This is a genomic window from Microbacterium sp. Mcb102 (assembly GCF_024519805.1).
Taxonomy (GTDB): Bacteria; Actinomycetota; Actinomycetes; order Actinomycetales; family Microbacteriaceae; genus Microbacterium.
Map to the genome: position 1 here is coordinate 734,608 of NZ_JALJRG010000001.1, position 113,249 is coordinate 847,856.

109 protein-coding genes and 4 tRNA genes (2 of these 113 only partly in view) are annotated in these 113,249 nt (G+C 68.4%); 32 read left to right on the forward strand and 81 right to left on the reverse strand.

Going from position 1 to position 113,249, the window contains the following annotated elements; translation table 11 throughout:
- The 42 genes from gltB to OC372_RS03765 form a co-directional block, all read right to left on the reverse strand.
- On the reverse strand, window positions 1–1,606 hold the beginning of the coding sequence (gene gltB, locus OC372_RS03560) for a glutamate synthase large subunit (RefSeq protein ID WP_105710343.1). It extends 2,918 nt beyond the left edge of the window; the window shows 1,606 of its 4,524 coding nt (coding positions 1–1,606); it begins with the start codon at window positions 1,604–1,606; the stop codon falls past the left edge of the window.
- A 145-nt stretch (window positions 1,607–1,751) separates the two neighbouring features.
- Window positions 1,752–2,777, reverse strand: coding sequence for a prolipoprotein diacylglyceryl transferase (gene lgt / locus OC372_RS03565; protein ID WP_262000945.1), 1,026 nt, complete (start codon window positions 2,775–2,777; stop codon window positions 1,752–1,754).
- A 10-nt stretch (window positions 2,778–2,787) separates the two neighbouring features.
- Window positions 2,788–3,591 (reverse strand): tryptophan synthase subunit alpha, encoded by an 804-nt coding sequence (gene trpA, locus OC372_RS03570; RefSeq protein ID WP_029263370.1) that lies wholly within the window; start codon window positions 3,589–3,591, stop codon window positions 2,788–2,790.
- The gene (trpB, locus tag OC372_RS03575; protein WP_029273873.1) at window positions 3,588–4,856 is read right to left on the reverse strand and encodes a tryptophan synthase subunit beta; all 1,269 of its coding nucleotides are present in this window, start codon (window positions 4,854–4,856) and stop codon (window positions 3,588–3,590) included. The genes trpA and trpB overlap by 4 nt, the downstream gene beginning before the upstream one ends.
- The gene (gene trpC / locus OC372_RS03580; RefSeq protein WP_262001228.1) at window positions 4,856–5,626 is read right to left on the reverse strand and encodes an indole-3-glycerol phosphate synthase TrpC; all 771 of its coding nucleotides are present in this window, start codon (window positions 5,624–5,626) and stop codon (window positions 4,856–4,858) included. The genes trpB and trpC overlap by 1 nt, the downstream gene beginning before the upstream one ends.
- Window positions 5,627–5,628: 2 nt before the next feature.
- Window positions 5,629–5,859 (reverse strand): HGxxPAAW family protein, encoded by a 231-nt coding sequence (locus OC372_RS03585; protein WP_029263367.1) that lies wholly within the window; start codon window positions 5,857–5,859, stop codon window positions 5,629–5,631.
- A 47-nt stretch (window positions 5,860–5,906) separates the two neighbouring features.
- Window positions 5,907–6,494: a Trp biosynthesis-associated membrane protein gene (locus OC372_RS03590; protein ID WP_105709944.1), complete on the reverse strand. Its 588-nt coding sequence runs from the start codon at window positions 6,492–6,494 to the stop codon at window positions 5,907–5,909.
- A complete protein-coding gene (gene hisI, locus OC372_RS03595) occupies window positions 6,491–6,850 on the reverse strand; it encodes a phosphoribosyl-AMP cyclohydrolase (protein WP_029263365.1) in 360 nt (119 codons plus the stop codon). The genes OC372_RS03590 and hisI overlap by 4 nt, the downstream gene beginning before the upstream one ends.
- Window positions 6,847–7,608: an imidazole glycerol phosphate synthase subunit HisF gene (hisF, locus tag OC372_RS03600; protein WP_091036408.1), complete on the reverse strand. Its 762-nt coding sequence runs from the start codon at window positions 7,606–7,608 to the stop codon at window positions 6,847–6,849. Before hisF ends, hisI begins: the two co-directional genes overlap by 4 nt.
- On the reverse strand, window positions 7,608–8,450 hold the full coding sequence (gene hisG / locus OC372_RS03605) for an ATP phosphoribosyltransferase (RefSeq protein WP_105709945.1): 843 nt from the start codon (window positions 8,448–8,450) through the stop codon (window positions 7,608–7,610). The genes hisF and hisG overlap by 1 nt, the downstream gene beginning before the upstream one ends.
- A 38-nt stretch (window positions 8,451–8,488) precedes the next feature.
- On the reverse strand, window positions 8,489–8,752 hold the full coding sequence (locus OC372_RS03610) for a phosphoribosyl-ATP diphosphatase (RefSeq protein ID WP_017202142.1): 264 nt from the start codon (window positions 8,750–8,752) through the stop codon (window positions 8,489–8,491).
- Window positions 8,749–9,429, reverse strand: coding sequence for a ribulose-phosphate 3-epimerase (gene rpe, locus OC372_RS03615; protein ID WP_105709946.1), 681 nt, complete (start codon window positions 9,427–9,429; stop codon window positions 8,749–8,751). Before rpe ends, OC372_RS03610 begins: the two co-directional genes overlap by 4 nt.
- Before the next feature lie 4 nt (window positions 9,430–9,433).
- Window positions 9,434–10,930: an RsmB/NOP family class I SAM-dependent RNA methyltransferase gene (locus OC372_RS03620; RefSeq protein WP_262000946.1), complete on the reverse strand. Its 1,497-nt coding sequence runs from the start codon at window positions 10,928–10,930 to the stop codon at window positions 9,434–9,436.
- Window positions 10,927–11,847, reverse strand: coding sequence for a methionyl-tRNA formyltransferase (fmt, locus tag OC372_RS03625; RefSeq protein ID WP_262000947.1), 921 nt, complete (start codon window positions 11,845–11,847; stop codon window positions 10,927–10,929). Before fmt ends, OC372_RS03620 begins: the two co-directional genes overlap by 4 nt.
- A gap of 18 nt (window positions 11,848–11,865) precedes the next feature.
- Complete coding sequence (locus OC372_RS03630; protein ID WP_262000948.1) at window positions 11,866–13,824, reverse strand: primosomal protein N'; 1,959 nt, start codon at window positions 13,822–13,824, stop codon at window positions 11,866–11,868.
- A 16-nt stretch (window positions 13,825–13,840) separates the two neighbouring features.
- Window positions 13,841–15,034, reverse strand: a complete 1,194-nt coding sequence (gene metK, locus OC372_RS03635) for a methionine adenosyltransferase (RefSeq protein ID WP_029263358.1) — start codon at window positions 15,032–15,034, stop codon at window positions 13,841–13,843.
- Window positions 15,035–15,122: 88 nt separating this feature from the next.
- Complete coding sequence (gene rpoZ / locus OC372_RS03640; RefSeq protein ID WP_017204385.1) at window positions 15,123–15,377, reverse strand: DNA-directed RNA polymerase subunit omega; 255 nt, start codon at window positions 15,375–15,377, stop codon at window positions 15,123–15,125.
- 66 nt (window positions 15,378–15,443) lie between these two features.
- Window positions 15,444–16,355, reverse strand: coding sequence for a guanylate kinase (gmk, locus tag OC372_RS03645; protein ID WP_029263357.1), 912 nt, complete (start codon window positions 16,353–16,355; stop codon window positions 15,444–15,446).
- Window positions 16,348–17,193 carry an orotidine-5'-phosphate decarboxylase gene (gene pyrF, locus OC372_RS03650; protein WP_262000949.1) on the reverse strand — a complete coding sequence of 282 codons (846 nt, stop codon included), beginning with the start codon at window positions 17,191–17,193 and terminating at the stop codon, window positions 16,348–16,350. The genes gmk and pyrF overlap by 8 nt, the downstream gene beginning before the upstream one ends.
- Window positions 17,190–20,477, reverse strand: a complete 3,288-nt coding sequence (gene carB / locus OC372_RS03655; protein ID WP_262000950.1) for a carbamoyl-phosphate synthase large subunit — start codon at window positions 20,475–20,477, stop codon at window positions 17,190–17,192. Before carB ends, pyrF begins: the two co-directional genes overlap by 4 nt.
- The gene (gene carA / locus OC372_RS03660; RefSeq protein ID WP_105709951.1) at window positions 20,477–21,655 is read right to left on the reverse strand and encodes a glutamine-hydrolyzing carbamoyl-phosphate synthase small subunit; all 1,179 of its coding nucleotides are present in this window, start codon (window positions 21,653–21,655) and stop codon (window positions 20,477–20,479) included. The genes carB and carA overlap by 1 nt, the downstream gene beginning before the upstream one ends.
- A complete protein-coding gene (locus tag OC372_RS03665; RefSeq protein ID WP_262000951.1) occupies window positions 21,652–22,164 on the reverse strand; it encodes a hypothetical protein in 513 nt (170 codons plus the stop codon). Before OC372_RS03665 ends, carA begins: the two co-directional genes overlap by 4 nt.
- Complete coding sequence (locus OC372_RS03670) at window positions 22,161–23,465, reverse strand: dihydroorotase (protein WP_262000952.1); 1,305 nt, start codon at window positions 23,463–23,465, stop codon at window positions 22,161–22,163. Before OC372_RS03670 ends, OC372_RS03665 begins: the two co-directional genes overlap by 4 nt.
- Window positions 23,462–24,427 (reverse strand): aspartate carbamoyltransferase catalytic subunit, encoded by a 966-nt coding sequence (locus tag OC372_RS03675; RefSeq protein WP_262000953.1) that lies wholly within the window; start codon window positions 24,425–24,427, stop codon window positions 23,462–23,464. Before OC372_RS03675 ends, OC372_RS03670 begins: the two co-directional genes overlap by 4 nt.
- Entirely contained in the window at window positions 24,424–24,954 is a 531-nt protein-coding gene (gene pyrR / locus OC372_RS03680; RefSeq protein ID WP_105709953.1) for a bifunctional pyr operon transcriptional regulator/uracil phosphoribosyltransferase PyrR, read from the reverse strand. The genes OC372_RS03675 and pyrR overlap by 4 nt, the downstream gene beginning before the upstream one ends.
- 84 nt (window positions 24,955–25,038) lie before the next feature.
- Complete coding sequence (locus tag OC372_RS03685) at window positions 25,039–26,616, reverse strand: Rieske 2Fe-2S domain-containing protein (protein ID WP_262000954.1); 1,578 nt, start codon at window positions 26,614–26,616, stop codon at window positions 25,039–25,041.
- A gap of 147 nt (window positions 26,617–26,763) precedes the next feature.
- Window positions 26,764–27,099: a hypothetical protein gene (locus OC372_RS03690; protein WP_029263348.1), complete on the reverse strand. Its 336-nt coding sequence runs from the start codon at window positions 27,097–27,099 to the stop codon at window positions 26,764–26,766.
- The gene (locus tag OC372_RS03695) at window positions 27,096–27,743 is read right to left on the reverse strand and encodes a hypothetical protein (RefSeq protein WP_262000955.1); all 648 of its coding nucleotides are present in this window, start codon (window positions 27,741–27,743) and stop codon (window positions 27,096–27,098) included. Before OC372_RS03695 ends, OC372_RS03690 begins: the two co-directional genes overlap by 4 nt.
- A gap of 380 nt (window positions 27,744–28,123) precedes the next feature.
- On the reverse strand, window positions 28,124–31,081 hold the full coding sequence (locus OC372_RS03700; protein WP_262000956.1) for a DEAD/DEAH box helicase: 2,958 nt from the start codon (window positions 31,079–31,081) through the stop codon (window positions 28,124–28,126).
- A 46-nt stretch (window positions 31,082–31,127) separates the two neighbouring features.
- On the reverse strand, window positions 31,128–31,538 hold the full coding sequence (nusB, locus tag OC372_RS03705) for a transcription antitermination factor NusB (RefSeq protein ID WP_029263345.1): 411 nt from the start codon (window positions 31,536–31,538) through the stop codon (window positions 31,128–31,130).
- Window positions 31,539–31,541: 3 nt separating this feature from the next.
- Window positions 31,542–32,102: an elongation factor P gene (gene efp / locus OC372_RS03710; protein ID WP_029263344.1), complete on the reverse strand. Its 561-nt coding sequence runs from the start codon at window positions 32,100–32,102 to the stop codon at window positions 31,542–31,544.
- A gap of 212 nt (window positions 32,103–32,314) precedes the next feature.
- A complete protein-coding gene (gene aroQ, locus OC372_RS03715; RefSeq protein ID WP_262000957.1) occupies window positions 32,315–32,749 on the reverse strand; it encodes a type II 3-dehydroquinate dehydratase in 435 nt (144 codons plus the stop codon).
- A complete protein-coding gene (gene aroB / locus OC372_RS03720; RefSeq protein WP_029263342.1) occupies window positions 32,746–33,834 on the reverse strand; it encodes a 3-dehydroquinate synthase in 1,089 nt (362 codons plus the stop codon). Before aroB ends, aroQ begins: the two co-directional genes overlap by 4 nt.
- The gene (locus OC372_RS03725; protein ID WP_262000958.1) at window positions 33,831–34,352 is read right to left on the reverse strand and encodes a shikimate kinase; all 522 of its coding nucleotides are present in this window, start codon (window positions 34,350–34,352) and stop codon (window positions 33,831–33,833) included. Before OC372_RS03725 ends, aroB begins: the two co-directional genes overlap by 4 nt.
- Window positions 34,336–35,565: a chorismate synthase gene (gene aroC, locus OC372_RS03730; RefSeq protein WP_105709960.1), complete on the reverse strand. Its 1,230-nt coding sequence runs from the start codon at window positions 35,563–35,565 to the stop codon at window positions 34,336–34,338. The genes OC372_RS03725 and aroC overlap by 17 nt, the downstream gene beginning before the upstream one ends.
- Window positions 35,566–35,625: 60 nt before the next feature.
- Entirely contained in the window at window positions 35,626–36,438 is an 813-nt protein-coding gene (locus tag OC372_RS03735) for a shikimate dehydrogenase family protein (protein ID WP_262000959.1), read from the reverse strand.
- A 4-nt stretch (window positions 36,439–36,442) separates the two neighbouring features.
- A complete protein-coding gene (gene mltG, locus OC372_RS03740) occupies window positions 36,443–37,963 on the reverse strand; it encodes an endolytic transglycosylase MltG (protein WP_262000960.1) in 1,521 nt (506 codons plus the stop codon).
- A 2-nt stretch (window positions 37,964–37,965) separates the two neighbouring features.
- Entirely contained in the window at window positions 37,966–38,439 is a 474-nt protein-coding gene (gene ruvX, locus OC372_RS03745) for a Holliday junction resolvase RuvX (RefSeq protein WP_029263337.1), read from the reverse strand.
- Window positions 38,436–41,096 (reverse strand): alanine--tRNA ligase, encoded by a 2,661-nt coding sequence (gene alaS, locus OC372_RS03750; RefSeq protein WP_262000961.1) that lies wholly within the window; start codon window positions 41,094–41,096, stop codon window positions 38,436–38,438. Before alaS ends, ruvX begins: the two co-directional genes overlap by 4 nt.
- Window positions 41,097–41,151: 55 nt before the next feature.
- Entirely contained in the window at window positions 41,152–41,340 is a 189-nt protein-coding gene (locus OC372_RS03755) for a hypothetical protein (protein ID WP_029263335.1), read from the reverse strand.
- A gap of 125 nt (window positions 41,341–41,465) precedes the next feature.
- A complete protein-coding gene (gene rpsD / locus OC372_RS03760) occupies window positions 41,466–42,095 on the reverse strand; it encodes a 30S ribosomal protein S4 (protein ID WP_029263334.1) in 630 nt (209 codons plus the stop codon).
- 182 nt (window positions 42,096–42,277) lie between these two features.
- On the reverse strand, window positions 42,278–43,666 hold the full coding sequence (locus OC372_RS03765) for a replication-associated recombination protein A (protein WP_262000962.1): 1,389 nt from the start codon (window positions 43,664–43,666) through the stop codon (window positions 42,278–42,280).
- A gap of 104 nt (window positions 43,667–43,770) precedes the next feature.
- On the opposite strand from OC372_RS03765, the gene OC372_RS03770 reads away from it, so the two are divergent.
- Window positions 43,771–44,067 carry a hypothetical protein gene (locus OC372_RS03770; protein ID WP_262000963.1) on the forward strand — a complete coding sequence of 99 codons (297 nt, stop codon included), beginning with the start codon at window positions 43,771–43,773 and terminating at the stop codon, window positions 44,065–44,067.
- Window positions 44,068–44,089: 22 nt separating this feature from the next.
- On the opposite strand, the gene OC372_RS03775 is transcribed toward OC372_RS03770, so the two are convergent.
- On the reverse strand, window positions 44,090–45,328 hold the full coding sequence (locus OC372_RS03775; RefSeq protein WP_262000964.1) for an NAD(P)/FAD-dependent oxidoreductase: 1,239 nt from the start codon (window positions 45,326–45,328) through the stop codon (window positions 44,090–44,092).
- A gap of 257 nt (window positions 45,329–45,585) precedes the next feature.
- Between OC372_RS03775 and OC372_RS03780 the strand changes: the two genes are divergently transcribed.
- Window positions 45,586–46,509 carry a formate/nitrite transporter family protein gene (locus tag OC372_RS03780; protein WP_262000965.1) on the forward strand — a complete coding sequence of 308 codons (924 nt, stop codon included), beginning with the start codon at window positions 45,586–45,588 and terminating at the stop codon, window positions 46,507–46,509.
- Window positions 46,510–46,586: 77 nt separating this feature from the next.
- On the opposite strand, the gene OC372_RS03785 is transcribed toward OC372_RS03780, so the two are convergent.
- Genes OC372_RS03785 through nirB form a run of 5 tightly spaced genes read right to left on the reverse strand, consistent with a single transcriptional unit; the run spans window position 46,587 to window position 52,507 of the window.
- Window positions 46,587–47,264: a sirohydrochlorin chelatase gene (locus OC372_RS03785; RefSeq protein ID WP_262000966.1), complete on the reverse strand. Its 678-nt coding sequence runs from the start codon at window positions 47,262–47,264 to the stop codon at window positions 46,587–46,589.
- Complete coding sequence (locus OC372_RS03790) at window positions 47,261–48,391, reverse strand: uroporphyrinogen-III synthase (RefSeq protein ID WP_262000967.1); 1,131 nt, start codon at window positions 48,389–48,391, stop codon at window positions 47,261–47,263. The genes OC372_RS03785 and OC372_RS03790 overlap by 4 nt, the downstream gene beginning before the upstream one ends.
- Window positions 48,388–49,623, reverse strand: a complete 1,236-nt coding sequence (cobA, locus tag OC372_RS03795; RefSeq protein ID WP_262000968.1) for a uroporphyrinogen-III C-methyltransferase — start codon at window positions 49,621–49,623, stop codon at window positions 48,388–48,390. Before cobA ends, OC372_RS03790 begins: the two co-directional genes overlap by 4 nt.
- The gene (gene nirD, locus OC372_RS03800; protein ID WP_029263326.1) at window positions 49,620–49,982 is read right to left on the reverse strand and encodes a nitrite reductase small subunit NirD; all 363 of its coding nucleotides are present in this window, start codon (window positions 49,980–49,982) and stop codon (window positions 49,620–49,622) included. Before nirD ends, cobA begins: the two co-directional genes overlap by 4 nt.
- Window positions 49,979–52,507 carry a nitrite reductase large subunit NirB gene (gene nirB / locus OC372_RS03805; RefSeq protein WP_410054853.1) on the reverse strand — a complete coding sequence of 843 codons (2,529 nt, stop codon included), beginning with the start codon at window positions 52,505–52,507 and terminating at the stop codon, window positions 49,979–49,981. The genes nirD and nirB overlap by 4 nt, the downstream gene beginning before the upstream one ends.
- A 262-nt stretch (window positions 52,508–52,769) precedes the next feature.
- Between nirB and OC372_RS03810 the strand changes: the two genes are divergently transcribed.
- Window positions 52,770–54,128, forward strand: coding sequence for a DUF349 domain-containing protein (locus tag OC372_RS03810; protein WP_262000970.1), 1,359 nt, complete (start codon window positions 52,770–52,772; stop codon window positions 54,126–54,128).
- A gap of 62 nt (window positions 54,129–54,190) precedes the next feature.
- Window positions 54,191–54,742 (forward strand): type IV toxin-antitoxin system AbiEi family antitoxin, encoded by a 552-nt coding sequence (locus OC372_RS03815; RefSeq protein ID WP_262000971.1) that lies wholly within the window; start codon window positions 54,191–54,193, stop codon window positions 54,740–54,742.
- Here OC372_RS03815 and OC372_RS03820 read toward each other — a convergent pair.
- The 9 genes from OC372_RS03820 to OC372_RS03860 form a co-directional block, all read right to left on the reverse strand.
- Complete coding sequence (locus OC372_RS03820; protein ID WP_262000972.1) at window positions 54,729–56,981, reverse strand: RelA/SpoT family protein; 2,253 nt, start codon at window positions 56,979–56,981, stop codon at window positions 54,729–54,731. The genes OC372_RS03815 and OC372_RS03820 overlap by 14 nt on opposite strands.
- An 80-nt stretch (window positions 56,982–57,061) precedes the next feature.
- Entirely contained in the window at window positions 57,062–58,051 is a 990-nt protein-coding gene (secF, locus tag OC372_RS03825; RefSeq protein ID WP_262000973.1) for a protein translocase subunit SecF, read from the reverse strand.
- Window positions 58,051–59,799 (reverse strand): protein translocase subunit SecD, encoded by a 1,749-nt coding sequence (gene secD / locus OC372_RS03830; RefSeq protein WP_262000974.1) that lies wholly within the window; start codon window positions 59,797–59,799, stop codon window positions 58,051–58,053. The genes secF and secD overlap by 1 nt, the downstream gene beginning before the upstream one ends.
- Window positions 59,800–59,855: 56 nt before the next feature.
- Window positions 59,856–60,257, reverse strand: a complete 402-nt coding sequence (gene yajC / locus OC372_RS03835) for a preprotein translocase subunit YajC (protein ID WP_372466779.1) — start codon at window positions 60,255–60,257, stop codon at window positions 59,856–59,858.
- 72 nt (window positions 60,258–60,329) lie between these two features.
- Entirely contained in the window at window positions 60,330–61,355 is a 1,026-nt protein-coding gene (gene ruvB / locus OC372_RS03840; protein WP_029263318.1) for a Holliday junction branch migration DNA helicase RuvB, read from the reverse strand.
- A complete protein-coding gene (gene ruvA / locus OC372_RS03845) occupies window positions 61,348–61,968 on the reverse strand; it encodes a Holliday junction branch migration protein RuvA (protein WP_262000975.1) in 621 nt (206 codons plus the stop codon). The genes ruvB and ruvA overlap by 8 nt, the downstream gene beginning before the upstream one ends.
- A 27-nt stretch (window positions 61,969–61,995) precedes the next feature.
- Entirely contained in the window at window positions 61,996–62,562 is a 567-nt protein-coding gene (gene ruvC, locus OC372_RS03850; protein ID WP_262000976.1) for a crossover junction endodeoxyribonuclease RuvC, read from the reverse strand.
- Window positions 62,563–62,607: 45 nt separating this feature from the next.
- Window positions 62,608–63,369: a YebC/PmpR family DNA-binding transcriptional regulator gene (locus OC372_RS03855; RefSeq protein ID WP_029263315.1), complete on the reverse strand. Its 762-nt coding sequence runs from the start codon at window positions 63,367–63,369 to the stop codon at window positions 62,608–62,610.
- Between the two features lie 108 nt (window positions 63,370–63,477).
- Window positions 63,478–64,080 (reverse strand): hypothetical protein, encoded by a 603-nt coding sequence (locus OC372_RS03860; protein WP_105709977.1) that lies wholly within the window; start codon window positions 64,078–64,080, stop codon window positions 63,478–63,480.
- Between the two features lie 68 nt (window positions 64,081–64,148).
- Here OC372_RS03860 and OC372_RS03865 point away from each other — a divergent pair, with 68 nt between their 5' ends.
- Both OC372_RS03865 and OC372_RS03870 read left to right on the forward strand, forming a co-directional pair.
- Window positions 64,149–65,543 carry a pyridoxal phosphate-dependent decarboxylase family protein gene (locus tag OC372_RS03865; RefSeq protein ID WP_315985384.1) on the forward strand — a complete coding sequence of 465 codons (1,395 nt, stop codon included), beginning with the start codon at window positions 64,149–64,151 and terminating at the stop codon, window positions 65,541–65,543.
- 93 nt (window positions 65,544–65,636) lie between these two features.
- Entirely contained in the window at window positions 65,637–66,584 is a 948-nt protein-coding gene (locus tag OC372_RS03870) for an aminoglycoside phosphotransferase family protein (protein WP_105709978.1), read from the forward strand.
- On the opposite strand, the gene OC372_RS03875 is transcribed toward OC372_RS03870, so the two are convergent.
- Together OC372_RS03875 and OC372_RS03880 are read right to left on the reverse strand one after the other, a co-directional pair.
- On the reverse strand, window positions 66,560–67,222 hold the full coding sequence (locus tag OC372_RS03875) for a LuxR C-terminal-related transcriptional regulator (protein WP_105709979.1): 663 nt from the start codon (window positions 67,220–67,222) through the stop codon (window positions 66,560–66,562). The genes OC372_RS03870 and OC372_RS03875 overlap by 25 nt on opposite strands.
- Complete coding sequence (locus OC372_RS03880; RefSeq protein ID WP_105709980.1) at window positions 67,203–68,486, reverse strand: sensor histidine kinase; 1,284 nt, start codon at window positions 68,484–68,486, stop codon at window positions 67,203–67,205. Before OC372_RS03880 ends, OC372_RS03875 begins: the two co-directional genes overlap by 20 nt.
- A gap of 123 nt (window positions 68,487–68,609) precedes the next feature.
- Here OC372_RS03880 and OC372_RS03885 point away from each other — a divergent pair, with 123 nt between their 5' ends.
- The 4 genes from OC372_RS03885 to OC372_RS03900 all read left to right on the forward strand — a co-directional run bounded on the left by OC372_RS03885 (window position 68,610) and on the right by OC372_RS03900 (window position 73,117).
- The gene (locus tag OC372_RS03885; RefSeq protein WP_219860756.1) at window positions 68,610–69,350 is read left to right on the forward strand and encodes an ABC transporter ATP-binding protein; all 741 of its coding nucleotides are present in this window, start codon (window positions 68,610–68,612) and stop codon (window positions 69,348–69,350) included.
- Window positions 69,347–70,690, forward strand: a complete 1,344-nt coding sequence (locus OC372_RS03890; RefSeq protein ID WP_105709981.1) for an FtsX-like permease family protein — start codon at window positions 69,347–69,349, stop codon at window positions 70,688–70,690. The genes OC372_RS03885 and OC372_RS03890 overlap by 4 nt, the downstream gene beginning before the upstream one ends.
- A 301-nt stretch (window positions 70,691–70,991) precedes the next feature.
- A complete protein-coding gene (locus OC372_RS03895; RefSeq protein WP_105709982.1) occupies window positions 70,992–72,362 on the forward strand; it encodes a reverse transcriptase family protein in 1,371 nt (456 codons plus the stop codon).
- Between the two features lie 74 nt (window positions 72,363–72,436).
- Window positions 72,437–73,117 carry an alpha/beta fold hydrolase gene (locus tag OC372_RS03900; RefSeq protein WP_105709983.1) on the forward strand — a complete coding sequence of 227 codons (681 nt, stop codon included), beginning with the start codon at window positions 72,437–72,439 and terminating at the stop codon, window positions 73,115–73,117.
- Here OC372_RS03900 and pdxT read toward each other — a convergent pair.
- Both pdxT and pdxS read right to left on the reverse strand, forming a co-directional pair.
- Complete coding sequence (gene pdxT, locus OC372_RS03905; protein ID WP_105710348.1) at window positions 73,114–73,725, reverse strand: pyridoxal 5'-phosphate synthase glutaminase subunit PdxT; 612 nt, start codon at window positions 73,723–73,725, stop codon at window positions 73,114–73,116. The two genes, OC372_RS03900 and pdxT, sit on opposite strands and share 4 nt — an antisense overlap.
- Window positions 73,715–74,608 carry a pyridoxal 5'-phosphate synthase lyase subunit PdxS gene (gene pdxS / locus OC372_RS03910; RefSeq protein ID WP_262000977.1) on the reverse strand — a complete coding sequence of 298 codons (894 nt, stop codon included), beginning with the start codon at window positions 74,606–74,608 and terminating at the stop codon, window positions 73,715–73,717. The genes pdxT and pdxS overlap by 11 nt, the downstream gene beginning before the upstream one ends.
- 90 nt (window positions 74,609–74,698) lie before the next feature.
- Between pdxS and OC372_RS03915 the strand changes: the two genes are divergently transcribed.
- Both OC372_RS03915 and pdxY read left to right on the forward strand, forming a co-directional pair.
- A complete protein-coding gene (locus tag OC372_RS03915) occupies window positions 74,699–76,006 on the forward strand; it encodes an aminotransferase class I/II-fold pyridoxal phosphate-dependent enzyme (RefSeq protein WP_262000978.1) in 1,308 nt (435 codons plus the stop codon).
- A gap of 45 nt (window positions 76,007–76,051) precedes the next feature.
- Window positions 76,052–76,903, forward strand: coding sequence for a pyridoxal kinase PdxY (gene pdxY / locus OC372_RS03920; protein ID WP_029263306.1), 852 nt, complete (start codon window positions 76,052–76,054; stop codon window positions 76,901–76,903).
- Between the two features lies 1 nt (window position 76,904).
- Here pdxY and OC372_RS03925 read toward each other — a convergent pair whose 3' ends face one another.
- From OC372_RS03925 to OC372_RS03940, 4 genes are all read right to left on the reverse strand, one after another.
- A complete protein-coding gene (locus tag OC372_RS03925; RefSeq protein WP_105709985.1) occupies window positions 76,905–77,468 on the reverse strand; it encodes an HIT family protein in 564 nt (187 codons plus the stop codon).
- Complete coding sequence (gene thrS, locus OC372_RS03930; protein ID WP_262001230.1) at window positions 77,465–79,390, reverse strand: threonine--tRNA ligase; 1,926 nt, start codon at window positions 79,388–79,390, stop codon at window positions 77,465–77,467. The genes OC372_RS03925 and thrS overlap by 4 nt, the downstream gene beginning before the upstream one ends.
- A gap of 170 nt (window positions 79,391–79,560) precedes the next feature.
- Window positions 79,561–80,244 (reverse strand): response regulator transcription factor, encoded by a 684-nt coding sequence (locus tag OC372_RS03935; RefSeq protein ID WP_262000979.1) that lies wholly within the window; start codon window positions 80,242–80,244, stop codon window positions 79,561–79,563.
- A complete protein-coding gene (locus OC372_RS03940; protein ID WP_262000980.1) occupies window positions 80,241–81,398 on the reverse strand; it encodes a sensor histidine kinase in 1,158 nt (385 codons plus the stop codon). The genes OC372_RS03935 and OC372_RS03940 overlap by 4 nt, the downstream gene beginning before the upstream one ends.
- A 165-nt stretch (window positions 81,399–81,563) precedes the next feature.
- On the opposite strand from OC372_RS03940, the gene OC372_RS03945 reads away from it, so the two are divergent.
- Genes OC372_RS03945 through OC372_RS03955 form a run of 3 tightly spaced genes read left to right on the forward strand, consistent with a single transcriptional unit; the run spans window position 81,564 to window position 84,348 of the window.
- Window positions 81,564–82,514, forward strand: coding sequence for an alpha/beta fold hydrolase (locus OC372_RS03945; protein WP_262000981.1), 951 nt, complete (start codon window positions 81,564–81,566; stop codon window positions 82,512–82,514).
- A 34-nt stretch (window positions 82,515–82,548) separates the two neighbouring features.
- Window positions 82,549–82,959: a hypothetical protein gene (locus tag OC372_RS03950; RefSeq protein WP_215066360.1), complete on the forward strand. Its 411-nt coding sequence runs from the start codon at window positions 82,549–82,551 to the stop codon at window positions 82,957–82,959.
- Between the two features lie 39 nt (window positions 82,960–82,998).
- Window positions 82,999–84,348: a cryptochrome/photolyase family protein gene (locus OC372_RS03955; protein WP_262000982.1), complete on the forward strand. Its 1,350-nt coding sequence runs from the start codon at window positions 82,999–83,001 to the stop codon at window positions 84,346–84,348.
- Window positions 84,349–84,386: 38 nt separating this feature from the next.
- Here OC372_RS03955 and OC372_RS03960 read toward each other — a convergent pair whose 3' ends face one another.
- The 7 genes from OC372_RS03960 to OC372_RS03990 all read right to left on the reverse strand — a co-directional run bounded on the left by OC372_RS03960 (window position 84,387) and on the right by OC372_RS03990 (window position 92,037).
- Window positions 84,387–85,331 (reverse strand): DUF1254 domain-containing protein, encoded by a 945-nt coding sequence (locus OC372_RS03960; protein ID WP_262000983.1) that lies wholly within the window; start codon window positions 85,329–85,331, stop codon window positions 84,387–84,389.
- A 122-nt stretch (window positions 85,332–85,453) separates the two neighbouring features.
- Entirely contained in the window at window positions 85,454–86,488 is a 1,035-nt protein-coding gene (locus OC372_RS03965) for a zinc-dependent alcohol dehydrogenase (protein ID WP_105710349.1), read from the reverse strand.
- Between the two features lie 123 nt (window positions 86,489–86,611).
- Window positions 86,612–87,451: a universal stress protein gene (locus OC372_RS03970; protein WP_105709992.1), complete on the reverse strand. Its 840-nt coding sequence runs from the start codon at window positions 87,449–87,451 to the stop codon at window positions 86,612–86,614.
- Between the two features lie 56 nt (window positions 87,452–87,507).
- Window positions 87,508–88,890, reverse strand: coding sequence for an MBL fold metallo-hydrolase (locus OC372_RS03975; protein ID WP_258134026.1), 1,383 nt, complete (start codon window positions 88,888–88,890; stop codon window positions 87,508–87,510).
- The gene (locus OC372_RS03980; protein WP_258134027.1) at window positions 88,887–89,468 is read right to left on the reverse strand and encodes a flavodoxin family protein; all 582 of its coding nucleotides are present in this window, start codon (window positions 89,466–89,468) and stop codon (window positions 88,887–88,889) included. The genes OC372_RS03975 and OC372_RS03980 overlap by 4 nt, the downstream gene beginning before the upstream one ends.
- Before the next feature lie 206 nt (window positions 89,469–89,674).
- On the reverse strand, window positions 89,675–90,343 hold the full coding sequence (locus OC372_RS03985; protein WP_105710351.1) for a response regulator transcription factor: 669 nt from the start codon (window positions 90,341–90,343) through the stop codon (window positions 89,675–89,677).
- The gene (locus OC372_RS03990; protein WP_262000984.1) at window positions 90,340–92,037 is read right to left on the reverse strand and encodes a GAF domain-containing protein; all 1,698 of its coding nucleotides are present in this window, start codon (window positions 92,035–92,037) and stop codon (window positions 90,340–90,342) included. The genes OC372_RS03985 and OC372_RS03990 overlap by 4 nt, the downstream gene beginning before the upstream one ends.
- Window positions 92,038–92,275: 238 nt before the next feature.
- Between OC372_RS03990 and OC372_RS03995 the strand changes: the two genes are divergently transcribed.
- From OC372_RS03995 to OC372_RS04005, 3 genes are all read left to right on the forward strand, one after another.
- Window positions 92,276–92,923, forward strand: a complete 648-nt coding sequence (locus OC372_RS03995) for a universal stress protein (protein WP_262000985.1) — start codon at window positions 92,276–92,278, stop codon at window positions 92,921–92,923.
- A gap of 64 nt (window positions 92,924–92,987) precedes the next feature.
- Window positions 92,988–93,452 (forward strand): universal stress protein, encoded by a 465-nt coding sequence (locus OC372_RS04000; RefSeq protein WP_105709996.1) that lies wholly within the window; start codon window positions 92,988–92,990, stop codon window positions 93,450–93,452.
- A 100-nt stretch (window positions 93,453–93,552) separates the two neighbouring features.
- Window positions 93,553–94,212, forward strand: a complete 660-nt coding sequence (locus OC372_RS04005) for a response regulator (protein WP_105709997.1) — start codon at window positions 93,553–93,555, stop codon at window positions 94,210–94,212.
- Between the two features lie 5 nt (window positions 94,213–94,217).
- On the opposite strand, the gene OC372_RS04010 is transcribed toward OC372_RS04005, so the two are convergent.
- Both OC372_RS04010 and OC372_RS04015 read right to left on the reverse strand, forming a co-directional pair.
- Window positions 94,218–94,886, reverse strand: coding sequence for a BON domain-containing protein (locus OC372_RS04010; protein ID WP_105709998.1), 669 nt, complete (start codon window positions 94,884–94,886; stop codon window positions 94,218–94,220).
- Between the two features lie 4 nt (window positions 94,887–94,890).
- The gene (locus tag OC372_RS04015; protein WP_105709999.1) at window positions 94,891–97,377 is read right to left on the reverse strand and encodes a phosphoketolase; all 2,487 of its coding nucleotides are present in this window, start codon (window positions 97,375–97,377) and stop codon (window positions 94,891–94,893) included.
- 282 nt (window positions 97,378–97,659) lie between these two features.
- Between OC372_RS04015 and OC372_RS04020 the strand changes: the two genes are divergently transcribed.
- A complete protein-coding gene (locus OC372_RS04020; protein WP_181156201.1) occupies window positions 97,660–98,118 on the forward strand; it encodes a pyridoxamine 5'-phosphate oxidase family protein in 459 nt (152 codons plus the stop codon).
- Here OC372_RS04020 and OC372_RS04025 read toward each other — a convergent pair.
- Window positions 98,112–98,777 (reverse strand): BON domain-containing protein, encoded by a 666-nt coding sequence (locus tag OC372_RS04025; protein WP_105710001.1) that lies wholly within the window; start codon window positions 98,775–98,777, stop codon window positions 98,112–98,114. The genes OC372_RS04020 and OC372_RS04025 overlap by 7 nt on opposite strands.
- Window positions 98,778–98,930: 153 nt before the next feature.
- Here OC372_RS04025 and OC372_RS04030 point away from each other — a divergent pair, with 153 nt between their 5' ends.
- From OC372_RS04030 to OC372_RS04055, 6 genes are all read left to right on the forward strand, one after another.
- Complete coding sequence (locus OC372_RS04030) at window positions 98,931–99,401, forward strand: universal stress protein (protein WP_105710002.1); 471 nt, start codon at window positions 98,931–98,933, stop codon at window positions 99,399–99,401.
- A gap of 72 nt (window positions 99,402–99,473) precedes the next feature.
- Window positions 99,474–101,384 carry a heavy metal translocating P-type ATPase gene (locus OC372_RS04035; protein ID WP_262000986.1) on the forward strand — a complete coding sequence of 637 codons (1,911 nt, stop codon included), beginning with the start codon at window positions 99,474–99,476 and terminating at the stop codon, window positions 101,382–101,384.
- Between the two features lie 162 nt (window positions 101,385–101,546).
- A complete protein-coding gene (locus OC372_RS04040; RefSeq protein ID WP_262000987.1) occupies window positions 101,547–102,152 on the forward strand; it encodes a hypothetical protein in 606 nt (201 codons plus the stop codon).
- A 119-nt stretch (window positions 102,153–102,271) separates the two neighbouring features.
- Complete coding sequence (locus OC372_RS04045; protein WP_105710005.1) at window positions 102,272–102,889, forward strand: copper resistance protein CopC; 618 nt, start codon at window positions 102,272–102,274, stop codon at window positions 102,887–102,889.
- 11 nt (window positions 102,890–102,900) lie between these two features.
- Window positions 102,901–103,434, forward strand: a complete 534-nt coding sequence (locus OC372_RS04050) for a copper chaperone PCu(A)C (protein ID WP_262000988.1) — start codon at window positions 102,901–102,903, stop codon at window positions 103,432–103,434.
- Entirely contained in the window at window positions 103,434–104,666 is a 1,233-nt protein-coding gene (locus tag OC372_RS04055) for a Dyp-type peroxidase (protein ID WP_262000989.1), read from the forward strand. The genes OC372_RS04050 and OC372_RS04055 overlap by 1 nt, the downstream gene beginning before the upstream one ends.
- 224 nt (window positions 104,667–104,890) lie before the next feature.
- On the opposite strand, the gene OC372_RS04060 is transcribed toward OC372_RS04055, so the two are convergent.
- The 3 genes from OC372_RS04060 to OC372_RS04070 form a co-directional block, all read right to left on the reverse strand.
- A tRNA-Val gene (locus tag OC372_RS04060) sits at window positions 104,891–104,962 on the reverse strand.
- A 27-nt stretch (window positions 104,963–104,989) separates the two neighbouring features.
- Window positions 104,990–105,060 (reverse strand) — tRNA-Cys (locus OC372_RS04065).
- 54 nt (window positions 105,061–105,114) lie between these two features.
- Window positions 105,115–105,187, reverse strand: a tRNA-Gly gene (locus OC372_RS04070).
- A 151-nt stretch (window positions 105,188–105,338) separates the two neighbouring features.
- Here OC372_RS04070 and OC372_RS04075 point away from each other — a divergent pair.
- Window positions 105,339–105,414: transfer RNA gene (locus tag OC372_RS04075), tRNA-Val, on the forward strand.
- Between the two features lie 110 nt (window positions 105,415–105,524).
- On the opposite strand, the gene OC372_RS04080 is transcribed toward OC372_RS04075, so the two are convergent.
- The gene (locus tag OC372_RS04080) at window positions 105,525–106,760 is read right to left on the reverse strand and encodes a multidrug effflux MFS transporter (RefSeq protein WP_262000990.1); all 1,236 of its coding nucleotides are present in this window, start codon (window positions 106,758–106,760) and stop codon (window positions 105,525–105,527) included.
- 128 nt (window positions 106,761–106,888) lie between these two features.
- Between OC372_RS04080 and OC372_RS04085 the strand changes: the two genes are divergently transcribed.
- Both OC372_RS04085 and OC372_RS04090 read left to right on the forward strand, forming a co-directional pair.
- Entirely contained in the window at window positions 106,889–107,599 is a 711-nt protein-coding gene (locus OC372_RS04085; RefSeq protein ID WP_262000991.1) for an SDR family NAD(P)-dependent oxidoreductase, read from the forward strand.
- 60 nt (window positions 107,600–107,659) lie between these two features.
- Window positions 107,660–108,541, forward strand: a complete 882-nt coding sequence (locus OC372_RS04090; protein WP_262000992.1) for a helix-turn-helix domain-containing protein — start codon at window positions 107,660–107,662, stop codon at window positions 108,539–108,541.
- Here the strand turns inward: OC372_RS04090 and OC372_RS04095 are convergent.
- The gene (locus OC372_RS04095) at window positions 108,519–109,604 is read right to left on the reverse strand and encodes a PQQ-dependent sugar dehydrogenase (protein ID WP_410054854.1); all 1,086 of its coding nucleotides are present in this window, start codon (window positions 109,602–109,604) and stop codon (window positions 108,519–108,521) included. The two genes, OC372_RS04090 and OC372_RS04095, sit on opposite strands and share 23 nt — an antisense overlap.
- A gap of 137 nt (window positions 109,605–109,741) precedes the next feature.
- On the opposite strand from OC372_RS04095, the gene OC372_RS04100 reads away from it, so the two are divergent.
- The 3 genes from OC372_RS04100 to OC372_RS04110 are packed head-to-tail and all read left to right on the forward strand — an operon-like array spanning window position 109,742 to window position 111,849.
- Window positions 109,742–110,293 (forward strand): TetR/AcrR family transcriptional regulator, encoded by a 552-nt coding sequence (locus OC372_RS04100; RefSeq protein WP_262000994.1) that lies wholly within the window; start codon window positions 109,742–109,744, stop codon window positions 110,291–110,293.
- A 25-nt stretch (window positions 110,294–110,318) separates the two neighbouring features.
- Window positions 110,319–111,368, forward strand: a complete 1,050-nt coding sequence (locus tag OC372_RS04105) for a 2,3-butanediol dehydrogenase (protein WP_262000995.1) — start codon at window positions 110,319–110,321, stop codon at window positions 111,366–111,368.
- Between the two features lie 40 nt (window positions 111,369–111,408).
- Window positions 111,409–111,849 (forward strand): GIY-YIG nuclease family protein, encoded by a 441-nt coding sequence (locus tag OC372_RS04110; protein ID WP_315985385.1) that lies wholly within the window; start codon window positions 111,409–111,411, stop codon window positions 111,847–111,849.
- Window positions 111,850–111,917: 68 nt separating this feature from the next.
- Here the strand turns inward: OC372_RS04110 and OC372_RS04115 are convergent, their stop codons facing one another.
- The gene (locus tag OC372_RS04115) at window positions 111,918–112,304 is read right to left on the reverse strand and encodes an SPW repeat protein (RefSeq protein WP_262000996.1); all 387 of its coding nucleotides are present in this window, start codon (window positions 112,302–112,304) and stop codon (window positions 111,918–111,920) included.
- Between the two features lie 272 nt (window positions 112,305–112,576).
- On the opposite strand from OC372_RS04115, the gene OC372_RS04120 reads away from it, so the two are divergent.
- A protein-coding gene (locus tag OC372_RS04120) for a DUF1611 domain-containing protein (RefSeq protein WP_029263285.1) crosses the window boundary here: on the forward strand, window positions 112,577–113,249 show its 5' portion. 485 nt of this gene lie beyond the right edge of the window; only the first 673 of its 1,158 coding nucleotides appear in the window; its start codon is at window positions 112,577–112,579; the stop codon falls past the right edge of the window.

Sequence of the window (113,249 nt, forward strand, 5' to 3'; positions counted from 1 at the left end):
AGAGCAGGTTGCTCTCGGGGCCGAGGCCCAGCTTGAGGCTCGTGACGACCTCTTCGCGGATCGAGTCCAGGGGCGGGTTCGTGACCTGCGCGAACTGCTGCGTGAAGTAGTCGAACAGCAGACGCGGACGCTTGCTGAGCACGGCGATCGGAGTGTCGGATCCCATGGCGCCGAGCGGCTCGACACCGGTCTGCCCCATCGGGGTGAGGAGGATGCGGACCTCTTCCTCTGTGTATCCGAACGTGCGCTGACGACGGGTGATCGATGCCGGCGGGTGCACGATGTGCTCGCGCTCGGGGAGCTCGGCAAGCCGGACGGCGCCGGCATCCAGCCACTCCTGCCACGGGTGCATCGTGGCGAGGTCGTGCTTGATCTCGCTGTCTTCGACGATGCGACGCTGCGAGGTGTCGACCAGGAACATCTTGCCCGGCTGCAGGCGTCCGCGACGCTTGATGCGCTCGGGCTCGAACTGCAGCACGCCGGTCTCGGAGCCGATCACGACCAGGCCGTCGGTCGTCTCGGTCCAGCGTCCGGGGCGCAGACCGTTGCGGTCCAGCGTGGCGCCGACGAGCGTGCCGTCGGTGAAGATGAGGGCGGCCGGACCGTCCCACGGCTCCATCTGGTTGGAGTGGTACTCATAGAACGAGCGCAGCTCCGGCGTGATGTCGGCCTGCTTCTCGTACGCCTCGGGAACCATCATCATGATGGCGTGCGGCAGACTGCGCCCGGTCAGGGTCAGCAGCTCGAGCACCTCGTCGAACGACGCGGAGTCGCTGGCGCCGTCGGTGCAGATCGGGAGCAACGGCTGGATGTCGCCGAGCAGCTCGGACTCGAGCTGCGACTGGCGGGCGCGCATCCAGTTGCGGTTGCCGCCGACCGTGTTGATCTCGCCGTTGTGGGCGAGCATGCGCAGCGGCTGCGCCAGAGGCCACGACGGGAAGGTGTTCGTGGAGTAGCGGGAGTGCACGACGGCCAGCTCCGAGGCGAAGCGTTCGTCCTGCAGATCGGGATAGAACGGCTCGAGCTGCAGCGTGGTGACCATGCCCTTGTAACCGAGGGTGCGGGCCGAGAGCGACACGAAGTAGGCGCCGAGCTCATGGCCGGCGCGCTTGCGGAGCCGGTAGGCGACGCGGTCGAGGGCGATGCCCGTGAGCGGTGCATCGGTGTGGGTCGCTCCGCCGGCGCTGACGAACAGCTGCTCGAAGGCGGGACGCGCCTCATCGGCGAGCTTGCCGAGATTCTCGTTGGCGGTGGGGACCTCGCGCCAGCCGAGGACGCGAAGTCCTTCGGAGCGGGCGATCTTCTCGATCCCGGCTTTCTGCTGGCGGCGCTCGCTCGAGTCGCGAGGCAGGAAGGCCAATCCAGCGGCGTACTCCCCCACGGGCGGCAGTTCGAAGCCGACGACTGCGCGGAGGAACGCATCGGGCATCTGCGTCAGGATGCCGGCGCCGTCCCCGGTGCCCGCGTCGGAACCGATGGCTCCGCGGTGCTCCAGGTTGCGCAGGGCCTCGAGGGCCAACGCGATGATGTCGTGCCCGGCTTCGCCGCGCAGGGTCGCGACCATGGCGAGGCCGCAGGCATCCTTTTCGAACGCCGGGTTGTACATGCCCTGCTTCGGGGGGTAGGCGCCGGACGCGCCGTAGGGTGGCTGGAAGTACACCAGTTACCGTCCTCAGATCTTCAGTGAAACCCGGGGACGACGTCGGCCCGCTCGTTCAGTGCAATGGTTCTCCCGCCACGAGGTGGCGTTGTTATCGGGAGCCGTTCTCGCTCGTGGGAGCAGTGCTTGTGGCAGTGGCTCCTGCGGTGACTTCCTCGGTCGGAGGCTCGCTCACGTCCACGAAGTCAGAGGGATTGTTCTGCGATTGTACATCAGCGTCGGCGTCGACCTTCTCGCGGCCCGGCTGGTACGGCGACGGCTCGAGACCGGGGTGACGACGCGTCTGCACGACGAGGATCACGAGTCCGACGACGACTCCGATGATCGCTGCCCAGACGTTGCTGCGCAGCCCCAGGATGATCTCGCTCGGATCGATGCGGATCGACTCCCAGACGATGCGGCCCGCGCTGTACCAGATGAGGTAGATCGCGAACAGGCGACCCCACTGGAAGAAGAGCTTGCGGCCGAGCCACAGGAGGACCAGCACACCCAGACCGTTCCAGATGATCTCGTAGAGGAAGGTCGGGTGGAAGAGGGTGCCTTCCGGCAGACCGGCCGGGAACGCGGAGTTCGTGGACTCGATCTCCAGTCCCCACGGCAGGTCTGTGGGAAGGCCGAACAGTTCGTGGTTGAACCAGTTGCCGAAACGGCCCATGGCCTGAGCCAGCAGCAGACCGGGCGCCAGCGCGTCGGCGAACGTCCAGAAGCGGATGCCCGTCCAGCGGCAGCCGAGGTATGCGCCGATCGCGCCGCCGATGAGGGCGCCGAAGATCGCGATACCGCCCTCCCAGATGGCCCACACCGAACCGGGTTCGAACGGGTTCCAGGTGTTCCTGCCCTCGCCGAAGTAGAAGTTCGGGTGCGTGAGCACGTGGAAGATTCGGGCGCCGATGATCGCCAGCGGCACGGCGAGGATCGAGATGTCGATCACGACCCACGGCTCCGCTCCGCGCTTGGTCAGGCGGTAGTTGGTCAGCAGCGTCGCCGCGATGATGCCCGCGATTATGCACAGCGCGTAGAAGTGGATCCGTACGGGTCCGAGGTCGATGTACGACACCGGAGGGCTCGGGATGCTGGCGAGCACGCTGGTGACGGTGCTGGGGAACGCGAGTGACATGAGTGCGATTCTAGTTCTCGGTTTCGGGGCGCGCCGACGAGGTGCCGGCTGCCAGGTTTCGGGTGACTTCGGCGAGGGCGGGGACGCCGCCGTCACGGAGAGCGCGGACCAGTGCGGTCCCGACGATGGCGCCGTCGGCGTACTCCGAGACACCGGCGATCTGTTCGGCGGTGGAGATGCCGATGCCTACGCAGGCGCGGTGCGCTCCGTGTGCGCGGAGGCGTCCGACCAGGGTACGGGCGGCGCGGTCGAGTTCGGCGCGCTCTCCCGTGATTCCCATCGTCGAGACGGTGTAGACGAAACCGGTGGACGACTTCACCACCAGGTCGAGCCGCTCGTCGGAGGAGGTGGGGGCTGCGAGGAACACCCGATCGAGACCGGTCCGCTCACTGGCGGCGATCCACTCCCCTGCCGCGTCGGGGGTGATGTCGGGTGTGATGAGCCCCGCGCCGCCCGCGGCGAGCAGGTCGTCGGCATAGCGGTCGACGCCGTACTGCATGACCGGGTTCCAGTACGTCATCACGAGGACGGGTACGTCGGTGGCCGCGGTGATCGCACGGATCGCCGTGAAGAGGTCCGCCATCCGGAACCCCGCGGCGAGAGCCGTGGTGGTCGCTTCCTGGATGATCGCGCCGTCCATCACCGGGTCGCTGTACGGCGGGCCCAGCTCGATGATGTCGACGCCGTTCTCGGCGAGGGCGATGGCGGCCTGGATGCTGGTCTCGAGGTCGGGGAAACCGACCGGGAGGTATCCGACGAAGGCGCTGCGACCGGCGTCCTGTGCGCGCTGGATCGCCTGTTCGACGCGACTCATAGCTGAGGCTCCCCCTTCGAGGCCGTCTCTTCGGCCTCGCTCTCGTCGTCGACGTCGTGCGCGAGAGCGGCTTCGTCGTACAGCTCGAAGTAGCGCGCCGCGGTGTCCATGTCTTTGTCGCCGCGGCCGGAGAGACAGATCGCGATGAGGCCGTCCGGGCCGAGGTCACGCCCGATCCGCAGAGCGCCGGCGAGGGCATGCGCCGATTCGATGGCCGGGATGATGCCCTCCGTGCGGCTGAGCAGCCGCAGCGCCTGCATGGCCTCGTCATCGGTGGCCGGGATGTACTCGGCGCGGCCGATGTCGGCGAGCCACGAGTGCTCCGGACCGACTCCCGGATAGTCGAGCCCCGCGGAGATGGAGTGCGACTCGATGGTCTGGCCGTCTTCGTTCTGCAGCACGTAGGTCTTGGCACCGTGCAGCACGCCGGGTCGTCCGCGCTCGATCGAGGCCGCGTGCTTCTCGGTGTCGACGCCGTCACCGGCTGCCTCCACGCCGTAGAGCTTGACGCCCTCATCGTCGAGGAACGCGTCGAACATGCCGATGGCGTTGGAACCGCCACCCACGCACGCGACGACCGCATCCGGAAGCCGACCGACCTCGTCGAGCAGTTGCGCGCGGGCCTCTTCGCCGATGATCTTCTGGAAGTCGCGGACCATCGCCGGGAACGGATGCGGCCCGGCCGCGGTGCCGAAGATGTAGTTGGTCGTCTCGACCGACGCCACCCAGTCGCGGTAGGCATCGTTGATCGCATCCTTGAGCGTGCGCGAACCGGAGGTGACCGGGATGACCTCCGCGCCGAGCAGGCGCATGCGGGCGACGTTGAGTGCCTGACGCTCGGTGTCGACCTCGCCCATGTAGATCGTGCAGTCCAGACCGAACAGCGCCGCGGCCGTCGCCGTGGCGACACCATGCTGTCCGGCGCCGGTCTCGGCGATCACTCGCGTCTTGCCGAGCCGCTTCGTGAGCAGCGCCTGACCGAGCACGTTGTTGATCTTGTGCGACCCCGTGTGGTTCAGGTCTTCACGTTTGAGGAAGACGCGCGCACCCCCGGCATGCTCTGCGAACCGGGGCACCTCGGTGATCGCCGAGGGTCGGCCCGCATACGAGCTCAGGAGGTGTGCGAGCTCGTCCCGGAAGGCCGGGTCGACGATCGCCTCCTCGTACGCGACGGTCAGCTCATCGATCGCGGCGATGAGCGACTCGGGCATGAAGCGCCCGCCGAACTCGCCGAAGAAGGGGCCGTGCTGGTCGCGCAGGCTCATCATGCCTCCAGGAAACTCTTGAGGGTGGCGACGGGATCGCCGGTCACGAGCGCCTCGCCGATCAGGACGACGTCAGCGCCGGCGGAGCGGTAATGCACGACGTCGGAGGGCGTGAGAACCGCGGATTCGGCGATCTTCACCGCGGTCGTCGGGATGCGGTCGACCAGGCGTCCGAACAGGTCGCGGTCGAGCTCGAGGGTCTTCAGATCGCGGGCGTTCACACCGATCAGCGGTGCGCCCAGGTCGATCGCGGCCTCGAGCTCATCGGCCGAGTGCGTCTCGACGAGGGGGGTCATACCCAGCTCGCCGATGAAGCCGAACAGATCGCGAAGGACATCGGGTTCGAGACCGGCGACGATCAGCAGCACCAGATCAGCGCCCGCTGCCCGTGCCTCGAGCACCTGGTAGCGGGTGGCGATGAAGTCCTTGCGCAGCACCGGGAGCGACACTCGGGCGGTGACGGCCTCGAGGTCGGCGAGACTGCCGCCGAAGCGACGCTCCTCCGTGAGCACGCTGATCGCCGAGGCTCCACCCGTCTCGTACAGGGAGGCCTGCAGAGCAGGGTCGGGGATCTCGGCGAGTGCGCCACGCGACGGGCTCGCCCGCTTGACCTCGGCGATGATCTTGACGCGATCGTCCGGGGCGAGGAACGAGAGCGCGTCCTTCGCGGCCGGGCGCGCGAGCGCCGCGCGTTCGACCGCATCCAGCGGGCGCGACAGAGCACGACGCTCAGCGTCTGCGACTGCGCCGGCCGTCAGGTCGGCGAGCACCATTAGTGCGCCTTCGGAGCGTACTTCGGACCCTTCACGCCGTAACCGGCCCTGGCCAGCACCCAACCCGCGATCGCACCGATCGGGACGAGCACCAGAGAGATCATGACGAGCACCGGCTGCTCGAAGCAGAATGCGACAGTCGCGGCGGCGACGCCGACCAGCATGATGACCACGGCGGTCCAGGCTGCAGGCGAGTGTCCGTGGCCGGGATCGGCGATCGGGTTGGTCATGTTCTCCTCCGGGGGACGACGTGCAGTTCGGAATCAGTCTATCGGGGTCAACGCGTCGGATCGGTTCCCCGGGACAGCTCGTCCCAGGAATCGACCGCGTCCACCGGGCCGTCGTGCGCGGCCTCGACGTGGTCGGTGCGGTACCGCCGCCCACCCGCCTTCCAGCCACGCCAAGTCGTGAGGACCACCACCGATGCGACGAGCAGGATCACCCATCCGACGAGGGCGATGTACGGCCACGCCGACGGCACGATGCTCGTGACGACCTCGTGGACAGCGCCACCACCGGCGAGACCCGTGACCTCGGTCACTGTCGCGGCGACGGCGTCGAACGGTTCGGTGAGGAGGAGCTGGATCGTCGACCAGCCGAGGAACAGCGCCGTCGCGGCCGCGAGCACGCCGAAGACGAGGCGCACGACCTTGCCGGAGATGGCGAGTGCCGCCCCGAGGGCGAGCACCGCGAGGCTGAGCGGAGCGAGCAGTACCAGGGCCGAGGCTCCCGGAACCAGGATCGCTTCGCCGGCATCCGCACGCTCCACCGTCAACCACGTCTGGGTCGACGAGATGATGCCGATCGCCCCGGCGAGCAGGAAGCCGGAGACAGAGAGCGAGCGACCGCGCTGCGCGATGCTCATGACTGATCCGCTCCCGTCGTCGCCTCGAGGTCGGTGGTGTCGAAACAGGTGCGCGTGCCGGTGTGACAGGCGGGGCCGGTCTGCGCGACCAGGAGCAGGATGGCGTCGCCGTCGCAGTCGAGGCGCGCCTCGTGAACCACCTGGATGTGGCCCGACGTGTCGCCCTTGCGCCAATACTCCTGGCGGGATCGGGACCAGTAGGTCGCCCGCCCTGAGGTCAGCGTGCGCCGCAGCGCCTCGGCATCGACCCACGCGAGCATCAGCACCTCATGCGTGTCGAACTGCTGCACGATCACCGGCGCGAGCCCGTCTGCGTTGAAGGCGACCTGGGCGATGCGCTCTTCCACGGAGGTCATCGGACCACCACCCCTTCTGCGCGCAGGGCGTCCTTGACGTCGCCGACGGTGAGCGCCCCCGTGTGGAAGACGCTCGCCGCGAGCACGGCATCGGCTCCGGCCTTGATGGCCGGCGCGAAATCGGAGACCTGACCGGCACCGCCCGAAGCGATGACGGGCACGGAGGCCGCTTCCCGCATGAGCCGTACGAGCTCGAGGTCGAACCCGTCGCGCGTGCCGTCGGCATCGATCGAGTTGACCAGCAGCTCACCGGCGCCGCGCTCGACGGCCTCTCGCGCCCAGGCGACCGCGTCGAGGGTGGTCTGCGTGCGACCGCCGTGCGTCGTGACGACGAAGCCGGAGGGCGTGGTCGGCGCACGCTTCACGTCGAGCGACAGGACGAGCACCTGTGCACCGAAGCGGTCGGCGATCTCGCCGATCAGCTCGGGGCGTGCGATGGCGGCCGAGTTGACCCCCACCTTGTCGGCGCCGACCGAGAGCAGCCGGGCGACGTCTTCGGCGCTGCGCACTCCCCCGCCGACCGTGAGCGGCACGAAGACCTGCTCGGCGGTTCGCTGCACGACGTCGTAGGTCGTGGCTCGCGCATCGACCGTCGCGGTCACGTCGAGGAACGTGATCTCGTCGGCCCCCTGCGCCGCGTAGTGCCTGGCGAGTTCGACCGGGTCACCCATGTCGCGCAGGTTCTCGAAGTTCACGCCCTTGACGACACGGCCTTCGGCCACATCCAGACACGGGATGACACGACTGGCGAGAGTCATCAGAGCCTCGCGTTGTGGATGGCGGTGACCAGGATGGCGCGGGCGCCGAGCGCATAGAGCGCATCCATGACCGGGTTGACCCGCGTGCGCGCGACCATGACGCGTACGGCCACCCACTCCGGGTCCCGCAGCGGTGAGACGGTCGGCGACTCCACGCCACCGGCGATCTTCACGGCCTCATCGAGGAGAGCGACCGGCAGGTCGTAGTCGATCATCACGAAGCGGCGAGCGACCATGACGCCGCGAAGGCGGCGCAGGAGCGTCTCGGCACCCTCGGCATCGGTGGGGCCGGCGATGAGCACGGCCTCCGACTGCAGGATGACCGGACCGAAGACCTCGAGCCCGGCCTGGCGGAGTGTGGTCCCCGTCTCGACGACATCGGCGACCGCGTCGGCCACACCGAGTCGGACGGCCGATTCGACCGCTCCGTCGAGCGGAACGAGGTCTACCGCGATGTCGCGCTCGTCGAGGAACGCGTCGACCAGCCCCGGGTAGGAGGTGGCGATGCGCAGTCCGTCGAGCTCGGCCACGTCGGTGTAGCGACCGGTGGGTGCCGCGAAGCGGAACGTGGATCCCGCGAAGCCGAGTGCCTCGATCTCGCGTGCACCGGGCATGCGGGCGTCGAGCAGCAGGTCACGACCCGTGATGCCCACATCGATCGCACCGGAACCGACGTAGGTCGCGATGTCCTTGGGGCGGAGGAAGAAGAACTCGACGTCGTTGTCGGCGTCGATGACATGCAGGGTCTTGGGGTCCCGGCGTCCGGCGTAGCCCGCCTCGGCGAGCATGTCGGCGGCGGTCTCGGAGAGCGAGCCCTTGTTGGGAACGGCGATGCGCAGCATGGAGTGCTTTCAGTTCGAGAGGAGAGGAACGGAGCGCATCACAGATGTCGGTAGACGTCTTGCAGGCTGAGCCCCTTCGCGAGCATCATCACCTGAACGTGATAGAGGAGTTGCGAGATCTCCTCGGCGGCGGCCTCATCGGACTCGTACTCCGACGCCATCCACACCTCGGCGGCCTCTTCGACGATCTTCTTGCCGATCGTGTGCACGCCGCCGTCGAGCTCGGCGACCGTGCCCGATCCTTCGGGACGGGTCTCGGCCTTGACGCTGAGCTCGGCGAACAGCTCGTCGAAAGTCTTCACGATTCCAGGCTACCGGCTCGGGCGAGGTCTCTCAGCCGGGTGACGGCCGCTTCGATGTCGTCGGCGCCGTACACGGCCGAACCTGCGACGAAGGTGTCTGCTCCGGCGGCGGCGGCGTACTCGATCGTGCTGTCCGAGATACCGCCGTCGACCTGGAGCCAGACCGAGGAGCCGCGCCGACGCGCCTCCTCCGCCAGGGAGCGGAGCTTCGGCATCGTCTCGGGCATGAAGCTCTGTCCGCCGAATCCCGGCTCGACCGTCATCACGAGGATCTGATCGAACTCGTCGAGCACGTCGAACAGCGAATCGACCGGGGTTCCCGGCTTCACCGCGACGCCGGCGCGGGAACCGATGTCGCGCAGGCGCCGGGCGAGGGCCACAGGATCGGCGGCGGCCTCGAGGTGGAACGTGACGCTCGCCGCGCCGATCTCGGCATACTCGGGTGCCCAGCGCTCCGGGTCGGTGATCATCAGGTGCACGTCGAGCGGGATCGGGCTGGTCGCCTGGATGCGCTCGACCATCTGCGGCCCGAACGTCAGGTTGGGCACGAAGTGGTTGTCCATCACATCGACATGCGCGAAGTCCGCTGTCGCGATGCGGGCGAGATCCGCCTGCATGTTCACGAAATCGGCGGCGAGGATGCTCGGGTTGATGCGGGGTGCGCGAGGCAGATCCACGGTCCTAGTCTTCCTTCCCTGTGGCGGTGACGGTTGCGGAGCGCTGCAGGAGCGCGAGGAACATCGCGTCGGTGCCGTGTCGATGCGGCCAGAGCTGTGCGCTGCCGGAACCGGAGCGCCCCTCGGTCGCGAGGTCGATCGGCGACCGCGAGACGTCGGCGATCGCTGCGCGCGCATCGAGCTCGACGATGTCGGTGCGCCCGCGCAGCACCTCCTGCACGACGCCCGTGGTCTCGGCGAGGTGGGGCGAGCATGTGACGTATGCGACGATCCCGCCCGGGGCGAGCGCGTCGAGCGCGGCGGAGAGCAGCTCCACCTGGAGCGGTACGAGCTCGGCCACGTCGGCTGGCGACTTGCGCCACCGAGCCTCGGGCCGGCGGCGCAGCGCACCCAAGCCCGTGCAGGGCGCGTCCACGAGGATCCGGTCGAACTCGCCGGCACGCGAGGCCGCGATCTCGCGGCCGTCCTGCTCGTGCACCACGATCTCGCCGGGGACAGCGCGGAGCGCCTTGCGCACCAGGCGCGCGCGGACGGGGACGACCTCGTTGGCCTCGAGGACGACATCCTTCTCGAGCGCGATCGCCGCCAGGAGCGCGGTCTTCCCACCCGGGCCGGCACAGAGATCGAGCCACCGCTCCCCCGCGGCGATCGGTGAGACTCCGGCCAGGGCGAGCGCGACGAGCTGGGAACCCTCGTCCTGCACGCGCACCGTGCCGCCGGAGGCCTCGACCGACAGACGCGGATCGCCACCGGGAGAGGCGAAGGCCGTCGGGGCGTAAGGCAGACGAGGTTCGCCGGGCTCCGCGAGACCGGGCAGGGCGACGAGCGTCACATCGGGCGAGGCGTTGTCGGCCTCGAGGAGGGCGTCGAGCTCGGCGTCGCGACCTTCCGCCGCAAGGGCGCGACGGAGCGCCCGGATCACCCAGACCGGATGTGCGGAACGCAGCGCCAGGCGCTCGTCGTCGGAGCGCGCCTGCTCTTCGATGCGCTCCTGCCAGGCCTCCGCCGAATCCCGGGTGATGCGCCGCAGAACCGCGTTCGCGAAACTCGACGCTCCGCGACCTGATTCGATGGCGACCAGGTTCACCGACTCGTTCACCGCGGCGTGCGAGGCGACACGTGTCGCGAGCAGCTGGTGCACCGCGAGCCGGAGCGCATCGAGAACCGCCGGGTCGATGCCGTCTGTCGCACGATCTGCCGCCGAGGCGATGATCGCGTCATAGGTCCCGAGCCGTCGCAGGGTCCCATAGGTCAGCTCGGTCGCGAGCGCCGCGTCCTGAGCGGTGAGCTTCGCGTCGGCGATGGCCGAGGGAAGCACGAGGTTCGCGTACGCGTCGGTCTCGGAGACGGCACGCAGAACGTCGTAGGCCACCCGTCTCGCGGGCTGCACGGTGCGAGCGGGACCGCGCTGACCGCCGCGATGCCCCTCCGCCGAGCTCTGGGAGCCGCGGGGTCGACCGTTCGACGGCGTGCTTCGACGGTTGCGTCGCTCGTCGCTCATGATCCGGCCACCAGCTCATCTCCCCCGCGCAGGCCGCGCCACCAGTCGACCGCGTTCATCGCTCCCTTGCCCGCAGGCTGCACCCTCGTGACGGCGAGTGCCCCGGTGCCCGTACCGATGTGCAGAGCGGTCTTGGTACCCCGGAGTCGTCCGGGGGGCAGCGATTCGGCATCCGTTGCCGGAGCCGCCTCGAGTACCTTGAGGGGCTGACCGGCGACGGTCGTGTGCGCTCCCGGCTCGGGAGTCACGCCGCGGAAGCGGGCGAACACGGCGTCGAGCGGCCGGTCCCAATCGAGCAGTCCGTCGGCGAGCGTGAGCTTGGCGGCGAAGGTCGGCTCGCCCTGCTGCGGAACCGCCCGCGCCGTGCCGTCCGCGACCGCGGAGACCACATCGGCCGTGAGGTCTGCTCCGTCCAGCGCGAGCGCCTCGAGCGCCTCTCCTGCGGTCGCCGTCTCGGGAACGTCGATCTCCCGCATGGCGAATACGTCACCAGCATCCAGCTCGGCGACGAGCTGGAACACGCTCGCACCGAGCACCCGATCCCCCGCGATGAGCGCGCGCTGCACGGGGGCGGCTCCCCGCCATGCGGGCAGCAGAGAGAAGTGCAGGTTGATCCACCCGGCGGTCGGGGCGGAGAGCAGCGGCTCGCGCACCAGCCCGCCGTACGCGACGATCACTCCGAGCTCGACCTGCAGCGCCGAGATCTCGGCTGTCGCGGCCTCGTCGAGCCGCGCCGTCTTGATCACGGGAAGACCCAGCTCGACGGCGGCCTGGGCGACCGGAGACGGCGTCAGCACCCGCCTTCTCCCGAGCGGGGCATCGGGTCGCGTGACGACCGCGGCGATGTCGTGCGAGGTCGCGAGACGTCGCAGGGTGGGCACGGCGGCAGCGGGTGTGCCGGCGAAGACGAGGCGCATGAAGGTTCTCCGGAAGGGTCAGAGCTCTGGTTCGAGGATATCGAGGCGGACGGAGAGCGTGCTCTTGGTCGCACGCCCCTTTCTGCGGCGGCCACTCACTGCTTCGGCGACGACAGCGGCGCGCAGGGCGGTCGCCACGCGAGGGCCCGAGCCGTAGTCGAACCTCACGAGGGCTCGCACCCGAGGGGGAACGTCGTCGGACTCGACGGGGACAGGGCCGAGTACGGCATCCCCGGGTAGGGCGAGCTCGGTGAGGGCGGCGAGAGCGTTCGCGACCGCCGGAACCGAGCCCTGGACCAGAGCCACTCTGGTCGTCGGGGGCATGTGCAGCGGCGCCCTGCTCTCCAGCTCAGACCGCGCGTGGCCTGCCTGGTTCCAGGTCGCGAGTGCCTTCGCCGCCGCACCGTTGACACCGACGAGATGGATCGGAGCGCCGGGCGCGGCCAGGGCGGTCGCGTTGGACCACCATCGCAGACAGGATTCCGCGACTCGCAGGTCGGGCGCCTGGAGCATGCGAGGGCCGTCGAGGAGGACGACGGCACGGTATCCGCCCTCCGCGATCGGCTCCGCGCCGCGGGTCGCGACCACGAGCGCGGGTTTGGCCGGCACGCGCTCGACCGGGTGCGCACTGTCGGCGACGATCACGCGTACACCCGGGAACGCCCGCCCGAGCTCGTCGGCGGTGCGCTCGCTCCCTGAGGAGGCGAGTCGCAGCTTGGTCGAGGAGCAGGCAGGGCACGCCCAGGCGCTGGCTGCCCGGCCACACCAGCCGCACACGGGCACTGCACCCCGATGCTTCGCGCCGAGCGGGCCGCCGCAGTGGGCGCATCGCGCCGGCGCACGGCACTCGGCACAGACGAGCGAGGGCGAGAAGCCGGGTCGCGAGACCTGAACGAGCACCGGCCCCTCGGCCGCTGCGGTGCGCGCGGCGAGGAAGGCGGAGGACGGCATCCGCTGGGCCGTCGGCTGCTCCATCTCCTGCGGTGTGCTGAGCACGACGCGAGGAAGCACGCGGCGTGCCGCCCTCACATCCTGCAGCCAGCCGAGAACCACGAGGCGCTCCACATCCGTGGTGCGGGTGTGTCCCGCGAAGAGCAGCGCCGACCCCTCGAGCTCCTGTCGAAGGAGAGCCGCGTCGCGAGCGTTGACATACGGAGCGAGCGGCTCCCCCAGGAGCGGATCGCCGTCGTCCCAGATCGCGACCATCCCCGCCACGACCGGGGAGTACACGGCCGAGCGGTTGCCCACCACGATGCACGGCGCATCCTCGAGCGTGCGCAGGAATCCGCGGTAGCGGTCGGGATTCGTCTGCCGGGAGTCGTGGCGCACGACCGCTCCGGTGGGGACGAGAGCGTCGAGCGCAGCGAGGAGCCTGTCGAGATCACGGCTGTCGGGGACGACGATGATCGACGACTTGCCCGCCGCGAGCATCCGGGCCGCGGAAGATGCCAGCAGCCGGGCCCACCCCTGCAGGCCATCGACGAGCTGAGGAATCGCCTCCACAGCGGCGCGTCCGCCCGAGTCGAGCACGGCCCCGAGGCCCTCGTACAGTCCGACGGTGCCCTCGGCCACCGCGAGCGCATCCGGGTCGGGCGTCTCCGCCGGCGCATCGGCGGTCCACGCCTTCTCGACACGCACCTGACGCTTGGGGATCACCAGGCGCAGCACATCCGAGGCCGAGCCGGCTGCCCGGTCGGCCACCCGGCGCGCGAGCGTGTGCAGACGATCCGGCAGGACCGGGACCTCCGACACGACGCTCTCCACCTCGGAGAGCGGGCGGTCCGCGTCGTCCTCGGTGCCGATCTCGACGACGTAGCCGTCGATCACGCGCCCAGCGGTGCGCAGCGGCACGCGGACCCGAACCCCGAGCGGGACGTCGCCCAGTTCCGCAGGGAGCGCGTAGTCGAAGAGCCGATCGAGTTGAGGCAGCGGGGAATCGAGGAGCACGCGCGCGATGCGCCGGCTCACCGGAGACATCAGGACCGCGGTCCCATCAGAGCCCGGCAGCGCGGCGCAGTTCTTCGACGCGGTCGGTGCGCTCCCACGTGAAATCAGGGAGTTCTCGACCGAAGTGACCGTACGCGGCCGTCTGGGCGTAGATCGGACGCAGCAGGTCGAGCTGCTCGATGATCGCCTGCGGACGCAGATCGAACACCGACGTGATCGCCTGTGTGATGACCTCGTCGGACACCTTGCCGGTGCCGAAGGTCTCGACGTAGAGACCGACCGGACGTGCGACACCGATCGCATAGGCGATCTGCACCTCGAGCCGGTCTGCGAGTCCCGCTGCCACCGCGTTCTTCGCCACCCATCGGGTCGCGTAGGCGCCGGAGCGGTCGACCTTCGACGGGTCCTTGCCGCTGAAGGCTCCTCCGCCGTGGCGGGAGGCGCCACCGTAGGTGTCGATGATGATCTTGCGGCCGGTGAGCCCGGCGTCTCCCTTGGGGCCACCGGTCACGAAGGGACCGGCCGGGTTGATGTAGAGGGTGACGTCGTCGAGGTCGAGACCGGTCGTGGCCAGCACGGGGTCGATGACGTGCTCGCGAACCCGCGCCTGCAGGTCTTCCTGCGAGATGTCGGGGTGATGCTGTGTCGAGACCACGACGGCGTCGACCGTCTTCGGGGTGAAGCCGTCGTAACCGAGGGTCACCTGGGTCTTGCCGTCGGGGCGGAGGAACGGCAGAACACCGGAGCGGCGCACCTCCGTCAGCCGCTCGGCGAGCCGGTGCGCGGTCCACGCGGCCATCGGCATGAGCTGCGGCGTCTCGTTCGTCGCGAAGCCGAACATGATGCCCTGGTCGCCGGCGCCGAGGGCGTCGAGCGGATCGACCGACGATCCGTCGCGGTGCTCCTGAGCGCTGTCGACGCCGTGCGCGATGTCGGTCGACTGCTCGCCCACCGAGACACTGACACCGCAGGAGTCGCCGTCGAAGCCGGTCTCACTGGATGTGTAGCCGATGCCGTTCACGACCTGGCGGACGATCGTGGGGATGTCGACGTAGGCCTCGGTGCGGATCTCGCCGGCGACGTGCACGAGGCCCGTCGTGACGAGCGTCTCGACCGCCACGCGGGAGTCTCTGTCCTTGGCGATGAGCCCGTCGAGGATGCTGTCCGAGATCTGATCGCAGATCTTGTCCGGATGCCCCTCGGTGACGGACTCGGACGTGAACAGACGCAGGGCGCTCATCGAAACTCCAGAACGGGACGGACAGAGGGAGGGTGTTGCACCCATTCTGGACCGCGCCTCCGACAGAACGGAGGCGCGGCCTCGAATATCACTCTGCGTGACGCAGGCGGAGCTTGTCCTCGTTGATCTCGTGCAGTGCGATGGTGAGCGGCTTGTCCTCGACGGAGGAGTCGACCAGCGGGCCCACGTTGTCGAAGAGGTTGCCCTCGTGCAGATCGGAGTAGTAATCGTTGATCTGGCGCGCGCGCTTGGCGGCGTAGATCACGAGCTCGTACTTGGAGTCGACGCGGTCGAGCAGGTTGTCGATGGGGGGATCGATGATGCCGTTGTTGTGTCCGGCCATGGTGAGACCTCCTGGTCAGGCGACGGGATCGTCGCGAAGTCGGTGCGAAATGGCGCGCGAAGACGCTCAGCGCGCAGAGCTTGAAGACAATTCTACGACCTCGCGGGCCGCCGTGGCGACGTCCTCGTTCACGATGAGGTGATCGAACTCGTTTTGAGCGGCGAGTTCGCCCTTCGCGGTGCGCAGTCGACGGGCGCGCTCCTCGGCATCTTCGGTGCCACGGCCGACCAGCCGGTGCACCAGTTCGTCCCAGCTCGGAGGCAGCAGGAAGATGAGCGTCGCGGCGGGTTCCGCGGCGCGCACCTGACGAGCGCCCTGCAGGTCGATCTCGAGCAGAACGGTCTTGCCTGCGGCCAGAGCCTCGTCGATGGGCCCCCGCGGCGTGCCGTAGCGCGACTTGTTGTGGACCACCGCGTACTCGAGGAGTTCCCCGTCGGCGATCAGCCGATCGAACTCCGCGTCGTCGACGAAGTAGTAGTGCACGCCGTGGATCTCGCCGGGGCGCGGGGGCCGTGTGGTCGCTGACACCGAGAGGTGGATCTCCGGGTTGTGCTCGCGGATGTGCGCGGCGACCGTGCCCTTGCCGACCGCGGTGGGGCCGGCGAGCACGAGCAGTCGACTCCGCGCTCCTCGCGCGCTCGGCGCGGGGAAGCGCGTGTCGAGCCATTCCTCGAGTACCCGGCGCTGACGAGCTCCGAGCCCACCGAGGCGCTTGACCGGAGAGATCTGCAGCTCCTCCAGTACCCGGTCGCGCTTGCCGGCACCGATCGCGGGGAGAGCGAGGAGGAAGTCGGTGATGCGCATCGACCCCTCGACGGAGTCGGCATCCGCGGTGGCGCGATGCAGAACTGTCTGCGGGGTCACCACCCGCATCGTGAGATCGCGCTTCACCGAAGCCCTGGCGCGCCGACGCTCCACGGCGCGGCGTGCGGCAGCAGCCCTGTCGACTTCGGGAACCGTGCGCTGCGCGTCAGACACCGGCCACCTCGAGGTACTCGGCGGCGCGTGCGGTGATCGCCTCGGCCAGATCCGCGGGACCCGCCGAGAGGATGCTGCGGCTCTCGCTCGCGATCACCGCTTCCGACATCGGGCCGAAGCGGCGACGGAGGTCGGCCGGCGTGGCCCCCTGGGCGCCGAAGCCGGGAGCGAGGATGGGAGCTGCCGGTGCGAAGGGCTCGATGCCGGCCAGGGTCCAGTCGACGGTCGCGCCGATCACGAAACCGAAACTCCCCCACTCCCCTGCCGCTGACTCCACGGCGTTGCGAGCGGAGACCTCGCTGATGACCACAGCGGACACCGTCGCACCCGTCGAGCCGGTGGAGCGCTGCAGGAGCTCGGCCTCGGGGTTGCTGGTCGCGGCGAGCACGAACAGCCCCTTGCCATGGTCGGCGGCCAGCGCGAATGCCCCGTCGAGAGCACCGACTCCGAGGAACGGGTTCACCGTGAGCGCGTCGGCCTCCAGTGGTGAACCCGGAGTCAGCCACGCACGCGCGTAGTCGTCCATCGTCGAACCGATGTCTCCCCGCTTGGCGTCGGCGATCACGACGAGACCGGCCGCGCGTGCCGCTGCGAGAACATCTTCGAGTGCGGCGATGCCCTGGGAGCCGAAGCGCTCGAAGAACGAGACCTGGGGCTTGACGATGCCCACCCGCCCGGAAGCGGCCTCGACCGTGCGCAGGCCGAACTCGCGGACGCCCTGCGCATCGTCGCTCAGCCCCCACGCCGCGAGCAACGCGGCGTGGGGGTCGATGCCGACACAGAGCGGTCCGCGTGCGTGCAGCGCCGCGCGGACCCGCTCGCCGAAGCGTGCGCTCACAGTGCCGCCTTCCGCTCCAGCGCGTACTCCTGGAGGCTCTTGACCTGGAAGCCCTCGTGGGCCGCGTCCATGCCGCTCACCGCGGCGCCGAGCACGGCCATGGTCGTGAACAGGGCCTTGTCAGCGGCGACCGCTGCCGCGCGGATCTCATACCCGTCGGCACGGGCCGCCCCACCTGACGGGGTGTTCACGACGATGTCGATCGCCCCCTCGTTGATGAGGTCGACGATGTTCTTCGCCCCGGACTCCTGCGTCGCACTGAACTTCTCGACGACGGTCACGGCGATGCCGTTGCGGGAGAGGATCTCGGCGGTGCCCTCGGTCGCGACGATCGTGAAGCCCAGCTGCTGCAGTCGGTGCGCGGGCAGGATCACGGCGCGCTTGTCCGAGTCGGCGACCGAGATGAACACGGTGCCCGAGGTGGGCATGCCGCCGTAGGCCGCGGCCTGGCTCTTCGCGAACGCCGTCGGGAAGTCGCGGTCGATGCCCATGACCTCACCGGTGGAGCGCATCTCCGGGCCGAGGATGGAGTCGACCGTCTTGCCGTCGGCCGTACGGAACCGCTTGAACGGGAGCACGGCCTCCTTGACCGACACCGGGGCGTCGAGCGGAACGCGGGATCCGTCCTGCTCCGGCAGCATGCCCTCGGCGCGCAGCTCGGCGATCGTGGAACCGGTCATCACACGGCTCGCGGCCTTGGCCATCGGGATGCCGAGCGCCTTGGAGACGAAGGGCACGGTCCGGCTGGCGCGGGGGTTCGCCTCGATGACGTAGAGCACACCGGCGCTGATGGCGAACTGCACGTTCAGCAGTCCGCGCACGCCGACGCCCTTCGCGATGGCCAGAGTGGCCTCGCGCACGCGGTCCACATCGGTGCGGCCGAGCGAGACCGGAGGCAAGGTGCAGCTCGAGTCGCCGGAGTGGATGCCGGCCTCTTCGAGGTGCTCCATGACGCCGCCGATGTACAGATCGGTGCCGTCGTAGAGCGCGTCCACGTCGAGTTCGATCGCGTCGTCGAGGAAGCGGTCGACCAGGAGCGGCTTGCCCTCCTCGATGACGACCTCGCCCGCGGTGCGCACGAAGTAGTCACGCAGCGACGCGGTGTCGTAGACGATCTCCATGCCGCGTCCGCCGAGCACGAAGCTCGGGCGCACCAGCACCGGGTAGCCGATCTCCTCGGCGATGCGTACGGCGCCCTCGACGTCGATCGCGGTGCCGTTTCGCGGCGCCACGAGCCCTGCCTCGTCGAGCAGACGGGAGAAGAGCTCGCGCTCCTCGGCCAGGTCGATCGCCTCGGGGCTGGTGCCGAGCACCGTGTACCCGGCTGCCTCGATGCCCTTCGCGAGCCCGAGCGGCGTCTGGCCGCCGAGCTGGCACACGACGCCGAGGATGGTTCCGCTCGCGGCTTCCGCGTCGAGCACCTCCAGCACGTCTTCGAGCGTCAGCGGCTCGAAGTACAGGCGGTCGGAGGTGTCGTAGTCGGTCGACACGGTCTCCGGGTTGCAGTTGACCATCACGGTCTCGAAGCCGGCGTCCGACAGCGCGAACGAGGCGTGCACGCACGAGTAGTCGAATTCGACGCCCTGACCGATGCGGTTCGGGCCCGAGCCGATGATGACGACCTTGGTCCGCTCGGACGGTGCCACCTCGGTCTCGTAGTCGTAGCTCGAGTAGTGGTACGGCGTGAGAGCCGGGAACTCGCCGGCGCAGGTGTCGACCGTCTTGTACACCGGGCGGATGCCGAGGCCGTGGCGGACGCCGCGCACCTCTGCCTCGTTCGTGCCGCGGATCTCGGCGAGCTGCGCGTCGGAGAAGCCGTGCTCCTTGGCGTACCGGAGGGTCGCGGCGTCGAGCTCGGGAGCCGTGCGGACGATCTCGGCGACCTCGTTGATCAGCACGATCTGGTCGAGGAACCACGGGTCGATCGCCGTCGCGTCGAAGGCCTGCTCGACGGTCGCCCCCTTGCGCAGCGCCTGCTGCAGCGTCACGATCCGGCCGTCGGTCGGGATCCTCGAGATCTCGAGGAGTTCCTCCACCGAGCGCTCCTCCGGGCCCCAGTGGAAGCTGGATCCGCGCTTCTCCAGCGAGCGGAGCGCCTTCTGCAGCGCGGTCGCGTAGTTGCGGCCGATCGCCATCGCCTCGCCCACCGACTTCATGGTCGTGGTCAGCGTCGCGTCGGCCGCCGGGAACTTCTCGAACGCGAAGCGCGGCACCTTGACCACGACGTAGTCGAGCGTGGGCTCGAAGCTCGCCGGTGTCACGCCGGTGATGTCGTTCGGAATCTCGTCGAGGCGGTAGCCGAGCGCGAGCTTGGCCGCGAGCTTGGCGATCGGGAATCCCGTCGCCTTCGAGGCCAGGGCGCTGGAGCGCGAGACGCGCGGGTTCATCTCGATGACGATGATGCGGCCGTTCGACGGGTCCACCGCGAACTGGATGTTGCAGCCACCGGTGTCGACGCCGACGGCACGGATGATGTCGATGCCGATGTCGCGCATCTTCTGGTACTCGCGGTCGGTGAGGGTCAGCGCGGGCGCGACCGTGATCGAGTCACCCGTGTGCACGCCGACCGGGTCGACATTCTCGATGGAGCAGACCACGACCGTGTTGTCGGCCGTGTCGCGCATGAGCTCGAGTTCATACTCCTTCCAGCCGAGGATGGACTCCTCCAGGAGCACCTCGGTGGTGGGCGAGTCGCGCAGGCCCGCACCGGCGATGCGACGCAGGTCGCTCTCGTCGTACGCGAAGCCGGACCCCAGGCCGCCCATCGTGAAGCTCGGGCGGACCACGAGCGGGTAGCCGAGCTCGTCAGCGGCCGCGAGAACCTCGTCCATCGTGTGGGCGATGCGGGAATCCGCCACGTCGGCACCGGCATCGAGGACCAGCTGCTTGAAGATCTGGCGGTCCTCGCCCTTGTTGATCGCCTCGAAGTTCGCGCCGATGAGCTCGACGTCGTACTTCTCGAGGATGCCGTGGTTGTGCAGTTCGATCGCCGCGTTCAGCGCGGTCTGGCCGCCGAGGGTCGGGAGGATCGCGTCGGGGCGCTCCTTGGCGATGATCGTCTCGATGACCTGCCAGGTGATCGGCTCGATGTAGGTCGCGTCGGCGAAGTCGGGGTCGGTCATGATCGTGGCCGGGTTGGAGTTGACCAGGATGACCCGGACACCCTCTTCACGGAGCACGCGGCACGCCTGGGTGCCGGAGTAGTCGAACTCGCAGGCCTGACCGATGACGATCGGGCCGGAGCCGATGACGAGGACGGAGTTGATGTCGTCGCGCTTGGGCATTACTTGGAGTCCTTCTGGCTGGCGATGACCAGGTCGCGGAACCTGTCGAAGAGGTAGTTGGCGTCGTGCGGGCCGGCCGCCGCCTCGGGGTGGTACTGCACCGAGAAGGCCGGGATGTCGAGGGCGCGGAGGCCCTCGACGACGTTGTCGTTGAGGCCAACGTGACTGACCTCGACCTTGCCGTAGCCGTTCGGGCTGTCGAAGGAGCCCTCCAGGGGCGCCTCGACCGCGAAGCCGTGGTTGTGGGCCGTGATCTCGACCTTGCCGGTCTGCTTGTCGAGCACCGGCTGGTTGATACCGCGGTGGCCGAAGGGCAGCTTGTAGGTGCCGAGACCGAGCGCGCGGCCGAGCAGCTGGTTGCCGAAGCAGATGCCGAAGAACGGGAGGCCGTCATCGAGCACCGAGCGGAGCAGCTCGACGTGGTCGCCGGAGGCCGCGGGGTCACCGGGGCCGTTCGAGTAGAAGACCGCCACGGGGTCGATCGCCCGGATCTCGTCGATCGTGACATCCTGCGGAAGCACGTGCACCTCGAAGCCGCGGGCGGCGAGGTTGTCGATCGTCGCCTGCTTCACGCCGAGGTCGAGGACGGCGAGGTTGCCGATCCGGTTGCCCATCGCCGTGGTGATGGTCGCGACGTCGACCGAGACCTCGGCGGAGAGGTTGCGTCCCGCCATCTCGGGCGCTTCTCGGACGATGCGCACCTGCTCCTCCGGATCGAGGGCGGCATCCGGGCCGGAGAAGATCCCGCCGCGCATGGAGCCGGCCGAGCGGATGTGGCGGGTGATCGCCCGGGTGTCGATGCCGCTGATGCCCACGATGCCGTCCTCGACGAGCACGTCGTCGAGCGAGGCGTTCGCACGCCAGTTGGAGACCACACGCGAGGGGTCGCGCACGATGTATCCGGAGACCCAGATGCGACGGGATTCCGCATCCTCGTCGTTCATGCCGGTGTTGCCGATGTGCGGTGCCGTCTGCAGGACGATCTGGCCCGCGTAGGAGGGGTCTGTGATCGTCTCCTGGTAACCGGACATGCCGGTCGCGAAGACGACTTCGCCCAGGGTGCGTCCGCGGGCGCCGTAGGCGCGTCCGGTGTGGCGGGTGCCGTCTTCCAGGACGAGGACGGCGGGATCGGGGAGCTGGGCCGCGGGGGCCTGTCCGGGGGGTGTCGAGAGTGTCATGACGTTGCTCCTGTGTCGGGGGCGGCGGGGACGAGCCGCTGCAGGTCGGAGATGAGAGTCCGCGGGTCGCCGGTGGCGAGCCGCAGGTAGCTGTCGACGATCGTGTCGTCGTCGATGTTCCAGGCGATGCGCACGAGGCCGCCGGGCTCGACGACCCGGTCGATCGTGACCGTGGCGCGGTCGACGGCGACGAGCCGGGCGCTCGCGAGGAACACCGTCGGCGCGCCGTCGAGGCAGAGGGCGATGCCGCGATCCGTGAGGGCGAGTTCGCCGCGGGCCCGGTACGCGAGGGGCGACACCGCCAGACGTTCGAGCGGCTGCTCGTGCCGTGTCGTCGACACGTACAGGACCTCGTCGCGGCGGGAGACCTCCGCATGCTCCGGAACCCCCAGCGGGGCCGTGAACACGGAATCGCGGCGGATTCGTCGTCGCCAGGCGAAGAGCATGGTGAGCAGCACCAGGAGCGCGACCGCGATCGTGATCGCGACAGCGAGGTCCCGAGCGCTCATGCGCCGAGCTCCTCGACGACGCTGCCGCCGTCGACGGTGAGGACGCCCCCGTGGATCGTGTACTCGACCCGTCCGGGAAGAGCCCTGCCGAGGTACGGCGAGTTCACACTGCGGCCGTGCAGATCCGCTTCGGTGAAGACGCCGTCGACGGAGGGGTCGTAGAGCGTGATCTGGGCGGGCTGACCGACCTCGAGCGGAGTGCCGTGACCGGCGAGGCTGCCGATACGCGCCGGCGTCGCGCTCATCACCCGTGCGACATCGGACCACTCCAGCAGCCCGGTCTGCACCATCGACTGGTGCACGACGCGCAGCGCGCTCTCGAGGCCCACCATGCCGTTCGCGGCAGCCTGCCACTCGCACGCCTTGTGTTCGCTCGGGTGCGGGGCGTGGTCGGTGGCCACGATGTCGATCGTGCCGTCGGCGAGGCCCTCGCGCACGGCGAGCACATCCTCTTCCCGGCGCAGCGGCGGGTTGACCTTGTACCGCGCGTCGTATCCGCGCACCAGCTCGTCGGTCAGCAGCAGGTGGTGCGGGGTGACCTCGGCCGTGACATCGATACCGCGCTTCTTGGCCCAGCGGATGATGTCCACCGACCCCGCGGTGGAGAGGTGGCAGACGTGCAGGCGCGAGCCGACATGCTCCGCGAGCAGCACGTCGCGGGCGATGATCGACTCTTCGGCGACGGCGGGCCAGCCTGCGAGGCCCAGCTCCGCCGAGACCGTGCCCTCGTTCATCTGGGCGCCCTCGGTGAGGCGGGGATCCTGCGCGTGCTGGGCGATGACTCCCCCGAAGGACTTCACATACTCCAGCGCACGGCGCATGATCAGCGGGTCGAACACGCAGAAGCCGTCGTCGCTGAAGACGCGGACCTGCGCGCGGGAGGTCGCCATGGCGCCCAGCTCGGCGAGACGCTCGCCCTTCTGGCCGACGGTGACCGCGCCGATGGGCTGCACGGTGGCGTAGCCGGCTGCTTCACCGAGGGCGAGCTCCTGTTCGACCACACCGGCGGTGTCGGCGACCGGCGAGGTGTTGGGCATGGCGAAGACGGCCGTGAAGCCGCCGGCGGCCGCAGCCCTCGTGCCGGTGAGGATCGTCTCGGACGCTTCGTAGCCCGGTTCGCGCAGATGCGTGTGCAGGTCGACGAGTCCGGGCAGCGCGACGAGTCCCGCCGCGTCGACGACGCGCGCGCCTGAGCGGCTCAACCCGCTGCCGATCTCGGCGATCCGGCCGTCCTCGATGATGATGTCGGCGCTCTCGGCACCGAGAAGCTGTGCGCCGGTGATGACGAGGGTCTCGTTCACAGGTCTCCCCCTCGTTCGTCGTCTCGTTCTCCTGCCAGAAGCAGGTACAGCACCGCCATGCGGACGGACACCCCGTTCGTGACCTGTTCCAGCACCGTCGAACGGGGGGAATCGGCTGCTTCCGAAGAGATCTCCAGTCCCCGGTTCATGGGTCCGGGGTGCATCACAATGCTACCGCCCGGAAGAGCCGCCACTCGCCGCGCGTCCAGGCCCCAGCGGCGGGAATACTCCCGCTCAGTCGGGAAATACGCGGCGTTCATCCGTTCGAGCTGGATGCGCAGCATCATCACCGCGTCCGGCTCGTCCGCCAGCGCGTGATCGAGGTCGTACACGACCCGGACCGGCCAGAGCGAGACGTTCTGCGGAACCAGCGTAGGCGGAGCCACCAGGGTGACCTCGGCGCCGAGCGTGGTGAGCAGCCAGACATTCGAGCGGGCGACCCGTGAGTGCAGGACGTCGCCCACGATCACGACGTGCATTCCGCTCAGGTCCTGGCCGCGGCTGTCGGCGCCGAACCGACGCTTGCGGATGGTGAAGGCGTCGAGCAGAGCCTGGGTCGGATGCTCATGGGTGCCGTCGCCGGCGTTCACGACCCCCGCCGATATCCACCCGCTGGTCGCGAGGGTCTGTGGCGCACCGGAGCCCGGGTGACGGACCACGACCGCATCGGCACCGATCGCCTCGAGCGTCTGCGCGGTGTCCTTCAGGCTCTCGCCCTTCGAGACGCTGGAGCCCTTCGCGGCGAAGTTGATGACATCGGCGGAGAGTCGCTTGGCGGCGGCTTCGAACGAAATGCGCGTGCGCGTCGAGTCCTCGAAGAAGAGGTTGACGACCGTCTTGCCCCGCAGGGTCGGGAGCTTCTTGACCTCGCGCGACTGTGTGTCGGACATGTCTTCGGCGATGTCGAGGATGCGCAGGGCAGTGGTCCTGTCGAGGGTGCGGGTGTCGAGGAGGTGTCTCATTCGCCGATCGTCACCTCTTCGGCCCCGTCGTTCTCGAGGAGGCGCACGTTGACCCGCTCGGTGCGGGCGGAGGGGATGTTCTTGCCGATGAAGTCCGGACGGATCGGAAGCTCGCGGTGCCCGCGGTCGACGAGGATCGCGAGGCGCACGACGGCGGGGCGTCCGATGGACTGGATCGCGTCGAGAGCAGCGCGGATGCTGCGACCGGAGAAGAGCACGTCGTCGACGAGGACGACGGTCTTGCCGTCGATGCCGCCCACCGGGATCTCGGTCGGCTGCGGAGAACGGGTCGGGTGCTTGGCGAGGTCATCGCGGAACAGCGTGACATCGAGCGATCCGACCGGGACGGACTGCTGTGCGATCTCGCTGATCAGCAGGCCGAGTCGGTGGGCGAGAGTGACGCCCCGGGTCGGAATGCCCAGCAGGACGAGGCTCTCGGCGCCTCGATTGGACTCGAGGATCTCGTGCGCGATACGGGTCAGCGCTCGTGAGATGTCGGCTTCGTGCAGCACGGTGCGCATGCTCATCGGCCGCTCCCTTCTCCGCCTCACAGGACGGTGTTAAAGGTTGCTTGTCATGCCAGTGTATCGGAGCGATGAGGCTCCCGAGGGTCAGCTGGCCTCTCGCAGCACCGGATCGGTGACGTCGTCGATCTTCGACGAACGGATCGCGTGACCGGCGGTGGAAAGGCAGCGCCCGGTCTTCAGATCCCACTTCCAGTCGTGCATGCTGCACGTGAGGATGCCGTCTTCGTCGACCGTGCCGGTGCGGGTGAGGTCTGCGCGCAGGTGCGGGCAGCGACGCTGAACGACCCAGTCGCCGATCTCGGTGTCTTCGGTCTGGTCGGTCTGCTCCTGGTACCAGTTCTCGACGTACTCGATGCGATCGACCGACAGGCACTTGAGGAACGTGGTCAGGAACTCGTTGAACTTGCCGCTGCGGCCCACGGAGAACTGCATCGAGAGGAAGATCGAGTTCGACCAGTCGATCTCGTGGTCGACGATGTTGGTCGACACCAGATCGGCGGGGATGGTGTACCAGTACACGCACTCTTCGCCCGCGTACTCGCGGACCTTCGCGCGCGGGAAGTCCACGACCATGTCGAGTTCGCCGATGCGGAAGCGCACGCAGCCACCGACGCCGAGCCGGATCGTGCGGGACTTCTTCAGCAGCGGCTCCCACCACGTCTTGAGGGCTTCGAGCATCTCCGCGGGCGGGATGATCTCGGCGCGAGAGGCCTCCTCATCGTGGATCTCCTGCTGTCGGCTCGCGCGCTGCTCCTCGAGGTAGTCCCACTTCTCATCGAAGATGTGCGCGATCTCGGCCTCGGTGTAGAGGGTCTGCTCGCTGGTGACCGCGCCCCCGTCGACCGTGACCACGGTGCCGGGGATGAAGAGCTGGCCGTCGTACTGCGGCGCGAGCTCCTTCATGTGCGCGAGGAACTGCTTCTGATCCGTGAAGATCGACTCGCCGTTCTTGCCGAGCCCGTTGAAGTCGAACAGGTCGTCGCGGAGGAACATGGGCGGGCCGGCCATCGGGAAGACGTGCGGGGCATCGACCTTCTCGATGTAGTACATGGCGCGCTTGTTCTGCGCCTCGCGCTTGAGCCGAGCGAAGTTCTGCTTGGCATCCAGCGGCAGGTCGTAGACCATGGGCCACCAGATAGCTCCGGAGACCTGCGTGAAGTACGCGTCGGGCTTGCCGAAATCGAGCAGCTTCTCGAGGTCGAGCGGGTGCGAGTCGTTCTGGTTGAGCACCGAGCCGGTACCGTCGTCGACGCTCAGGGAGGAGTCGCCGATCGGACCGTCGCTGGGCGCGCGCAGCGGTGTGATCATCATCTTGAGCTCACCGCGCTCGATGACCCGACCCGCGGGTGCGTAGGTGATGTTCGTGTAGCCGAGCGCGCGGATGTCCTTCTCGAGGTCATCCGTCGGGTACTCCGGAAGAAGCACCTCGATGTCCTTGCGGATATAGCGCTCGAGCAGCTTCGGGTCGAAGTGGTCGCGGTGGCGGTGCGAGATCCAGAGGAAGTCGGCCTCACGCCCGAAACGCTCCCAGTCGAGCCCTCGGTTGTCGGGGAACGGGAACCAGGATCCGTAGAAAGAAGGCCCGAGGACCGGGTCGCAGATGATGTTCCCGCCCAAGGTCTCGATGAACATCCCGGCGTGGCCGAGTCCCGTGATCCGCATTACATTCCTCCCGAAAGTGAACCGTTCGATTGTACCGAGGGCTCCCTGTGGGCCCGGTCGACCTCGCCGTGAGTATTCCGGTCAGGCGTCGAAGAACCCGCGGCGGCCTCACCGACACATCGCCGCGCGAGGCCGCCGTGCCACACTTCAGGCGTTGGAGCCGTGGGGGTATCGCAGGCGGGCCGCTCCGATGACCAACAAGGTGATGAGCGCTGCCAATGCGACTATCAGGAGAGCAGTGGCGCCTACGGATCCGGTGATCGTCACGGCCGGAGCATATTCCCGTCCGGCAGCGCCGCGAAACGTCGCGATAAATGGAATCGCGATCGTCGTCCCGCCGCCGAACGCCACGGCCGCGCATAGCATCCATCCAACGAGCACGATCCCGACCGAGATGAGGAGTGAATGGAGAACGACCAGGCAATAGCCAACCATCGACGAAGCCGAGCCGCGCATTCCGATCGCCCCTTCAGCGCTCGTCATCGTACGCACCTGGCAGTGAAGCCATTCTTCGTGGACAGCTCGGGATACTTCCCCATCGCCCGGCACGTGTTCCACCAGCTGACAACGATCCACGTAGCGACACCGAGTACCGCCGCGGCAACGACGATCATCGCAATCGTCGTCACGACGATGACGACCAGGGGGAGAGGATCGGCAACGACGGGGTACGCCACGTCGCTGAGCTCCTGATGCTTGACGATCTGCGTCAAGGTCGTTCCCTCGACGATGTAATGCGTTGGTACTGCCTCGCCATTGGCGTCGCGGGCCCAAGCCGGCTCAAAGACCACCTTGGTCACACCTTGCGCGTCAATGATCTGCGCCCCGCCTTCGTCGGTCGCCACGAGCCTGTGCCCTGCGGGAATCGACAGGCCATACGCGTAAGACTCGGACGCCAGTTCATTCTCGATGACCGAGAGGAGCTGTACGCCTCCCTCCGTCGGAACGACGGCGTTGGAGCTCTCACCGCCAGAGGCAAACGCGACGGCGCCGTTCTCTAGCGTACTGGCGGGGGCTGAGGTTGCTGCATTGGGGAGAGATATCCCGAGCGAGAACTCCCCTACGGTCATGGAAACGCCATCTCTGGCATTGGCCGGGATGATCACGTCCAGATAGCCGTCGCTCATCACAGGATTAGCATTGTCCTGCGCTGGCGACTGGGAGCCGACGGGGTGCTGGAGCAAACCTTCACCCAGGTTGCCGAGAGCGCTTGCGACTGCCTGATCCTCCTCACCATATGAGGACGTACCTTCCTCGGCGAGAGCCGGTGTAGCCGTCACCATTGTTGCAGCCAACGCTCCCGCGATGATGATTCCTACTGTCCGGTGCATCTCCAAGCCTCCTCTATTTGATCCCCGCTAACCGGTAACACGCTAGCTGTGTACGGGTTGCGACTGCTTGCGCACCGAACTTCCCGTAGATGCGCCCCACCCACCCCGTCCGGCTTGAGCTGTCCAAACGACGTGCCCGCGCTCGTCCTCCTTCGAACCTCGCGGCGAGAGACAGGTCAGGCGTCGAAGAGCCCGCGGATGTCCTCGGCGGAGAGCGACTGCGCGAACAGTGCCTCGTCGTCCAGCACCGCCGTGAACAGGCGGGCCTTCCGACGCTGGAGTTCGAGCACCTTCTCCTCGATCGTGCCCGTGGCGATCATGCGGTAGACGAACACCTGGCTGTCCTGACCGATGCGGTGCGTGCGGTCCACAGCCTGCGCCTCGGCGGCCGGGTTCCACCACGGGTCGAGCAGGAACACGTAGTCGGCCTCGGTGAGGGTGAGTCCGAATCCGCCGGCCTTCAGGCTGATGAGGAACACCGGCTGCTCCCCCGACGTGAAGCCGTCGACCACTTTCTGACGGTGCCGCGTCGAACCGTCCAGATGCGCATACGGGATGCCTGCGGCATCAAGGCGCGCCGCGGCCATGTCGAGGAACGACGTGAACTGGCTGAACACCAGAGCCCGATGGCCCTCGGCCTGCAGTTCGATCACACGCTCGAGTAACACGTCGAGCTTGCGCGAGCCGATCTTCGCGTCTTCGGGATCGACCAGTCCGGGGGCCAGGCTGAGCATGCGCATCAGCGTCAGAGAGCGGAACACGATGAAGCGGTTGCGGTCGAGGTCTTCCAGCAGTCCCAGCACCTTCTGCCGCTCGCGCTGCAGGACGACCTCGTAGAGCGCCCGGTGGGAGGAACTCAGCTCGACCTCGAGGATCTGCTCCTGTTTCGCCGGCAGCTCCGGCGCGACGAGTTCTTTCGTGCGCCGCAGCAAGAGCGGGCGGATGCGGCGGCGCAGCCGTTCGAGTCGGCGCTGCCGATAGGCGCCGCCCTCCTCGTTCTCGGGGACCTTGCCCTGCTCGATCGGCTGGATGTAGTCCTCGCGGAACTTCCGGGCCGAGGCGAAGAGGCCCGGCGCCGTCAGCTTGAGCAGGGCCCACAGCTCGCTGAGACTGTTCTCCATCGGGGTTCCGGTGACCGCGAAGGTGACGTCCGCGCGGAACGTCGCGGCCGCGCGGTGCAGCTTGGTCTCGGGGTTCTTCACGAACTGGGCTTCATCGAGGATGAGCCCGGCCCATTCGACCCCGGCGTACACGTCTTCGTCGAGCCGTGCGACCGCATAGCTCGTGATCACGAGGTCGATGTCCCGCAGCGAGTCCGTCAATGGCGGCCCCTGCGTGCTCGCCCTGACCTGCACGCGCAGCGTCGGCGCGAATCGCGCGGCCTCGCTGCGCCAGGTCGCGAGGACAGACGTGGGCACGACGACGAGGAACGGTCGCCGCTCCCCCGCTTCGCGCGCGTGCATGATGAGCGCCAGCAGCTGCAGCGTCTTGCCGAGGCCCATGTCGTCGGCGAGGATGCCGCCGAGACGGTGCGCCCAGAGAAAGGCGAGCCAGTCCAGGCCCTCTTTCTGATAAGGGCGGAGTTCGGCCGTGATTCCCTGCGGCACCGCGACCGCCGGCACGGAACTCGCCCGACGCAGCCCGTCGGCCGTCGCCCGCCATGTCACTGCGGGAAGAGCCTCGTCGGCGAGATCCTCGAACTCCTCCCAGAGATCGGTCTGATGTCGGCTGATCCGCGGGCCGGCTTCCCACTCCTCGAGTTCGCCGGCCTCCTCGATCAGTTCGCGGAGGCGGTCGAGCGCCCGGTGATTCAGGGAGAAATAGCCGCCGTCGGAGAGGAGGAGCTTCTTCTTCCCCTTGCTGAGTGCGGTGAAGAGCGGTCCGAACGGGATGGTCCGGCCGTCGATCTTCACCAGGACGCCGAGATCGAACCAGTCGGGATCAGTGCTCTCGACCGTGGTCACCGTGATCTCAGGCTCGCCCGTGAGCTCGTGATAGCTCTTGCTGCGGCCGGTGACGGTAACGGTGACGCCCTCGGCCTCGAGCGCCGGCACCACTCGGGTGACGAACTCGGCGGCCGCGATGTCGTGGAAAGTCCCGGTGGGCGCGAGCTCCTCCCCCAGTCGTTCCGTCCACACGGCCTGCAGCGCATCCCTGAGGGCATTCTCGGCGACGGCGTCTCGCACCGCATCGGAACTCGGCGTGAAAGGCACGAGACCGAACCCGCGGTAGTCCCACGCGAACGAATACTTGACGGTGTCGCCCCGTTGGAAGGACAGCTCCACCACGGCACGGGGCGCCGGAAGAGGAGGCAGCTCGACCCGACCGACCGGCCGCACATCGATGCGACGCGCCAGCAGCGGGTAGGCATCACGGAAGAATGCCGCCTCGTCACCGGCAGGCACCTCGAGACCCTTGCCGGCGCCGAGCAGGGCGTGCACGGGGCGGCTGATCGCCACCTCGGCCAGCGTGACACGGAGATTCGTGCCGCGTTGTGCGACCTCGTACAGACCACTGTGCCCGATCGGATGCACGGCGAGCGGTTCGACCTCGCGGCCGTCGATCGTGACGGCCGGGTGCACGACGAGGCCACCGCCCTCGCGTGCGACGGTCGCACCGATCGATGCACGCTCCGCGAGCACGACGGTCGTGCTCTTCTGGGTGGCGACCAGCGGGATGCCGACGTCGGCCGCGGCACGCAGATGCCCCCAGAGCAGGCCGGACTCGATCAGGTCGGCGACCAGCCAGTCGCCGGCCGTGCCCGACAGAAGAGTGTCGCGCGCGATGCTGAGCAGATCGGCGAACCACCGCGACCGGTCGCGTCCGTACTGCGTGGGCGAGCGGCGGACCGCGTCCCACGATGCGGTGCCCTGCACCCAGGCGCCGGTCGACGCACTCTTCTCGAGCGGCCGGATGCCGAGCAGGATCTCGCCGGTACGCTTCGCCACGTCGCGCGCGGTCGCCGTGCGCTGCGGGCGAGACGCCCACGGGTTCGCGCCTCGGCCGTCGCGCAGCCGCAGTTCCACACCGAGTGCGAGTGGAGTTTCTGCGTCGTCGCGCGGAGAACCGAGAATCGACCGCCAGTCCGCGGATGACGAGCCCTCCGAGCGGGACGGATCGGACGCGAGGGACATGCCCCCATCCTCTCCGACACCACCGACAGTGCCTCGCGGCGGACGATCAGGCGGAGCGGGCTACCCGCGCGAGGACGCCGTGCACGAACGCGCCGGAGTCGTCGGTCGAGAACTCCTTCGCGAGCTCCACGGCCTCGTCGATCGCCACGGCCGTCGGAACCTCGTCGTTGTAGAGGATCTCCCACACCGCGATGCGGAGCAGCGCGCGGTCGACCGCGGGCATCCGCTCGAGCTTCCAGTCGCGGCTGTGCGTCGTGATCTGCTCATCGATCTCGTCGCGCTGGTCGATGATGCCGTCGACGATCTCGCGGGCATAGAGCCAGGAGGCCTCACGTGCAGGCTCGCTGGCCGCACGCTTCGCCTCGGCCGCCAACGTCACGGCGATGTCATCCCCGCGCACATCGGCGGAGAACAGGATGTCGAGAGCGCGCTTGCGCGCCTTCGTCCGGGCGCTCACGCCTTACTTCTCGCGGCCGAGGTAGTCACCCGTGCGGGTGTCGACCTTGACCTTGGTGCCGGTCTCGACGAACAGCGGCACCTGGATCTCGTAGCCGGTCTCGAGCGTCGCGGGCTTGGTGCCGGCCGACGAGCGGTCGCCCTGCAGGCCCGGCTCGGTGTAGGTGATCTCGAGGATCACGGATGCCGGAAGGTCGATGTACAGCGGGTTGCCGTTGTTCAGGGCGATGGTCACGGCCTGGTTCTCGAGAAGGAAGTTCTTCGCGTCGCCGACAGTGGCGGCGCCGACCGTGATCTGGTCGAAGTCGGTCTGATCCATGAAGACGTAGCCGTCGCCGTCGGTGTACAGGTACGTGTAGTCGCGGCGGTCGACGTTCTCGATCTCGATCTTCGCGCCCGCGTTGTACGTGCGGTCGACGACCTTGCCGGAGACGACATTCTTCAGCTTCGTGCGCACGAACGCGCCACCCTTGCCGGGCTTGACGTGCTGGAACTCGATGACGCTCCAGAGCTGCCCGTCGATGCTGAGGACGACGCCGTTCTTGATGTCTGCGGTAGATGCCATGCGCTGCGAGTTCCGTTCGTGTGTCTGCGGGTTCGGACGAGGCCGACAGTCGAGTCTAAGGGATGAGCGGCCGGACCCCCGCACGGCCCATGCCGTGGATCAGCCCATCCCACGAGAACGTAGGCCCGCAGCACCGCCTCGCACGCCCCGTGGACGTCATCCGTTTAGGCGCTCAGCTGATGGCCATCGCCGTGGACGGCGACTCGTTTCGATCAGAGGTGCGTGACCAGTTCGCGCACGGCGTCGGCATATCCGTCGACGCCGCGTCCGACGATGCGGACCACGGCGACATCATGCAGGTAGGAGTGGTGGCGGAACTCCTCGCGCGCGTACACATCAGAGATGTGCACCTCGGCGAACGGCAGCGACACACCCGTCAGCGCGTCCCGCAGCACCACGGAGGTGTGCGTGAGGCCGCCGGGGTTGATCACGATGGCCGCGCAGTCCTCGCGCGCGGCGTGGATGGCGTCGATCAGGACGCCCTCGTGGTTGCTCTGCACCGCGCGCACCTCGAAGTCGAACTCGGCGGCGGCAGCAGCGGTGATCCGCTCCACGTCGGCGAGCGTGGCGGTGCCGTAGACCTCGGGTTCGCGCGTGCCCAGCAGGTTCAGGTTCGGGCCGTTGACCAGGAGGATGCGGCGGGTCACGCACCCACCTCCTGGTAGGCGGCGAACATCAGCGACTCGTCCGGGGCCTGCAGCACGGTGGGCTTGGCGATGTCGTCGAGCAGGATGAAACGGAGCATCCCGCCGCGGCTCTTCTTGTCGCGCTGCATCGTGGCGAGCAGTTGCGGCCACGCTCCGGCGCGGTACGACGTGGGAAGCCCCAGAGAGTCGAGGACGGTGCGGTGGCGTTCGGCCGCGGCGTCGGAGAGCCGGCCCGCGAGGCGAGAGAGCTCCGCGGCGTACAGCATCCCCACCGAGATCGCCGCACCATGCCGCCAGCGGTACCGCTCGGCATGCTCGATCGCGTGCCCGAGGGTGTGTCCGTAGTTCAGGATCTCGCGGAGGCCGGCCTCGCGGAAGTCGTCGGAGACCACCTCCGCCTTCATACCGATAGCCAGCTCGATCGCACGACGGAATTCGTCGGTGGTCGTATCCACCGCGCGGACGGGATCAGCCTCGATGATGTCGAGGATCTCCGGTGCCCAGATGAACCCGGCCTTGACCACCTCGGCGAACCCTGCCGTCGCCTCGTTCGGGCTGAGACTGGCGAGCTCGTCGAGGTCGCCGATCACGGCGCTGGGGGCCCAGAACGCGCCGACGAGGTTCTTGCCCTCGGCGGTGTTGACGCCCGTCTTTCCGCCGACCGCGGCGTCGACCAGTCCGAGCACGGTGGTGGGCACCTGGACCAGCTGCACACCGCGCAGCCAAGTCGCCGCGACGAAACCGGCGAGATCGGTCACCGCACCCCCGCCGTAGCCGACGACGGCGTCGCTGCGGGTGAAGTCGGCCTGCCCCATCACCTGCCAGCAGAACGCGGCCACCTCGATGCGCTTGCCCTGCTCCGCATCCGGGATCTCGGCGAGAAGCACTTCGCGCGGCCCCTCGGCGGTGTCGGCGAGCAGACGGTCGCGCAGCTCGGCCGCGCGTGCCGCGAGCGTCGGCGGGTGCACGACCAGGATCTTGCGCACACCCGGCGCGAGGGCCGCCGAGACCTGCTCCAGGATCCCCCGCCCGATCGTGATGTCGTAGGCATCGTTCCCGGTGACGCTGATGGTCGTCGTGCTCATCGCTGCTCTCTCCTCCATGTCACGATGTCGTCCGCGATCCTCTGCATCGGACGACGTGAGGTGTCGAAGGTCGTCGAGGCGACCTCGGCGTACCACCTCCGGCGTTCCTCGAAGATCTTCTTCCAGCGCTCGACCGGATCCTCCTCGCCCGCCAGCAGCGGACGATTGCTGCCGCGCAGGCGGTCGGCCACCGCATCGACGCTCACCGTCAGGAAGACGACCGGTTGATCCTTGAGCAGATCGCGCGTGTCGGCCTGCGTCACCGCGCCGCCTCCGAGGGAGATCACGCCGCCCTCGGAGAGCGCGTCCGCCACCGCTGCCCGTTCCAGGTCTCGGAAGTGCGCCTCGCCGTGCTCCGCGAAGATGGCGGGGATCGGCCCGTGAGCGGCGACGATGCGCTTGTCGGTGTCGACGAAGGCGACTCCCAGTCGACGCGCGACGCGTCGACCGACGCTGGTCTTGCCGGCGGCCATCGGGCCGACCAGCACCAGCGTCAGCGGGTCAGCCTCGCTCGTCATGCGCGATGAGCGCCGCCTCGGACGCGGGTGTCGTGCGCAGCTCCGCGGGGATGCCGTCGAGGTACCCGTCGAGGTTGCGCCGCGTCTCACGGATGCTGTCGCCGCCGAACTTCTCCAGCACGGCGTTCGCCAGCTCGACCGCGACCATGGCCTCGGCGACCACACCCGCCGCGGGAACCGCGCACACGTCGGAGCGCTGGTGATGGGCGGTCGCGTCGTCGCCGGTCGCGATGTCGATGGTGCGCAGCGCGTGCGGCACCGTGGCGATCGGCTTCATACCGGCACGCACGCGCAGCACGGTGCCCGTGGACATGCCGCCCTCGGTGCCGCCGGCGCGGTCGGAGCCGCGGGTGATGCCGTCAGCGGTCGCGAACAGCTCGTCGTGCGCCGCCGAGCCACGACGGCGCGTGGTCTCGAACCCGTCGCCGACCTCGACGCCCTTGATCGCCTGGATGCTCATCAGCGCCTGGGCGAGACGGGCGTCCAGACGCCGGTCCCAGTGCACGTGCGAGCCGAGCCCGGGCGGGAGGCCGTACGCCAGCACCTCGACGATGCCGCCGAGCGTGTCGCCGTCCTTCTTCGCGTCGTCGACCTCGGCGACCATGAGTGCCGACGTCGCGGCGTCGAAGCAGCGGAGCGGATCGGCGTCCAAGGCGTCCACGTCGTCCGGCGTCGGAAGAGCAGAGCCCGGAGGAACCTGCACCGGACCGATCGAGAGCGTGTGGCTGACCAGACGGATGCCGAGCTCGCCGAGGAACGAACGGGCGATGGCGCCGAGAGCGACGCGTGCCGCCGTCTCGCGCGCGCTCGCACGCTCGAGGATCGGACGCGCCTCGTCGAAGTCGTACTTCTGCATGCCGACGAGGTCGGCGTGCCCCGGGCGCGGCCGCGTGAGCGGAGCGCTGCGCCCACGGGACTTGTCGGTGAGCTCGACGGGTTCGGGGTTCATGACCTCGATCCACTTCGGCCACTCGGTGTTGCCGATGCGCAGGGCGATCGGGCTGCCCAGGCTCTTTCCGTGGCGGACGCCGCCCGAGAGGGTCAGCTCATCCTGCTCGAACTTCATGCGCGAGCCGCGGCCGTAGCCCAGCTTTCGACGGGCGAGATCGGCCTGGATGGCCTCGGAGGAGACAGGGACGCCGGAGGGCAGACCCTCCATGACGGCGATGAGTTCTGGGCCGTGGGATTCGCCGGCCGTGAGCACGCGGAGCATTGCTCCAGTCTCCCACGGGTTCGGACCCCCGCTGCGCCGCGTTTCGTCCTGCGAGTCGGCTCAGAGCGCGGCGCGCATCGCGGCAACGACCGAGCCCTCATCCGGTAGCTCGATGCGGGGGTCACCGTGATGGAAGATGCGGATCTGACGCACGGCCTGGTGCAGCAGCATGCCGAGTCCGGAGATCACCGCGCCATCCCCCCAATTCGCCGCGAGAGCCGAGGGCCACGGCGCGTACGCGGCGTCGAAGAGCGCTCCCCCGCTCGCCGCCAAGGCCGTCGAGGTGTCGACGGGGAGTGCGGTCCCACTCGGCAGCGTGGCGATCGTGAGGTCGGCGGACGCGGTCGGCCCATCGAGCGGCTGCGCCTCCACCACGACGTCGATGCGCGCTCCGAGCGCCACCAGCCCCGCCGCTCGTTCGGGTCGTCGGGCATGCACGACCACCCGGGTCGCACCCAGCTCCGACGCCGCCACGAGCGCGGAGGCAGCCGTGGCGCCGGCCCCGAGGATGCGGACCGTTCCCGCCTCGGTCACCCCGGCCTCGGCCAGTGCGTCGACGATCCCTCCTACGTCGGTGTTGAAACCCGCGGGTGCGTCCCCGAGCAGCAGGGTGTTGACGGCGCCGGTGAGCTCGGCGTGGGCGTCCCTCGTCTCAGCGGCGCGAAACGCCTCCTCCTTCAACGGCATGGTCAGCGAGAGACCGCGCCAAGAGTCGTCGAGTCCTCGGAGCGCCCCCGCGAATCCGTCGGCGGTGACCTGACGGCGCCCGTACTCCCAGTCCATGCCCAGCACGCGGTAGGCCGCGGCGTGCAGGTCCGGCGACTTGGAGTGCGCGATCGGGTCGCCCCAGACCGCCAGACGGGTACCGGTCACCGTCTCAGCAGCCCGCGTCGGGGTTTTCCCGGCACCACGCGCGCCACTTCTCGATCCCCTGTTCGTGCTCGGACATGGTCTCGGAGAACTGCGTCTCCCCGGTTTCGAGGTTGATCGTGACGAAGTACAGCCAGGGACCGTCCGCCGGATGCATGGCGGCATCGATGGCAGCGTCGCTCGCGCTCGAGATCGGGGTCGCGGGGAGTCCTTGGCGCTTATAGGTGTTCCACTCGTTGTCGCTCTCGAGCGCCTCCTTGGAGCTCGAGACGACACCCTCGTGCAGCGATCCATAGCCGTACTGGGCTGTCGAGTCCATCTGCAGCAGCATGTCGATGTCCAGACGGTTCTGGATGACTCGCGACACCTTCGCGAAGTCGTCCAGTCGGCCTTCACGCTGGATGATCGAGGCGATCGTCAGCACGCGCTGCGCGTCTTCGGGCGGCACTCCTGCCTCATCGAGCGCTTGGCGGGTGCGGTCGACCATCCGCTGGATGACCTGCGTCGGGGTGACCTCAGGGTCGAAGGTGTACACGGCCGGGAACAGCCAACCTTCGAGGCTACGCGCGTCGACGCCGTACTGAGAGGGGTCCTTGACGGCCGCCTCGAAGTCGGCGAGCGGGAGCCCGAGAGTCTCGGCCATGCCGGGCAGCGACGAGACGATCGTCGCGCCCTCGCCGACCGACACGGTGTTCTCAAGCTTGTTGGTCTCATCCTCGAGAGCGGCGAGAGCGGCCTCGGCCGTCATCTTCTGCTGCAGGCGATACACACCGGGGTAGAACGTCGGGTTGATGCCCTCATCGACCAAGTAGTCGTAGAACACATCCTCGGTCTTCGTGACGCCCGCTTCGTGGAGAGCGATCGAGACCGGTCCTCCGGTGTCGCCTTCCTTGATAGTGACCAGTGCTTCGCCGGTCGCCTGCCCCGGTTCCCAGTCCTTCGACGGCCCCCAGCCCATGGCCTCGCTGATCCTGTCACCGTAGGTGTTCGCCACCCAGACGCCGGCTCCCGCGAGGCCGCCGACGATTGCGAGGACGATGATCAACGCGATCAGGCATCCCTTGCGACGCTTCTTCTTCGGCGTGGCGTCGACGTGATCGTCGTGCGGGGCGAAGAGATCGTCGAGCCCGCCGCCGATCACGGGCTCCGGCGTCGCGGCCGGCGACGCGGATGCTGCCGGCCGCCGGGTCACCGGAACGGCTCGCGTCGGCGTATCGCCCGCGTCCACGGAGTCGGCCGAGTCGCGCACAGGGGTCGGCGACGGGGACGCGCGGTTCGCCGCGGCCGCCTCGTCGGCGGACGCACGGACCGGCACGGGCGATGGCTGCAGATGGTCACCCGATGCGCCGTTCGTGGGCGCCGTGGCGTCCCCCGAGGCGGCTTCACGAGCCGCACGACGCGAACCCGGAGCGGGCGCACTGTTGTCGACCGTCGGACTCTGCGTGGTCGGCTCCGGAAGGTTCTCGAACAGCTCCCCCAGGCGGGAGTCTGCGTCATGCCGCGGCGTTTCGTTGTCGCGTTCGGACATCGTCAGGCGTGCTCCTCGTCAGGCGAGATGGCCGCACCGGCCGGGTTTCCGGTGCTCTTCTCCATATCGATCGCCTGCTGCAGAAGCACCACGGCGGCGACCTGATCCACAATGCTACGAGACTTCTTCTGAGATCTCCCGGAACTGCGCAGGGCGGCGTGCGCGGAAACGGTGCTCAGACGCTCGTCGACGAGCCGCACGACGATGCCACTGCGCAGCTGGAGAGCCGCCGCGAACTCCCGTGCGTCCGTTGTCGACGGCGTATCGGCGCCCCGCATGTTCACCGGCAGTCCGACCACGAACTCCAGAGGCTCGTACTCCCCCGCGAGCTGGACGAGGCGATCGATCGACGCCTCGTCCCGCGGGACCGTCTCGACCGGCACGGCGAGCATGCCGTCCGGGTCGCAGCGGGCGACACCGACCCTCGCCCGACCGACGTCGATGCCGAGCCGCACACCGCGGCGGAAGCCGCTCACGCGCCGTGCAGCTCCTGCGAGATGGCCTCGAGAGCCGCGGGAAGAGCCGTGGCGTCCGCGCCGCCGCCCTGCGCGACATCATCGCGTCCTCCGCCACCGCCGCCGAGTACACCGGCGGCGCGCTTCGCGAGCGCACCCGCCTTCGCGCCGGCGGATCGAGCAGCATCGTTCGTCGCCACGACCACGACCGGGCGACCGTTGACGACCGCCCCCAGGGCGACGACCGCGGCATCGGAGCCGAGCCGATCGCGCACGCCGTTGACGAGGTCGCGCACATCATCGGCAGATGCCACGTCGCCGAGGTTGAGTGCTGCGAGCCGGAAGGCGCCGACGCGCTTCGCGGCCTCGACGATCGCCGGGATCTGCCCCGCGCGCTGCTGGGACTCGAACTGCGCGATGCGCTTCTCCGCGGCCTTCAGGCTCGCCGTGAGATCGGCAATCCGCTCGGGCAGCTGCTCACGGGGCGTCTTCAGCGAGCTGGTGAGCTGCGAGACGATCGCCCGCTCGGCTGCGAGCTCGCGGAAGGCATCGGCGCCGACGAGGGCTTCGATACGGCGGTTGGATGCACCGACGGACGATTCTCCGACGAGGCTGACCAGACCGATCTCGGCACTCGTGCCCACGTGTGTACCGGCGCACAGCTCACGCGACCAGGGGCCGCCGATGTCGACCATGCGCACGACGTCGCCGTACTTCTCGCCGAACAGCGCCATGGCGCCGGCTTCCTTCGCCTCGTCGAGGGAGACGATGCGTGTGGTCACCTCGAGGGCGTCCTGCACGGCGCGGTTGGTGATCTCCTCGATCTCGCTGCGCGTGTCCGCGGAGAGCGCCTGCGACCACGAGAAGTCGAATCGCATGTAACCCGCGCGGTTCAACGACCCCGCCTGCGTGGCGGTCGGTCCGAGCGTGTCCCGGAGAGCGGCATGCACGAGGTGCGTCGCCGAGTGCGCCTGGCGTGCCGCGCGACGGTTGGCGGCGTCCACGACGGTCGTCGCGACGTCGTCGACCGCGACGCTTCCGCGGGCGACCTCGACGGTGTGGCTGATAAGACCGGGAACGGGCTTCTGCACATCGAGTACCTCGAGCTCGTAGCCCGGTCCGACGATCGTGCCCTTGTCGGCGACCTGACCGCCCGACTCCGCATACAGCGTGGTCTCGCTGAGTACGACCTCGGCGATCTGCCCCTCGGCGGCGCTGCGCACCGGAACCCCGTCGACGAGCAGCCCGATGACACGGGACTCGACCTCGAGCGCCGTGTATCCGTCGAAGCCGGTCTCGCCCAGGGCGCGCAGGTCGCGGTACACCGAGACGTCGGCGAGCTGACGCTTGCGATTGCGAGCGTCGTCCTTGGCGCGCTGGCGCTGCTCCTGCATGAGCGTGTCGAACGCGGTGCGGTCGACCTCGAGCCCGGCCTCTTCGGCAACCTCGAGGGTGAGATCGATCGGGAAGCCGTAGGTGTCGTGCAGCAGGAAGGCCTCGGGACCACTGAGGGTCTTGCCGCCGCCCTTCTTGGTCTCGTCCAGAGCGAGGTCGAGGATCGTCGAACCGGCGACGAGCGTGCGACGGAAGGTCTCCTCCTCCGCGAAGGCCGACGCCGAGAGCACAGACCAGTCCTTCTCGAGCTCCGGGTATGTGGTCTTCATCACGTCGCGCGATGCGGCGAACAGCTCGGGGAACACCGGCTCGTCGACGCCGAGCAGACGCATGGAGCGAACGGTGCGGCGCATGAGGCGGCGGAGGATGTACCCGCGTCCCTCGTTGGAGGGACGAACCCCGTCGGAGAGGAGCATGAGCGAGGAGCGCACGTGGTCGGCGACGACGCGGAAGCGCACGTCATCCTCGTGCTGCACGCCGTAGCGGCGTCCGGAGAGCTCGACGGCGCGGTCCAGCACCGGACGCACCTGGTCCGACTCGTACATGTTCTCCACGCCCTGCTTGAGGAAGGCGACGCGCTCGAGGCCCATGCCGGTGTCGATGTTCTTCATCGGCAGCTCGCCGACGATGTCGAACTCGGTCTTGCCACGGATGTTCTCGATGAAGTCCTGCATGAACACGAGGTTCCAGATCTCCAGGAACCTCGTGTCGTCGACGGCGGGGCCGCCGTCCTTTCCGTATGCCGGACCGCGATCGAAGAAGATCTCGGAGTCGGGGCCACCGGGGCCGGGCTGTCCGGTGTTCCAGTAGTTGTCCGCGCGTCCGAGACGCTGGATACGCTCGGGCTTCAGCCCGATGATGTCGCGCCAGATGGCCTCGGCCTCGTCGTCGGTCTCGTAGACGGTGACCCAGAGGTCCTTCTCATCGAAGCCGAGACCGCCGTCGGACTCGGAGCTCGTCAGCAGCTCCCAGGCGTAGCGGATCGCGCCTTCTTTGAAGTAGTCGCCGAACGACCAGTTGCCGAGCATCTGGAAGAACGTGCCGTGACGCGCGGTGCGACCGACCTCTTCGATGTCGTTCGTGCGAATGCACTTCTGCACATCGGCGATGCGCGGATGCGGGGCGGGGACGACGCCCGTGAGGTACGGGATCATCGGCACCATCCCGGCCACCGTGAACAGCAGCGACGGATCGTCGCTGACGAGTGAGGCCGAAGGGACGATGAGGTGGTCGTTCTTCTCGAAGAAGTCGAGGTAACGCTGCGCGATCTCCGCAGTTTTCATAGAGTGCCGGGTGTCCTTGCGTGAAGATGCCGCGCCGTGGCGCTGCTGCGGTGGTTCAGTTGTCGCCCGGCTCCGTGAGCCGTGCCTCCTGCTCGCGGTAGGCGTCGCCGATGAGAGCGGTGAATCCGTTGATCCTGGCGTCGACCTCAGCGAGGATGTCGTGACCGCGCGGGTCCTTGTTCATGAAGTGAGCCGCGACGAAGCCGCCGATCACACCGACCAGGAACCATTGCACGTTCTTCATGTCGTCATCCTTGCCCTTGATCCGCGAAGGCGCGGTGTCACCATCGTATGCCGAAACGACAAGAGGCGTCGGGTCACCCCGACGCCTCTTGCGCTGCTGCTCTCAGAGAGCAGCGTGAGCGATGCTCAGCGTGCTGCGTAGTACTCGACGACGAGCTGCACTTCACAGGTCACGGGGACCTCGGCGCGCTTCGGACGACGAACCAGACGCGACTGGAGCTTGTCGAGCTCGACCTCGAGGTAACCGGGAACGGGCGGCAGAACCTCGGCGTGACCGCCGGCTGCTGCCACCTGGAAGGGCTCGGTGCCCTCGCTCTTGGGCTTGACGTGGATGAGCTGACCCGGCTTCACGCGGAACGACGGGCGGTCGACGAGCTGGCCGTCGACGAGGATGTGACGGTGCACGACGAGCTGGCGAGCCTGAGCGGTCGTGCGGGCGAAGCCCGAACGCACCACGAGCGCGTCGAGACGCATCTCGAGGAGCTCGACCAGGTTCTCACCGGTCAGACCGTCGTGACGACGGGCCTCGTTGAACGTGTTGCGCATCTGCTTCTCGCGGATGCCGTACTGCTCGCGCAGACGCTGCTTCTCACGCAGACGGACGGCGTAGTCGCTGTCTGCCTTGCGCTTGGTGCGGCCGTGCTCACCCGGAGCGTAGGGACGCTTCTCGAGGTAGCGGGCGGCCTTCGGGGTGAGCGGGATGCCGAGGGCACGACTCAGACGCACCTTGCGGCGGTCCTGGGACTTCGTGGTCACGAAGCTGTCCTTCCGATGACGTGGTCGCGACTTTCACGACTCACGGACGTATCGTCCGCGTTCTGCCTTGGAGCGCACGCCGGGGCGCCAGCAAGGTGTGGTGTGAACGAGGAGATGCCCGAAAACACGGTTTCGAGCCACTCAAGTCTAACAGATCGCGGCTGCGCGCCTGATCGCGTGGGTCACCGGTCGCCGAGGATGCGGCGGATGCGCTCCAGTCGCGAACCGATGTCGCGCTCGGCACCCAGGTTCTTCGGCTCGTAGTAGTGCTTGCCGTCGAGCTCGTCGGGCAGATACTGCTGCGCCACCACGCCGTACTCGCTGTCGTGCGAGTAGACGTAACCGCGCCCGTGCCCGAGGCGCTTGGCGCCCGGATAGTGCGCGTCGCGCAGGTGCAGCGGCACACGTCCGAAGCCTCCGGAGCGGATGTCGGCGATCGCGGCATCGATCCCCACATAGGCGGCATTGGATTTCGCGGTGGTGGCGAGGTACACGGTCGCTTCGGCGAGCGGGATCCGCCCCTCCGGCATGCCGATGAACGCGACCGCATCCGCAGCGGCGACCGCGATGACGAGGCCCTGAGGATCGGCGAGACCGACATCTTCCGACGCGGAGATCACCAGGCGTCGGGCGATGAACCGCGGGTCCTCCCCCGCCTCGATCATGCGCGCGAGGTAGTGCAGCGCCGCATCGGGGTCGGACCCTCTGATCGACTTGATGAACGCACTGATGACGTCGTAGTGCTCGTCGCCCTGCCGGTCGTAGCGCAGAAGCGCCTTGTCGACGGCCTGGGCGACGTCGTCGGCGGAGACCTCCGGTACCATCGCCGCGGCGTCCGCCTCGACCGATCCGCTGTCCTCGCCTTCGTCGGAGCCGGCCTCCGCGGAGGATGCGTGCGAGAGGGCGACAGCAGCACCGGCCTCGAGACCGGTCAGCGCGCGCCTGGCGTCCCCCGAGGCGAGCCGGATCAGTGCGGCGCGAGCTTCGGCGCTCAGCGCCACGGCCCCGTTCAGCCCCCGCGCGTCGACGACGGCACGATCCACGAGTACACCGATGTCATCGTCGGTGAGCGGCTGGAGCGTGAGCAGCAGGGAACGGGACAGCAGCGGAGAGATCACCGAGAACGAGGGGTTCTCGGTGGTCGCGGCGATGAGGATCACCCACCCGTTCTCGACGCCGGGCAGCAGAGCGTCCTGCTGCGCCTTCGTGAACCGGTGGATCTCATCGAGGAAGAGGATCGTGGTCTGACCGTAGAGGTCGCGCTGCGTGATCGCCTCCTGCATCACCTCGCGCACGTCTTTGACGCCGGCGGTGATGGCGGACAGCTCGACGAAGCGCCGCCCGGATGAGCGCGCGATCGCCTGCGCGAGCGTGGTCTTTCCGGTGCCCGGCGGGCCCCACAGGATGATCGAGACCGCTCCGGGCGAGGTCGCCTCCGGATCGGCGAGGGCGACGATGGGAGACCCTGCGCGCAACAGGTGCCGCTGCCCCGCGACCTCGTCGAGCGAGATCGGGCGCATGCGCACGGCGAGAGGCGTCTGCCCGGAGAGCAGCGCGGCAGGGGACGTCATCCCTCCAGGCTACCGGCGGCCCCCGACACTTCGGGCGATCGGGCAGCTCCCGGTAGGCTCTCAGGCGACGCTGCGTACCGGCGTCGGAACGGGAGATCCAGGGCATGGCCGCACGCGGTTCCAAGAACGCACAGTCACGCACCGCGGCAGAGCGCGCACGACTGCACACCGCGCGTACCCAATGGCACGAGGGGCAGATCCGGCGCCGCGTCCGGGACAACACGATCGCCGCGATCGTCGGCGGCCTCATCGTCGTCGCCGCGATCGGCAGTCAGGTCGTGCACGCGCAGGTGACCGCACCCGAGCCGACTCCGACGCCGACCGTCGAGCCGACGACGGCTCCCACCGACGCGCCCACGGAGAGCCCGGCACCGCTCCCCTCCGAGAGCCCCGCCGAGTAGCTCCCCGGGCCGACCGCTCTCGCTAACCGCGGCTCGGCAGCACGTAGGACGACGGGTCCGCTTCGAGCCGGGCGCCGACGAGGGTGTGCAGAGCCGGGTACGCCGAAGCGTCGCCGACCAGGATCCCCCCGAGCAGCGTGTGCGCATCACCTGCCAGCACCAGTTTCCGGTACACCCCGGCGACGGGATCCGCGTAGAGCACGTCGACCGCGTCCGGCGTCCGTGCGAGCGCGTCCCCGAAGCTCGCCACATCGACACCCGCCAGGGTGATGGCAGCGGATTCATCGAACCCGGCGAACCTCGCTTCGTGGCCGAGGATGCGCCGCACCGCCACATCGGCCATCTCGCGGGCCGGAGCGACCAGACCGAAGCGGCGCCCGTCGAGGCTGGCGACCTCTCCGATTGCCAGCACCGCCGGATCCGACGTCCGGCAGGCGTCGTCGATGACGATGCCTCCGTAGGGATGAACCGCGATCCCGGCATTGCGTGCGAGCTCGTCGCGCGCGCGCAGCCCGACCGTGAACACGACGACGTCCACACGCTGGAAGGAGCCGTCCTGGAACTCGATCGCCGTGACGACGCCGGATTCGTCCGGGTCGAGCCGTGTCACGCGCGTCCCGGTGCGCACCGCGATCCCCCGCGCCTGCAGATGGCGCTTCACGATGCTTCCCGCGGTGCCGTCGAGCTGCGCCTCCATCAGCCGATCCGCGTACTGCACCACCGTGGCATCGACCCCGATCGCCTGCAAGGCCCCGGCAGCCTCGAGCCCGATGGGGCCTCCGCCGACGACCACCCCGCGCAGATCACGTTCGAGCTCCGACGCGCGTGCGCCCACGAACGCACGGAGCGCCTCGGCATCCTCGACGGTGCGATACGAGAAGCAACCGGGTAGTCCCGCACCCTCGACCGCCACCCGACCGGCCGAGGCCCCGGTCGCGAGCACCAGCGTGTCGTAGCGATGCAGGCGACGGGAACGGGTGCGCACGGTCTTCGCCCGCCGGTCGATGTGCAGCACGCGATCGTCGACGACCAACTCGACGCGGTCATCCTCGAACGCGTCGAAGGGCAAGGGGAGATCGTCGGCCGACCCGCCGAGGAACAGCTCTCGAAGGCGGGTGCGGTCGTACGGTCGGAGGCCCTCATCGCCGATCACCGTGACCCGCACGTCGTCGCCCGCCCGCTGCCTGAGCTGTTCGACGAAGCGCTGCGCGGCCATCCCCGCACCGACGACGACGATCTCGGTGGCGAGCGGATGATTCATCGGTACAGCTCCTGTCGGCGGCGATCGTGCCGTAGCGCTGAGGCTATGCGGACTGTGTTTCCCGGATGTCACGCGAGGTGTTTCACGCCGCGAACGATCGCATCACGGATGGATAACGACCGCGCATCTCACACCTCGCTGGAGGGGAAGTGAGAGATTCGCACCACAGACGTAACGTCCGGTGCGGCCCGCGGAAACGAGGCTCCCGCATGCTCGAGTCAGTCGAGCATCCGTGCTCCCGTCCCCGTGGAGGTCCTGTGTCCTACATCAAGCCCGCCGAACTCGCCACACGCATGGTGGATGCCGGCGCCTACAAGCTGCAACTGTCCACCCGCGACACCCTGATCCGCGCCTTCATGGGCGCGGCACTCCTCACGATCGCGGCTGCCTTCGCGGTCACGGTCTCGACACAGACCGGTCAGCCGTTGCTGGGCGCCGTCCTGTTCCCGGTCGGGTTCGTGATGCTGTATCTGCTCGGTTACGACCTGCTCACCGGCGTGTTCACCCTCGGACCGCTCGCTGTGCTCGACCGCCGCCCCGGTGCCACGTTCGGCGCACTGATGCGCAACTGGGGGCTCGTCTTCCTCGGCAACTTCGGCGGTGCCTTCCTGGTCGCGATCCTGATGGCCGTGTACTTCACCTACGGGTTCTCGACCGCGCCCAGTGCCGTGGGCGAGGCCATCAGTGAGATCGGCCACGGGCGCACGGTCGGATACGCGGATCACGGCGCCGCAGGCATGCTGACGCTCTTCATCCGCGGTGTGCTGTGCAACTGGATGGTTTCCACGGGCGTGGTCCTGGCGATGGTGTCGGACAGCACGATCGGCAAGATCGTCGCGATGTGGCTGCCGATCATGCTGTTCTTCTACATGGGCTTCGAGCACTCGATCGTGAACATGTTCCTGTTCCCCTCCGGACTCCTGATGGGCGCCGACTTCACCGTCTGGGATTACCTCGTCTGGAACGAGCTGCCGACGGTCGTGGGGAACCTCGTCGGAGGGCTGCTCTTCGTCGGCCTGCCGATCTACTACACGCACGGCCGCCCGAAGGCTCGGGCCGCCCGCGAAGCGCGTCGCACCGAGCGCCGGTCCCGCGTGGAGGTCGTCACGACGGCCGCAGCGGAGGAGCCGGTGCAGGGCCTCGGCACCAGCGCGGCTGAGCGCGAACCGTCCCGGGTCTGAGGGGAATGCACGCCCGAGAGGGGGCGGATGCGTCGGCATCCGCCCCCTCTCCGTATGCGCTCCGGGTGCGCTCCGGGTCAGGCGGAGCGGAAGCGCTCGACGATGACCTCGGCGATGCGCGGGTCCGCCCCGAGCGGTGCCGAGACCAGGTCCGCTCCGGATCTCTCCACGAGACCGGCGAAGTACCCCGGCGCGAGGACATGGCTCGCGGCGATCACCCGCGAGGCTCCTCGCTCGCGCGCGAAGCTCACGGCGTCCGCGATGCGGGGCTCGATCGCCGACGCGTAACCGATCGTGACCGGCACCGGGATCAGGTCGGCGAGGTGCGCGGCCGCCGTGGTGACATCGGCGACCGCCGCAGGGTTGCTGGAGCCCGCCGCCGCGAGCACGACGTGATCGCCCGGAAGCCAGCGGTCGTGAACCGCCGTACGCAGCCGCGCGCGCAGGACCTCGGCGATGAGCGGATGGGTGCCCAAGGGCTCCCCCTGCCGCACGCCGTCATACGGACGGACCGCGCGCGCGATGTCGACCGCGGTGTGGAAACCCACCGAGAGCAGCAGCGGCACCACGACGACGTCATCGTCGAGATGTTCCTGTTCGACGACCTCGGGCACCGCCGGTTCCTGCACGTCGACGAAGGCCTGGACGACACGGGTGCCCGGAATACGTGCGCGCACGAGATCGACGATGTCTTCGACCGTGCGGCGTCCTGCGGGGGAATCCGTGCCGTGGGAGCAGGCGACTAGGGTGGTCATCGGGGTTCCTCCACGGTGAGTCGGTAACCGCGTTTGACGATGGTCTGGATCGCCGCAGCGCCGCCCAGAGCCTCGCGCAGCCGGGCGACCGCCATCTCGACGGCGTGGGCGCTCTCGCCTCCTCGGGGCAACGCGAGTCCCAGCTCCTCCCGCGAGAGCACGCGTCCGGCGGCATCGAAGAGCTCGCTCAGGATGCTCGCTCCGGCGCGGGAGAGCGGAACGAACGCGCCGTCGATCAGCACACCGCGGCTGCGCATCTCCATCGCGCCGAGAGCCGTGTGCAGCCGCGGGGCGGCACCCGACGCGTAGTGGTCGACCACGCAGCGCACCAGCGAGCCCAGGCGTCCACGTGCGGCCAGGGTGGCGGTGAGCCCGGCATCCGCGAGTGGGGCGGCCGTGATCGGCCCGACGGCGGCCAGCAGCAGGCGCCCGGACGCGGCTCTGCGCCGGATCGACTCCAGAGCCCCGGCACGGACGGCCGTCCGGACCCACTCGGCGGCACCGGGTGCGGAGGTGAAGAGGACGGCGTCGACTTCACCCGCGCCCGCCTGCACGACGGACCGGCGCACGACCTGGGGGTCCGGCGGCGGCCCCCAGCGATACACGGTGATGCTGACCACGTCCGCTCCGAGCCCCGCCAGGAGGGTGTCGAGCCCGTCGGCGCCCGCGCCGTGGTGCTGAATCGCGATACGTCGCCCGGTGACCCCCTCGGCTGCGAGGTACTCCCCCACTTCCGCGGAGGTCTCGGACTCCGCGACCCAGTCGGCGATGAAGCCCGCCTGCTGGATCGCCCCGTGAGCCTTGGGCCCTCGTGCGATGAACTGTGCCCCGGCCAGCGCGGCGGCGAGGTCTTCGGCCAGGTCGTTCTCGTGCGCGGCATCGATCCATCCGCGGAATCCCACCCCGGTCGTCACGATCACCATGTCGGGAGGAGACGCGATGAGATCGCGGGTGCGAGCGATGAGGAGCTCATCGTCCTCGTTGGGGATGATGCTCAGGGCGGGCGCGCGGTACACCTGGCCGCCGCGTCGCTCGAGAGCCGCGACGAGATCGCCGGAACGTCGGTCGGCGGCCACGACGATGGTGCATCCGGCCAACACCGGAGTCAGTGGAACTCGGATCGTCACGCCAGGACAGCCCCGATCGTGTTCGACGAGGGAAAGAGCAGTCCTGCGCCCGCGACCTCGCCGACAACGATCACCGCGGGGTTGCGCAGGCCGACGGCCTCGGCATCGGCGACCGCCCTGCCGAGGGTGGTCCGCGTCGTGCGCTGCTGCGCCGTGTGGCCGCTCTCGACGAACGCGATCGGCCTCTGTGCCGGCACACCGTGTGCGAGTGCCGCGGTGACCAGACGTTCGAGGGCGGCCACGCCCATCAGGACCACCGTGGTCACGGTCGCATCGGCCAGCGCCGCGAGCGTGCCCTCGCCGATGATGCCCTGCCCGTTCACGACGTGGAAAGCTGCGGCCGTGCCTCGATGTGTGACCGGGATGCCCGCCGCTTGCGGAACAGCGATCGCGCTCGATATCCCCGGAGTGATGTCGACCGGGATGCCCGCAGCCAGGCACGCCTGCATCTCCTCGCCACCGCGTCCGAAGACGAACGGATCCCCGCCCTTGAGCCGGACGACGCGTCGGCCCTCCGCTGCCCGCCCCACGATGATGCGGTTGATCTCGTCCTGCGGCACGGGGTGTCGACCGGGGGTCTTCCCGACGTCGATCACCTCGACATCGGGGTCGAGCCCGCGGACGACCTCGGCCGCGGGTCCCAGGCGGTCGGTCACGACCACGTCGGCTTCGGCGATGAGCCGACGCGCGCGCACCGTCATCAGGTCCGCGGGGCCCGGCCCGCCTCCGACCAGGTCGACGCGTCCACTCCGACCGGCACGGCGCCGACGCAGCGGGATGCGGCCTTCGCCCACGAGGCCGACGATCGCATCCCGCACGGCGACCGACCGACGCGGGTCCGCACCGACCGTACTGGTCACCGCGACGGTCACGTCACCGATCTCGGCCTGTGCGGTGAGCCTGGTCGACCCGTGGGCGCCGTCGGAGGCATTGATGCAGAGGATCCGCTTGCGCTCGCAACGTTCCGCGACATCGCGGTCGACGCGGGCGTCGCCGGTGGCCGTGTGCACGAGCCACGCCCCGGCGAGATCCGTTCCTCGGAAGCGACCGGCGCGCCAGACGAGACCGTGAAGCTCGACCAGCCGCGCGGTGTCCGGATGCAGGACGGGGGCGGCGATCCGCACTCGCGCCCCTTCGTCGAGGAACCGGCGGATCCTCTTAGCCGCGACCGCGCCACCACCCACCAGCAGCACGTCGCGTCCGGTGAGGTCGACTCCCAACATGACCGTCATCGGATCTCCTCGATGTTCAGCTCGATCTGACCGTCTCGAACGGTCACGTCCCAGACCCGCAGCGTCGCCGAGGCTTTGCCCTGTGTGTCGAGACACTCCCCCGTGCGCAGGTCGAAGACCTGCTTGTGCATCGGTGAAGCCAGCGTCGGCACATCGCCCCGCGTGCCCACGATCCCGCGGGACATCACATGGGCGCCGCTGTAGGGATCGAGGTTGGACACCGCATGCACCGAGCCGTCAGCGAGGACGAAGAGCGCGATCTGGACCGAGCCGAACAGCGCCGCCCTGCCTCGCTCCACCTCGAGGTCGCTGAGCGCGCAGACGCGGACTCGCGTTCCGATGTCAGGGCTGAGGGTCATCGCCGCACCTCCAGAGTCGTGCCGGCGATCATGACGCTCGCGTCCGATCGTTCCTCCGTCGTCGCCGGCCGCACCTGACCGCGCTCGGACACGTAGGCCAGAGAAGGGTCAGGGGTGTCGGTCGCATTCACGAAGGACTCGAAGCGCCGCAGCTTCACCGGGTCGCGCAGGGTCGCCGCCCACTCGTCCTCATAGCGGTCGACGTGCACGCTCATGGCCGCGTCGAGGTCGTCGCAGATGCCGAGACTGTCGTCGAAGATCACCTCGCGGAGACCGTCCAGCCCGCCGTCGAGCTCGGCACACCACCCTGCCGTGCGCTGGAGTCGGTCCGCCGTGCGGATGTAGTACATGAAGAAGCGGTCGATCGCGCGGATGAGGCCCTCGTCGTCGAGGTCGGCGGCGAGCAGCTCCGCATGGCGCGGCGAGAAGCCGCCGTTGCCGCCGACGTACATGTTCCACCCCGTCTCGGTGGCGATCACACCGACGTCCTTCGACCGGGCCTCCGCGCACTCGCGCGCGCAGCCGGACACACCGACCTTGAGCTTGTGCGGCGCCCGAAGACCCCGATAGCGGAGCTCGAGGCGCACGGCCATGCCGACGGCATCCAGGACCCCGTACCGGCACCAGGTCGAGCCGACGCACGACTTCACCGTGCGCAGCGCCTTGCCGTACGCCTGCCCGGACTCGAACCCGGCGTCGACCAGCCGCTGCCAGATCTGCGGCAGCTGCTCGAGGCGGGCGCCGAACATGTCGATCCGCTGCCCGCCGGTGATCTTCGTGTAGAGCCCGTACGTCTCGGCGATGTTGCCGATCGCGATCAGTCCCGCAGGGGTGACCTCGCCACCGGGCATCCGCGGCACCACCGAGTACGTGCCGTCCTTCTGCATGTTGGCCATCACGTGGTCGTTGGTGTCCTGCAGAGCCGCGTTCTCACCGTCGAGCACGTGCGCTCCGACGAGGACGGACAGAATGCTCGCCAAAGCCGGCTTGCAGATGTCGCAGCCGCGCCCGGTGCCGAAACGGGCGATGATCGCGCTGAAGGTCGTGAGTTCCGACACGCGCACCGCGTCGAAGAGCTGACGGCGCGACATCGAGAAGTGCTCGCACAGGGCGTCGGACGTCGCCTGTCCGAGCTTCGTCAGCTCCTGGCCGACGATCTTCTTGACCGTGAAGAGGCAGGATCCGCAGGTGGCCCCCGCCTTGGTGCAGGCCTTCACGGCCGCGGCGTCGGTGCACCCCTCGGCGTGCACCGCCTCGCGGATGCGTCCGGCGGTCACGTTCGAGCAGGAGCAGACGACCGCCTCGGCCGGCAGCTCGTTGTCGGGAAGCGCGGTGCCGCCGTCCGGCATCAGGTAGGCGGCGGGGTCTGCGCCCAGCGCAGCACCCACCAGGGGGCGGAGCATTCCGTATGCCGAGGCATCGCCGACGAGGATGCCGCCCAAGAGTGTCTTCGCATCGTCCGAGAGGACCAGCTTCTTGTAGACCCCGTTGACCGGGTCGGTGTACACCACGTCCAGGGCATCCGGTGTGGAGGCGAACGCGTCGCCGAAGCTCGCCACGTCCACGCCGGAGAGCTTCAACTTCGAGGAGTCGTCGTAGCCGGGGAAAGTGGCATCGCCGCCGAGAATCCGAGTGGCCGCGACCTCCGCCATGGCGTATCCGGGGGCCACGAGTCCGACGGAGCGTCCTTCGAAGTTGGCGACCTCGCCGATCGCGAGGATGTCGTCGTCGGCCGTGCGGCACCTCGAATCGATCAGTACGCCACCGTGGGGGTGCACAGCGAGATCGGCGAGGCGTGCCAGTGAGTCCTGCGGGCGCACGCCGACGGTGAAGATGACGACGTCCGTTCCCTGCATACTGCCGTCCTGGAACTGCAGTGCCGCGACGGAGCCGGAGGCATCCGGGTCGATCCGTGTGGTCCGCGTTCCCGTGCGCACATCGATGCCCTTCGACTCGATCAGGCGGCGCAGGATGGTGCCACCCGCGAGGTCGAGCTGGGCGGACATGAGCCGGTCCGACGACTGCACCACCATGCACTCGACGTCGAGACCCTGCAACGCGCCTGCCGCCTCAAGGCCCAACAGTCCGCCGCCGATCACCGTCCCGCGCAACGGGCGGCCGAGTGACGCCGCGCGGCGCTGGACGAACGCGTCGATCGCGGCGACATCGTCGAGCGTCCGATAGACGAAGCAGCCGGGGAGCTCAGCGCCGTCGACGGCCGGCCGCATGGCGTAGGAGCCGGTCGCGAGGACGAGTGTCCCGTAGGCGTGGACCGCACCCGAGCGGGTGCGCACCGTGCGGCGAGCCCGATCGATCCCGGTGACGCGATCATCGCCGATGAAGCGCACCCTGTCGTCCTGGAGGGTCTGCGGATCGAGTGCGAGATCGTCGGCGCTCGCACCGGTGAAGAACGAGGTCAGACCGACGCGGTCGTACGGCGCTCGCGCCTCCTCGCCGATGACCGTGACCGTCGGCGCCGAACCGTCGCCGCGGAGCAGGCTCTCGACGAATCGGTGCGCGGCCATTCCCGCCCCCACCACCACGACATCCGACGATGTGCTCTCCCGAACGACCACGAGCCCTCCTCTGTCCGTGGACTCGACGATAGAGACACGGTGTTTCGCGAAAGGCCGGGGCGGTGTTACACGGATCGAACGTTCTTCTCACAACTCGATAACAGTCGTGTGAGATCGCGCTTCGAGCGAGTCCGGCAGGGCCCCGCGGGGCGTACTAGGCTGAGCCTCGTCCCTTCCGCCTCCCGCGGCCCTACCGCGCAAGGAGAATCACGTGTCTGCCACCGAGCCCTCGAAGCCGACTCCCCCCGTCCCCGCACCCCCCGCCGTGCCGATGCCGCCGAAGGCACCCAAGCCGGCAGCCGTCGTGCCCGCCGCACCTGCGCCGTCTCCGGCCGCGTCGTCGACCTCCGCCGAATGGGGCCGCGTCTCCGACGACGGCACCGTCGAGGTACGCGAAGGCGAGGTCTGGCGCGTGGTCGGCCAGTACCCCGACGGCACGCCCGAGGAGGCGCTCGCCTACTTCGTGCGCAAGTTCGACGACATCGCCTTCAAGGTGCACACGCTCGAACAGCGTCACCAGGCAGGCGGCGCGTCGGCGAGCGACCTCGCGAAGCAGGCCGGTCATCTCATCGACGAAGCGACGGATGCCGCTGCCGTCGGCGACCTCGCAGGTCTGCGAGACCGTCTGAACGCCCTGACCTCATCGCTGTCCGAAGCCACCGAGCAGGAGGCGCAGCAGGCCAAGGAACTCGTCGACAAGGCGATCGCCGAGCGCACCGTGCTCGTGGAGAAGGCCGAGGCGATCGCCGCGCGCGACCTCAGCAAGGTGCAGTGGAAGCAGGTCACGGCCGAGCTCGGCGAGCTGTTCGACGCGTGGCAGGCGCAGCAGCAGAGTGGTCCCCGCCTCTCCAAGGGCATCTCCCAGCAGCTCTGGAAGCGGTTCCGCGATGCGCGCGCCGTGGTCGACAAGCAGCGTCGCGCCTTCTACTCCGAGCTCGACGATGCGCACAAGAGCGCTCGCGACGTGAAGACCCGCCTGGTCGAGCGTGCCGAGGCACTCGCGCCGCGCGGCACCGACGGGATTCCCGCCTACCGCACCCTGCTCGACGAGTGGAAGGCGGCCGGGCGCGCCGGGCGCAAGGCAGACGATGCACTCTGGGCGCGGTTCAAGGCGGCGGGCGATGCCCTGTACGCTGCTCGCGCCGAGCAGTCCGCCGCCGAAGAAGCGGAATCCGCCCCGAAGATCGAGGCCCGAGAGGCTCTCCTCGAAGAGGCCAAGGCGGTCGCCGACGAGTCGAACATCAAGCGTGCTCGCGCGCTGCTCACCCGCATCCAGCGGCAGTGGGATGAGATCGGCCGCATCTTCCCGCGGGACAAGGAGCGCGCGCTCGACGACAAGCTCCGCACGATCGAGCAGGGTCTGAAGGCCCGCGAAGACGTGGACTGGAAGAAGAACAACCCCGAGACCAAGGCGCGCGCGAACGACATGAGTTCGCAGCTGCAGGAGGCCATCGAGAAGCTCGAAGCCGAGGTCGCCGCTGCCGAGAAGGCCGGCGACAAGAAGGCGGCGAAGGAAGCCGCCGACGCCCTCGAGGCTCGCCGCGCCTGGCTGAGCGCTCTGGGCGGCTGACCCTTCTCCACAGGTCTCCGCGACCGTCTCGAACGCGGGGTGCACTGCGCCAGACTGGCGTGATGCACCCCGCGTTCCTCTATGTTCCCGGCGAGCGGTTGAGCCAGACCGAACTCAGCGCGGCCCGCATCGATGGCCATGTCGTCGACGTGGGCGACGCGTACATCCCTGCTGATCTCGTCGAGGGGCCGGATGTACGGGCGAGCACCGTCGCCGCACTCGTCCGGCCGGGCACCGCCGCATGCCACCAGACGGCCGCGTGGGTCCACGGCGCCGGTGACACGCCGCCGGTCGTGCATCACGTCAAGCGCTGCGTGGATCGTCGGATCCGTCCGGTCACCAGCGCGCGCGTGGTGTTCCACGACACACTGCTGCCCGCAGCCGACGTCCTCACGCTCAGCGGCGTCGCGGTGTCGAGCCCGGCCCGGACGATGCTCGACCTCGCGACGACACTGCACCGCGACCCGCGGGTGCTGCCGTGGATGGATCTTCTCGCCGTCGCCTGCCCCGACACCCCGGACGCGGCGATGAACGCGCTGCAGGAGCTGCGACGTGTGCCAGGGAGTCGTATGGGATCGGCCGCTCTGCAGCGCCTCGCCGTCAGGAGGAGGTGACCCGGTAGACGTCGTAGACGGCGTCGATCCGACGGACCGCGTTCAGCACACGGTCCAGGTGCACGGCATCGCCCATCTCGAAGACGAACCGGCTCAGAGCCAACCGCTCATCGGTGGTGGTGACCGTCGCCGAGAGGATGTTGACATGGTGCTCGCTCAGCACACGCGTCACGTCGGAGAGGAGACCCGAGCGGTCGAGCGCCTCGACCTGGATCTGCACGCGGAACACGCTCTTCGTCGTCGGGGCCCACGACACCTCGACGAAGCGGTCCTGCTCGTTGCTGAGCGCCTTGACGTTCACGCAGTCCGCCCGGTGCACCGAGACGCCGCTGCCGCGCGTCACGAAGCCGACGATCTGGTCACCGGGGACCGGGGTGCAGCACTTGGCCAGCTTCACCAGGATGTCGTTGGCGCCGCGCACCAGCACGCCGGAGTCGCCGGATCGCGGCTCACGCGTCGGGACGCTCCCGGGCAGATCGATGGCGCCCGTGCTGGGGTCGTTGGCCGCGACCAGAGCCGTGACCTTCTCGAGCACCGACTGCGTCGACACGTGTCCTTCGCCGACCGCCGCGTAGAGCGCCGAGACGTCTTCGTAGTGCAGCCCGCGCGCGACCTCGGCGAACGAGTCCTGGCTCATCAGCTTCTGCAGCGGCAGGTTCTGACGGCGCATCGCGCGGGCGATGGCCTCCTTGCCCTGCTCGATGGCCTCTTCGCGGCGCTCCTTGGTGAACCAGCCGCGGATCTTGTTCCGCGCCCGGGTGCTCGCGACGAAACCGAGCCAGTCCTGGCTGGGGCCGGCATCCGGGTTCTTCGAGGTGAACACCTCGACCACGTCACCGCTCTTGAGTTCCGATTCCAGAGGCACGAGGCGCCCGTTGACCTTCGCACCCATCGTGCGGTGGCCGATCTCGGTGTGCACCGCGTAGGCGAAGTCCACGGGGGTCGCGCTGGCCGGCAGGCCGATCACCCGCCCCTTCGGCGTGAAGACGTAGACCTCCTTCGCGCCGATCTCGAAGCGCAGCGAGTCGAGGAACTCGCCGGGGTCAGCGGTCTCGGCCTGCCAGTCGGAGATGTGCGCGAGCCACGCCATGTCGGTGTCGGAGGCGCGGACCTCGGTCTTGCCACCGCCGTTCATCCGCTCCTTGTACATCCAGTGCGCCGCCACACCGTACTCGGCCTGCTGATGCATCTCGTGCGTACGGATCTGAATCTCGACCGTGCGACCGGCGGGACCGATGACCGTGGTGTGCAGCGACTGGTAGAGGTTGAACTTCGGGGTGGCGATGTAGTCCTTGAACCGGCCGGGCAGCGGCGTCCAACGAGCGTGGATCGCACCCAGGACGGCGTAGCAGTCGCGCACCGAGGAGACGAGGACGCGGATGCCGATCAGGTCGTAGATGTCGTCGAACTCGCGGCCGCGGATGACCATCTTCTGGTACACCGAGTAGAGCTGCTTCGGGCGCCCGACGACCTTGCCGCGGATGCGGAGATCGCGCAGATCCTCGTCGATCTCCTCGACCACCTGAGCGAGATACTTCTCGCGCTGCGGGGTCCGCTGCGCGATGAGGCTGTGGATCTCGTTGTAGATCTTCGGGTGCAGCACAGCGAACGAGAGGTCTTCGAGCTCCGACTTGATCGCCTGGATGCCGAGACGGTTCGCCAGCGGGGCGTAGATCTCGAGCGTCTCCTTGGCCTTCTTCGTGGCCTTCTCCGGTGGGACGAAACCCCAGGTGCGCGCATTGTGCAGGCGGTCGGCGAGCTTGATGAGCAGGACCCGGATGTCCTTCGACATCGCCACGATCATCTTGCGGACCGTCTCGGCCTGCGCGCTCTCGCCGTACTTGACCTTGTCGAGCTTGGTCACGCCGTCGACGAGCATCGCGACCTCGTCGCCGAACTCGGCGGTGAGATCGGTCAGCGCGTAGCCCGTGTCTTCGACCGTGTCGTGCAGGAGCGCCGCAGCGATGGCCCGCGGGCCCAGACCGAGCTCGGCGAGGATCTGTGCGACAGCCAGCGGGTGCGTGATGTACGGCTCGCCGCTCTGGCGCTTCTGCCCCTCGTGCTTGTCCTTCGCGACGGCGTATGCGCGTTCGATGACGGAGAAGTCGCCCTTGGGATGATTCGCACGCACTGTGCGGATCAGGTTGTCGAGGTCGTTGATGCGGGACGCGCGGGAGAAGATGCGGGGAACCAGTCGTCGCAGACTCGAACCCTGCGATGACGTCTGCGGTTCCGCCATCAACTCACCTCCCGATCACTTCATCCTACGCGTGCTGAGGGCGCCGAGCCTCCGCTCGGAGCGCCCTCGGCCCGGACTCCTCAGGCTTCGACGGACGCCCGGCTGCGAGCCTCGCGGATGCGGGCGTCGCGCTCCTTGAGCTGGGGCTCGTTCTCGCGGAACAGCGAGTAGAGCGGAGCGGCCACGAACAGCGTGGAGTACGTCGCGACGAGGATGCCGACGAAGATCGACAGCGAGATGTCGGTGAGCGATTCCGCACCGAGCCAGAAGGCGCCGATGAAGAGCACGGCACCGACCGGCAACGCCGCGACCACAGACGTGTTGATCGAGCGCACGAGCGTCTGGTTAACGGCGAGGTTCACCGATTCGCCGAACAGTCGGGCGGACTTCTCCCCGTCTTCGGTGGTGTTCTCCCTGACCTTGTCGAACACGACAGTGGTGTCGTACAGCGAGTACGCCAGGATTGTCAGGAAGCCGATGACGGCAGCCGGAGAGATCTCGAAGCCGGCCAGCGCGTAGATGCCGACCGTGATGACGAGCACGTCGAGCAGGCCGATGATCGCCGCCGCCGACATCTTCCACGTGCGGAAGTAGATCGCGAGGATCAGGAACGTGAGTGCGAGGAAGATGGCGAGCCCCCACAGCGACTGCTTCGTGACGTTCTCGCCCCAGGCCGGGCCGATGAACGACGACGTCACATTGGCGGGCTCCACACCGTAGGCGTCGGCGAGGGCTTCCGCGACGTCCTGCGTCTCGGCGGCGCTCATCTGGTCGGTCTGGACGCGGATGTCCTTCCCGTTCAGGACGACGACCTTGGTCGCGGCTCCCGGCACGACCGACTGGACGGCCTCCTTCGCGGTGTCCTGATCGACCGTGTCGGGCGCCTGCACCGTGAACTGGGACCCACCGGTGAACTCGATGGAGAACTGGATGGGGCGGATGAGCGGCACGAGGGCAGAACCGACGACGAGCACGATGGCGATGATGAACCACAGCCGACGCTTGCCGACGAACGGGAAAGAGGTCTTGCCGGAATAGAGGTTGTTTCCGAACTCATTCATGGAAGGCATCAGGCGTCTCCCTCACTTCCGGGCTTGGTGGGTCTGTCGCCCGCGAGTGCCTCGGCGCGCTTTCGTTCTGCGATGGTCTGGCGGCGATCCGCCTCGCCCCGGGAGCGGGCGTTCTTCGCACCGCGACCGGCCGATGCCGTCGAGACCTCCCGGTACTGGGACCGGCTTCGGTACACCGCACCGAGCGCCTCGGGGTCGAGGCCGGACAGCTTGTGACCGCCACCGAAGAATCGGGTGCGCGCAAGGAGCTGCATCACCGGGTGCGTGAAGATCACGAAGATGAACACGTCGATCAGGGTGGTGAGACCGAGTGTGAAGGCGAAGCCCTTCACCGTGGCGTCGGCGAGGATGTAGAGCACGACCGCGGCCAGGATGTTGATCGACTTCGAGATGTAGATGGTCCGCTTCGCGCGGCCCCAGCCGTCTTCGACCGCGGCGGTGATCGACTTGCCGTCGCGGAGCTCGTCTCGTATTCGTTCGAAGTAGACGATGAACGAGTCGGCGGTGAAGCCGATCGAGACGATCAGACCGGCGACGCCGGCGAGCGAGAGACGGAAGCCGAGCCGCCAGGCGAGGATGCAGATGATGATGTAGGTCAGGACGGCCATCACCGCGATCGAGGCGATGATCACCGAACCGAGCGCGCGATACACGATGAGCGAGTAGATCGCGACGAGTGCGAGACCGATGAGACCCGCGATCAGACCGATCTGCAGCTGCTGGGTTCCGAGAGTCGCCGAGATCGTGTCGGAGCTCTGCACGACGAAGCTGAGCGGCAGGGCACCGAACTTCAGCTGGTCGGCGAGCGTCGTCGCCGTCTCCTGCGTGAAGCTGCCCGAGATGCTGGGACGGCCGTCGAGGATGACGCCGTTCATCCGCGGAGCGCTGATCACGTCGCCGTCGAGCACGAACGCGAACTGATCGCGCGGGGACAGACCGTCGATGCGGTTCTGGTTGAGGCGCGTGCTGACCTTGCCGAAGGCGTCGCCGCCCTCGCCGTTCATGGTCAGCTGCACGATCCACGCGCCGGACTGCTGATCGCGACCCGCGGAGGCATCCGTGATCGCGGTGCCGTCGAGCTCGGCCGGTCCGAGGAGGAACTTCTGCGCCTTGTCCGGGGAGCAGGCGACGACCGGCTCGTCCTTCGGGGCACGGGCGGGGTCGTTGTCCGGGTTCTCGCAGTCGTAGGCCTGGAACTCCGCTGCCAGCTTGTCCGTCACCCATGACAGGTCGCTCGCGTCGGTCGGCTCGGCGGTCGGCGTCGCATTCAGCGACGGGTCCGGGCTGGGGTACGGAGTGGAGTTCCCGTCCTCGCCGACGAACTCGGTGCTCGCCGCCGTCGTGTACAGCACGGGTCGCAGCTCGAGCTGCGCGCTCGCCTGGATGCGCTCACGAGTCTGCGCATCCGCCTCGCCCGGGATCTGGACGACGATGTTCTGTCCGCCCTCGGTCGTGATGTCGGCCTCGGCCACACCCGACGCGTCCACGCGCTGGCGGATGATCGCCGCGGCCTGGTCGAGCTGCTCCTGCGTGGGAGCCGCTCCGTCCTCGGTCTCGGCGCTGAGGACGATCTGGGTGCCGCCCTGCAGGTCGAGTGCGAGCTCAGGAGTCCAGGAACTGACCGGCTGGCCTTCGGCGTCCTTGATGACGTACACGCCCAGCGAGTTGATGCCGAACAGAACACCCGTCACGAGGAGCAGGCCGAGGAGGACCCGCCAGGCGTGACGGACGGGAGAAGATGAAGCCACGTGTGTTCAGCTTTCTGGGAGGACGGAGATCCGAAGGGCCGCGCCGGCCGCGGAGATTACTTGTCGTCGGCGTCGCGCTCGAGGCGAGCGCGCGTCTCCTCGGGGGTCTCGAGCGCGGGGGCGGCCGCCTCGTCGACGGCCGGCTCCTCGATCACATCGACAGGGGCGTCGACGATCGCGTCCTTGGGCTCGACGACGCGGAGGATCGCCTGGCTGTGGACGTCGATGATGGTGCCCGGCGCGATCTCGACGAGCGCGGGCGTGTCGAGGTCGTCGGGGTCGTACGAGACGATCGTCCCGTAGATGCCGCCCTGCAGGAGCACCTTGGCGCCGGGAACGGTCTTGGTCGCCTTCTCCTCCTGCTCGGCCTTCATCTGCTTCGTGCGCTTGCGCGTGTTGAAGATCATGAAGACGAGGAGGACGGCGAGAAGGCCGAAGAGCAGGAATTCCATGGGCATGGGGGAAGCGCCTTTCTCAGGTGCACGCTCCAGCCTTTGGGCGCGCGAAGGTAACCGGGAAGTCTTCAGTGATTATAGGTCATCCAACTTAAGCATCCCGTCCGGATGCGCGACGCCGAGATGCGCGTAGGCCTCCGGCATCGCCACACGACCGCGCGGCGTGCGTCCGAGGAAGCCGATGCGAACGAGGTACGGCTCCACCACGCTCTCCACGGTCTCGCCCTCTTCGCCGACCGCCACGGCGAGCGTGCTCAGGCCGACCGGTCCTCCGCGGAAACGGCGGACCAGCGCCTCCAGCACCGCGCGGTCCAGCCGGTCGAGGCCGATCGCGTCGACGTCGTAGAGTTCGAGCGCCGCGCGCACGTCATGGATCGTGGCCCCGCCCTCGCCGTGCACGAGGGCGTAGTCGCGGACCCGGCGTAGCAGGCGGTTCGCGATGCGGGGGGTGCCTCGGGAGCGGCGTGCGATCTCGGAGAGCGCATCGGTCGGCACGTCGACGCCGAGGACCGCGGCCGAGCGGGCGATGACCTGCTCGAGCTCGGACTCGTCGTAGAACTCCAGGTGTCCGGTGAATCCGAATCGGTCGCGCAGCGGATTCGGCAGCAGGCCGGATCGCGTCGTGGCCCCGACGAGTGTGAAGGGCGAGAGCTCGAGCGGGATGCTCGTCGCTCCGGCGCCCTTGCCGACCATGATGTCGATCCGGTAGTCCTCCATCGCCAGGTACAGCATCTCCTCTGCGGAGCGCGCCATGCGATGGATCTCGTCGATGAAGAGCACCTCCCCCGGCACCAGGCTGGAGAGCAGGGCTGCGAGGTCGCCGGCGTGCTGGATCGCCGGGCCGCTCGACATGCGCAGCGGCCGCTCGCTCTCGTGGGCCACGATCATCGCCAGCGTCGTCTTCCCGAGCCCCGGGGGGCCGGCGAGCAGGATGTGGTCGGCAGGACGGCTCTGGATGCGCGCAGCTTCGAGCAGCAGCTGCAGCTGTCCGCGTACCTTCTGCTGTCCGACGAAATCGCCCAGGCTGGTCGGGCGCAGTGCGCCCTCGATGGCGAGCTCGGTCTCGTCGGAGGGTTCGGTCGCGTCGAGGGGGTCAGCCACGAGCCTGGCCTCCCTGCGCGGGGCCGAGGAGCGCGAGGGTGCGTCGCAACAGCAGGGCCACGGTCGCCCGCTCGGCCTCCGTCGCCTCGGATGCCGTCTGGGCTGCCGCCTCGGCGGCGACCTTCTCCGACCAGCCGAGGCCGACCAGCGCCGCGGCCACCTGCGTGACCACGTCGGTGCCGCCCGACATCACGGGCCTCGACGGTGCCGCGAAAGCCTGCACCTTGCCGGCCAGCTGCAGCACGATGAGTTTCGCCGTCTTGGGCCCGATGCCGGAGACCCTCCGGAACGGCGCGTCGTCTTCCGCGGTCACGGCTTCGGCGATCTGATCGCCCGTGAGGTGCGAGAGCACCCCCAGCGCCGACTTCGGTCCGACACCGGTCACGCTGATCAGCAGTCCGAAGATCTCCAGCTCGCTGCGATCCGCGAAGCCGAACAGGGAGAGCGAGTCCTCGCGGACGATCAGACTCGTGTGCAGGAGGAGCTTCTCCCCCACGGTCGCGGTGTGTGCGACGTCGGCAGGGACGGCGACGGCGAACCCGACACCGCCCACGTCGATGACGACCTGATCGGACGTCGCATGCAGGACGACGCCGTGCAGTGAGGAGATCATCACCTCAGCCTAGGGCGTGGTTCGGACCTATGTTCGAGCGACACGCTTCTCGGCATCCGCCCATGCCCGTTGCGCCGGAGTCAGCGTCCCTTGCCCGGATGCAGTGGGTCCGCCGCGACGCCAGGCGTGGCACAGCGCGATCGCCAGAGCGTCCGCGGCGTCAGCCGGCTGCGGAAGCGCATCCAGGCGCAGGATGCGCGCGATCATGGTCTGCACCTGCCGCTTGTCGGCCGCGCCGTAGCCGGTCACGGCCGCTTTGACCTCGCTCGGCGTGTGCGTGGCGGCGGGCAACCCGGACTCGGCCGCGATCAGCAGCGCGACTCCGCTGGCCTGAGCCGTCCCCATCACGGAGTGGGTGTTCTGCTGGGCGAAGACGCGCTCGACGGCGACCGCGTCCGGGCGGTGCTCAGCGATCACGGCGCGGATGCCAGCGGCGACGATCGCGAGACGATCGCCGGTCTCCGCGTCCGGCGATGACCGGATCACTCCCACGTGCACCAGCGTGCCGCGACGCGAAGGATCGACGTCGACGATTCCGACACCACAACGCGTGAGCCCGGGGTCGATGCCGAGCACGCGCAGAGAGGAGGTCACTCCCCCAGGCTAGGCGCGCGAGGAGACACCGGCCGTCCGGCGCGCCTACGCGTCGTCGTTCTCGAGCTCGGCCTGCACCTCGGCCGACAGGTCGAAGTTGGTGAACACGTTCTGCACGTCTTCGCTGTCTTCGAGAGCATCGATCAGGCGGAAGACCTTCCGAGCGGTGTCGGCGTCGATCTCGACCTTGAGGTTCGGGACGAACTCGACGTCCGCCGACTCGTAGTCGATCCCGGCTTCCTGCAGCGCGCTGCGCACGGCCACCAGGTCGGTCGCCTCGGTGATGACCTCGAAGCCCTCGGCATGCGGCTCGATCTCCTCGGCTCCCGCCTCGAGCGCCGCCATCATGACGTCGTCCTCGGTGGTTCCCTCGGAGCCGACGACGATGACGCCCTTGCGGCTGAAGTTGTAGGCGACGCTGCCGGGGTCGGCCAGAGTCCCACCGTTGCGACTGAGGGCCGTGCGGACTTCAGCGGCTGCGCGGTTCTTGTTGTCGGTCAGACACTCGATCATGAGGGCGACGCCGTTGGGTCCGTAGCCCTCGTACATGATCGAGAGATACTCGACGGCTTCGCCACCGATGCCCGCACCGCGCTTCACCGCGCGGTCGATGTTGTCCTTGGGGACGGACGTCTTCTTGGCCTTCTGAACGGCGTCGAAGAGCGTCGGGTTGCCCGCCAGGTCGGGTCCGCCGAGCTTCGCGGCGACCTCGATGTTCTTGATGAGCTTGGCCCAGGACTTCGCGCGCCTGGAGTCGATGATGGCCTTCTTGTGCTTCGTGGTCGCCCACTTGGAATGCCCGGACATAAGTCTCCGCTCGTCGTATCCGCCCCGGAACGTGCCCAGGGCGTCGTCCATTCTATCGAAAAGCCGCGGTCGACCGAGCGGCGTCCACCGCGGCCGTCCGCGCAGCCCTCATTCGCGCGGGTCGCGGCCCTGCAGGGTCACCGGGGCCGCACCGATCTGCAGCAACATGCGCGATTCATCGCCGCGCGCGACGCGCACATGTTCGGTGATGTACCCCGCGACCTCGTCGCTCGGCTCACCCTCGGCACAGGTTCCGACCGCGGTGTTCGCCTGCCGGACGAGCGCCATCATCATGGGGACGCGCTGGAGGAGGCGATCGGCTTCCTCCGGCTTGCCGACCGCTTCGGCGATCGCCCGCTCGCCCTTCGTCTGGTAGTCGCAGGCGAGCACGTGGGCTGCTCCGAACGCGGCCTGATCCCGCAACGGGGCGGTGGGATCGTGCAGGGCGTAGTAGCGGGCGACCTCGTCACGGAGCCACGGCACCAGCGGCAGGAGAGACTCCTGCGTCGCCTGATCGAGTTCTCCGCCCTGCAGCACCGGCTCCATCGCCGCCACGACCGCGTCCATCCATCCGCGCAGCGCAGTGGTGCGCGCCTCGTCTTCGGCGGCCCCGTTGATCATCGCCGACGCGCGATCGTAGACATGCAGTCGCTGCAGATTCATGTAGAGGTTGTTCAGGCCGATGAGTTGCCATTCCCGTGCGCCGATCATGCGCTCAACCCTACCGAGGCGTCGCGCGACCTCTGGCGCGAGAAGACACCCGGGTGTAGGCCTGAGGCATGAACGAGATGGCTCCTGACGACAGGTCGCGCGCACTGGATACCGCGCATCACGCCGCCCTCCGCTTCCTCGACTCGGTCGCCGAGCGACCGGTGTGGCCACGGGCTTCACTCGACGACATGCTGACGACCTTCGGCGGCCCGCTCCCGGAACACGGCATGGATCCCGCGACTGTGGTCGAGGAGATGGCCGTGCTCGCCGATCCCGGCCTCGTCGCGATCCCCGGCGGCCGCTTCTTCGGCTTCGTGATCGGTGGCACCCATCCGGCCGCCCTCGCCGCCGACTGGCTCGTCTCGGCGTGGGATCAGAACTCGGGCTCGTCGACCCTCACACCCGCCACGGTCGCGATGGAACGCGTCGCCGGGCAGTGGATGCTCGACCTCTTCGGCCTCCCCGCGACCGCCAGCGTCGGTTTCGTCACGGGCGGGCAGCTCGCCAACTTCACCTGCCTCGCCACCGCTCGACATGCGGTGCTGGCGCGCGCAGGGTGGGACATCGCCGAGCAGGGATTCCACGGTTCTCCCCCGCTGCGGTTCGTCGTCGGCGCGGACCGGCACGGGTCCATCGACCGTGCCGCACGCTTCCTGGGGATCGGGCGGGCGGAACTGACGGTCGTCCCGTCCGACGATCAAGGGCGTATGAGCCCGGATGCGCTCGAGCAGGCTCTCGCCGGCGGCGACGGCCCCCTCATCGTGTGTCTGCAGGCCGGAGAGGTGCACACGGGCGCCTTCGACGACTTCGCCGCGCTGATCCCCATCGCGCGACGTCACGGCGCCTGGGTGCACATCGACGGCGCGTTCGGGCTGTGGGCGGCGGCGTCTGCCGGGTTGAGCCACCTCACCGCCGGCATGGCGGATGCCGACTCCTGGGCGACGGACGCCCACAAGACGCTGAACGTGCCGTACGACTGCGGCATGGCGATCGTGCGCGACCCGGCGGACTCCATCGCGGCGTTCCGCACCGGAGGTGACTATCTGATCTATTCGGGGCTCGACCCGTGGGATGTGACGCCCGAGCTCTCGCGACGCGCCCGCGGGGTTCCCGCGTGGGCCGCGCTGCGCAGTCTCGGACGCTCGGGCATCGCCGAGCTGATGGACCGTCTGCACGCGAACGCCGTCGCGATGGCTGCGGGGCTCCGATCCGTGGAGACAGTGGAAGTCATCAACGACGTCGTCTATACCCAGGTCATGTTCCACCTCGGCTCCGACCGGGCGACGCGCGCGCTCGGCGCGGCGATCCTCACCGAGGGGACGGCGGCCATGACGGGTGCCGAGTGGGGCGGCCGTGCGGCCCTGCGGTGCTCGATGTCTTCGTGGGCGACCACCCCGGAGGATGTCGACCGCACCGTCGAGGCCATCCGCGGCCTGGTCGCCGCGGGTTCACGCGCCGAATGATCGAGATCGTTGGCCCTGCCGCCGGCTGCTGCTAGCGTCGAGGAACCCGTGCCCCGGGGATGCCGCGACGCTGCGAGCGAAGGGAACGACACGATGAGCGCAGGCGCCGATCGCCTTCGACCGGAGTGGACCGCACTCCCCCTGGTGCTGCGCGCGCGCATCGTCGACAGGATCGGAGGACGATTCGTCCGCGATGAACCGGCCCAGAGCGGATTCAGCGCGTCCTACGCGGGTGTGGTCACCACCACGAAGGGAAAGGCCTTCGTGAAGGCCTGCGCGCGGGACTGGCATCCTGATTCCCTGCACTTCCTCCGTGCCGAGATGCAGGTGCTCGCGACGCTGCCACCGACGGTCGCCCCGGCAGTGCTGGGCGAGGTCGACGAGACTGCCGGTTCCGCGCTCGTGCTCGAAGCGATCGACGGACACCACCCCGGCAGCCCCTGGTCGGCGGATGATCTGCATTCGATCGCTGCGACCCTCCGCATCGTCGCCTCGACGAAAGCGCCGCTCGATCTGCCTGACGCGGCCGACAGCATGTCCGACTTCACCCGATGGGAGGTTATCTCCCTCGATGAGCGTCTGCTCGCAGGTCTCCCGGCCATGGTGCGTGGGCGGATGACCGACCTGCTGCGCATCGAACAGGGCTTCCGTGCTGCGGTCGGCGGAGACGTCATCGCCCACGACGACGTGCGGGCCGACAACATCCTCATCAGTGATGGGCACGCACGATTCGTAGACTGGCCGCACGCCCGCCGCGGAGCCCCCTGGATCGATCTCCCCTGTCTGCTGCCGAGCGTCGAGGCATCGGGCGGTCCCGCGTGCGAAGAGACATGGCCGCTGTTCGAAGAGCACGGAGCCCCGCCCGTTCACGACATGCTGCCGGTCATCTCGGGCTTCGCGTCTTACCTCTGGTTCGCACAGGCACAACCCGAGATTCCGCAGCTTCCCGGACTCCGCGCATTCCAGCGGGCGCAAGCCGGACCCGCGCTGCGGTGGCTCGCCGCCCTGCTGCAGGTTCAGGATCGCGCGGCGTCGAGGTAGGTCAGCACCGCTCGCACTCGGCGGTTCTCCTCGACAGGTCCGAGGCCGAGCTTGGTGAAGATGTTGCCGATGTGCTTGCTCACGGCCGCGTCCGTCAGCGTGAGTGAGTCGGCGATGTCGGAGTTCGACTGTCCGTCTGCCATCAGGCCGAGCACCTCACGCTCGCGACCGGTGAGCGCGTCGAGCGGTCCCTGGCGCGAGCTGCTCAGGAGGTGCTGGACCACGTCCGGGTCGATGACGGTGCCACCCGCTGCGACCGTGTCGAGTGCGACCGCGAAGTCGCGGACACGGCTCACCCGATCTTTCAGCAGATAGCCGATGCCGCCACCCGGAAGCGTGAGCAGTTCTCGCGCGTACGTGTCCGCGATGTACTGGGAAAGCACCATGACCGGTTGCGCCGGGTGCAGGGCGCGGATGTCGAGCGCGGCGCGGAGCCCATCGTCCGTGTCGTCCGGCGGCATGCGCACGTCGGTCACGACGAGGTCGGGCGCATCGCCGGCCGCGGCCAAGCGCTCGAACGCCTCCCGTAGCTCGGGCGCCGACTGCGCGGTCGTGACGACGACGTGGCCGAGCCGTTCGAGCAGAGCCGTGAGCGCCTCACGCAGCAGAGCGGAGTCTTCAGCGAGCAGCAGACGCATCCGGCACCGCCCATTCCCTATGCAGCGGCATCGTCATGTGGAGCGTCGTCGGCCCGCCGTCCGGGCTGTCGATCGTGAACCGACCACCGAGGGTGGCGGCGCGTTCGGTGAGTCCTCGCAGGCCCGTTCCGCCATTCGCATCCGCTCCGCCCTGTCCGTCGTCGGTGGCGAGCACGTCGAGGACGTCGTGCCTCACCCCGACACGCACGGTAAGCCTGGTCGCGACAGTGTGCTTGGCCGCGTTGCTGATCGCCTCCGTGACGAAATAGTATGCGGCTGTCTCCACGGGCGCTGGAAGCCTGCCCAGGTCCGAGATCTCGAGCCGGAGCGGGATCGGCGCCCGGTCGGCCAACTCGTCCAGGGCCGCTCGGAGACCGTGATCGGTGAGAACGGCAGGGTGGATGCCGCGCACGGTGTCCCGCAGCGTCGCCATCGCGTGCTCCGCCTGTCCCTGGGCGGCGTCGAGCGCACCGCGGACCAGGGCAGTGTCCGAACCCGTCGCGTCGAGGTCGTCGAGTTCGAGACTCACCATGCCGAGGCGCGCGGCGAGCGTCACGAGCTCTTGCTGGACGCCATCGTGCAGGTCGCGTTCGATGCGCCGCCGCTCCGCCTCGAAGGCTTCGACCAGCGCAGCGCGCGACTGCACGAGACGCTCCACGTTGCGCGTCATCTCGTGCAGTCGAGGACCGCAGAGCGAACGCAGCAATGTGGCCTGGCCTGCGGCGAGCACGGCGTTGGCGTAGGCGAACACGCACAGCGAGAGCGCGGCGATCGGGACGAGCAGCAACCAGGTATGAGGAGTCGCGACGATCCAGACGTCGCCGAAGAGGTTGAGCCGCGTGGGTCCACGCACGCCGGACACGGCGACGTAGACGAGGAGCACGAGCAGCAGGCCTTGGAAGAACAGCACGGCGAGCACGAGCCAGCCGACGACCAGATCGACCAGCAGCGCGACGGTCTCCCTCCAGGTCGCTCCCTCGTTCATCCGCACGGACAGCCAGATATGACGTTGGTCGCGCCGGAGGGGAACGTGACCGGACGGCTGAGCAGGAAAACCCAGGAGCCGGGTACGTCGCCGCTCGAGCGCGCCGATCACGATGCCCCACAGGGGCAGAAACAGCAACGTCAGGATGGCGATCGGCAGCAGCAGAAGACCGATCGCAACGCTCGCCGACAGGTAGCCGAGCGCGCGCCATGGCCACGCGCCGAACAAAAACCGCCAGGGTGCGCGCATCACCGCGTGCCACATGGTCGGCGCTCTCATGCCTCAACCCTACGGATCGCGGAGCCGGGCAGTGGGCGATCGAGCGAAGAGTAGAGCCAGCTCTACCGCGACTGTCCACTCCGGTCTCTCGCGCCGCCTCCCGGTGCGCGCTCGAATGGGGGCGTGATCGAACCATTGATTCGCGCCGCGAACCTCGAGAAGACATTCCCCGGAACCGGTCGGAAGGAGCCGCGCGTCCCCGTCCTGCGCGGGATATCCCTCGATGTGCATCCCGGCGAGATGGTGAGCATCGTCGGTCCGAGCGGTTCCGGCAAGTCGACCCTGCTCTACTGCCTCTCGGGTCTCGAGCCCTACGACACCGGGAGCGTCCACCTCGCAGGACGAGAGCTCTCGTCCCTTCGGCGCGGCGCGCTCGCCGCCCTGCGTCGCCGTCACGTCGGATTCGTGTTCCAGTCCTTCAATCTCATCCCCTCGCTGACGGCGCGGGAGAACATCGCGCTTCCCGCCCGGCTTGCGCGGCAGAGCGTGCAGCGCGCGGACGTTGACCGTGCGCTCGCCGACGTCGGCCTGACGGACCGTGGCGGGCATCGCCCCGGACAGCTCTCGGGCGGCCAACAGCAGCGGATCGCCATCGCCCGCGTGCTCGCCCTGCGGCCGGACATCGTGTTCGCGGATGAACCCACCGGATCGCTCGACACGGCCACGGGCGCCGACGTGCTCCGCCTGCTTCGCGCATCTGCGGGCGATGGCAGATCCGTCGTCATGGTCACCCACGATCTCGAGGCCGCCGGGCTCGCCGATCGCGTCCTCGTGCTCCGCGACGGGAGCATTCATCGAGAACTGCGACGGCCCACTCCGGAACAGGTTCTCGAGGCGATCACTCTCGCCGGGGCTTCGGCATGATCGCCCTGATCGTCTCCGATCTGATGTTGCGGTGGCGCGTCTGGTTCGGAGTGCTCACTGTGACCGTCACCTCCGGATTCGTCGGTGCGCACGCCGCCGGTCTGCTCGAGACCGGTGCCTTCCACGGTGGCGCCGTGCAGGAGGGGCTCGCCAGCACCAGCTCCGCTGTGATCATGTTCGCGGCCATCACAGCGCTCATCGTGCTCGGTTCCACGGCGAACCTCACGATCGCCCTGCAGCTGCGGGACTACGCGCTGTGGCAGCTCGTCGGCGTCCGGCCCGCGCTGGTCGCCGTCGTCGTTCTCACCCAGCTCGGCGTCATCGGCATCATCGGCGCGTTCGTCGGCTGGCTCCTCGCGCTGCTGATGTTCCCGTCCCTCTTCGTCTGGGTGTTCCGGGAGTGGCCCGAGATGCAGGGCGTGAGCCTCCACCTCGGTATCGGCAGCGGCCTCATCGTGATCGCCGCGGTTGCGCTCACCGTGGTTCTCGGAGGACTGCGCAGCGCGCGACGGGCGAGCCGGACCCCGGCCATCGAGGCGCTGCGTGATGCGGAACCCCCGCGGATCCGGATGGGATGGTTCCGCATCATCCTGACCGTGTCCGCGCTCGGAGGCACCACGGCGCTCGCGATGAACCTCGACGGCGACGCGTCGATGTCCGCTTTCTCGGGGCAGGCCATCCTGTTCACGCCGTTGATCGCGGCCGCCCTCGCCGCCGCGGGGCCGGTGGTGTTCCCTCTCGTCCTCCGCGGCTGGACTTCGCTACTGCCGACAACGGTCTCCGCGACGTGGTTCCTCGCCCGGAACTCCGCCCGTTACCGCCTGGCACGCTCGAGCGCGGCGATCGGTCCGCTCATGGTTGCGATCGCCCTCGCGGGCGGGCTCTACACGACCGGCGCCACGATGGCCGCAGCGGAAGCCGCGCGAAACGGCAGCGACGCGGGATTCGATCTCGCCCCCGAGGGAGTCGTGATCCTCCTCGGCGGGCCCCTCCTCCTCGCGGGCGTGGCGGCCGCGGCGACCGTATTCATGTCCGGTCATACCCGCGAGCGGGAATTCGCGCTCATCCAGGCCGTGGGCTCCACGCGCGGTGCGATCGTGCTCACCGCGATCTGGGAAGCTGTGGCCTATGCGGTCACTGCGGCCATGTTGGGGGTGGCCGCCACTGCGGTCGGAGGCCTCGTCATCGCCGGAAAGCTCTCGCTGCCCGGCCCCGTCATCGCGTTCCCGACGATCGGGCTGATCGCCGGCGGTGGACTCGCCCTGCTCCTGGCCGCCACGGTGCTGCCGACGGTCACCGCGCTCGGCACCGAGATTCCCCGCTCCCTCGCCGTGGAGTAGACACAGTCGCGATCCGAGCGCGGCCGCAGGGGCTGACGCGCTCGCATACTCGCGAAGGGCCGCGACGCCATCCGGACGTTGGTGTTCCTTGCTATCGTGGCCGCGTGCGATGGCTTGCGGACGAGGCGAGTGGTTCACGACGTGTTCCGCTCTCTCCGGGGTCACCCCGGGGTACGCAGTCTGACCTGGAACGAACGCCGCAGGCGCCTTACTGCGCTTCGCGCAGACCGGTGCCCGCACTGATGGACGAGTCGTACGCAGGCCATCGCACGCCCGGCGCCCGTTCCGCGGCTGCCCTCTGATGGCGCCCTCCACCGCATCACGCGTGCTGGGGCGCACGCCGCGACCGTTGCCGTCGTTGGTGGCCGCCTCTCTGGCCGACGCTTTCCTCGCCTCACAGGTCTGGGCGAAGGAGCAGCTCGTCGAGGCCGGCGCGTACGTCATGGGAGCGCGTCGCCGTTGGCTCTCTCCGCTCGTCGGCGACGTGTTGACCGCCTTCGTCCGCCCGCCTGTCGATGCCCCGCGACTGCTGACGTCGGTGATCCTCCGTTCGCCCGATTTCGCCGAAGCGGTGCGCAAAGCCGACGAGCGCCGTTCGCCGCTGCGCATCCACCACCACGTAGTCGGTCCGTCGTCGTCGCAGCCGCCCTCGGGCGCTCTTCCCCGCATCGACAGCATCCCGGATCTCGCCGCCATGCTCGATCTGGACGTCGGCCGGCTCCAGTGGTTCGCCGACACCAAAAACTGGAATCGGCGCGCGCGCACAGGGGCCTTGCACCACTACCGGTACGAGTGGCGCACACGGCACGGGCGGATCCCCAGGTTGCTAGAGATCCCGGAGCAACGGATGCGCCGTGTGCAGCGCAGTCTCCTGGAACAGGTGCTCGGCCTCATAGCCGTGAACGATGCCGCCCACGGTTTCATGCCCGGTCGCAGCGCGGCCACCGGGGCGGCGCTCCACACGGGGGCCGACATCGTCATATCCCTCGACCTCACCACGTTCTTCTCACGCGTGACGGGCGGTCGCATCTACGGAACACTTCGGCAGTCGGGACTGTCCGAACCCGTCGCGCACGTCGTGACCGGGCTGTGCACCAACGCCGTTCTTCCGCGCGTGCTTGCTGCCATGCCACCGGGCGGATCATCCGACGAGCGGTTCGCCCTGCGTCGGGCTCTGGCCACGAGTCATCTGCCGCAGGGCGCTCCCTCCTCGCCGATGCTTGCCAACCTCGCCATCCGGCGCCTCGACTCACGGCTGACGGGATGGGCGGATGCCGTCGACGCGACCTACACGCGATACGCCGATGACCTCGCGTTCAGCGGCGGTCCGAGACTCGCGAAGCGACCTGATGCCTTCATCCGTGGTGTGCAGCGGATCATCGAGGACGAGGGGCACGTTGCCAACCCGCGCAAAACGAGGGTCCGACGCCAGGGCGTCAGGCAGAGCGTAACCGGAATCGTCGTCAACCAGCGAACGAATGTCTCACGAGACGACTATGACCGGCTCAAGGCGACGATCCACAACTGCGTCGTGCACGGTCCGCGCAGTCAGAATCACCGCCGACTCGACGATTTCCGCGCACATCTGCTCGGCCGCATCTCGTGGGTCGAGAGCCTGAACCCCCAGCGAGGCGCGAAACTCCGGGCGGAGTTTCTGCGTATCCGTTGGTGACCGGTGCGACCAGGCACGAGTGGCCAAGTGACCCTACCGTCGGACGACCGGCACGGATGGCGCAGGATGGAGGCATGCGCAGATCACGACACATCACTCCTGCCGTTCGCACGTCGGACGTGCGCGACGACGCGCCGACCCCGGCAGACGTACTGCGGTATCTCGTCCACCTTCCGGATGACTACGACTCCGACCCGGGCAGGCTCTGGCCTCTGGTGCTGTTCCTGCACGGTGCGGGCGAACGAGGTTCCGACCTCGACCTCGCCGCGGTGCATGGCCCGCCGAGGCTGGCGGATGACGGGCACGAGTTCCCCTTCGTCCTCGTCACCCCGCAGTGCGGTGAGTCGAGTCAGTGGGTCGCGGAGCTCTCGACCTTGTCCGGGCTGGTCGACGAGGTCGTCTCGACGCACCGCGTCGATCCGGCCCGCATATCGGTGACCGGGCTCAGCATGGGCGGCTTCGGGACCTGGAGCCTGGCGGTGCGCTATCCCGAACGGTTCGCCGCGATCGCACCGATCTGCGGTGGGCTCTGGATGCAGAGTGCTGAGCCGATTCGTCACCTGCCCGTCTGGGCTTTCCACGGCGACGCCGACGATGTCGTGCCGATCTCCGCCACGGAGGAGATCACCACCGAACTTCGGACACTCGGCGCCGACGTGCGGTTCACGCGATACGCCGGCGTCGGCCACGACTCCTGGACCGAGACCTACGACAACCCCGAGCTGTACGACTGGCTGCTCTCCCACCGGCGCTAGCGCGCGTACGTCCCCGCACGGGTCCGGGCCTTGTCGAGGAAGCGCTCATGGAAGCGCGTCTCGCCATCGACCTCCGGGTGGAAGCTCGTTCCGAGCAGGCTGCCCTGCTCGACGGCGACCACCGTGCCGTCCGTGAGCGATGCCAAGACGTCGACACCGGGGCCCACACGCTCGACCACCGGGGCGCGGATGAACGTCGCGCGCACCGGAAGCTCCCCCAGAGCGGGGACGGCGAGTTGCGTCTCGAACGACTCCGTCTGGCGCCCGAAGGCATTGCGACGGACGTCGATGTCCATCCCGCCGAAGGACTCCTGGCCGTCGATCCCGTCGAGCACCGTGTCCGCCAGCAGAATGAGTCCGGCGCACGTGCCGTAGACGGGCAGTCCGGCACCGATCGCGGCGCGGATCGGCTCCTGCATCCCGAAGATGCGGGACAGCTTGTCGATCACGCTGGACTCGCCGCCGGGGATCACGAGGCCGTCGACGGACGAGAGCTCTTCCGGTCGGCGCACCAGCACGACATCGGCGCCCAGGTGCGCGAGCAGAGCGGCGTGCTCGCGCACGTCGCCCTGCAGCGCGAGGACTCCGACGCGGGTGTTACCAGCCACGCTCGGCGAGACGGTGCGGCGCGGGGAGGTCGCTGACGTTGATGCCCACCATCGCCTCGCCGAGCCCGCGCGAGACCTCGGCGATCACCTTGGCGTCATCGAAGAACGTGGTGGCCTTGACGATGGCCTTGGCGCGCTCGGCGGGGTTGCCCGACTTGAAGATGCCCGAGCCGACGAACACGCCGTCTGCTCCGAGCTGCATCATCATCGCGGCGTCTGCGGGGGTCGCAACCCCTCCGGCCACGAAGAGCACGACCGGGAGTTTGCCGGTCTCGGCGATCTCGGCGACCAGGTCGTAGGGCGCCTGCAGTTCCTTGGCGGCGACATACAGCTCGTCCTTGGGCAGCGCAGCGAGGGCCGCGATCTCCCCACGGATCTTGCGGATGTGCTTCATCGCCTCGGAGACGTCGCCGGTGCCGGCCTCGCCCTTGGAGCGGATCATCGCGGCGCCCTCGTTGATGCGGCGGAGTGCCTCGCCCAGGTTGGTCGCACCGCACACGAACGGCACCGTGAACTCGTACTTGTCGATGTGGTTCACGTAGTCGGCCGGCGAGAGCACCTCGGACTCGTCGATGTAGTCGACGCCGAGCTCCTGCAGCACCTGGGCCTCGACGAAGTGTCCGATGCGCGCCTTCGCCATCACCGGGATCGAGACCGCGTCGATGATGCTGTCGATCATGTCGGGATCGCTCATCCGCGAGACCCCACCCTGGGCACGGATGTCGGCCGGCACGCGCTCGAGCGCCATGACGGCAACGGCGCCCGCGTCTTCGGCGATCTTCGCCTGCTCAGCGGTGACGACGTCCATGATGACGCCGCCCTTGAGCATCTCGGCGAGGCCGCGCTTGACGCGCGAGGATCCGGTGGTTGTCTGCTCGGTCATGGGGAACTCCTGTCGGATGCACCGAAGTGGGTTTTGATCTAGATCAAACGTAGCACTGTCCGATTCGACCTAGAATCGCTGAGGAGGATCATGAGCGACCAGATCACAGGTACCACCGCGTCGGAGATCGCCGACAGCGTGCGTTCGCTGCGCGACCGCGGATCCCTGCAGCCCGGTAGCCTCCTCCCCCCGGTGCGCGAGCTGGCCGCGACCCTCGGCGTGAATCGCAACACCGCCGTGGCTGCGTACCGCCAGCTCGCTCAGGCCGGTCTCGTGGTCTCGCGCGGGCGTGCCGGCACCGTGGTCGCGGGCCACGAAACCGTGGCGCAGGAGGGTTACGCCCCCGACACTGTCCTCCGGGACATCGGCACCGGCAACCCGGACCCACGCCTCATCCCCGATCCGGCACCCGCACTGATGACCATCGCCTCGCGCCCCGTCCTCTACGGCGAGCCCGTGATCGATCGTGGTCTCGAGGATTGGGCACGGCGGTGGATCGCCGCCGACCTCGACGACGTCGACTTCCGCATCACCGTCACCAGCGGTGCCGTCGATGCCGTGGAGCGGCTGCTCGCGCAGGCACTGATGCGCGACGACGCCGTGGCGCTCGAGGACCCGTGCTTCCTGGCGAGCATCCACACCGTGCGACTCGGCGGGTACCGGGCCGTTCCGGTGCCGGTCGACGCCGAGGGCATGACCGTCGACGGGTTGCGTGCGGCATTGGACGCCGGAGTCCGCGCGATCATCTGCACCCCGCGCGCGCAGAACCCCACCGGAGCGAGCCTCACCGCGACGCGGGCCGCCGAACTGCGAGCGGTACTGGCCGACCACCCCTACGTGCTGATCATCGAGGACGACCATTTCTCGATGCTCTCGCAGCGCCGGTACGAGTCGCTCATCGGTCCCGACCACCGTCGGTTCGCGCTCGTGCGCTCCGTGTCGAAGTTCCTCGGACCCGACATGTGCCTCGCGATCGCGGCGACGGATGCCGAGACAGCGGAACGGCTCGCCATGCGTCTGAGTCCCGGAACGACCTGGGTGAGCCACCTGCTGCAGCGTCTCGCGTTGACGCAGCTCACCGACGACGCCGTGATGACCGAGGTCGCCGCAGCAGCTGCCCACTACGCGGAGCGGAATGCCGCCTTCGCGGAGCGACTGCGCGCAGGCGGCATCGATGCGACCGCATCCGACGGTATGAGCCTGTGGGTCGAACTGCCGCAACCTGCGCGCCTCGTCGCCGATCGGCTGATGCGCCGAGGGTGGCTGGCCCGCACCGGCGACGACTTCGCGCTCGACGACCGCGCGGACCCATCCCACCATCTGCGCCTGACCGTGCACGACCTGTCCGATGACGAGGCCGAGACCCTCGTCGCCGACCTCGTCGCCGCCGGGCGATGACCATCCTCGCGGGCACCCGCCTGCCCTGAACGAAAGAGCCGGAGAATGAAGATCCTCTCCATCCAGTCAGCCGTCGCCTACGGGCACGTCGGCAACTCCGCCGCGGTGTTCCCCCTGCAGCGCATCGGCGTGGAGGTGCTCCCGGTCTACACCGTGAACTTCTCCAACCACACCGGATACGGCGCCTGGCGCGGACCGATGATCGCTCCGGACGACGTCCGCGAAGTCATCACCGGCATCGAGGAGCGTGGCGTCTTCGGCCAGATCGACGCGATCCTCAGCGGCTACCAGGGCGGCGAAGGCATCGGAGACGTGATCATCGACGCGGTCGCCCGTGTGAAGTCCGCGAACCCGAGCGCCGTCTACGCCTGCGACCCGGTCATGGGCAACGCCAAGTCGGGGTGCTTCGTGGCCCCGGCGATCCCGGTGCTGCTGCGAGAGCGCGTCGTCCCGGTCGCCGACATCATCACGCCGAACCAGTTCGAGCTCGGCTTCCTCACCGACACCGAGCCGGACACCCTCGAGTCCACCCTCGCCTCCGTCGACCTCGCCCACGCGATGGGTCCGAGCACCGTGCTGGTGACGAGCGTCGAGCGGCCCGACCGCGAAGAGGGCACCATCGAGATGCTCGCCGCCGACGCGCAGGGCGCCTGGCTGGTGCAGACCCCGCACCTGCCGATGAAGGCGAACGGCTCCGGGGATGTGACCGCGGCACTGTTCACGGCGCACTACGTCGAGACCGGCAGCGCGAAGATCGCTCTGGAGCGCACGGCGTCGAGCGTCTACGACCTGTTGAAGGCCACGCTCGAATCCGGTGAGCGCGAGCTGCAGCTCGTCGAGGCGCAGGAGTTCTACGCGAACCCGCAGATGCAGTTCACCGCCCGTCAGGTGCGCTGAGCTACTCCGCAGTAGGCTCCGACGCCGGCCAGGCGTTCGCCACGGCCTCCCGCACCTCGCCGAGGAGCTGCGGAAGCGCCTTGGTCTTCGCGATGATCGGGAAGAAGTTGGCGTCCGATGTCCACCGCGGCACCACGTGCTGGTGCAGGTGGGCGTCGACGCCTGCGCCCGCCACCGCGCCCTGGTTCATGCCGATGTTGAAGCCGTCGCAGCGTGACACCTCGCGCAGCACACGCATGGCCGTCTGTGTGAGGGCACCGATCTCGGCGACCTCGGCGGGCGTCGCCTGGTCGTACGTGGCGATGTGGCGATACGGGCACACGAGCAGGTGCCCCGAGTTGTACGGGAACAGGTTCAGCAGCACGTAGGCAGTCTCGCCGCGCGCCACGACCAGCCGCTCCTCGTCCGGGAACTTCGGCGCCTCGCAGAACGGGCACTCCTCCCGCAGCGGCTCCGGCCCCGCCTGGATGTACGCCATCCGATGCGGGGTCCACAGCCGCTGGAACTCGTCCGGAACGCCGGCGAGGCGCCCGGCGTCTTCCAGCGGCCGCTCCCCCTCGGTCACGCCAGGTCCCCTGCCTTCAGCACGAGCGCGTGCGAGGCGATGGCGGCGCTGATCCGACGTACCGCATCCGCCACCGGGACGCCGTTCTCCTGCGTCCCGTCTCGGAAGCGGAACGACACCGTGCCCGCGGCTCGATCCTGCTCCCCGACGATGAGGATGACGGGGACCTTCGCCGTCGTGTGGTTGCGGATCTTCTTCTGCATGCGGTCGTCGGAGTGATCGACGTCGGCCCGGACGCCCGCCTCGCGCAGCTGTGCGATGACGTCGTCCAGATAGTCTCCGTACTGCTCCGCGACCGGGACGCCGACAACCTGGCTGGGCGCGAGCCAGAGCGGGAAGTCGCCGGCGTAGTGCTCGAGGAGGATCGCGAAGAAGCGCTCGACCGAACCGAGGAGCGCGCGGTGGATCATGACCGGCCGGTGCTTCTGCCCGTCGGGTCCGGTGTACTCCAGCTCGAACCGGTCGGGCTGGTTGAAGTCGAGCTGGATGGTCGACATCTGCCAGGTGCGTCCGATCGCGTCGCGTGCCTGTACGGAGATCTTCGGACCGTAGAAGGCGGCGCCGCCGGGGTCGGCGACGAGTTCGAGTCCGGACTCGATCGCGACCTCACGCAACGTGTCGATCGCGGTGGTCCACTGCTCCGGCTCGCCGAGGAACTTGGGGTTCCCCACCTCGTTCGTCGACAGTTCGAGGTAGAAGTCGTTGAGGCCGTAGTCGCGGAGCAGGTCCAGGACGAGGTTCAGGTTCGTCGTGAGCTCGTCCTTGACCTGGTCCTGAGCGACGTAGATGTGGGCGTCGTCCTGTGTCAGGCCACGCACGCGGGTCAGACCCGACAGTGTCCCACTCTTCTCGTAGCGGTAGACCGTCCCGAACTCGGCCAGACGCAGCGGCAGCTCGCGGTAGGAACGCCCGCGCGAACGGAAGATGAGGTTGTGGAACGGGCAGTTCATCGGCTTCAGGTAGTAGTCCTGCCCTTGACGGGTGACGTTGCCCTCCTCATCGACGACCTCGTCGAGGTGCATCGGGGGGAACATGCCGTCCGCATAGGTCTGCAGGTGACCCGACGTCATGAAGAGGTCCTTCTTCGTGATGTGCGGGCTGTTCACGAGGTCGTATCCGTTGCGCAGCAGGTGCTTACGTAGGTTCTCCTCGATCTCGTAGCGGATGATGCCGCCCTTGGGGTGGAACACCGCGAGTCCGGAGCCGATCTCGTCTGGGAAGGAGAACAGGTCCATCTCGGCACCGAGCTTGCGGTGATCGCGGCGCTCCGCCTCGGCGATGCGCTCCTGGTAGGCACGCAGCTCGTCCTTGGTCGGCCACGCCGTGCCGTAGATGCGCTGCAGCTGCGGGTTCTTCTCGCTGCCGCGCCAGTAGGCGGCGGCGATGCGGGTGAGGTCCCAGCCGTTGCCGATCATGCGCGTGTTGGGCAGGTGCGGCCCGCGGCAGAGGTCCTTCCAGACGACCTCGCCATCGCGGGTGGTGTTGTCGTAGATCGTCAGCTCACCCTCGCCGACCTCGACGGAGGCCCCCTCGGCGGCTTCCTTCCCGCCTTTGAGCCCGATGAGCTCGAGCTTGAACGGCTCGTCCGCGAGCTCGGCGCGCGCCTCGTCGTCGGTCACGACACGGCGGACGAAGCGCTGGCCCTCGCGGACGATGCGCTGCATCTCCTTCGTGATGGCCTTGATGTCGTCAGGCGTGAACGGGGTCTCCACGCCGAAGTCGTAATAGAACCCGTCGGTGATGGGCGGGCCGATGCCGAGGTTCGCCTGCGGGTTGATGCGCTGCACCGCCTGCGCCAGCACGTGGGCAGCCGAGTGGCGGAGGATGTTCAGCCCATCCGCACTGTCGATCGTGACCGGCTCGACCTCGTCGGTGTCGGTCACGGTCGTGGCGAGATCCTTGAGATCGCCGTTGACGCGCATCGCGACGACGTTTCGGTCAGTGAACAGGGCGAAGCCATCGTGCGGCCGGGCGTTTTCAGGCACAGAAACTCTCCATCTGGGTCGGTGTCCAGGTTACTCGCATGATCACGGGGTCCTGACCGCTTCGCGACGGTGTCGGACACCGTGACCGGTGCCGCCGTCGGTCACCCTCAGCCCGGCTGGTCGGCGCCGCGCGAGGGGACGATGATCCCCGACTCGTACGCGTGGATCACGAGCTGCGCACGATCGCGTGCGTGCAGCTTCGACATGATGCGGTTCACATGGGTCTTCGCGGTGTGCGGTGAGATCACGAGTCGGTTCGCGATGTCCTGGTTCGACGCCCCGCCCGCCACGAGCAGCAGCACCTCGCGCTCCCGCTCCGTGAGCTGTCGCAGCGGCTCGGTGTGCCAGGCATCGGCTCGCGGATGCTGCGGCAGCACGGAGCGCTCGATCAGCGACCGTGTTGCCGCCGACGACAGGAGAGCCTCACCGCGGTGCACCACTCGCACGGCGCTGACGATGTCGTCCGGCTCGGCCCCTTTGCCGATGAAGCCACTCGCACCGGCGCGGAGTGCGGCGACCACGTAGTCGTCCTCCTCGAAGGTCGTCAGGATGAGCACGCGGGTCGCGGTGGACTGCGCCGCGCTCATGATCTGCGCGGTGGCGGCGATGCCGTCGAGCTCCGGCATCCGGATGTCCATCACCACGACGTCCGGCATCGACTCGCGCACCGCAGTGACCGCCTCACGCCCGTTCGCTGCTTCGCCCACCACCTCGATGCCGCCGTCGACGAGGATGTCGCGGACCGCCTGCCGCACCAACGGCTGATCGTCGACGACGAGCACCCGGATCATCGTGCACCTCCGTCGAGGGGGATCCGCACCTCGAGGCGGAACGCGCTTCCATCGCGGCCGGTCTGCACATCTCCCCGGACCGCGACCACGCGCTCGCGCAGTCCACGCAGCCCGTGGCCACCCGCACGCGACACCGCCTCGGATTCCGTCGCCACCTGATTGTCGACGACGACACGGAGCGACCCGCCGTCCGCTCGGAGGCGCACGGTCGCCGCGCCGTCCGCTCCGTGCTTGTGCGCATTCGTCAATCCTTCGAGGACCACGAGGTAAGCCACATGATCACTGGCCGGCGACAGAGCAGGCCGATCGGGATCGTCCTGGAGATCGACGCGCAGCCCCGCCTCGCGGAACTGCACGACCAGCTCGTCGAGACCGGCGAGGCCGACCTGCGGACGAAGGTCGCGAACATCATCCGGATCGTCGGAGCGCAGCAGCGCCATCAGCCCACCGATGTCGGCGAGCACGGTGCGAGAGGAACGGCGGATGGTGCTCAGTGCCTCCCGCGCACGCTCCGGGCGGGTCTCCAACGCGGATGACGCGACGCCCGCATTGAGACTGATGACCGAGATCTGGTGCGCGACCACGTCGTGCAGATCGCGCGCGATGCGCACCCGTTCTTCGGCGACACGTCGTCGCGCTTCCTCGTCCCTCCCCCGCTCGGCCCGCTCCGCGCGTTCGGTCATGGCGGAGACGAACTCGCGTCGTGACCTGGTCGCGTCCCCCAGTGCTCCGGCGAGGGCGATGATGAAGACGAACTGCAGCGCGCGGGCATCGAAGAGATCCCCGCCGAGCGGGATCGCGTTCGAGAAGAAGACGATCGCCGTCGCCGAGGTCACGGCGATGATCCCGACGAGTCGCCCTCGACGGTCCACGACGGCGTAGGCACTGATCGCCATGGCGATGAGCGCGCTCGGCGACAGGACACCCGCGAATGCCAGGACCACTGCGCACAGCAGGCTGACGACGAGCACGACGAGGGGATGCCGGCGGCGGAACGGCATCCCGGCCGCGGGGACGAGGGCGACGACGAGCAGCCATCCGGTCGCGCGGAACGCCTCGTCCGGGAAGGGTGACACGGCGAACACGACCACCACGACCACAGCGATCAGGTCGGAGAGCGGCGCCGCGATTCCTGGAGGACGAGGTGCCGGCATCACACCAGTATTCACCGCGACGCCGACTCCCGGATCCTCCGCCGGGATGAGCTGTGTGTACTGCGATCGCAGTACACGTTTGTCTGCGGCAGGGCGACGCGGCGGCGGATGCCGCGCGGCACGCTGGGATGAGGGCGCACAGCGCGTGCGCCGAGAGAGGTCGGCATGAAGAAGCCCGTCAAGAGAGTGCTCATCGCACTCACGTCCGTCGTCGCCGTCATCGCGGTCGGACTGGTGGCCACCACGGTCGGCAATGCGGTGGCGACCGCGGTCGAACAGGATCGCATCGAGCCGTACGGGCAGAAGGTCACCGTGGACGGGCACGAGATGAACGTCATGATCACCGGTGAGGGCTCGGAGGACATCGTTCTCCTCCCGGGTTTCGGCACCGCATCGCCTGTGCTCGACTTCGAGCCGCTCGTCACCGAGCTCGCCGAGGATCACCGCGTCATCGTGGTGGAGCCGTTCGGCTACGGGCTGAGCGACGGTACGGATCGCGCCCGCACCACCGACAACATCGTGACCGAGACGCATTCCGCTCTGCAGGAGCTCGGCGTCGACGACTACGTCTTGATGGGGCATTCCATCGCCGGCATATACGGCATCCAGTTCGCGAACCGCTATCCCGATGAGGTGCGGGCGTTCGTCGGAATCGACAGCAGCGTCCCCGGGCAGCCCGGCTCGGACACCGAGCTGCCCGTCGGGCTCTTCGGCGCGGCGAAGAACCTGGGGCTCGTGCGACTCATCGCATCGTTCCGTGGCACGGGTTACGACGAGTCCGTCTACTCCGCAGACGTGCAGGAGCAGATCGCCCTGCTCACCAACCGGAACACGCTGAGCCCCACCTACCTGAACGCGATGTCTCTGCTCCACGCGAACTTCGACGATGCTCTGGGCACGAGCTTCCCCGAAGACCTCCCCCTGCTGCTGTTCGTCGTGGCCGACAATCCGACGGTCCCCACCTGGGTGGATCTGCACGAGGAGCAGGCCGCGGCCGTCGACGATGGAACGGTGGTGCCGCTCGATGGAACGCACTACCTCCACCACACGCACACGCCGGAGATCGTCGACGGGTTCCGCTCGTGGGAGCGCACCAGGATGCCCGCCGCGGAGTGACGCCGGAGCTCTGGACATCACGTAGCGTGAACGGATGGACAGAGCAGTCGCACGATGGATCCTGGCGGTCGCGCTCGGCGCGATCGGTGTCGGCCACTTCCTCAGCACCCGCGGGTTCCGGGTCGTGGTGCCCGATTGGGCCACTCGCCTGACCAGGCTCGACAAGGACACGATCGTGATCGCCTCGGGCGCCGCAGAGGTCGCGCTCGCGGCGGGGCTCCTCGCGCTACCGAAGGAGCGCCGCCGCATCGGCTGGGCGACGGCCGCATTCTTCGTCGCCGTGATGCCCGGGAACATCCACCAGTGGCAGACCAAGCGCTCGACGCCGGGACTCGACACGGATGCTCGGCGGTTCGGTCGACTGTTCCTACAGCCGATCCTGGTGCTGTGGGCGCTGTGGTCGACCGGCGGCGAGACGCCCCGCCGAAACCACCGTCGGCGTTGAGAGACAGACCATGCCCGTGAGCTCGAAGAGAATGGTCCCATGACATCCCCCTCGCTGGTGTGGTTCCGCGACGACCTCCGCCTCGCCGACAATCCGGCGTTGCGCGCCGCGATCGATCGAGGTGAACCGGTCATCGCGCTCTATGTGCTCGACGAGGAGTCGCCGGGCATCCGCCCCCTCGGCGGCGCAGCCCGCTGGTGGCTGCACCACTCGCTGGCATCGCTCGACGAGCGTCTCCGTGAGCGCGGCGGGGCACTCGTGCTGCGTCGCGGCGCCGCAGGGCACGTCGTCCGCGAGGCGGTGGCGGATGTCGGCGCCGGCGCCGTATTCTGGAACCGACGGTACGGGGGCGCCGAGCGCGAGATCGACTCATCGCTGAAGTCGGCACTCCGGGCCGAGGGGCTCGAGGTCGCGTCCTTCGCAGCATCCCTGCTGCACGAGCCGTGGACCGTGACGACCGGCAGCGGCACGCACTATTCCGTCTTCACCCCGTTCTGGCGCGCGTGTCTCGCGCTGCCGGCACCACGCGCGCCGCTTCCGGAGCCACGGACAGTCGATGGCCCGGGTCATGTCCCCGCCTCCGATGCTCTCGACGACTGGGATCTGCTGCCCACCCGGCCGGATTGGGCCGGGGGCCTGCGCGACACCTGGGAGCCTGGGGAACCCGCCGCCCGGCGACGCCTCACGGAGTTCCTCGCTCACGACCTCCCCTCGTATGACCGCGCGCGCGACGAACCCGCTGCCGGTGCGACCTCGCTGCTCTCCCCGCGGCTGCGCTGGGGAGAGATCAGCCCCTTCACGGTCTGGCACGAGGCCGTCGGCGTGGACGGTGCCGGCGGATTCCTCTCCGAGCTCGGTTGGCGGGAGTTCGCCTGGCACACGCTCTATCACTCCCCCGACCTCGCGACCCGAAATCTGCGTCGCGAGTTCGACGCCTTCCCGTGGCCACCCCTCGACCCAGCGCACCTGGAAGCCTGGCAGCACGGCGAGACCGGAGTGCCGCTGGTGGATGCGGGAATGCGGGAGCTCTGGCACACGGGCTACATGCACAACCGCGTCCGGATGGTCGTGGCCTCCTTCCTCGTGAAGAACCTGCTGATCGACTGGCGACTCGGCGAGGAGTGGTTCTGGGACACGCTCGTCGACGCCGACGAGGCCAACAACCCGTTCAACTGGCAATGGGTGGCGGGCTCCGGTGCCGATGCGGCCCCGTACTTCCGCGTTTTCAATCCCGAGCTGCAGGCGAAGAAGTTCGACCCGCAGGGGCTCTACATCTCGCAGTGGGCCTCCGAAGCACCGACCGAACCGATCGTCGACCTCGGTGAGACCAGGAAGGCCGCGCTCGCGGCGTACGACGAGGTCAAGCGGGCGCCACGAGCGCCTTCCTGATGCTCGAAGACGGCGAGGTCTGCACCGCCGGGGTGTGGTCAGCCGGCGATGATCTCCGGCACCTTCCATGAGGCGAGCTCACCGAGACGCGGCCGGTAGAGCCGGATCAGGAGGTTCCAGCCCTCCGGGAGGGGAATGGAGTTCGCGGCATCGTCGCCGTGGTCGCCGAGGCGCACGGTGGTCGATCCGTCCTCGTTCTTGGTGGCGAACACGGAGTTGACGTTCGTGGCGCCGATCGGCCCGGGTTCGAAGTAGCCGGCCGCGTTGTAGACGCTGACCGACCAGAACGCGTCGGCGGGCACGTCTCGGAAGGTCATGGTGTAGCGGCCGACGGGAAGCTTGGGGTCGATGTTGATGTACGACGCCTCCGCATCGGGAAGGCCACCCCAGCCGAGCGCCGTGCCGACCAGGTGACGCACGGGGTCGACGTCTTCCTTCGATCCGAAGCATCCCGACAGTCCACCCATCGTCTTGCCCAGCACGAGCAGGGCTTCGCGAACCTCGACGTAGCTGTCGTGGTCGTATTCGGGGTGAGAGAACTCCTGAGTGCCGCTCGCGCTGAGAGTGATCTGATCCTGGATCGCATTCACCGCTTCGAGGTCGCTCGGACTTGCCGGGTCGAAGAGGACGCGTGCCGCAGCGATGACGTGCGGGGTCTCGAACTCCTCGATCGTGAGGGGATAGGAGCCTGCCCGATGGAAGACACGGTTGATGTAGTGGTCCTGGTTGATGATCATGACGGAGACGTACCGGTCTCCGACCTCCGGCAGTGTGAGGGTGACGGGGCCCCCACTGAGATCGATGATCGCGACCGAATAGAGCGTGTCGCGGTTCTGTCGAATCACCGGTTGCTGCTCCAGGGGCGGGAGCGCACGGTCGTGGTGGAACACGCCCACCCCGCCGATGATCGGCAGCATCCGGTCGATCATCGTGTCGGTTTCCACCCGCGTGAAGTTGTCGACATCGACGATCTGGGCACTCATCCGGGGCTCCTCGCTGCTCTGTTGCCCACACACTATCGGGTGGGACGGTCGCCCGCGGTCATCGGCGAGGCGCGCGGATCGTCGGTGCGTGGGCGGGATCGTCGAGCAAGGGCAGCGGCGCCTCAGACGGGCACGATGTCGGCGGTGTGGTACTGGAACACGAGGCGCGCGGGAACCGCACCGGCGAGTACCTCGTCGACGGACGAGTTCACCTGCTGCAGCTCGCGGGCCTCTGTGACGACTCTGGTGCGCCCGGCGGCATGCAGAGCGAACACCTCAGCGAGGTCCTGTCGCGTGCCGACGATCGAACCGATGATGCTGATGCCTTTCAGGACGGTGTCGAAGATCGGAACAGTCAGTTCCCCGCCGGCCGGCAGCGATACGAGGACCAGACGACCCCCGCGATTCAGAGAGGAGAACGCCTGATCGAAGACCGCGGGAGCGACGGCGAGCACCACGACGACGTCAGCTCCACCGAGGCTGCGGATCGCGGTGATCGGGTCGGTGTCGTGGGCGTTGATGACGTGGTCCGCTCCCAGCTCCGTCGCCAGCTCCAGCTTCTCGTCGGTGACGTCGACGGCGATGACCTTCGCACCGACCAGGCGAGCGTATTGGACGGCGAGATGCCCGAGCCCGCCCACGCCGAAGATCACCACGGTCTCCCCCGGCGTGACCCGTGCATTCTTGATGGCGGCATAGGTCGTCACGCCGGCGCATGTGAGCGGCGCGGCGTCCATGGCGGTGATGCCTTCGGGAACGGCGACGGCGAAGCGGGAGTCCGCGAGCATGTATTCGCCGTAGCCGCCATCGACCGCATAGCCGTTGTTGTACTGGCTCTCGCAGAGGTTCTCTCGCCCGTCGACGCAGTACCGACACTCACCGCAGGCGTGACCGAGCCAGGGCATCGCGACACGCTGCCCGACAGCACGGTTGGTGACGCCCGTGCCGAGTTGCTCGACGATTCCGACGCCTTCGTGCCCCGGGATCAGCGGGAGGGTGGGCTTCACCGGCCAGTCTCCTCGCATCGCATGGATATCCGTGTGACATAGTCCGCACGTCTCCAGGCGGACCAGTACCTGTCCCGGACCGGGCTCCGGCACCGGGCGCTCCTCCACCTGCGCCGGCGCACCGAACTCTGTGACGACTGCTGCTCGCATCATTCCTCCTTGACGAAATCGTGGGTGTCTGAAGCCTGAAGCCTGAAGCCTGCGGCGCCTCCCGCACGGACCGAAGGTCCTGCTGCGACGGACCGACGGGCGCAGAGACCGAACTCACGTCGGTCACCGGACGATCACTGTCACTGTGGATGGTCGCGAGACGATCGCCTGGCTGGTCGACCCGAGAAGGAAGCGAGCGATCGCTCCGCGCCCGTGCGAGCCGATGACGGCGAGGCGAGCGTCGCTTGCGAGCCGATTGATGATGACCTCGGCGTAGCCTCGCTCGACGACTCGACGCACTTCCAGCTGCGGGTGGAGTCGGGGAATCGCCGCCAAGGACTCCGCGAGAGCATCCTCCGTCAGCTTCTGCATGCCCCTGAGGTAGTCCGCCGGATAAGCGGACATGTTGAGCGGCAACGGAACCGTCACCCAAGCATTGACGACCGTGAGCGGATCCCCGGTGATCGCCGCTTCGGCCGCGGCGAAGTCGATCAGCTTCCGAGAGATCGAGGAACCGTCGACCCCCACCACTACCCCTCTCCGACCGGAGAGGTCGATGTCCGGCACGACGACCACCGGGCAGTGCGCACCGGCGGCCACTCGGATACCGTGGGGGCCACGCCGTGATTCCGTATCCGATCCCTGGAAGTCACTCCCGATGACCAGAAGATCGAACACCATGGACGCGTCGATCAGCTCCTCCACGGGGTTTCCGCGTGCGACTCTGATGTCCGCCTTCACACCGTGGGCTCGGACCCGCTCTGCTTCGCGCGCGAGCAGTGCGCGCGTCAGTCCGATCGCCTCTGCGACGACGTTCCCTTCGCCCACCGCACCGATCGCGCCCCCCACGACTGAGATCAGTTCGACCCTGCTGAGCCGCTCCTCGGCGCGGCGCGCCGCCCATTCGACAGCCCGCTGGGATGCGCGGCTGTCGACGACTCCGACGAGGATGCTCTCTTCCATGTGCGGTTCCTTTCAGTGGAGGCGCCCCTGCGGGAACGACCGGGGGCCGACCGGGGCTAGATCCGAACTTCTTCACCGTGGTCGGGTACGCGCGCCGGCCACCCGAGCTCGCGCTCGATCCGCAGCCGCAGTGTGTCCGCGGAGGCGGGCTCGCCGTGCGTCACGTACACCGCATCGGGCGCCCGTTCCGCCGCGCGCATCCAGCGGACGATCCCGTCGGCATCGGCATGTGCAGACATCGAATCGATCGAGACGACTTCGGCCCCGACGGCGATGTCCCTGCCGAAAACGCGCAGTGTGCGCTCCCCGGCGAGCAACCGCGCCCCGCGTGTGCCGCCGGCCTGGAAGCCGGTCAGGACGATCGCGTTGCGCTTATCGGGGGCGTAGGCCAGAAGATGGTGCAGGATCCGCCCTCCGGCGAGCATCCCGCTGGCGGAGATGATGATCATCGGGCCCCCGCGCAGATTGAGGAGCTTCGAGTCGTCGACGCTGTGGACCGGAGTCGCAAGGTCGTACAGGCGTTCGACCTCATCCGCGGAGAGACGATGCTCCTCGGGGTGCCGGCGATACACGTCGGCGACGCTGATCGCCATCGGACTGTTCACGTAGATCGGCACGTCGGGGATCTCGCCGCGCTCGCGCAATCGAGAAAGGTGGAGCAGCACGGTCTCGGTGCGGCCGACCGCGAACGCGGGGATGAGGACGACACCGTTGCGACGAACCGTGCGCCGGACGACATCTCCCAACTGCGATTCGGGATCGACCGGGCTGTGCGCTCGGTTTCCGTAGGTCGATTCGGTGACGAGGATGTCCGCACCTTCGAAGGGATGCGGAGGTCGCATGAGTGGATCGTCGCTCCGCCCCAGGTCACCCGTGAAGCACACGAGCCGCTCGCCGACATCGATGTACGCACTCATCGCTCCCAGGATGTGACCGGCCGGATGCAGGACCGCGGTGGTCGCACCGGCGATGTGCGTCTCCTCCCCCTCCGGCACCACGACGAACCGTTCCAGAGCACGCTCTGCATCCTTCACCGTGTACAGCGGTGTCGGATTCTCATGTCGAGACCATCTGTGCTTCGCCGCATGCCGTGCTTCTTCTTCCAGCAGATGTGCGCTGTCGATGAGCATGATCCGGCAGAGGGAGGCCGTGCCTTCGCTTGCATACACAGAGCCTCGGTAGCCCTCTCTGACGAGGGCCGGCAGGTAGCCGGAGTGATCCAGGTGTGCGTGCGTGAGGACGACGGCGTCGATGGTGCGTGGGGGAACGGCGAGCGGAGCGCGGTTGCGCTCTCGGAGCACCTTGTATCCCTGGAACAGCCCGCAATCGACGAGTATCCGTGCGGACGGCGTGCTGAGCATGTAGCGCGACCCCGTCACCGTGTCTGCGGCACCGAGAAACCTCAACGTCGCCGCGCTCATACTCGTGGCCGCGGTCATGGTCGTTGCTGGCCACTCGCGGCGAGCTGTGTCGACAGTACGGCGACTGCGATCGTGGCTCCCCAGGCGTGTGCCCGCTCGAGCTCACCGGGGAGGAGATGGCTGTCCTTGTCGACCAGGAAGCTCTCGGGGCGGACCAGCTCCCGCCTTCCCGTCTTCTGAAGTCGCTTCGCGATCGCGGCCGCTGCCGACCCTGTGAAGATCCTCGGCATGTCGACGCGCGTGTCGAACGCGGCGTATCCGAAGGTCGCCGTGGGGCCGGTCTCGATCCACTCCCGGATCCCCGTCTCCTGGCTGCCGTGCTCGAGCACCAGGTGCTTGCCGGGGTCTCTGGCCCAGATCTCCGCTTCTCGCCGCGAGGCGGGTCTGCTCAACGAATGGGCATGAGTGGGCGCTCCGACCACCAGAACCTGGTGGTGCCCCGCGGGCTTCGCCTGTCGCACGTCGACGAGTCCGGCGGAGAGATGCTCCTGCATGCCGTCGGCGATCGCCTCGGCCACGCGGCGGGTGTTGCCGAAGAACGACTCGAAGACGATCTCCGCGTTCGGGGCACGATTCGGCACGGGTTCCGTCATCATGGTCGTGGTCCCGCCTGCATGAGATCACTGATGTCGATCGGCTGCGTCGGTGGGAGATGAAGGTCAGCTGGTCCGATGGTGAGTGGACGTGACTGCGCGAAGGTCGAGTCGGCCATGATGCTCCTTTGTCGGCGGCGAGGTCCCCCGATACGGGGAGCTTCCCTGGCGCCGGCGGCGCGGCGAGGGTCGAACGTCCCGTGGAACGCTCACGACCGATCGGAGCGATCCCCTGTCGCTCGAGCGGAGAAGCGCTCTGCGGCGCCGTAGACAGCCGCTTGTGTCCGTCGCTGCATGCCGAGTTTCGCGAGCAGCGCCGAGACGTAGTTCTTGACGGTCTTCTCGGCGAGACCGAGATGCTCGCCGATCTGACGGTTCGTCAGCCCTTCCGCTATGAGCCGCAGGATCTGGCGCTCCCGCAGACTCAAGGGCATGTCGGCGGCAGGAGGGGCGGACGCTCGTGACGCGAGCCGGGCACGGACGCGCTCAGCGACTGCGGGGGGCGTCAGATCCTCTCCGTTCGCGACCCGGCGAATCGAGTCGACGAGCGAGGATCCACGAATCGTCTTCAACACATATCCCGAGGCGCCGGCGACCACAGAGGCGGCGCTCGCAGTGTCGTCGTCGAATGCGGTGAGCATGAGGCACCGGATGCCGGGGTGTTCCGATCGGATGCTGCGACAGAGGTCGACCCCGCTCCCGTCCGGGAGCCGTACGTCGAGGACGACGATGTCCGGCACGGTCGCGGCCACGCGCCCGAGAGTTCCGCGGACCGAACCAGATTCTCCGACGACTTCGAGCCCGTGCTCGGCGTCCAGGATCTGCGAGATCCCACGACGGACCACGCTGTGGTCGTCGACGAGGAACACCCGGATCATCGGGCCTCCGTCGAATCCGCCGGCAGCGGTGCCCGCCAATGCACCCGCGTGCCGCTCGTGTCTCGAACCCCGATACTGCACGTGCCGAGGTGAGCACGCGCGCGCATCTCGAGATTCGCCGTGCCGCTGACACGCGCCGGATTCTCGGGTATACCGATCCCGTCATCATCGACATCGACGGTCACATGGGATGCCGTGACGGAGACGCTGACCTCCGATGTCGTGGCCCGCGCGTGACGCGCGATGTTGCTGAGCGACTCGCGCACGACGGCGATGACATCCTCAGCGAGCACGCCTGTGACGAGCAGATCGACGGGTCCGGCGAATACGACCCGCGGCGCACTCTGCAGGATCGGCGTGAACTCGCTCACCACACCCAGCAGACGATGACGGACCGACTCGGCATCCGCAGCCTGGAGGGCGAAGATCGCCGTGCGGAAATCGGAGATGGCCGCATCGATGTCTCCGGCGTGAGCGGAGAGGGTCGCGGCGTGCGCGGGCAGGGCGGCGGCCAGGGCCTGCAAGCCGAGCCCCGTTCCGAAGAGCCGCTGTATGACTTTGTCATGAAGGTCGCGCGCGATGCGCGAACGGTCCTCGATCAGATCCAGCCGCTGACGGTCGGCGCGAGCCTGAGCCAGCGCGACAGCGAGGCCGGCCTGCGCGGCGAACTCGGAGAGCATCGACAGGTCTTCGGGAGAGAACCGCGGTCCTTTCGCGTTACGCACCACGCACAGGACTCCTGCGGGCGCGCCCGCGACCAGAAGGGGCACAGCGATCGTCGCCCCTCCTGAGACATGCGAGTCGAAGGACGGAGACTCGGCCGGGTCGGCATTGGAGACGACGCTTGCCCCGCTCATCGCGCGTGCGATCAAGGAGTCGCCGTCGGGGACATCCGTCCCCTGGATCTTCTCGGCGCCGAGCCCCCGAGCAGTCGTCACCCGGCTGCGCCCGCCACCGGGCCCCGGAGCCACGAACAGCACCAGATCGGCATCGATCACCGCGGCGACCTTCTCTGCGACCACACCGAAGACATCGCCGGAATCCGGGGCGAGCAGGGCCGCGGAGATCTCTGCGAGGGCGCGGCTCAGTCGCTGAAGCCGCTGCGACTCCTCGTAGCGGCGGGCGTTGTCGATCGCGATCCCGGCCGTCGTCGCGAGCGCGAGCACCAGCTCCTCGTCCTCATCGGTGAACTCACCGCCGACGCGATTGGTGAGGTACAGATTCCCGTAGATCTCGCCACGCACCCGGATCGGCACCCCGAGAAAAGTGCGCATCGCCGGGTGATGTGCGGGAAAGCCCACCGATCGCGGATCCGTGCCGAGGTCTTCCAACCGGATCGGATGCTCGCTCTCGATGACCGCGCCCAGAATGCCGCGCCCCTCCGGGAGATGATCCATCATCACGGCGACCTCGTGCGGCATCCCCACGTGGATGAACTGCTCCAGTCGCCCTGCGCGATCGATCACACCGAGCGCACCGTACTGCGCGTCCACCAGGGTCAGAGCCGCTTCGGCGATGTGGCGGAGCACCTGTTCGAGCTCGAGGTCCTCCACGACGATCTGACTCGCGCGCAGCAGGCTGCGCAATCGCCCCTGGGCGGTGAGTACCCGTTGAGCGCGCTCGACCAGCTCACCGATCGTGCTCTCCAGCTCGGAGCGGCGCTGGTCAGGGAACTGAAGAGATTCGTCGTCCATCACCCCCACTTTCCGCGGCAGTTGTTGCTGACACTACTCCCGAACGCGGCGCGCAGGACCTTCGACTCTTCTAACGTGAGGTCCCCCGTCGGACGATGAGTTTCCACCGGAGAGAGGGCGGCACCGAATGCCTGCGCGATATGTCCTGGGGCTCAAACGAAACAGCGCCGAGGAGGCTGCGACCGCGTGGGCGGAATCGCATGCTTCGGCCGCGGGCGTCCCACTCGTCCGAGTGCATGTGTCGTCCAAGAGGGATGCCGTCGCCGCCCGATCCGACCCGCCGACATCGACAGACGTCGTGCTCCCCCCGGGTCCGGTGCCGCAAGCGCTGGCCGGTATCGTGGAGGACGATGACGTTCTCGTGATCGGCACGGGAAAGACGGGATTCATCCACGGCCGCGTGTTCGGCACGATGGCGTTTCGCATCGCTTCGTCGGTGCGGTGCACCGTCGCCGTCATACCGCAGGTCGATCTGCGCTTCCGGTCGGGGATCATCGCCGGGGTCAAAGACGACGACCTGCTCGAGCGCATCGTCCAAGCCGCGTCAGCCGAAGCCGTCCAGAGCGGGGAGCCCTTGCAGATCCTCCACTCGTCCTTCGCCGGGATCGTTCCGGCTCCCGTGGAGACCGCGGGATCCGCGATCGAGCAGGCGGCTTCCCTTGTGAGCCGTCTGGCGCCGCGGGCCATGCGGGGAACACGCGAGACGGCGCGTCCACCCGCGGAAGCACTGCTCGATGCATCGAGGAACGCGGCGCTGATCGTGATCGGCGCAGGCCATGTCCACGACGGGGAACGTTCCGTCGGCCCCGTCGTCCAGGACATCCTGGTGAACATCAACGCGCCGGTCCTCATCGTGCCCGCACGCCCGGCCGACCCCACAGCGTGAATCCGGACGACCGCGCGGGACGTTCGACTCTGTGCCATTCTGCGTGGGCGAGCAGCATGGGCGGATGACACCTGACACCGAACACCTCCCCATCGTCGTCGGGGTCGATGGATCTTCGGCATCCGTCGAAGCGCTGACCTTCGGCGCGCGACTCGCTGCCGCACTCGACACCCCCCTCGTCGCCGTCACGACCTGGACGTATCCCGTGATGGTCGATCCTTTCGACCCGGGCACGGAGTGGTCCCCGAAGAGGGAGGCCGAAACGTGTCTCGCCGACGCCGTGCTCGAAGCCTTCCAAGGGTCGCCACCGGAACGATTGACCCGCACGGTCCTACCGGGCCGGGCCGCGGAGGTGCTGATCGAGCAGAGCGAGCACGCCTCGATGCTCGTCGTCGGCAGTCGAGGCCATGGCGGCTTCGCCGGGCTGCTGCTCGGCTCGGTCAGCGCGGCGTGTGCTGCGCACGCCCACTGTCCGACGCTCGTCATCCACGCCCCCACGCAACGGCCCGTGCCCGCTCCCGCGCCGTGACCCCGCCGATGCTCGCCGTCGGCCGCGCCTGTACTGTGTAATCCACGCGCAGGCGTGCGCGTGGCTCTGTCCCGCTGACCGACAGCGAAGAGAGGGACGAATGCACCGAGTGTTCCTGGTCGACGACCATGAAGTGGTGCGCCGCGGCATCGCGGGAATCCTCGCGCTCGACCCCGAGCTGACGGTGGTCGGGGAAGCCACGACCTACAGCGAGGCTGTCGTCCGGATCGCCGAGACGCTCCCGGACGTCGCTGTCCTGGACGTGCATCTCCCCGACGGCAGTGGAATCGACCTGTGTCGTCAGATCCGCCAATCCCATCCGAGCGTGCGCTGCCTGATCCTGACGGCATTCGACGATGACGACGCGCTCGTCGCTGCTGTCATCGGCGATGCGGCCGGCTACCTGCTGAAGACGCTGCACACCGACGAGCTCGTCCGTTCTGTGCGTGATGTCGCCTCAGGGAGGTCTCTCCTGAATCCTTCGATGGTGCGGCAGGTCGCCCATCGAGTGCGCGATGCCCGCGCCGAGGACCCTCGGTACGGATCGTTGAACCTCCGTGAGAAGCAGACGCTCGCACTGATCGCCGAGGGGCTGACCAACAGCCAGATCGGCGCTCGTCTGGGACTCGCGGAGAAGACCGTGAAGAACTACGTCTCCTCCGTGCTCAGCAAGCTGGGTCTCGAACGCCGCACACAGGCAGCCGTGCTCGAGACGGAGCGGATGGCCCGACTCGGCTCACCGGGGGCGCCGTCCGTGTGACCGCATCAATAGGGATGAACGACGATGCGGTTGTCGACCTCCGTCACGTGCGGCGAGGCCCACGCCGCCTCAGCGGCCTGATTCTTCTCCGCCCATGATCGGACGGTTCCGGTGAGCGTGACGGAAGTGCCGGACACGACGACCTCTATCGTGTGCGCGTCGACCAGTGCGTTGCGCCTGATCGCTCCGCGGATCCGCTCTTCTGCGTCCGCCGCCGAGGGCCGCGCAGTCAGGGTGATCATGCTGTTCACGGTTCGCACGCCGGTCAGGTGCTGTACCGCCCGCTTCGCCGCACGACGCTCGTGGTCCCAGTCCACCTCCCCCATCAGGGTCACGTCGCCGCCGTCGATCACTGCCTTCACGCCGGGAGGAACATCGGCGGCAGCACGGAGCGCGTGCTCCACCTCCTCCGCCACCGCCGTGTCTGTCATGGATTCCTCGAGCGACGATGGGACGCTGAGGCGATCGACGACGGCGTTGACGCCGCGGACACGAAGGGCTGCGTGACGCGCCGCGAGGCGCTCGGAATAGCTGTCGACCTCACCGGAGAGTGCGACGGTGCCGTCTTCGACCGCGACACCGATCCCGGCGTCATCGACATCGGGGGTCCATTCCAGCTCGAGTTGGACGGCTCGTTGCAGGTCGCCGTCGTCGGTGTGCGTGGTAGATGTCATGGTGCTACTCCTTCTGGTCGAGGTGCTCATCGTTCAGGGACGGTCCTGCGCTCGCGCGGTGGTCGCCCCGCCGGGAGTGCGCGCGGCTCCAGGTCCACCCCGCGATCTCGGGCGCATCCTCACCGTGCGCACGCGTGTACGCTCGCGCACGGAGGCGCGCATCCTGCATCTCCTGCCGCAGCCCCGCTTGTGCGGATGCGAGGCCCGGCACCCGATCGATGACATCGATGACGAGGTGGAATCGGTCGATGTCGTTCATCATGACCATGTCGAACGGGGTCGTCGTGGTGCCTTCCTCGATGTACCCGCGCACGTGGAGGTTGTCGTGTCCGTGTCGCCGGTAAGTGAGGCGATGGATCAGCCACGGATAGCCGTGGTACGCGAAGATCACCGGCCTGTCCTCGGTGAAGACGGCGTCGTACTCGCGGTCGCTGAGGCCATGCGGATGCTCCCCCTCGCTCTGGAGCCTCATCAAGTCGACGACGTTCACGACGCGCACCTTCAGCCGGGGCATGTGCTCGTGAATGAGGGCTGCCGCCGCGAGGACTTCCAACGTCGGAACGTCGCCCGCAGCGGCGAGGACGACATCCGGCTCCTCACCTGCGCGCTCGCTCCCCGCCCATTCGAGAATCCCCAGGCCCCGGGTGCAGTGTTCGACGGCCTCTCGCATCGTCAACCAGTTCGGAGCCGGTTGCTTCCCCGCCACGACGACGTTGATGTAGTCCACGGAACGCAGACAATGGTCGTAGGTCGACAGCAGAGTGTTCGCATCGAACGGGAGGTAGACGCGCACCACGTCGGCCTTCTTGTTCACGACGTGGTCGATGAAACCCGGGTCCTGGTGCGACAACCCGTTGTGATCCTGACGCCAGACGTGGGAGCTGAGAAGGTAGTTCAGTGAGGCGATGGGACGCCGCCAAGCGATGCCTCGAGAGGTCTTCAACCACTTGGCGTGTTGATTGAACATCGAGTCCACGATGTGCACGAACGCCTCATAGGAGTTGAAGACCCCGTGGCGTCCGGTCAGAAGATAGCCTTCCAGCCACCCCTGGCATTGGTGCTCGCTGAGCATCTCGACGACTCGTCCGGTCCTGGCGAGGTGGTTGTCCTCATCGATCGGCCATACCGCGGCGTTCCATTGTTTGTCCGTGACCTCGAAGACGGCATCGAGACGGTTGGATGCGGTTTCGTCGGGGCCGAAGATGCGGAAGTCCTTCGGATTCGCCGCGATCACATCCCGCAACCAGGTTCCGAGCACGCGAGTCGCCTCGCTGACGGACCCTCCCGGAGACGGGACGTCGACGGCATAGTCGCGGAAGTCGGGGAGCACCAGATCCTTCCGCAGCAGTCCGCCGTTCGCCACGGGGTTGGCGCTCATCCGGGCATCGCCCTCCGGCGCGAGCGCGGTCACCGAGTCCCGCACTCCACCGTCATCATCGAACAGCTCCTCCGGCCGGTATGACCGCATCCAATGCTCGAGCAGCCGCGTGTGCGCTTCGGTGTCGCGAGCGTCGCGGAGCGGCACCTGGTGCGAACGCCAGTTGTCCTCTGCCGGGTGGCCATCGATCTCCTTCGGGCAGGTCCACCCTTTCGGCGTACGCAGGATGATCATCGGCCATGCCGGACGCGTGCGGAGCGCACCTGACGCCGCATCAGCTTTGATCTGCGCGATCTGGTTGAGCACCTCATCCAGGGTGTGTGCGAATCGCCGGTGAACCTCGATCGGGTCCTCGCCGTCGAAACCTCCGGAGACGAGGTGAGGAGTATGCCCGTAGCCCCGCATGAGCTGGAGCAGCTCTTCCTCGGGGATGCGCGCGAGCACCGTCGGATTCGCGATCTTGTAGCCGTTCAGGTGCAGGATCGGCAGTACCACTCCGTCGTGCAGAGGATCGAGGAACTTGTTCGAGTGCCACCCGGTTGCCAGCGGTCCGGTCTCGGCTTCGCCGTCCCCGACGACCGCGGCGACGAGAAGATCCGGGTTGTCGAACGCTGCGCCGTACGCGTGGGAGAGGGAATAGCCGAGCTCGCCGCCCTCGTGGATCGACCCCGGTGTCTGCGGAGCCACATGGCTGGGTATCCCTCCGGGGAACGAGAACTGCCGGAACAGTTCTCGGACGCCGTCCTCGGTGCGTTCGATCGCGTCGTACACCTCGCTGTACGTGCCGTCGAGATAGGCGTTGGCGACCATACCGGGACCACCATGCCCGGGTCCCGCGACGAAGAGGACGTCGAGCGACCGCTCCCGGATCACGCGGTTTAAGTGGGCGTACATGAAGTTCAGGCCAGGGGTGGTCCCCCAGTGCCCCAGAAGACGGGGCTTGATGTGATCACGCGTGAGTGGCTCGCGCAGCAGAGGGTTGTCCAGCAGGTAGATCTGCCCGACCGAGAGATAGTTCGCCGCACGCCACCAGGCATTCACCGTCTCGAGCTTCGCGTGTGACAGTTCCCGCACCTCGGTGCTCGGCCAGCTCGTCGTCCCGGGCGATATCATCGCGCTTCCTTTCGGGGAGGGGTTCTCGTCATGAGCCGACCTCACACCCGTGTGCGTGACATCTCAGTGCCGAAGGTCCTCCCGGGTCAGGAGAGGGGTCGCCGTAGCCTCACCTCGGTCGGAGGGGCGGTGGGACCTTCGACTCTGATCGTGGAGTCGTCGGCGCGCGCACGATGTCACCATGTCCGCATCGAGGAACCCGCGAGTCCACGGAAGCGTGGCCTCTCCAGGTTCGCGACGGAACCCGGATCAGAGGCGACACACATCTGGAGGTGGCTCACCATGGAGGAGATCGAGCGTCCACCGACGCGAATGCTGACGCAGGACGAATGCTGGGAACGCCTGGCCGGGGCTCCCTACGGTCGTATCGCTGCCGCAGCGGCGGGGCAGGTGGACATCTTCCCCGTCAACCACCGGGTCGACGGACACGTCATCGTCTTCAGGACCTCGGCGGGGACGAAGCTCCTGGAGCTGACGATCCACAGCGGCATCGCCTTCGAGGTCGACGGTTTCGATGCCGAGGAAGCGTTCAGCGTGGTCGTGAAAGGTTCCGCGGAGGAGTTCGACCGAGACGGCGATGTGCTCGCCGCTGAACGCCTCGGAGTCCGTCCCTGGGCGCCCGAGGAGAAGGATCGCTGGGTGCGCATCCTGCCCGACTCCGTCGACGGCCGAGCGTTCACCCTCGCAACCTCGGAATCCTCTCCCGGCGCGGCCGGAAAGACAGCACGACTCCCTCAGTAGCCACCGACTTCGATCTGGTCGTCCACATCCGTCACGTGCGGGGAGGCCCAAGCCGCGTTCGTCGCCTGGCGACGCTCCGCCCACGACCTCACCGTTCCCGTCAACGTGACCGTGCTGCCGTCGACCGTCACGTGAATCCTCTCGGCATCGAGTTGCGCGTTCCGCGTGAGCGCATTCGAGATGCGCTCTTCGGTGTCCTCAGCGGAAGGGCGCTCCCGGAGCGTGATCATGCTGTTCACCGTGAACACACCGCGCAGATATTGCACCGCGCGCTTCGCAGCGACGCGCTGGAAATCCCAGTCGACCTCTCCGAGGAGGGTGACATCGTGCCCGCTGATCTCCGCCTTCACCGTATCCGGGACGTTCGACGACGACGCCAACGCCCGCTCGACTTCTTTCGCGATGTCGGTCTCGGTCACCGGCAACGCCGACCGCGGGTGCACCGTCAGGTCGTCGACGATCGCGCGCACGCCACGGACCCGGAGCGCTGCCTTCTTCGCTGCCAAGCGTTCCGCATAGCTTCCGACCTCGCCCGACAGCGTCACAGTCCCCGCTGCCACGGCGACACCGATGCCGGCGGCGTCCACGTCCGGTGTCCATTCGAGTTCATCGCTCACGAGGAGCTTCAGGTCCATATCTCTGTCTGTCTCAAGGGCCATGGCCTTTCCTTCCGTTCGGTGTGTAGTCGCTGCACACCGTCAGGGTCTTCCCCCGGATCGATGGAGAGCAGAGTCGTTGGTCCCACGGCCCAGCGCTCCCTCGATATGACCTTCGTCCCGAGGGCGACGGTCCGTACAAGCGATCGTGGCCGTATGGAGAACACACAGACCGACCGGATCGTCGTCGGCGTCGATGGATCCGTCTCGTCCATCGACGCATTGCGCTACGCCGCGCGCATCGCCGCAGCGCTGCACACACCGTTGGAGGCCGTGACGACGTGGACCGCACCGCCCATCGATCCCTATCTGGCCATCGAATGGTCGCCGGAGAACGACGCCGAAGAGGTCCTCGACGAGAGCATCCGCGAAGCGTTCGGAGAGAGCCCGCCTGACGGCTTGATGCGTCGGACGCTGCTCGGTTCTGCGGCGCGCACCCTCATCGGACTGAGCGAGAACTGCAGCATGCTCGTTCTCGGCAGCCGCGGGCACGGCGGGTTCGTCGGAATGCTCCTGGGATCCGTCAGCGCCGCCTGCGCGGAACATGCGCACTGTCCCGTTCTCATCGTCCATGCACGCCAGGGCATCACGCCCACGGACGCCCGCCGCAACTCGGCCGACGTCTGACGCGTCTCGCGCTGCATCCGCGAGTCGTTCCGCCGCGGTGGACGTGCGCACCGATACGCGGGAAGCTGGGGCATGAGGTTTCTCCGCGTGCTCTGGCGATATCCGGCGATCACGACGACCGTCCTCGTGTTCGTGAGCGTGCTGGTCCTCCACGCGGTCGATGCCCCGGCCCTCGGACGTTGGGTCGCCACCGGTTACGTGGCGGTGTTCGTCGTCTGGACCCTCGTCGGAATGGTGCGCGACGTACTCCGCGGCCATGTCGGCCTCGACATCCTGGCGGTGGTCGCGATGGTGGCGACGCTGGCCGTCGGCGAGTACATCGCCTCGCTCATCATCGTGCTCATGCTCTCCGGCGGAGAGGCCCTCGAGGACTTCGCCGGCCGTCGAGCGAAGCGTGACCTCTCGGCTCTGCTGGATCGGTCTCCGCGCATCGCACACGTGCTCGTGCACGCGGAGTCCGCGGAGTCGGATGAGGTCAGGGATGTGCCCGTCGACGAGGTCGCCGTCGGCGCCATACTCCTCGTGCGCCCGTCCGAGATCGTCCCGGTCGACGGCGAGCTCCTCACGTCATCAGGCACGTTCGATGAGTCTTCGTTGACCGGTGAGAGCATGCCCGTGTCACGTGAATCCGGAGACGAGGTGCTGTCCGGGTCCATCAACGGAAGCCGTGCCGTGCGGATCCGGGCCGTCCGCAGCAGCGCGGACAGCCAGTATCAGCAGATCGTGGCGCTCGTGCACGCCGCGGAAGACTCCCACGCGCCGGTGGTCCGCCTGGCCGACCGCTTCGCGATTCCATTCACCGCGGTGTCACTCGTCCTGGCAGGGACGGCCTGGGCCGTATCGGGCGAGGCATCCCGATTCGCCGAAGTCCTCGTGCTCGCGACTCCCTGCCCGCTCCTGATCGCTGCCCCGGTCGCGTTCCTCGGCGGCCTCTCGCGTGCGGCGAAGACAGGCGTGATCATGAAGGGAGGGGCCGTCATCGAGCTGATCGCCCGTGTGCGGTCGGCCGCGTTCGACAAGACGGGCACGCTCACTCAGGGCCGACCGGAGCTCGTCGACGTCCGGCCCGCGAACGGCTTCGGCGCGAATGAGGTCCTGCAGCTCGCCGCCTCGGCGGAACAGTACTCGACGCACGTGCTCGCCGAGGGGATCCGCCGCGCAGCAGAGGCGCGCGGAATCACGCTCCTCGGCGCCGCCGAAGCTCGCGAGGAGGCCACGAACGGTGTCGTCGCCGAGATCGACGGAAGAGACGTGGTGGTGGGCAAGCCCGCTTACGTGGCGGCTCTCGCGCCCGACACTGCGCGGGCGACGCTCGAGCTGAGCCAGGCCGCAGCATACGTCGCGGTCGACGGTCGCTTCGCCGGGGTGCTCGTCCTCGCCGACCATCCGCGGCCCGAAGCAGCGGCTGTCATCGCGTGGCTGCGCACACACGAGGTGGATCGCATCGTCATGCTCACGGGCGATGTCGGCCCGACGGCGGAGTCGGTGGCTCATCAGGTGGGCATCTCCGAGGTCCACGCTGAACTGCTGCCGCCCGAGAAGGTCGCTCTCGCCGCTGAGCTGCAACCGCGCCCGGTCATGATGGTCGGCGACGGCGTCAACGACGCACCCGTCCTGGCCGCCGCGGACATCGGCGTCGCCATGGGAGCCAAGGGCGCGACGGCAGCTGGCGATGCCGCCGACGTCGTGATCCTCGTCGATTCGCTGGCGAAGCTCGTCGACGCCGTCTCGATCGGTCGTCACACGCTGCGGGTCGCTCTCACCGCGATCTGGATCGGCATCGGGTTGAGCATCGGACTCATGATCGTCGCGATGACCGGGCTCATCCCCGCTGTCGTCGGGGCGCTCGTCCAGGAACTCGTCGACCTCGCGACCATCCTGTACGCGCTCCGCGCGCTGGGCGGCCCCAGGACAGTGCTCCCGGCCGCCTCCGTCTCCCCCGCACGGGCGCCGAACAGCGCGACGATTCACCTCAACGGATGACGTGAGACGCGGACTCCCGGCTCACTGGTCGAACGCGAATCCTGCCCATTCTTCGGTGGGTGGGGGCACAGTCCAGGAGACGCGGTGACAGCACCGTGGCGATTCCAGGACGATCGGTCGAAGCCGCCGGTGACGTCGCGGAGGTCATGCCAGACTGGAACCGTGACCGAGTCCAGGAAGCCAGCCGTCGTCCGTGGCTTCGCTGCCTCGTCACTCGCGATCTTCATCGCACTGGCCGGTCACGTCTCCGGCGGAGGGCAGATGCCCGGTGCCGTCGGTATCCTCGTCCCCTGGGTCTTCTCGTTCATGATCAGCGTGCTGCTCGCGGGCCGCTCGTTGTCGCTGATCCGCCTCGGCATCTCCGTCGCCGCGAGTCAGTTCCTGTTCCATGTGCTCTTCGTCCTCGGCACGGTCACCCCGTCCGGCGTCTCGACGCCGCACGCGCACGGCACACCCCTCGTGCTGCCGGCGGTGAACGGCATCCCCGAAGTCGCCACCGCTGACGCCTCGATGTGGCTCGGGCACGCGCTCGCCGGTCTGCTGACCGTGGCCGCGCTGTACCGCGGCGAACGCCTGCTGCTCGCGCTGCGCGACCTCGCGGTCCAGCTGGTGCGGTGGGTACGACGTCGTGCCGATCAGTTGCTGACTCTTCCGGCTCTTCGCGTCGCCCACCGACTCCACGGCCGGTTCGATGTCGCGCACGCATCCGATCTGGTTCTCCTCGCGACTCTGCGCGGCCGAGCCCCACCTCTCACCGCGGCGATCTGATCCGCATCCTCGGCCGGTCCCGGCCGAGTGTTGTGTCCCGCCGCGCGCATTCGATGCGCGCGGGCTCTGAACGCATGCACGCTCGTCGCTCCGGCGACGTCCGATGAGAGGCCATTCCCATGTCCCCTGTCCGCAGGATCGCGGCCGGGCTGGCGTTGGCGACGATCGCGACCCTCGCGATCGCGACGCCCGCGTCCGCCCACGACCAGCTGATCTCCAGCACACCCGCTGCCGACGAACGATTGACGACCCCGCCGGAGGACATCACGATGACGTTCTCGGGCGAGCTCCTCGTGCTCGATGAGTCTCTGACCGGGGCCGTCGTCCTGGTCGTCGATGCTTCGGGCGAGGACTGGGTCGCCGGCGACGTCACAGTGGCCGGACGCACGGTCACCGCGTCGCTCGCACCCGGGCTGCCGACCGGCGGCTACCAGGTGCGTTGGCAGGTCGTCTCGGAAGACGGTCACCCCATCGCGGGGGTCATCCCCTTCACCGTGGGAGACGCCGATCCGATGGCACAGACATCAGACACCGGCGATGCGACGGCCGCGACCGCGGACGCGTCGGAGCAGACGGATCAGAACGCAGAATCGGGCGGCGCGCTCAGAGTGCTGCTCATCGGCGCGGGCGGGGCGGCCACAGCGGTCCTGATCCTCGTGCTCATTCGATTCCTCCGCCGTCCTCGGACGGCAGCCGCACCGCCGGAGACCGGCGGCCGTGCGGCAGATGACCTGTGAAAGGCACCATTGTGAACACCACCAGAAACCTCCCCCGTCTCGCGGCCGTGATCGCGGTCTCGCTCCTCGCTCTGACCGGGTGCACTCCGGAGGCGGCACCGGTCGAGACCGAGAGCCGCCCCGCCGGTGACGTCGTCAGGATCGAAGACGCCTGGGTGAAGTCCGCCGACGAAGGCATGTCCGCCGCGTTCGGGACCCTCGTCAACACGGGCGACCACGATGCGACCGTGGTTTCCGTCACCTCTGCGGCCTCGACCATGCTCGAGTTGCACGAGACGGTCGAGAACGACGCCGGCGAGATGGTGATGCGCGAGATCGACGGCGGATTCGTGATCCCCGCCGGCGGGCAGCTCGCGCTGGAGCCGGGGGCGAACCACATCATGATGATGGACCTGACCGGCCCGCTCGCCGCGGGAACCGATATCTCCTTCACCCTCACGTTCGATGACGACTCCACCTACGAGTTCACCGCCCCCGTGAAGGACTACTCGGGCGCGAACGAGAACTACGACGGCGGCGACGAGCACGACGGTATGGATCACTGATGACGGCGCCCGTTGAGGGCGCCCGCTCCCCCCGCACCGGGTCGACCCGGCGGCAGTTCCTCCTCGGAGGAGCTGTCGCCGGTGTCGGCGCGGTCGCGGCCGTCGGAGCGGACCTCGCCCTGAATCGACCGGACGCCACGCCGGAACCCGCATCCGTGCCGATGAACGGAGACGAGACCGTGCCGTTCTTCGGCGCCCATCAGGCCGGTATCGACACCGCTGCCCAGGCCCACGGCGTCTTCGTCGGCCTGGACCTCCACGACGATGTCGACCGAGATGCCCTCGCCCGACTCATGCGACTCCTGACCGACGACGCGGCGCGCCTCACGCAAGGGCTCCCCGCCCTCGCCGACTCCGAGCCGGAACTCGCCTCGTCGCCGGCGCGCCTCACGATCACGTTCGGCGTCGGCCCGGGCTTCGTCGGGCGAGCGGGAGGTTCGACCCCCGCATGGCTCGCGCCCCTCCCCGCGTTCGGTGTGGATCGGCTGCGCCCGGAGTTCTCGGACGGCGACATCCTGCTGCAGATCGCCGGCGACGATCCCCTGACGGTGGCGCACGCCACGCGAATGCTGCTGAAGGACGCGCGCGGCTTCGCGAGCATCCGCTGGACCCAGCAGGGATTCCGTCGCGCCTATGGGACGGAGCGGCCCGGAACGACCATGCGCAATCTGTTCGGACAGGTGGACGGGACCACCAACCCGCAGCCCGGCACCGAGGACTTCGATCGCGTCGTGTGGATCGACGAGGGAGTGCTCGCCGGCGGCACCGGGATGGTGATCCGCAGAATCCGGATGGGCCTCGACAAGTGGGACCGCCTCGACCGGAGCGGACGCGCTGCTTCGGTGGGCAGGACACTCGCCAACGGCGCCCCCCTCACAGGTCGCGAGGAGTTCGACGAACCAGACTTCGAGGCGAAGACCGCGATCGGCTTCCCGGTCATCCCGCAGTTCGCGCACATCCGGCGCGCCCGCGGCGACGGGGCCGAGCGGATCTTCCGACGCGCGTACAACTACGACGAGCGGCCGGCCGGTGCGGACGTCTCGGAATCCGGGCTGCTGTTCGTCTCGTTCCAGGCCGACATCGAACGGCAGTTCATCCCGATGCAGCAGCGCCTCGACGAACTCGACCTCCTCAACGAATGGACGACCCCGATCGGGTCCGCCGTGTTCGCGATCCCGCCCGGCTGCACGGAGGGCGGGTTCATCGGGGACACTCTTTTGAGGGGACGATGATCCGGGCGTGAACGGTGCGGACGCCTGGTTCCGGAGACCGAGTCGCCGGGATCAGGTGTCCGCCGGTACGCCCGTAGGGAGCGTGCACACCCGTCGGGAGAAGCGCCGTGCTACGGCCGCCGCCCAGGGAATCCGTCCGTCAGGTGAACCGATCCGTCGAGGGGCACGCCCGGGCAGCAGCTCCCGGGCACGAAAAAACCCCCGGAAGACCGGGGGTTTGTCTGTGCGCGATACTGGGATCGAACCAGTGACCTCTTCCGTGTCAGGGAAGCGCGCTACCGCTGCGCCAATCGCGCCCGTTGGGGCTATTCAGTTTTACCGTGAGGTGGCGACGGGATTCGAACCCGTGTAAACGGCTTTGCAGGCCGGTGCCTAGCCGCTCGGCCACGCCACCGTGTGGATTGACCCCACGTGCGAAGAGTCTTCCGAAGAAGACCCTCTGCACTCGAGCGGATGACGAGACTCGAACTCGCGACCCCAACCTTGGCAAGGTTGTGCGCTACCAACTGCGCTACATCCGCATTTCGTTCCCGGTTGTCCCGGGCACTCATGAAACATTAGCCGAAGATTCCCCCTCCGCCAAACCCGCAGCGAATCTCGCGCGTGTCTCACAGAGTGGTCCGTACGGCCTCTGAGCGTCGGGTAGTATCGGTTGACGTACCCCACGGGTATGGGCGATTGGCGCAGTTGGTAGCGCGCTTCCTTCACACGGAAGAGGTCATCGGTTCGAGTCCGGTATCGCCCACCAGAGAAGCCCCGCACACCTCCCGGTGTGCGGGGCTTCCGACATTCCCAGCCCGGCGTCCAGCTTCCGCTCCCCGCCCCCGGACGCGGCCTCGCTGAGGATCGCAGCGCGGATCAGTGCCTCGCCGCGAGCTCGCTCCCGGATGCAGGCAGAACAGCCGCGCGGCGAGCCTGCACGAGCAGGAGGTACGACAGGCCGGCCAGCGCAGCCGAGACCGTCGTCACGATCCCGAGCGGCAGAATGCTCGACGCACCCGCGATGCCGACGAACGGTGCCGCGATGCCGCCGAACCCGAATCGCGCCACGCCTAGGAGCGACGAAGCCGTTCCCGCCGACTGCGGATGCTCGCTGAGCGCGAGGGTGGTCGCGGGCGGCGAGGCGATGGCCACTCCGCCGGCGAGCGTGAACAGGGCGACGAGCACAGGCCACATCGGCAGCGGCGTCAGACCTGCCAGCAGCAGCCCGAGCGCGCCGGCCGCCGTGACGACGACTCCGACCGCGAGAGTGCCCCTCACGCTCCACCGTTCCGCCGCGCGACCGGCGAGGTAGCCGCACACCATGAACCCGGCGGAGTTCGCACCGAAGGCCGCGGCATACCCCTGCGGTGTGAGCCCGTAGACGTCCTGCAGTACGAACGTCGCACCGGCGAGGTAGGCGAACAGGGCCGCATAGAGGAAGCCCTGATTCAGGACGACTCCCAGGAAGACCCGGTCGCTCAGCAGAGTACGGAAGTCGTGCAGCGCGTTGCGGAGGCCCCCTGAGCTGCGCTGCTCGACCGGCAACGTCTCCCCGAGGAGGAACACCGTGGCAGCCAGGATCGCGACGCCGGCGATGGCGAGGAAGACGAACAGGCCCCGCCAATCGGTGAAAGCCGTGAGCACGCCCCCGAGCAGTGGCCCGATGATCGCCGCCAACCCGCCGACGACCGTGAGGCGCCCGTAGAAGCGGATCAGCTGACCACCCGTGTACACGTCGCGTCCCGCGGCATTGGCGATGACGATGCCGACGCCGCCGGCAAGCCCTTGGACCAGGCGAGCGACGATCAGGAACTCGACCGTCGGGCTGGACGCACAGAGGAGCGATGTCACCGCGTACGCGACGATGCCGACCAGCAGGACGCGACGCCGCCCGAGCCGGTCCGACAGCGGTCCCGCCGTCAGCTGTCCGACCGCGAGTCCGATGAGGCACGCCGTGACCGTGAGCTGCGCGACGGAAGTCGCCGAGCCGAGGTCGCGAGTGAGCGCAGGAAGAGCCGGGAGGTAGAGGTCCATCGAGATCGGACCGAACACGGTCAGGACCAGAAGCAGTGCGGGCAGGAGCCGCCGAGAGAGCGCGACAGGTGGTGTCATGGGTTCCAGCGTCCACCGGTCCCCCGAAAAGCGGGAGTCCCCGACGAAGGGTGCACCGACAGAGAATCCCTCGTGGCGCCGATCCCTGCGCAGAATGAGAGAGCACCACCGAGACGAAAGGAGTGCCGATGGCACTGATCCTCGTGACCGGAGCGTCGACCGGGCTGGGGCTTGCCACAGCCCAGGACCTCTCCGACCAGGGGCATGACGTCGTCGTGCATGCCCGCACCTCGACCCGCGTTCCCTCCGGAGACTGGCGGGGCGCCGTGGCCGCAGACCTCTCCGACCTCGACGCCACGCGGGCTCTTGCCCTCGAGGTCGACGCCTTCGGGCACTTCGATGCCGTCGTGCACAACGCGGGCGCACTGCAGCCGCCGGATGCGGCACGAGTGAACACGATCGCCCCCTACGTGCTGACCATGCTCATGCGCCCTCCCCGCCGACTCGTCTACCTCAGCAGCTCGATGCACCGTGGCGGCACCACCGACCTGCGCGGACTGACCGATGGCACGGCGTCGTACAGCGACAGCAAGCTGTGGGTCACCGCGTTCGCCCTCTCCCTGGCGGATCGATGGCCGGACACCGCCGTCCACGCCGTCGATCCGGGCTGGGTTCCGACCCGCATGGGTGGTCCGAGTGCTTCCGACGATCTCGAGCAGGGGCATCTCACGCAAGTCCGTCTCGCAACCCAGGATGCGGCCGGCCCGCGCACTGGCGGCTACTGGCATCACCTCACGACTCAGCGTCCGGCACCAGCCGCCGCTGACCCGGCTTTCCAGGAAGCGCTGCTTGCGGCTCTCGCCGAGGTCACGCGTGTACCTGTACGGGAGCATCCGTGACACCGAGAGGTGCCCTCTCAGGGCGTCCCTTCCCGCGCGCATCGGATCTACGCTGACCTGATGGACAATCGAGCAGAGGTCCGCGAGTTCCTGATGACCCGGCGCGCCCGCGTGACCCCGGAGGCAGCCGGTCTCACCGCCGGGAGCAACCGGCGCGTCGACGGATTGCGTCGAAGTGAGGTCGCGCTCCTCGCCGGAGTCTCCGTCGAGTACTACTCCAAGCTCGAACGCGGTGCCATCGCCGGCGCTTCCTCCTCAGTCCTGGAGGCGGTGTCGCGCGCGCTCCAGCTCAACGACGCCGAGCATGCGCACCTGCTGGACCTCGCTCGCGCCGCAGACGGCATTCCCTCTTCCGGACGCGCTCGACGCCGCACGGCGAAGGCGGGAGCTCCGCGACCCAGCCTGCAGTGGGCACTGGATTCCGTGACGGGGGCGGTGGCGTTCGTCCGCGACCAGCGGCAGAACCTCATCGCCACGAATGCGCTCGGCCGCGCCTTCTATTCACCGGTGATCGGCGACGGCGGGCGGGTCCCCAACCTGGCCCGATTCCAGTTCCTCGACCCCGCAGCGCGGGAGTTCTACCCCGACTGGGATCTCTTCGCCGAGATGTGCGTCGCCGTCATCCGCGCCGAGGCGGGCCGCGACCCGCACGACAAGGGCATCCAGGACCTCGTCGGTGAGCTCTCCACCCGCAGTGAGGCATTCCGCACGCTCTGGGCCGCGCACAACGTGCGCACCCACGGTTCGGGCATCAAGCGCTTCACTCATCCGGTCGTCGGCGAGTTGACCCTCGTCTACGAAGAGCTCGCGCTCACGGCCGAGCCGGGCCAGGTGATGCTGATCTACAGCGCTGAGCCCGGCTCCCCCTCCGCCGAACGACTCCGACTCCTCGCTTCCTGGGGCGCGGACGCGACCGGGGCTACTCGAGCGGCACACGGATGACGCGGTCGTCGCCGTCTCCGGGATCGCCGCGACCGTCGGTGTTGTTCGTGAGCACCCACAGCGCACCGTCGGGGGCGACCACGACATCACGAAGCCGTCCGTAGGCCTCGGTGAAGTGCTCCGCATACGACGAGACATCGTCCAGCGGCACCTCGCGCAGCCGTTCCCCCCGCAGGTTCGCGATGAACACCGCGCCTTCCGCGATCGCGATGCCGCTCGGACTGGCGGCATCCGGCGCCCACTGCTGCACCGGGTCGATGAACTCGTCGCGATCCGCGATGCCTTCGACGACGGGCCAGCCGTAGTTCTCGCCGGGTTCGATGACGTTCAGCTCATCCCAGGTGTCCTGCCCGAACTCGCTCGCGTACAGCGTCCCGTCCTCGTCCCACGCCAGCCCCTGCGGATTGCGGTGACCGAGGCTGTAGACGGGCGATCCCGCGATGGGGTTGTCTGCCGGGACCTTGCCGTCGGGGGTTATGCGGAGGATCTTGCCCGACAGTGACCCCGGATCCTGGGCACTCTCCCGGTCGCCCGCATCTCCCACCGTCACGTACAGCGTGCCGTCGGGGCCGAAGGCGATGCGACCGCCGTTGTGATTCGACGCGGCGGCCAGGCCGTTGAGGATCGTCTCCGGCGCACCGAGGCCGAGGGAGCCGGGTGCCCCGGTGAGGGGGAAGCGCTGCACGCGGTTCTCGTCCGCGCCGGTGGAGTACGCGTACAGATACCGCTCGTGCACGGCGATTCCGAGCAAGCCGCCTTCGCCACCCGGTTCGACGCCGTCGACCACCGCCACTTCGCGGACATCGCCGTCGTCCGACACCTCGACGATCCGGGCGCTGTCGCGTTCGCTGATCAGCGCCACCCCGTCGTGGAAGGCGATCGACCACGGCGCCGCCAGATTCTCGACGATCGTCGTCTCGGTTCCGGCGGAGACCGATCCCGAGGCGTCGGGAAGCCTCGAGGGCGACGGGGGTGCAGCCCTCGGTGCACACGCCGCAAGAGCGATCGACAGGGCCGACACGACGATCCACGCGATCGGGCCGCGCCGGGACCCGTCCACCATCTCCGCTCCCCTCGCCGCACTGGTCGTCACGGTCGCCTTCGCCGGCAGACGCGAACTCCCGCTTCCTTCGAGACTAGGCGCGTGATCCACAACGCAGAAGAGGTCTTTATCTGACAACTGTCAGATAGACTGGGGGCATGGATGCGAGGTCGCGACGTTCACGGGAGAGCCTCCGTCATACGGTGCTCGAACTCGCCGGAGCGATGCCGGTCGCCGATGTCACCGTCTCCGCGATCTGTGCAGCGGCGGGTGTCACCAGAGACACCTTCTACCGGCACGCGGAGAGTCCGGTGCAGCTTCTCGCCGACGCGCTTTCCGCCGAGATCGACGCCGCCATGGAGATCCTGCCGCAGACCGATGCCATCGGCGATGGTGAACGAGCCCTCCTGGAGCACATCCGCCGACGGGCCTCGGTGTACCGCGGGGCGATGCAGCCCCTGCTGGCCGCCCCCGTCCGCAGCAACCTGGAGGCATCCATCCGTTCCGGTCTGCTGCTGTGGGCCGAGCTGCACTCGGAGATCGTTCCGCCCGTGTTCGCGGCGGACGCGTCCGCGATGCGGATCGCCGTGGCGTACGCCGCTGCGGGTACCGTGGGCGCGATCGAGGAGTGGCTGCGGAGCGACGACGACGACATCGACCGCGCCGTGAGACTGATCCTCGCGGCGTCACCGGAGTGGTGGCTGCGATGACGGCCACCGGACAAGGAGAGAACCAATGAAGGCCGCACTGTTCCACGCCAAGGAAGATCTGCGCATCGAAGAGGTCCCCGAGCCCACCCCGGGACGAGGACAGGTCAAGCTGCGCAACGCGTATGCGGGGATCTGCGGATCCGACCTCCACGTCTACTACTCCCCCGAGGCCGCGGGGCTCGACCTCGACCACCCGCACCCCGTGACGGGCTCGACACTGCCCCAGATCCTCGGCCACGAGTTCTCCGGCACGGTCGTCGAGCTCGGCGAGGGCGTGACCGGCGTCGCGGTGGGCGACCGGGTGGCCGTCTGGCCCATCTACTACTGCGGCGAATGCCCCGCCTGCCGGCGCGGCATGTTCAACGCCTGCCAGAAGATCGGCTTCCACGGGCTCAGCTCCGACGGTGGCGGCATGGCGGAGTTCACGACCGTCGACGCGACGAAGCTGCACTTGCTGCCGGAGAACGTCGATCTGCGCATGGGCGCCCTCGTCGAGCCGATGTCGGTCGCGTGGCATGCGGTCTCCCGCAGTGGCGTCGAGTCGGGCGGTACCGCGCTCATCGCAGGCGCCGGACCGATCGGCATCGGCGTGTGGTTCGCCCTGCGGGCCCGCGGCGTCGAGCGTGTGCTCGTCTCGGAGCCCGGTGCGGAGCGTCGCGCCATCATCGCAGCCCTCGGCGCCACCGTGGTCGACCCGGTGAATGAGGATCTCGCCGCCGCCGTCGCCTCCCTGACCGACAGCGAAGGCGTCGACGTCGCCTTCGATGCGGCGGGGGTGGGTGCAGCCATCAGTTCGTCGCTGGCCAGCTTGGTCCCCGGCGGCCGCGTCGTGGTGGTCGCCATCCACGAGCGCACGATGGACTTCCTCCCCACGCAGTTGGTGATGGCCGAGACCGAGATCGCCGGCGCGCTCGCGTATCTTCCCGAGGACTTCGATGCCGTGATCGAGGCCATGTCCCGTGGGGTCTACGACACGACCGGCTGGGTGCAGGAGACCCCACTCGAGAACGTCGTCGACGCGATCCACGCGCTGCGCGGCGGTGCCGGGGCGAAGATCCTCGTGCACGCCGGCTGAGGCCGGGTCGGGTGTCGGAGGGCGCGCGTAGTCTGCTTCGGTGCCGACGAAACGCGCCCTTCCGAGTCCCTGTGCGCTCTGCGGCAGCATGCAGGGAGTGCGGATCGACGGCGCCTGGTGCTGCGCCGATTGCGGGTGGCGCTACGGCGATGCCCCCGACCCCGACCTCCCTCTCCCCCGCGTCGATGTCGTCTACTACATCCGGTACGACGGCCGGGTGAAGATCGGCACCAGCAGGCGTCCCCGACAGCGCCTCGCGAGCATCCGGCACCAGGAGCTCCTCGCCTTCGAACGCGGCGACCGCTCCGTCGAGCAGCAGCGCCACCGCGAGTTCGCCGCGATACGCGAGGGCGGTGAGTGGTTCACCCTCACTGCCGAGTTACGGGCGCATGTCGCCGCGCTCCGATGCGAGGGCGACCCGTGGACGCTCTATGCGCGCTGGCTGAGCCGCGCACTGCAGGGCACCGACGAGCTCCTGTGAGCACGCATGACGATGCCGGGCGACTGCTTCGGGAAGTCCAGTCGCCCGGCATCGCGTCCGGGAGTCGATCAGGCGGTCGCGACGCGGCCCCGAGCGTTCGCGGGCTGCGGCTGCGAGAAGATCACGACGACGATCACGGCGGCACCCACGACGACGTGCGGGAGCCAGACATTGAGCGCCTCGCCCGCGAAACCGAAGATCCACGGAGAAAGGGCCAGGAACAGGCTGGCGACGATGTCGAACACGAGGTGGACCGGCATCGGGATGACGCCGAAGGGACCCCATTCGTACTTCGTGAACAGGCTGTACACGATCAGCCCGACGCCGAGGACGATGGGGATGATGACCGCCGCTCCGCCCATGCTCGCGAAGCCGAACAGCCAGGGCGCGGCGATCAGCGCGATGCCGACGATGTAGTCGAGGGCTCCGTGGACCTTGGTGGGGATGAAACGCATGATTCCTCCTTGTATGTCGCCGCTGGATGCGACTCATCACTGGTTCGAAGCCCGTGAGGGATCGGATTGCATCACCTCGCGGTGCGAGCCGATCCCGCCTGTTCGCGAGCCGGGGATAGGTGCCTTCGTATACACGGCCCGGTCCCAGCGAGCACTGCTACGGTGAGCGTGCCGGTATCTTGCCGGCATCAGGGAAGACTTCTCGTCGACCAACGGGCCTTCTGGGTCATTTCGTTCTCCGTCGCCTCCTCTGTGTGAGACCGAGGAGCGTCATGCCCACCCCGTCAGTTCCCTCTTCCATCGACCCTGCGCACGCGTGGGCGGAGCCTGCCGCTCTCCCCGTCGGCACCACGGCGATCGTGTACTGCGAAGGCCAGTTCGGCGAGCAGGACGGCAAGACCGCGAACGGCCTGGTCCGTCACTCCGAGAAGTACGAGATCCTCAGCGTCATCGACAGCACACATGCCGGTGCGGACGCCGGGATGCTGTTGGACGGCACCGCGAACGGCATCCCGATCCTCGGCGGGCTGCCCACGGCGATCGCGCACGCCGGTCACGTCCCCGACTACCTGATCTGTGGAGTCGCTCCGGCCGACGGATTGCTCTCAGCCGACCAGCGCACGGTTCTGCTGGACGGCATCGCCCGCGGCATGCATATCATCAACGGTCTGCACGAGTTCCTCACGGACGATGCGGAGTTCGTGGCGGCCGCCCTGCTCGCGGGGGTGACCATCACCGACATCCGTCGGCCGAAGGAGAAGAAGGACCTCCACCTCTTCTCCGGCCGCATCTTCGATGTGACCTGCCCACGCATCACGATCCTCGGCACCGACGGTGCGATCGGCAAGCGCACGACGGCCACGATCCTCGTCCGTGCGCTCAATGAGCGCGGCATCCATGCCGTCATGGTCGGCACCGGACAGACCACGATCATCCAGGGCGGTC

Excerpts from the sequence above, each read along its gene's own strand:
- lgt (WP_262000945.1), bottom strand. The coding sequence starts at position 2,777 with ATGTCACTCGCGTTCCCCAGCACCGTCACCAGCGTGCTCGCCAGCATC.
- trpA (WP_029263370.1), bottom strand. The coding sequence starts at position 3,591 with ATGAGTCGCGTCGAACAGGCGATCCAGCGCGCACAGGACGCCGGTCGC.
- trpB (WP_029273873.1), bottom strand. The coding sequence starts at position 4,856 with ATGAGCCTGCGCGACCAGCACGGCCCCTTCTTCGGCGAGTTCGGCGGG.
- OC372_RS03585 (WP_029263367.1), bottom strand. The coding sequence starts at position 5,859 with ATGACCAACCCGATCGCCGATCCCGGCCACGGACACTCGCCTGCAGCC.
- OC372_RS03590 (WP_105709944.1), bottom strand. The coding sequence starts at position 6,494 with ATGAGCATCGCGCAGCGCGGTCGCTCGCTCTCTGTCTCCGGCTTCCTG.
- hisI (WP_029263365.1), bottom strand. The coding sequence starts at position 6,850 with ATGACCTCCGTGGAAGAGCGCATCGCCCAGGTCGCCTTCAACGCAGAC.
- hisF (WP_091036408.1), bottom strand. The coding sequence starts at position 7,608 with ATGACTCTCGCCAGTCGTGTCATCCCGTGTCTGGATGTGGCCGAAGGC.
- hisG (WP_105709945.1), bottom strand. The coding sequence starts at position 8,450 with ATGCTGCGCATCGCCGTTCCCAACAAGGGCTCGCTCTCCGAGACCGCC.
- OC372_RS03620 (WP_262000946.1), bottom strand. The coding sequence starts at position 10,930 with ATGAGCGACGAGCGACGCAACCGTCGAAGCACGCCGTCGAACGGTCGA.
- fmt (WP_262000947.1), bottom strand. The coding sequence starts at position 11,847 with ATGCGCCTCGTCTTCGCCGGCACACCCGCTGCCGCCGTGCCCACCCTG.
- OC372_RS03630 (WP_262000948.1), bottom strand. The coding sequence starts at position 13,824 with ATGTCTCCGGTGAGCCGGCGCATCGCGCGCGTGCTCCTCGATTCCCCG.
- metK (WP_029263358.1), bottom strand. The coding sequence starts at position 15,034 with ATGAGCGCCCTGCGTCTGTTCACGTCCGAGTCCGTCACCGAGGGGCAT.
- rpoZ (WP_017204385.1), bottom strand. The coding sequence starts at position 15,377 with ATGGCCGGACACAACAACGGCATCATCGATCCCCCCATCGACAACCTG.
- carB (WP_262000950.1), bottom strand. The coding sequence starts at position 20,477 with ATGCCCAAGCGCGACGACATCAACTCCGTCCTCGTCATCGGCTCCGGC.
- carA (WP_105709951.1), bottom strand. The coding sequence starts at position 21,655 with ATGACACTCTCGACACCCCCCGGACAGGCCCCCGCGGCCCAGCTCCCC.
- OC372_RS03665 (WP_262000951.1), bottom strand. The coding sequence starts at position 22,164 with ATGAGCGCTCGGGACCTCGCTGTCGCGATCACGATCGCGGTCGCGCTC.
- OC372_RS03675 (WP_262000953.1), bottom strand. The coding sequence starts at position 24,427 with ATGAGACACCTCCTCGACACCCGCACCCTCGACAGGACCACTGCCCTG.
- pyrR (WP_105709953.1), bottom strand. The coding sequence starts at position 24,954 with ATGAGCATGCGCACCGTGCTGCACGAAGCCGACATCTCACGAGCGCTG.
- OC372_RS03685 (WP_262000954.1), bottom strand. The coding sequence starts at position 26,616 with ATGCGGATCACGGGACTCGGCCACGCCGGGATGTTCATCGAGACCTTG.
- OC372_RS03690 (WP_029263348.1), bottom strand. The coding sequence starts at position 27,099 with ATGACGAGCGCTGAAGGGGCGATCGGAATGCGCGGCTCGGCTTCGTCG.
- OC372_RS03695 (WP_262000955.1), bottom strand. The coding sequence starts at position 27,743 with ATGAGCGACGGCTATCTGGACGTGATCATCCCGGCCAATGCCAGAGAT.
- OC372_RS03700 (WP_262000956.1), bottom strand. The coding sequence starts at position 31,081 with ATGTCCCTCGCGTCCGATCCGTCCCGCTCGGAGGGCTCGTCATCCGCG.
- efp (WP_029263344.1), bottom strand. The coding sequence starts at position 32,102 with ATGGCATCTACCGCAGACATCAAGAACGGCGTCGTCCTCAGCATCGAC.
- aroB (WP_029263342.1), bottom strand. The coding sequence starts at position 33,834 with ATGAGCACGACGACCATCAGCGTCACCGGGAACGATGCCTACGACATC.
- OC372_RS03725 (WP_262000958.1), bottom strand. The coding sequence starts at position 34,352 with ATGACGAGCGAGGCTGACCCGCTGACGCTGGTGCTGGTCGGCCCGATG.
- aroC (WP_105709960.1), bottom strand. The coding sequence starts at position 35,565 with ATGCTCCGCGTGCTCACGGCCGGCGAATCCCACGGCCCAGAACTCATC.
- mltG (WP_262000960.1), bottom strand. The coding sequence starts at position 37,963 with ATGTCCGAACGCGACAACGAAACGCCGCGGCATGACGCAGACTCCCGC.
- alaS (WP_262000961.1), bottom strand. The coding sequence starts at position 41,096 with ATGAAAACTGCGGAGATCGCGCAGCGTTACCTCGACTTCTTCGAGAAG.
- OC372_RS03755 (WP_029263335.1), bottom strand. The coding sequence starts at position 41,340 with ATGAAGAACGTGCAATGGTTCCTGGTCGGTGTGATCGGCGGCTTCGTC.
- OC372_RS03765 (WP_262000962.1), bottom strand. The coding sequence starts at position 43,666 with ATGACGTCCCCTGCCGCGCTGCTCTCCGGGCAGACGCCTCTCGCCGTG.
- OC372_RS03770 (WP_262000963.1), top strand. The coding sequence starts at position 43,771 with ATGGCCGCACGCGGTTCCAAGAACGCACAGTCACGCACCGCGGCAGAG.
- OC372_RS03775 (WP_262000964.1), bottom strand. The coding sequence starts at position 45,328 with ATGAATCATCCGCTCGCCACCGAGATCGTCGTCGTCGGTGCGGGGATG.
- OC372_RS03785 (WP_262000966.1), bottom strand. The coding sequence starts at position 47,264 with ATGACCACCCTAGTCGCCTGCTCCCACGGCACGGATTCCCCCGCAGGA.
- cobA (WP_262000968.1), bottom strand. The coding sequence starts at position 49,623 with ATGACGGTCATGTTGGGAGTCGACCTCACCGGACGCGACGTGCTGCTG.
- nirD (WP_029263326.1), bottom strand. The coding sequence starts at position 49,982 with ATGACCCTCAGCCCTGACATCGGAACGCGAGTCCGCGTCTGCGCGCTC.
- nirB (WP_410054853.1), bottom strand. The coding sequence starts at position 52,507 with ATGGCCGCGCACCGATTCGTCGAGAGCCTGCTCCGCGGCGACGGTTCG.
- OC372_RS03815 (WP_262000971.1), top strand. The coding sequence starts at position 54,191 with ATGCACCCCGCGTTCCTCTATGTTCCCGGCGAGCGGTTGAGCCAGACC.
- OC372_RS03820 (WP_262000972.1), bottom strand. The coding sequence starts at position 56,981 with ATGGCGGAACCGCAGACGTCATCGCAGGGTTCGAGTCTGCGACGACTG.
- secF (WP_262000973.1), bottom strand. The coding sequence starts at position 58,051 with ATGCCTTCCATGAATGAGTTCGGAAACAACCTCTATTCCGGCAAGACC.
- yajC (WP_372466779.1), bottom strand. The coding sequence starts at position 60,257 with ATGCCCATGGAATTCCTGCTCTTCGGCCTTCTCGCCGTCCTCCTCGTC.
- ruvA (WP_262000975.1), bottom strand. The coding sequence starts at position 61,968 with ATGATCTCCTCACTGCACGGCGTCGTCCTGCATGCGACGTCCGATCAG.
- OC372_RS03855 (WP_029263315.1), bottom strand. The coding sequence starts at position 63,369 with ATGTCCGGGCATTCCAAGTGGGCGACCACGAAGCACAAGAAGGCCATC.
- OC372_RS03860 (WP_105709977.1), bottom strand. The coding sequence starts at position 64,080 with ATGATCGGCGCACGGGAATGGCAACTCATCGGCCTGAACAACCTCTAC.
- OC372_RS03865 (WP_315985384.1), top strand. The coding sequence starts at position 64,149 with ATGAACGAGATGGCTCCTGACGACAGGTCGCGCGCACTGGATACCGCG.
- OC372_RS03870 (WP_105709978.1), top strand. The coding sequence starts at position 65,637 with ATGAGCGCAGGCGCCGATCGCCTTCGACCGGAGTGGACCGCACTCCCC.
- OC372_RS03875 (WP_105709979.1), bottom strand. The coding sequence starts at position 67,222 with ATGCGTCTGCTGCTCGCTGAAGACTCCGCTCTGCTGCGTGAGGCGCTC.
- OC372_RS03880 (WP_105709980.1), bottom strand. The coding sequence starts at position 68,486 with ATGAGAGCGCCGACCATGTGGCACGCGGTGATGCGCGCACCCTGGCGG.
- OC372_RS03890 (WP_105709981.1), top strand. The coding sequence starts at position 69,347 with ATGATCGCCCTGATCGTCTCCGATCTGATGTTGCGGTGGCGCGTCTGG.
- OC372_RS03895 (WP_105709982.1), top strand. The coding sequence starts at position 70,992 with ATGGCGCCCTCCACCGCATCACGCGTGCTGGGGCGCACGCCGCGACCG.
- OC372_RS03900 (WP_105709983.1), top strand. The coding sequence starts at position 72,437 with ATGCGCAGATCACGACACATCACTCCTGCCGTTCGCACGTCGGACGTG.
- pdxS (WP_262000977.1), bottom strand. The coding sequence starts at position 74,608 with ATGACCGAGCAGACAACCACCGGATCCTCGCGCGTCAAGCGCGGCCTC.
- OC372_RS03915 (WP_262000978.1), top strand. The coding sequence starts at position 74,699 with ATGAGCGACCAGATCACAGGTACCACCGCGTCGGAGATCGCCGACAGC.
- pdxY (WP_029263306.1), top strand. The coding sequence starts at position 76,052 with ATGAAGATCCTCTCCATCCAGTCAGCCGTCGCCTACGGGCACGTCGGC.
- thrS (WP_262001230.1), bottom strand. The coding sequence starts at position 79,390 with ATGCGCGTCAACGGCGATCTCAAGGATCTCGCCACGACCGTGACCGAC.
- OC372_RS03935 (WP_262000979.1), bottom strand. The coding sequence starts at position 80,244 with ATGATCCGGGTGCTCGTCGTCGACGATCAGCCGTTGGTGCGGCAGGCG.
- OC372_RS03940 (WP_262000980.1), bottom strand. The coding sequence starts at position 81,398 with ATGCCGGCACCTCGTCCTCCAGGAATCGCGGCGCCGCTCTCCGACCTG.
- OC372_RS03945 (WP_262000981.1), top strand. The coding sequence starts at position 81,564 with ATGAAGAAGCCCGTCAAGAGAGTGCTCATCGCACTCACGTCCGTCGTC.
- OC372_RS03950 (WP_215066360.1), top strand. The coding sequence starts at position 82,549 with ATGGACAGAGCAGTCGCACGATGGATCCTGGCGGTCGCGCTCGGCGCG.
- OC372_RS03955 (WP_262000982.1), top strand. The coding sequence starts at position 82,999 with ATGACATCCCCCTCGCTGGTGTGGTTCCGCGACGACCTCCGCCTCGCC.
- OC372_RS03960 (WP_262000983.1), bottom strand. The coding sequence starts at position 85,331 with ATGAGTGCCCAGATCGTCGATGTCGACAACTTCACGCGGGTGGAAACC.
- OC372_RS03965 (WP_105710349.1), bottom strand. The coding sequence starts at position 86,488 with ATGCGAGCAGCAGTCGTCACAGAGTTCGGTGCGCCGGCGCAGGTGGAG.
- OC372_RS03970 (WP_105709992.1), bottom strand. The coding sequence starts at position 87,451 with ATGGAAGAGAGCATCCTCGTCGGAGTCGTCGACAGCCGCGCATCCCAG.
- OC372_RS03975 (WP_258134026.1), bottom strand. The coding sequence starts at position 88,890 with ATGACCGCGGCCACGAGTATGAGCGCGGCGACGTTGAGGTTTCTCGGT.
- OC372_RS03980 (WP_258134027.1), bottom strand. The coding sequence starts at position 89,468 with ATGATGACGGAACCCGTGCCGAATCGTGCCCCGAACGCGGAGATCGTC.
- OC372_RS03985 (WP_105710351.1), bottom strand. The coding sequence starts at position 90,343 with ATGATCCGGGTGTTCCTCGTCGACGACCACAGCGTGGTCCGTCGTGGG.
- OC372_RS03990 (WP_262000984.1), bottom strand. The coding sequence starts at position 92,037 with ATGGACGACGAATCTCTTCAGTTCCCTGACCAGCGCCGCTCCGAGCTG.
- OC372_RS04000 (WP_105709996.1), top strand. The coding sequence starts at position 92,988 with ATGACACCTGACACCGAACACCTCCCCATCGTCGTCGGGGTCGATGGA.
- OC372_RS04005 (WP_105709997.1), top strand. The coding sequence starts at position 93,553 with ATGCACCGAGTGTTCCTGGTCGACGACCATGAAGTGGTGCGCCGCGGC.
- OC372_RS04010 (WP_105709998.1), bottom strand. The coding sequence starts at position 94,886 with ATGACATCTACCACGCACACCGACGACGGCGACCTGCAACGAGCCGTC.
- OC372_RS04015 (WP_105709999.1), bottom strand. The coding sequence starts at position 97,377 with ATGATATCGCCCGGGACGACGAGCTGGCCGAGCACCGAGGTGCGGGAA.
- OC372_RS04020 (WP_181156201.1), top strand. The coding sequence starts at position 97,660 with ATGGAGGAGATCGAGCGTCCACCGACGCGAATGCTGACGCAGGACGAA.
- OC372_RS04025 (WP_105710001.1), bottom strand. The coding sequence starts at position 98,777 with ATGGCCCTTGAGACAGACAGAGATATGGACCTGAAGCTCCTCGTGAGC.
- OC372_RS04030 (WP_105710002.1), top strand. The coding sequence starts at position 98,931 with ATGGAGAACACACAGACCGACCGGATCGTCGTCGGCGTCGATGGATCC.
- OC372_RS04035 (WP_262000986.1), top strand. The coding sequence starts at position 99,474 with ATGAGGTTTCTCCGCGTGCTCTGGCGATATCCGGCGATCACGACGACC.
- OC372_RS04045 (WP_105710005.1), top strand. The coding sequence starts at position 102,272 with ATGTCCCCTGTCCGCAGGATCGCGGCCGGGCTGGCGTTGGCGACGATC.
- OC372_RS04055 (WP_262000989.1), top strand. The coding sequence starts at position 103,434 with ATGACGGCGCCCGTTGAGGGCGCCCGCTCCCCCCGCACCGGGTCGACC.
- OC372_RS04080 (WP_262000990.1), bottom strand. The coding sequence starts at position 106,760 with ATGACACCACCTGTCGCGCTCTCTCGGCGGCTCCTGCCCGCACTGCTT.
- OC372_RS04085 (WP_262000991.1), top strand. The coding sequence starts at position 106,889 with ATGGCACTGATCCTCGTGACCGGAGCGTCGACCGGGCTGGGGCTTGCC.
- OC372_RS04090 (WP_262000992.1), top strand. The coding sequence starts at position 107,660 with ATGGACAATCGAGCAGAGGTCCGCGAGTTCCTGATGACCCGGCGCGCC.
- OC372_RS04095 (WP_410054854.1), bottom strand. The coding sequence starts at position 109,604 with ATGGTGGACGGGTCCCGGCGCGGCCCGATCGCGTGGATCGTCGTGTCG.
- OC372_RS04100 (WP_262000994.1), top strand. The coding sequence starts at position 109,742 with ATGGATGCGAGGTCGCGACGTTCACGGGAGAGCCTCCGTCATACGGTG.
- OC372_RS04105 (WP_262000995.1), top strand. The coding sequence starts at position 110,319 with ATGAAGGCCGCACTGTTCCACGCCAAGGAAGATCTGCGCATCGAAGAG.
- OC372_RS04115 (WP_262000996.1), bottom strand. The coding sequence starts at position 112,304 with ATGCGTTTCATCCCCACCAAGGTCCACGGAGCCCTCGACTACATCGTC.